We start from the raw sequence: 115,343 nt of genomic DNA on the forward strand, positions 1-115,343 counted from the left end.
CCTAAAATGCAGGTAGACCGCTATAAAATTCACGATATTGAGATCGTCGTGGATCGTTTGAAAGTAGAGCGTGAAGATAAAAAGCGCCTACAGACTTCGGTTATGCAGGCGATGAAAACTGCCAAAGGTATTATCAAGGTCTCCACCAAGGATAATCAGGAGCAATTCTACAGCCGTTATCTCATGGATGCTGAATCGGGTATCTCTTATGATGAACCGCAGCCCAACACTTTCTCATTCAACTCGCCTTATGGTGCCTGTCCAACATGTGATGGATTAGGCTATATTTTTGAAATTGATAAAAATGCGGTTATTCCAGACAAAAAACTCAGTATTCAAAAAGGGGGTTTAGCCCCTTTGGGACCTACCCGGGAGAACTGGACTTCAGAAGTCTTGAAGGCTGTCGCAAAAAAATTAGATTTTACCATTTCAACGCCGCTTGAAAAGTTCAATGAAGAACAGATTGACCAGCTTTTATTTGGCAATAAGGAAGAGCCTATCGTTGTAACAGTATCTTATGGCAGTTATGGCACACGAGAATATCGTGTTGAATTTGAAGGAATCTTTAAGATGCTGGAAGAGTTTTCCGGAAAATCTTCGGATGAAGCCCCTTCTTTAGATGATTTCAGGACGAAAGTCACCTGCCCAACCTGTGCGGGAGCGCGTTTGAAAAAAGAGTCTTTACATTTTAAAATAGCGGATAAAAACATCCATGAGCTCTCCACGATGGATATTACATCGATCAAGGAGTGGTTTGATCAGGTAGAAAGCAAACTTGATGAACGCCAGCTTATTATTGCAACAGAGATTTTAAAGGAAATCCGCGCACGCTTAGGCTTCTTGCTGGACGTAGGCTTAAATTACCTCACCTTGGATCGTACTGCTAAAACACTTTCCGGAGGGGAGGCACAACGGATCCGTCTGGCAACACAGATTGGTTCCCAACTGGTGAATGTACTTTATATTCTGGATGAGCCGAGTATCGGACTTCATCAGCGAGACAATGAACGGTTGATCAATGCCCTCAAAAACCTACGCGATATTGGCAATTCGGTCCTTGTTGTCGAACATGATAAAGACATGATCCTACATGCGGACCATGTTATTGACATGGGTCCTGCAGCAGGGGTTCACGGCGGTACAGTAGTTGCCGAAGGTACCCCAGCAGAAATCCTAAAATCAGACTCTCTGACAGCGGCATACCTCAACGGGACAAAAGAGGTTAAGATTCCGGAGAAACGTCGTGAGGGCAATGGAAAAACATTGTCATTACATGGCGCAACAGGACATAACTTAAAAAATCTGTCTGTCTCTTTTCCATTAGGTAAACTCATTGTTGTTTCGGGGGTTTCGGGTTCGGGCAAATCCAGCTTAATCACGGGAACATTATATCCGATTCTGAATAAACATTTTTTCAGAGCCAAAGCCACTCCGCTTCCTTTCAAAAAAATTGAAGGATTAGAACATATTGATAAAGTCATCGAGATCGACCAAAGTCCTATCGGCCGTACACCACGATCCAATCCGTCCACCTATACAGGCGTATTTTCGGATATCAGAACCTTGTTTGTTCAATTGCCAGAAGCTAAGATCAGGGGCTATAAACCAGGACGCTTTTCCTTCAATGTCAAAGGCGGCCGTTGTGAAACCTGTCAAGGGGCCGGATTGAAAGTCATTGAGATGAATTTCCTTCCCGATGTACAGGTTCCTTGTGAAACATGCCACGGAAAACGCTATAACCGAGAAACTTTAGAAGTACGGTATAAAGGAAAATCCATCTCCGATGTACTTGATATGAGTATCAACGATGCTGTGGATTTCTTTGAGAACGTCCCGAGTATCTATCGAAAGATCAAAACACTGCAGGATGTAGGTTTGGGATACATCACCTTAGGTCAATCCTCCACAACCTTATCGGGAGGTGAGGCTCAACGGGTAAAATTAGCTACGGAACTTTCTAAAAAAGATACTGGAAATACATTTTATATCCTTGACGAACCGACTACAGGACTACACTTTGAAGATGTCAATGTCCTTATGGGCGTTATCAATCGCTTGGTCGGACGCGGGAATACCGTTTTGATCATCGAGCACAATCTTGATGTTGTTAAATCGGCGGATTGGGTCATTGATATCGGTCCCGAAGGTGGAAAAGAGGGCGGTCAGGTTCTATTTGAAGGAACGCCTGAAAACTTAATTAAAAATAACAAAAGCGAAACGGCACGTTTCTTAAAACTGGAAATGTAATATCAACAAAACAGCAGCTGCGAATTATGCGGTTTCTGTTCGTAGGGTGGCTCGGTTATTGCGAAGGGAATATTTTTCCAGCTCGATATCAGCTGTGTTTTACACAGGTGTTAGACAACGCACACTGACTTTGACGTCAACTGGGAAGCGTCATATTTAATGACTAAATACGTTTACAGGTTCTTTGCGGCTGTAAACAGTTGGTCGTTGCTATTCCATTTTCATTTGTATAAATGAACGCATTACACGCTTTTGTTTTTAAAGAACATGTGGAATGTCCGATTGATTTTCGTCAGTGTTTATACGCTGCAAACATGGATATTTCTTAACTTTGTATTATATGTCGGATATTATTCAATTACTTCCAGATAATGTTGCTAATCAGATTGCGGCGGGAGAAGTGGTGCAGCGACCAGCGTCTGCAATTAAAGAATTGATTGAGAATGCTATTGATGCTGGAGCTGACAAAATAAAACTTATTGTTAAAGATGCAGGCAAGTCGTTGATTCAAGTCATTGACAATGGTTGTGGTATGAGCGTAACTGATGCTCGCCTTTGTTTTGAGCGCCACGCAACATCAAAAATCCGTAAGGCTGAAGACTTATTTGCTATTCGTACGATGGGTTTCCGTGGTGAGGCGATGGCATCCATTGCCGCAATTGCACAGGTCGAACTCAAAACACGCCGTATTGAAGATGAGCTAGGTACAGTCGTTGAAATAGAGGGATCAAAAGTTGTCAACCAATACCCCGAAGCTGTTGCTGCCGGGACAAATATTTTAGTTAAAAATCTTTTTTACAATATTCCTGCACGGAGAAACTTTCTAAAGAGCAACTCGGTAGAAATGCGTCATATCATTGATGAATTTCAACGTATTGCTTTATCGAACCCACAGATTTTCCTAACCTTACATAGCGACGGAAATGAAATCTACCATTTGCCGGCAGAGACACTAAAACAACGTATTGTCCATATTTTCGGAAACAATTACAATCAGCGTCTTGTCCCTGTGGAAGAAGATACATCCATCATCAAGGTAGAGGGCTTTGTGGGGAAACCTGAGTTTGCGAAAAAAACTCGTGGTGAACAGTTTTTCTTTGTCAACAAACGCTTTGTGCGTGATCCATACCTGCACCACGCTGTCATGAACGCCTATGAAGATATTCTGCAGGCAGAAACATTTCCTTTCTATGTCTTATTTATCGACATAGATCCTGCACGCATTGATATCAACGTGCATCCGACCAAGACTGAAATTAAGTATGAGGACGATAAAGCCATTTATGCAATTATCCGTTCAGCCGTAAAAAGATCATTGGGACGGTACAACATCATGCCATCCTTGGATTTTGAACAGGAGACTAGCTTCACCAATCTCATTACAAAAAAGGCACTGGATGAAATTATCGTTCCAACAGTTACCTTTAATCCGGACTTCAACCCCTTTGATACAGACAAATCGAAATCCAATTCGAGCTACAGCCGTTCAGAAAGCTACGCTGAAGGACTTAACAAGAAAACAGGTGGCATACCCAGCAATTGGGATTCTTTGTATCAAATCGTCGAAAAGGAGGAATCTGTTCAGTTACCATTGCATGGCGAGCCGGAATTACGTACCGATGACCCGCAGATCATCCAGGTTGAAGATAAATCATCCTCGAAGCTCTTTTTCCAGTTACATAATAAATATATTGTTTCGCAGATTCACTCCGGATTTATCCTGATCGATCAGCAAGCGGCACATGAACGCATTCTCTTTGAGCAATTTCTCTCACAGCTGGACCAACATAAAGGTCTAAGTCAGCAAAGTTTGTTTCCCCAGACTTTGTATCTGAATGCTGCGGATAATGAGTTAATGAAGGACCTCCTGGAGGACATCAACGGCTTAGGCTTTCAAATTCGTGAATTTGGAAAAAATTCCTATATTATTGACGGAATTCCTGCAGATTTAGGGACGGGATTCGACGAAATAAAGATGATTGAGAAAATATTGGAGGATTACAAAAACAATCAATCTGAGTATAAGCTCGCTAAGCGCGAAAACCTCGCAAAAAGCCTGGCCCGTAATGCGGCCATTAAACCTGGTACCGCATTGGACAATACAGCAATGGCAGAGCTTGTGGACAGACTTTTTGCTTGTCACTCACCCAATATCTCCATCTATGGAAATCCTGTAATTGTAACATTTACATTGCAAGAATTGACGGAAAAATTTGGCAAAAATTAGAAGATAAAAATATATGTTTCCACAACTGACACCTGTTATCAAGAATTTATTGATCATCAATATCATATTTTATATTGGATCTCAACTTGTACCTGTAGCATATGATTATCTTGCAGTCTATTACCCGGACTCGCCATATTTTAAAATCTGGCAAGTGATCACGCATATGTTTATGCATGACAAAAACAATATTACCCATATCTTCTTCAATATGTTTTCCCTGGTCATGTTCGGTCCTATGATTGAGCAGGTGCTTGGGTCAAAACGTTTTTTAAATTTCTACCTGGTTTCAGGAATTGGCGCTTGGTTCCTTTATACGGCTGTGAATGGCATACAACTTTATAATGCGACGGGTTCTTTCGCTCCGCTACATGGCATGAGCGGGAACGAACTTATTTCCATGGCCAATACCGGGAACAACGAAGCATTAACCTACCTCATTCCAATGTTGGGTGCTTCGGGAGCTATTTATGGCGTACTATTGGCATTTGCCTACCTTTTTCCAAACATACCGCTTCAATTTTTGTTTATTCCTGTACCAGTCAAAGCGAAGTATATGATCGGTGGATTTATCCTCATCGAAATATACATGAGCTTATCTAGACCAGGAGATTCTGTGGCTCACCTGGCTCACGTCGGTGGTGCACTATTTGGCTATCTACTGCTTAAACTGTGGAAGATTAGAAAAGGAATTTATTAATATCGTGCGCAATGAATAACATCGGTTTAAAAGATTTTTGGAGACAAACCTATAAAACTGGCTCGCCCGTACCTTTGGTGATCAGTATCCAGGTTTGTTTATTTGTCCTCATTTATTTTTTAGACCTACTCTTCGAATTAAAAATTGTACCACAAAGCTTTTTGGAACCTACGGTGCGTCTATTAAGTTTACCGAGTAATTTCTCAAGTTTCATTGCACAACCCTGGTCATTGGTTACATCGAATTTCGTTTACGTCAAACTTTGGACCATACTTTTTGATAGTCTCTGGCTTTATTGGGTCGGTCAGATCTTTTTTACCTTCTTAAACACGCGGCAATTTCTGTTTGTCTATATTGCCTCATGGCTGCTCGGCAGCGTGCTCTATATGGGCTTTGGGTCACTTATTCCCATGCCAAGTAACTTACAGCTTATGGGAGGCTCTCTCCCCTTGGCAGCGGTATTAGCCGCGATTGTGACTTTGGTCCCCAAGTATGAGCTACGGCTTCTGCTTCTGGGTAACATCAAGCTAAAATTAGTGGCCATTGTCTATTTTGGATTAGAATTTCTTGCCCTTACGATGACGAATCGACCTGCTGCCATTTCGTATTTTGCTGTTGTCCTTTTTGGAATGGGCTTCACTTATGCGCTAAAATCGGGGATGGACTGGTCTACAATTTTTCAGAAAAAACAACAGAAGCCTGCAAAAATGAAAGTCGTTGTGGGTAACAATATACCGACAAATCGGAAACATCGTTATGACTTACCCAATCAGGATGAAATCGATGCTATCTTAGATAAAATTTCTATTTCTGGCTACGACAGTCTAACGAACCATGAAAAAGAAACGCTCTTTAGGGCAAGCAATAGTGGTGACAAGGTTGATGGATAGAAGGACATTTTTAAGGAGAAAACTGGGCTTTATCAGTAAAACAATGTTCCTGGCAAATATGCTTGCGATCGTTGCTTTACTTATGAGTTATTCGGCGACCTTCATTAATCCCAAATCCTTTTGGCCGATTGCATTTATGGGCTTAGGCTACCTTCCGATCCTCCTTATTAATATTGGATTTATCTTTTATTGGCTACTCCGCAAACGGAAAATTGCGCTTTATTCGCTCATAACGATCCTCATTGGGTGGCCTTTTTTAACTAAGCATTGGAATATTCGCAAAGAGAATGCCCCTGTATCATCGGAGGTACGTACGCTTCGCATCATGACTTTCAATGCTCATCTGTTCAAGAAGGTAAACGATGAGAAAAAGAACTTTAAAGCCGACGTTGTCCGCATTATTGACAGCATCTCTCCTGATGTGATCTGCTTTCAGGAATATATTAGCAAGATTAAGGGAAAACATGTTTTCTCTGAGGAATTCAAAGATAAATTGGGATATGACTATTTTTTCTTTGAACCGAGCTCTAAAAACGATTATGAGGCGTATGGAATGGCTGTTCTTTCGCGTTTCCCGATCTATGATTCAGGAACCATCAGAGACAACGATTACGGAATCAACCGGATTAGTTATGTTGATATCAAAAAACAGGACACCCTGATCCGCATCTACAATATACATCTACGTTCTTTTGCGCTGCAAAATGAAGACAAGGAATTTATCCAAAACCTGTCCAATAATAATGAATCGGATAATTCGAGGACCCGTAAATTGAGCCGCAAACTTAAGAATGCCTTCGAGCTACGCAGCGAACAGGCGCATTCGTTAAAGAAGCACATGAATGAATGTCAATATCCTTATATTGCCGTAGGTGATTTCAACGATACGCCAATGAGCTACTCGGTCAATTTAATTGGAGATGGTTTGTACAATGCGTTTAAGGAGAAAGGTAACGGCTGGGGAGTGACCCATCATGCCCTCCTACCGATCTTTCAGATCGACTATATTTTTGCTAGCCAGAAATTTCAGGTAATGAATTATCAGATTGTCAAACAGAAATTATCGGATCATTACCCCGTGTGGTCTGATCTTAGGCTTAAACCTTAGGCATCTGATAACCCAATGTTTTAAGTCCTATTTCAATAAATTTATCCCTTCGATTTTTGATTTTATAATAGGCCTCACGACCAAAATAATAGCGACCGACCAAGGCTTCGATATCGGATTGAATCAAATCATGTAAGTTTTTTGCTTCTTTGGCGGTGACCGAAATCCGCTTCTGACTGTTGAGATATGAAATAAATAGATCAAATTCTGTTGTCGGTAAGTGGTAACCGCTAATAAAATTCTCTATAGAATATGCGGGCAAATGTTTCGTGAAGCGATCATAAACAAATTCTTCGATCGCATTGGAATGAAATATCTCGCGGTATTTGGCACTGGTTTCGTTGGTGTCAATCGGAATAGTAACATCCGGAAGAATACCACCACCACCAAAAACAAGTTTCCCTTTGCTGGTGGTAAACATTTCTTTTTGGCTGAATTCAGTGTCCATCGTCCATAGATCGAAGCCTGTCATGTATTTCGCAGCATCAAAATTGGCGCGTGTGTATTTTCGCTGAATGCATCTTCCAAGAGGGGTATAGTAGCGAGCTACAGTCAGATTGATTGCAGAGCCATCCGAAAAGTCAAATTGTTCTTGTACTAAGCCTTTACCATAGGACCTGCGGCCGACAATCGTTGCCCGATCCAGATCCTGAAGAGCACCGCTCAGGATTTCGCTTGCTGATGCCGTACTTTCATTGATTAGCACAATGACCCTGCCGTCACCAAAATCACCAGCTTTCTCCGAATAGAAATCCTGGCGCAGTTCATTGGCACCCTCGGTATACATCAACAATCTTTTTTCTTTAAAAAATTGCCCCGCCAGATCAATCGCCGTATGGACAAATCCACCACCATTGTTACGCAGATCCAAAATAAGATCCTGCGCCCCACTTTTCCGTAAATCTATGAGCGACTGTCTGAATTCGTCTGCTGTCTTATGCCCAAATCTCCGAATTTTCACATAAGCTGTTTTCGGAGCGATCATATAGGATGCATCTAAGCTGGAAACATTTACCTGATCGCGAATGACTTTTATTGGATTGGCCATTACCACTCCATTACGTTGAATAGCAATCAATACAGCTGTTCCTTTCTTTCCACGGATTAACCTTTCAATTTCGGACTCGGTTACCTTTCTTCCGACAAGATCCTTATTCCCGATCTTTAAAATGCGGTCGCCGATACGCATACCTGCTTTTTCAGCGGGACCAGCAGCAACCATTCCAACAACAAGTAGCGTATCTTTCAGGCGGAAATACTCCACACCGATACCATCAAATGTTCCTTCAAGCGTTTCCTGCTTTGCAAGCACTTGATTCGGCCTTAAAAAGGTGGAGAAAGGATCTAAACGGGATACGACATGTTCAATGGCTTCGTCTTGAACGGTATCTATACTGACATTATCAACGTAATTCTCAGCAATTAATTGAATGAGATATTGTAATTTGTCCGAGTTGCCATTCGAGCGTAGACTCGAAAAGGTTGTTTTTTGGTTGCTTCCCTGCTCCTCGGCATAATTTTGCCCCAACAGCAAGCCAAGAAGCAATACTGCAGCATATGTAGCGGCTACAAAAATATTTCGTTTAATACTTTTCTGCATGGGAAATCTTCATGAATTATCGAAGATGAGACAAACTATTCAACAATTAATTACTTCATCAAAAATAGCAAGTTTATTCGGTTAAACGAGCACCTGAACCCATATTTTTACATTAAAAATAAAAAGTTCCCTTCCTTGTTTTCAGGCGGAAACAGCGTCTTCCATGGCTAGAAGTCTTTGTAAAAAATTAAAAAATAACAACAGAACAGCCGATAAGGGCACCGAACATTTAATTTCAACAGATGAAGATGATGTCTTTAATTTAACTTGCAAATGCGCGTAAATTTATCTTAGTTTGAATTGAAAAAGATTCCACTTTATGCACGAAATCGAACCTTATTACAACTGGCGGGACTATTACATTGCCGCTGAAGATGAACAATCCCCATTTTATGGTACAATCTATAGCGAATTCGATTTTGACAAGCAGATCTATAATTTTCTTTTGCACCCACAATGGGACGAATTCGGTTCGCTTACCTTATATCTAAAAATACTATTTGTGGACTATGAAAAACAATACTGTATTATCGAGCTGATTGGTGAATGGAATGATGCGATCTACAATGATATTATGTTGCTCAAGCGAGAAATTATCGATGTATTGATCAGTCAAGGCATCAAGTATTTTATTCTAATCGGGGAGAATGTACTGAATTTTCATGCTTCAGACGACTCTTACTATGAGGAATGGTTTCAGGATATCGATGATGGCTGGATTGCTGGCGTCGGTTTCCGTGAACATGTGATCGAAGAGTTCCAGCAACAGAATATAGATTATTACATTAATTTCGGTGGCGCATTGAATGAGCTACCTTGGCGGGCATTAAAACCGAAACAAGTTTTCCACCATGTGAATGATTCCTTAACAAAACGTCTTGGTTTTTAGATCTGCTTATTGGGTTTTATTCTCAATCCTTATTCTTTAATCCTTGCTCTTTACTGTATTATCCTGTAACTTTGTAATTGATGTATTAGGTGCTTCGCACATATACTTATAATTTTTACGTTTTACTTATACTTACATACTATGTCATTCAGAATTGAAAAAGACACGATGGGTGAAGTTCAAGTCCCTGCAGACAAATACTGGGGTGCACAGACAGAGCGTTCACGCAACAACTTTAAAATCGGACCGGCAGCTTCGATGCCACACGAAATCGTCGCAGGCTTTGCTTATTTGAAAAAAGCAGCTGCTTATGCTAACCACGAGTTGGGGGTATTACCTGTAGAGAAACGTGATGCAATCGCTACCGTATGTGATGAGATCTTAGCGGGCAAATTGGATGACCAATTCCCATTGGTTATCTGGCAAACGGGTTCAGGTACACAATCCAATATGAATGTAAATGAGGTTGTCGCAAACCGTGCACAAGTATTGGCTGGACATAAGATCGGTGAAGGCGAACCTGTGTTAAAAGCAAATGATGATGTAAATAAATCGCAATCATCTAACGATACTTTCCCTACAGGAATGCATATCGCGGCGTATAAAGCTGTTGCAGAAGTTACAATTCCAGGTGTAGAAAAATTGCGTGACACATTAGCTAAAAAAGCTGAAGAGTTTAAAAATGTCGTAAAAATTGGCCGTACACACTTAATGGATGCTACTCCGTTGACTTTAGGTCAAGAGATTTCAGGTTATGTCGCACAATTGAACCATGGTCTGAAAGCTTTAAGAAATACACTTTCGCATTTATCAGAACTTGCATTGGGAGGTACTGCAGTAGGGACAGGATTAAATACTCCAAAGGGGTATGACGTTGTCGTTGCTAAATATATCGCCGAATTTACAGGCCTACCTTTCGTAACCGCTGAAAACAAATTTGAGGCATTGGCAGCTCATGACGCAATCGTTGAAACACACGGTGCATTAAAGCAATTGGCTGTAGCATTAAATAAAATTGCAAACGATATCCGTATGTTGGCTTCTGGCCCACGCTCAGGTATCGGTGAAATCCTGATCCCGGAGAACGAACCAGGATCATCGATTATGCCAGGTAAAGTTAATCCAACGCAATGTGAAGCATTGACAATGGTCGCGGCACAAGTGATGGGTAATGATGTGGCTATTACGATTGGTGGAACGCAAGGTCACTATGAACTAAACGTGTTCAAACCATTGATGGCGGCAAACTTCTTGCAATCTGCTCGCCTATTAGGGGATGCTTGTGTTTCATTTGAAGAGCACTGTGCAGCTGGTATTGAGCCGAACTACAAACGCATCAAAGAATTGGTTGACAACTCATTGATGCTGGTAACCGCTCTAAACACAAAAATTGGTTATTATAAATCGGCAGAAATCGCGCAGACAGCGCATAAAAATGGCACTACGCTTAAAGAAGAAGCAGTGCGTTTAGGTTATGTGACTCCTGAAGATTTCGATGCTTGGGTAAAACCAGAAGATATGGTTGGAAGTTTAAAATAAGCTGTGACTTTTATTTCAATAAAAAATATACGAACAAAAACATACCTATTGGCGCTTGCCATAGGTATGTTTTTCTTTTTTACAGCCTGCAAATTCAATTCGGATATGCAGAGCGAAGGTGCCCCCTTTTTACAGGGAGAATGGGTCCAAGACAGCATTCCTGGACAGCAGCAGATGATGCAATACACCTTGACCGACTTCAAGTTTACCTGTGACTCTGTTTACGCGACCATGCACGTCAACAATAAAGTACAAATCATACCAGATAGCTGTTACAAAAATGGCTCCTGGACAGAACATGCAAAAGGTATTTATGTTTTGCGCGGAGACTCCATCATTGTCGATGGTATCTATACCAAGGAGAATGGCAAACAGAAGATTTCAGGTTGCTATCTTTCCGGTCAGTATATCCCCCGCTTTAAAGTCGTTTATCATGCTGCAGATTCGGTGGTACTGGAAAGCAGGTTAGATCAACGTCAGATCATCTTAAGAAAGACTAAAAATATTACTTGTGTCCCTCAAAAAAGGTATCAATAATTTTTAGTACAATCTATTTACTATCTTCGTACCATTATCGTACAACCTCAACCTTAAAATACAATGAACAAAGGAATTATCGCTTTGGCATTTGGCGGACTTGCCATCGGAATGACCGAATTCACGATGATGGGCATCCTGCCTGACATTGCCAAAGATCTTCATATCGAAATCCCTACCGCTGCTCACCTGATTGCACTCTACGCACTGGGAGTCGTTGTAGGTGCCCCAACATTAGTGCTATTTACAGGAAAATATCCTCCGAAGAAGGTATTACTCTTTTTAATGCTGCTCTTTTTTATCTTCAATGGCCTTTTCAGTATTGCACCGGGACAGTTTTTGATTAGTCTCTCCCGTTTTATGGCCGGACTTCCCCATGGAGCATTTTTTGGTGTTGGGTCTGTCGTGGCAGCAAGACTGGCTCCGAAAGGAAAAGAAGCACAGGCTATATCCATTATGTTTACCGGAATGACTATTGCCAATTTGGCTGGAGTACCACTCGGCACCTATTTAGGCCATCATTATTCATGGCGTTTAACGTATGGTATTATCAGTATATTGGGATTAATCACTTTTGCAGCAATTTATGCATGGATGCCAAAAATTGAGGCCGCCAAAGGAAATAATATCTTTAGTCAGTTAAACTTCTTCAACAAAAAAATTGCCTGGTTATTAATGGCTATTATTGCCATAGGTACCGGTGGACTTTTCGCCTGGATCAGCTACATCGCGCCTTTGGTGACCAATGTGTCGGGCATCGCTGCTGATCGTGTCCCCTTGATTATGATCCTGATCGGTGTTGGTATGTTTTTCGGAAATCTTATCGGCGGAAAACTGGCTGATACAATCTCCCCAACCAAAGCGGCAATCGCGAGTTTCTCCGCTATGGCGATATGCCTTGTGATGGTTTACTTTATATCACCACTGGGCTGGACAGCCTATCCTTTAGCCTTTATTACAGGACTGGTGTCCTTCACTATTGGTTCGCCGACACAACTGATGTTGATCCGCGCCTCAAAAGAAGCAGCAACATTGGCCGCAGCAGGTGGTCAGGCAGCCTTTAACCTCGGGAATACCTTAGGTGCATTTTTAGGTGGAATCCCAATAACCTGGGGTTTAGCTTATAATACACCTTCCCTCGTTGGTGTGGGCATGGCGAGCATTGGAGCACTCCTGACTTTGCTATATTTGAAAGTCTACGACAATAAAACTCAATAAAAACAGCATAATCAAATGGCGCGAACAAGTTATATCAGTATACTACGTATTGTTGCGATATTCCTCGTTATCTTGATTCATTCCTCTTCGGGCTACTTAAACAGCAATGAATTTGAATCATTCGACTGGAGTTATGCCAATTGGCTCAATAGCTTCTCGCGCTTTGCGGTACCCCTGTTTGTCGTTATTTCAGGTGCCCTCCTGTTACAGAAAGACGAAAGTACGGGACAATTTTATCGGAAACGTTTATTGAAAATTGTCCCGCCTTTTCTTTTTTGGAGCATCGTCTATCTTTTCTATTATTTTGTCCGTTATATCGATTTTGACTATATCGGTTTTCCACAAGTTATCAACATTGTGTTAATTCGCTTAAAGTCAGGAACGAATGCGCACCTTTGGTACCTATATATGATACTTGGGCTCTACCTTGCAGTTCCTTTCATACGCAAAATTGTGGGCAACTGCAGTAAGAGAGAGCTTGAGATCTTTTTGGGATTGTGGTTTGCAGCGTTATTTTTTACGAATAAATGGTTCAATAGTTACCTACCTAATTTTGACCTGACCTTTTTCTCGGGTTATGCAGGCTATTTGGTCTTGGGCCATTACTTACGTAATTACCCTATCCCAATGGTAAAATTGTCAAGTTTTACATTTTTTCTGATCTGCTGTTTAATTACAGCATCGGGGACATATTATCTAAGTAGCTCCCGAGGTGAATTTGATCCGACACTTTACAACTATCTTTCCCCCAACATCGCATTGAGTGCAGGCTTTTTATTCGTCTTCGTGCAAGGCCTTAAACTCCCAGAACAACTCAACGCCTTCTGGGGATTTATCGACATCCACAGCTTTGGCATTTACCTTTGCCATATTTTGCTGCTCAATTATATTCATCCTTTGCTTCCTTTATCCACTTTGTGGAAAATCCCGGCAGCAACGGTGCTCACGTTGTTGGCTAGCGCCCTACTGACCTATTTATTACGAAAAGTTCCATACGGTAAATACATCAGTGGCTAATTCCGTTATCGGAGCTTCGTTTTACAATTTCTCGCCTTCGACCTTATTGTATACATAAAGATGCGCATTGGGGCCTTCAATCGCATGGCCTTCCTGATCTAGCCCAATCAGCTTGTTTTCACCCACCTTCAGTTTCATATTTGTTTCCTTCCCTGTGAGATGAACAACGGATCCGTTGTCGTGCCACATGACTTTACCACTATCTTCGACCTTGGTATTTTTATTAATATATTCACTGACGATGGCAAAGGTATTATCATTTTTTAAGGTGATATTTGTTTTGATACCTTCACAATCAGCACAGGGAATAGTAGCTTCATAGGTACCGGCCCAATCCAACGAATTCTGCGATGTATGGGCAGTATCCACCGCCACAGTCTCATGTGCAGTGGAATCTGCGGTTGTATGCTGACTATCTTTTGAGGTTTGATTACATGCACTTAGCGAAATCATTGCTAAGCAAGAGAACAATACGGTTAATTTCATATCTGTTGTTTTTGATGTACGATACCATATAGCAAGCAATTTCAGCGCCAAGAAAAATCAGGCACGCCTACTGGATTCCAAAGAAAAAAGGCTTCTTGAGGAAGCCTTTCTATCGTAAATAACTGTATTGCGAACAGTTTAAATAATCTATTTGCTACCGCGTGGCGATAGGCTATACAATCCTATTCAGATTAAAATGGTAGATCGTCATCATCTGATGAACCCGCCAAATCTACAGGGGCAGGCATATCTGCGTAACCTGGAGAAGATGGAGCTGGAGCAGCATTACCTAATTTTGTAACACGCCATGCTACTAATGAATTGAAATAAGTTGTTACGCCATCTTTATTAGTCCAAGGACGACCACGAAGATTAAAAGATACTTCTACCTCTTCACCAATTGCAAGGTTATCAAAAATTGACGTTCTGTCTTGTGTTGCTTCAAAACGGATATACTCAACAAATTGTGGGTTTTCGGCATAAGCTACAATCATATCGCGTTTTTTGAATGATTCTGTCACTTGTTGTGTCGCTCCTATCTCGTGTACTTTTCCTCTAATTTCCATAATCAAAAAAATAAATATTAAAGCGTAAAATTAAGCAATTTTTGAGGAAGAGTTTAATTAACTTTGTACAAAATATGATGGAAGTTTTCAACACCCCCAATAAAGTTATTATAACGTGCAATAAGCGCTTATCACCTTATTTGCAACAGGAAGTTAAAGAGTTAGGTTTTGACATTGTCAGGGCATTCCCTACAGGAGTAGAATTAAAGGTCAGTATAAACGATACGATCAAGCTTAATCTGAACCTACGCACAGCCTCTCAGATTTTGTATTCGTTAAAGGAGTTTACAGCCAATAATCCGACGGAGCTCTATGAAGAATTGAGTAAAATTGCCTGGGAAGAACTTATTCAATTTGACGGATATTTCTCTGTCAGCTCTAATGTTGATAATGAGACAATCAGCACGCCTTTATTTGCAAACGTAAAGGTTAAGGATGCAATTGTGGACCGTATAAAGGAAAAAAAAGGTCTGCGCCCTAATTCAGGTCCGGACAATAATAAAGCGGTTGTCCACTTGTACTGGAAAGATGACCGTGCTGAAATTTTTCTCGATACCTCAGGCGAGACACTGGCAAAACATGGTTACCGTAAGATCCCTGGAAAAGCGCCAATGCTGGAAGCTCTTGCAGCCTCAACAATTATTGCTTCCAAATGGGATGGTAATTCACCTTTTGTAAATCCGATGTGTGGATCCGGAACTTTAGCCATTGAGGCGGCACTGATAGCAACAAACAGAAAACCAGGGTTGCTGCGCATGAACTATTCATTTATGCATTTCATCGGTTATGATGAAACAGTTTTCTTCCAGGAGCGCCGACTACTCAAAGATCAGATCAATAAAAAAGCGGCTCCACAAATTATTGCAAGCGATATTTCGGAGGAGGCAATCAACGTCTCAAAGATGAATGCAAGAACTGCTGGTGTGGAGCAATTAATTTCGTTTGAAGTATGCGATTTTGCCGAAACACACGTTCCTAAAGAAGGTGGTGTCATTTTATTCAATCCTGAATACGGTGAACGTCTGGGCACGCACAGCAAGTTAGAGATTACCTATAAGCGTATGGGGGATTTCATGAAACAGGAGTGCAAAGGTTATAGAGGCTATATATTTACCGGAAATCCAGATCTGGCAAAGAAAATCGGGCTACGTGCGTCCCGACGCATAGAATTTTATAATGGTAAATTAGATTGTAGATTATTAGAATACGAATTATACGAGGGTACTCGCGAAAAAACAAAAGTATTGTATGAATAACATTATTGAGCGCACAGTAGCATTTGTGCAAGATCGATTGAAATTTGCAGAAGCAGGCCACGATTGGTCGCATATTCAACGCGTATGGAACAATACGAAGTTAATTTTAGAAGATGAAGAAGCGGATGTTATGGTCTGCGAATTGGCGGCACTGTTACATGACATCGCTGACAGTAAATTCCATGATGGTGATGAAACAATAGGCCCTCGTGTTGCCGGAGAGTTTTTGGCAAGTCTAGAAATTTCACCTGAAATCATTGACCATGTGAAGAAAATCATCTTCAATATGTCTTTCAAAGCAAGTTTGGGGGAAGTGTCATTCCATTCAAAAGAGATGGAAATCGTGCAAGATGCAGATCGTTTGGATGCTATCGGTGCAATAGGCATTGCCCGTGCGTTTAGCTTTGGTGGTAATAAAGGCCGTGAGATGTATAATCCGAACATTCCTGTTCAAGAATATAAGGATAAGGAAGCGTACAAACATTCGGAAGCTCCTACAATCAATCACTTCTACGAAAAGCTATTATTGTTAAAGAATAAGATGAATACAGAGGCTGCAAAAAAAATAGCAGCACATCGTCATGACTATATGCTCAACTTTCTGGATGAGTTTATGGCTGAATGGAATGGTAAAAAATAAATTACACTTAACAATTCCTAAATATAAAAGTGGTACTTTAGATCTTGTACATCGAGATAAAAAGTACCACTTTTTTTGTTCCATGTAAAATCAGCTTTTAAACAAATTTGTAAGAAACGATCCTGTCACCAAGGTCGATTTTTACTGCTAGTATCGTAATCGGTATTATAAATACATAGAATAGGAATAAATCACCGAGTGAAACGTGCACATTATGCCGTTGAAAACAAACACTCATACATAATTATAGCATGAAAAAACATATTTTTAGCTGTCTGACACTGGCTATGGTAATCTCATCCTCCGCATTATTCGCACAAACGAAAGCCATTGCACATCGTGGCGTATGGAAAAACAGCCATCTTCCGCAAAATTCCATTGCTTCCTTAACAGCGGCCCACGAACTCAAGCTCTTCGGATCCGAGTTTGATGTACATTTGACCAAAGACAATATTCTTGTGGTCAACCATGACAATGATTTCTACGGCATTGATATCGCAACGGCAACCTACAAAGAGCTCTTAGAAAAGAAACATCCTAACGGTGAATCCATTCCCACGTTGGAAGAATATATTAATGCTGGAAAAAAATTAAAGGGTTTACGCCTTATCCTTGAGTTGAAAATCAATAAACTTGGGGTCGAGCGTACGCTTGAAGCGACCACAAAAACGGTTGAAATGGTCAAAAGCTTAAAAGCTGAGAAAATTACGGATTACATTTCCTTCAGCTTTGAAGCTTGTCAAAAGATCCACGAATTGGCTCCTAAGGCTAATATCCAATATCTTACAGGAGATAAATCTCCTTCAGATGTAAAAGCTGCTGGGATTAATGGGGTGGATTATCACTTTTCCGTCTTTAAAAAGAATGCGACATGGCTGAAAGATGCGCATCAACTTGGTATGAAAGTGAATGCATGGACCGTAAACACAGAAGAAGAAATGACAAATCTAATCGATCAGAAAATTGATTTTATTACCACTGATGAACCTGAGTTGTTGCTCCGCATATTAAAGAAATAAGGACAAACCGAGTGAACAAAGGACATTTATAGCGATGAAACTAAACACTCGTGTCGCCCGAGGCAGCATGATTGCCTTTATATAAAGAATAAATGATGAACAAATAACCGAGTGAAACAAGTTCATTTAAACACATGAAGATCACTCATAAATAGCATAAATAATTCAAATAAATGAAAAAAAGTCTTTTTCTCGTTATAGCACTGTGTTTATCTTTCCTATCGTATGGGCAGGAATTTATTGCAGGCAGTTATAATATACGCCAAAGAAATACCGTCGATGTCGATAACATGTGGAACGACCGGAAAGTCCCGCTTACCAATCTGATCAAATACCATGGTTTTGATATCTTTGGTATCCAAGAAGGTTTTTTTGATCAGGTTCAAGATCTCAAAAAGCTCCTTCCTGGATTTGATTACGTGGGTGTAGGTCGCGACGATGGTGCACAAGAGGGCGAGCACTCGGCGATTTATTACAATACAAATCGCTTTAAAGCGATAAAGAGTGGAACTTTCTGGCTTTCAGCCACAGATACCGAACACCCGAATAAAGGCTGGGATGCAGCACTACCGCGAATCTGTACCTGGGGTATCTTTGAAGACAAGGCCAACAAAAAACGCTTTATCTTTATGAATACACATTTTGACCATATCGGTCGTACTGCACGTACCGAAAGTGCAAAATTGATTCTGACAAAAGCAAAAGAGTTTGCCAAAGACCTACCATTAATTTTAACAGGCGACTTCAACGTCGATGAAAAAGATGATGCTTACTTCACCTTGGCCAATAGCAAAGTGGTCACTGATGTACATGAATTGGCAACATTTAAATATGAGCCCAATTCTTCTTTCAATGGTTGGGGCAAAAGCATTAGACCAACAGGCCGCATAGACCATATTTTTATCACCAAACCTTTCCAAGTAAAAAAATATGGTATCCTCACCGATACATACATGAATAAATTTCCATCGGATCACTTTCCAGTAGCAACGACACTCTCCTGGAAATAATATTTTGTTAATAACAACAACCCTATAACACAAACAGCAGGTCCGCTTAGGATCTGCTGTTTTATTTTGTGGGACAGCTTTTATTTACACCGCATCGGGAATAGCGACTCAGCACGCTGTAGCGTATCTGCTACGATTCCCGACAATAGCTATGGTTCGTTTGCAATTGGTTTAAACTTTCACATAAATTAACAGTCGATATGTTTAATTTTGACAGCAAAACAAAAACATAATGAAATTTCCACTATTATATTGTACACTATTTGTCTCCGGATTACTTTATTCCAATGCAAGCGAAGCACAGATTTTTAAGAAAATCAATGAGACATTGGCAAAAGCAAATCAGGGCCAGACCGACAGTACTAAAACGACGTCGACATCAAAGACGACAACATCAAATACGACTGCAATAGCATCAAAATCCAACACTTTGGCATCTTTGTCCAATAAGGATGCATCGTTGGGGATCAAACAGGCTTTAAGCAACGGCTTAAATCTGAGTATCGAATCTCTAGCCAAGAAGGATGGTTTTCTGGGAGATGCAGCAGTAAAGATTTTGATGCCTGCCGAAGCACAGAAAGTAGAAAAAACGCTTCGTGCTGTTGGGATGGGGAAATTGTGCGATCAGTTTATACAGAGCATGAACAGAGCTGCGGAGGGAGCCGTTAAAGAGGCTGCCCCAGTATTTGTCAATGCACTTTCGAAGATGACGATTACAGATGCAACCAACATTCTTTTAGGTAGCAAAGAAGACGCCGCGACAACGTTTTTTAAAACAAATACATCGACCGAATTAACAAACAAGTTTAGTCCTGTTATCAAATCTGCCATGGGTACAAACAATGTGGACCAGTACTGGACCCAATTGACAACAGCTTACAACAACCTTCCTTTAGGCAATAAAGTGGAGACAAATCTTACGGCATATGTTACGCAGAAAGCAATAGATGGTCTATTTATCAAAGTTGCCGACCAGGAGTCAAAAATTAGACACAACATAGGTGGCAGTAGAAATACCAATATCCTGCAGAAGGTATTTGGTTACGCTGATCAAAAGAAATAGAACACGATTTACATGTAAAAAAAGGACCTGTCAACAATTTGATAGGTCCTTTTTTTATCTGAAATTGTCTGGTCTTATTGGCCAGGAAGAACCTTCAGTTTGCTTTCATTGCTGTTGGTGTCTGCGAAGTCATGAAGGTTTTAATTGATGCAGGACCATCATGATTTCTTTTTTCCTATCCATGGATAAACCAAACAGCTCAAAAGATCTCCAGCACAATGCTATCTAGCGATACATTTTCTTTAGCGGTACATTCTCTTTGGGAAAATTAGGATTCTATCCGCTCCGATCCCTTTCTGTTATTGCCCATTTGTTACAATAGCGTCAAACGCATGTATGAAGGGTAAATTGTTTGTAAATGCAACCAAATTAAATTGCAAATAAAAAGCAATTTATCTAAGTTTGACCACCCTTATCACATTAGGGCTATTAAAAAATGAGCACATTTGAGATCAACAACATAAGTGATTTTTCGGTATCCGAAAGATTTCAACGCTATGTACAGATTGACACACAATCTGATGCAAATTCACCAACATGTCCTTCTACAGAAAAGCAAAAGAACCTAGGAAAGTTACTTGTAACGGAGTTACTGGCATTGGGTATTTCAGACGCGGCAATGGATGAAAATGGATATATTTACGCAACTATTCCATCCAATACCACAAAGCAAGTTCCCGTTATCTGTTTCTGTTCTCATATGGATACATCTCCGGACTCTTCTGGAAAAGATGTAAAACCACTGGTTCATGCTAACTATCAGGGCCAAGATCTTGTGCTTCCTGACGACAATAGTATTATCATCAAATATGCCGAACATCCCGATCTAGCCAATCAAATTGGCCATGATATCATTACAGCGAGTGGCACTACTTTACTCGGTGCAGATGACAAAGCAGGTGTGGCCGAAATCATGGATGCTGCACGTTTATTAATGAAACACCCTGAAATCAAACATGGTGACATCAAAATTCTTTTTACGCCAGATGAGGAGATTGGCAGAGGGGTTGATAAAGCAGATTTAAAACGTTTAGCAGCAGATTTCGCTTATACCATGGATGGTGAAAGAGCCGGAACCATCGAAGATGAAACATTTTCCGCAGATGGAGCTACATTAATTATTCATGGCGTATCGGTGCATCCAGGTTTTGCTAAAGGGAAGATGCAAAGCGCCATCAAAATCGCCAGTGCAATAATTGAGGCGCTACCGAAAGATAGGCTTTCACCTGAAAGCACCAACAAAAAAGACGGTTTCGTACATCCTGTTCATATCAGTGGATCTGTGGAAAAAGCAGAAATTCAATTTATCGTACGTGATCACGTTACGGCCAATCTCAAGAAACATGAAGATGAACTGGAAGATATAGCAAAATCAATCGTGGAGCAATATCCAAACTGTACTTATACTTTTGTTGTAAAAGAACAATACCGTAATATGAAAGAAGTGCTGGATCAGCATCCTGAAATTATGGAAATCGGGATGGAAGCCATCAACCGAGCAGGAATGGTAGCCGAAAGAAGAAGTATCCGTGGTGGAACAGATGGCTCCCGTCTTTCGTTTATGGGGCTGCCTTGTCCAAATATTTTTGCCGGAGGGCATGCTTTCCATGGAAAACAAGAGTGGGTAGCTGTACAAGATATGGAAAAAGCCGTCAAAACAATTTTGCATGTTGTATCTTTATGGGAAGAAAAAGCATAAAGGAAAAATAAATTATAATGAAAAACGACGTATTAAAGGCAATACACTACAGAAGATCAGTATTTCAAGCTTCCTTCACTGAAGAAGAAGTCAGTAAAGAAGATATCTTGAGTATCTTGGAAGCGGCCAATGCTGCTCCAACACATAAAAGGACACAACCTTGGCGTTTTGTCATCTTCCGCAAAGAGGGATTGGAACGTTTGGGCACGGAGTTATCACGTATTTACAAATCGGTAACACCAGCAGAGAAGTACACTGAAGCAACAGAAATAACAATGGGCAAAAAAGCAACACAGTCAAACGTTGCGATCGCTATTGTTGTCAATTATACAGGTGAAGTTCCCGAATGGGAAGAATTGGCCTGTACAGCTGCAGCAGTTGAAAACATGTGGTTAGCTGCACACTCGCTAAACATTGGTGGATACTGGGCGACTCCCGGTTTAATCAATCACTTGGGTGGTTTCTTAAATCTCGAAGAAAATCAAAAATGTATTGGTCTATTCTACTTAGGACACCATCAATCTGAGGCACGCGAACCTATCCGCACACCAATTGCAGATAAAATTCGTTGGGAAGAATAAATCTTCTCAACTTTATAATAAACAGCGAGCGGCTTAGAGGTATCTGAGCCGCTCGCTGTTTATAGGTTAATTAATTATGCATGACGGACCATCAAAACCCATTTTTATTAAATATTTCATAATGAGATCTTAACCATTTAACAATCTTGCAGAGATAATTTCGCAACATACTTGTGACAGACGCTAATCAACTAAAAAGTGAAATTATTATGCAAAGAAACATCGTTTGGTTAATGGTATTAACCATTATTACATTTTTCCAAATTCCAACCAACAGTTGGGCTCAGGGTACCGAAGCGACGATTACAGGTCGGATCATAGACAACAATGGGCCTGTAAAAGGAACATCTGTATCGGTAAGGAATGAATCAACAGGATTTAAACAAACGACACTGACCAACCAAAATGGTGTCTATACCTTTCAGCAATTACCTTTGGGTTCGCCATACAGCATCACAATCAACCACGTTGGCTATGCAGAACAAAAAAAGACTGACTATAAATTGAGCTATGGTGACGAACTCAATGTGGATTTCACCTTATCATCAGCTGAAAATAAATTGGATGAAGTTATCGTTCAAGGCACTGCGGCTGACCTAAAAAACAAGATCAAGACATTGGGTGCATCTACTGCCATTACGGCCAATGACCTCAAAAAAATGCCTGTAAATGGACGTAATTTTTCCTCTCTGATTGATTTATCGCCTGTCAGCAGTGGTACAAATCTAGCTGGACAGCGCGCTTCATCGACCAATTTTACGGTAGACGGAATGAATTCGCGCAGCACAGTGGCAGGTGGAAATAGCGGCGGAGCTTATTCAATCTCCATGGAAGCCATTCGAGAGTTCAAAGTAGTGACCAATGACTACGATGTCACATTCGGTCGCAGCGGTGGGGGCAGCATTACCACCGTAACCAAATCCGGTACAAATACGTTAACTGGAAGTGCATTTACTTTTGCCCGGGCAGGTTGGCTTTCGAGTAAGTACAACCTCAATGGAACAGCCCGAAAACAAAAATTCTCCACCTATCAATATGGATTCTCACTTGGAGGTCCAATCATAAAAGACAAAGCTCACTTCTTTGTAACTTGGGACCGTCAGATGGACACCCGTCCTCTTCAGATCGCAGACATTCAAACAACGGAGGACATTGCACGTTACAAAGTAACCCAGGCTACATTAGATGAGTTTACCCGCATTGCTGTAGGTAAATATGGTGCAAGTGCCGATCGCCTGTTTGGTTCCTTTGACAAGAAGAAAAAGACCGACGCGGCCTTCGCCCGCATTGATTGGCAATTGAACGATAAAAACTTATTGACTATTCGGAACAACTTTGTCTACGACATGGACAATCAACAAGAGGGAGACAATACAGGCATCAATGCTTTTGAATCCTACACCAACAGAAGGTATATTAACAACAGCCTCATGGCCTCCTTGCGCACGTCGATCAGTTCCAAATTGACCAACGATTTGAAGGTGCAACATTTTTATGAGCGTTCTGAAGCACAGCACAATGTAGCTGGATTTGATCAGTCACACAGTATTCCACGTGCGATCGTTGAATCTGTTCAATCGGTGGACGGCACAAATAAATATACCAATTCAATACAGCTTGGTGGTCAGCGTTATGCACCAGAATGGTTCAACGGAAATATGTTACAACTGGTCAACAACCTCTATTATAACACAGATAAAATCAAATATACCTTCGGTGCAGATGTCATGTATACGAACATGGATTTCCGCTACGGCAGCGAAATGAATGGTCGTTTCTATTTTACTGGTCTACAAAATTTCGATAACCTGACTCCTTATCGCTATGCCCGTGATGTATATATGACTGACAAAGAAAACACCTTGGTCAACAATCTAGCTGTAGGTCTCTATGGACAGATGGAAGCTAAAATCGCTAGGGGTCTTGATGTTGTCGGCGGCCTACGTCTGGACAATACGAAATACCTAAAGAAGGCTACATTCAACCAAACAGTCTATGACGAACTGGGCCTTTCAACCGATAATGGTATCAACACTTTTCAGATACAACCCCGCGTGCAGTTCAACTGGGATATCAATGAAGAAAAGAAAAATATAATCCGTTTTGGCGCTGGTATATTCGGTTCGGCCCTCAACCCCTATTCTATGTTAAACAATATGTTGTTTGATGGCTCACGCATTGCCGGTGTAGATATTACTGACCCTACTTTAATTCCCAAACCAAATTTTGCAGGATATCGCCAAGACCCCGATACAGCTCCAGGGCGCGAACTGCTGGACAACCCGAAGATCGAAAAACTTGTCACCATCAATACCAATAGCAAGGATGTAAAAGTGCCAACTGTATATAAAGCGAATATTTCCATCAATCACTTTTTCACACCTTCGCTACGCATCGGTTTAAGCGCTTACGGAACCTGGGGGCGCAACAATTATATGTATGTAGATCGCAATATGGTGGAGGATCCTTACTTTAGGCTGACTGCCGAAGGTAACCGTGGGGTGTATGTTCCAGCATCAAGCATCAATACGACAAACGGTGCCGCCAACTGGACCAATAGCCGTAAAACAAAACAAATAGGCCGCGTACTGGAAATGAACAGTGAAGGAAAAAACAATTCTTATACGGTTGTGCTGGACGGAACTTATCGTTATTATAAAGACGGGCAGATAACCGTATCTTACACCTGGAACGACACAAAAGACAATACCTCTTACAACGGCAACGTCGCAAACTCCGCTACCCTTTCGCTGATGGTGAAAGATGATCCACGCGACTTGAGTACGATGACGTATTCGGACAATCAATTCCGCCATAAAGTTGTTTTTTATGGTACTATGCCCATCGCTATGGGGTGTATCTATGGGTTTACGTTTTAGCGGAATTGCAGGAACACGCTATTCCCTAGCGGTTAATGGGAATGTTAATGGTGATTTTGTCAATTCCAACGATCTTGCCTTCGTTTACAACCCCAGCAATAAAAACACACCCGATTACATCAAATCGGGCATTCAAGCTATTTTGGATGATCCAAAGGCAGAACAGAGCATTAAAAAATACATCAATGGTAACCTCGACCGCATCGCCGAAAGAAACGGCGGCATCAATGGTTTTTACGGTGTATTTGACTTACATTTGGCTAAAAATCTAAAAGTTTACAAGAAACATGGCATTGAAGCTTCGATAGACATTTTCAATGTAGCCAACCTATTGAAAAAAACTTGGGGCGTAGGACACAATCTGGGTAAGCAAAATCTATATGCCATCAAAAGCTTTGATGCAACCAGTCAACAATATATTTATAATATGAGTTCTGGTGTGGGAGTATCCAATTTAAATGGTAATCCTTATCAAGTACAATTAGGCCTGAGATATGCATTTTAAGTAATTCAGACTATATAAAAAAGCAGCGAGCCATTTCCTATGAAAGAAATAGCTCGCTGCTTTTTATCAGATCACTATTATTTTTTTTCGATTCCAAAACAATGCGGCGGTTTAATTACAGTTACTTGTGCCGAGTTCCGTTCCTCTTTGACGGGGAACATAATTTTCAGACGCCCTTTTGTTCCCTGCCATTTTGGTCCAAACTGCAGAAGTCGAACCGCTTCATCAACGAGAGCCTGATCTGGTTGTCCTTCAGCACTGATATGAGTAGGCACTCCATTTTTGTCGATCGTAAAATTGACAATAATTTCGCCACCTCTTACAGATGTAACGGACTTCTGATTGAGGTACTGTTCAAAAATTTTCCATCCTTCACGCGGCGTTGCATCACCTCCATCCAACAATGGTTCAACAGACACCTTATTTTCAGGCTCGCTCAACTCTACATCCGTTGTACGCTCCGCTTTACCGCTAAAATGTCTAAAATAGAGCAAGGCCAATAAAGTCACAAAAAGTACCCCTGCGGTAGCGCCTATCGCCAAACGCTGCCAAGTGAAATATTGGGCATGTCTTGTCGCCACGGTATCTTCTACACGACGATTGAGGCGTTGCTGCAATAGACTCAATTGTCGGGCATCCACACCATTCTGTAATCGATAACCATCGATAGCATCTTGTAAAAAGGGATCTTCCAATGCTTCTCGTTCCAGTTGAAACATGTCCTCCTTAGTCATTAAACCATGGATGTAATTATGAATCCGTGATAATTGATAATTATTTTCCATTTTCTTTCCTTTCCATACAGATTTTTAGATTGCGCTTTCCGTTTTGAATAGCACTCTTGACCTTATTCAAGTCATATCCGGTCAAATCTGCAATATCTTTATAACATTTTTGCTCGAGATAGAACAAACGTACACATTTTTGTTGTTCATGGTTTAAAGTCTGCATACATCCCTCCAGTTTCTCAAAGTCTTTTTCTTCCCATTTGACTTCACTGGTATCATTTAACTTTTGTTCACTTTCGAACAAATTGTCTTCAATATCAACCTGTGTTGTCCGCTTATCTTTACGTAACTGCATCAGGCAATAATTTTTGCTGTAAACGTGTAACCAGCTCTTAAAATTATCGACTTCATATTGCCGAAGCTTCGTGATAAGTTCTTCAAATATCTGCATCACAGCATCCTGACTACGGTCGGGGTCTTGTAAGTATTTAAAGCACACACCATAAAGCAAAGACATATAGGGCGAATATAGTTTCCCTAGCGTAGACAAGTCACCGCTTGTTTTATAGTGTTGTAAAAGCTCTTTTTCGTTCATGCGCAAATCATTCACCTTAATGATGATTTAAGATACAAATTTCCATATATAAAAAAAGGAGCTATTGAAAATTAGCGCAAAACAAAAACCGTCCCCATAACGAAATGGAGACGGTCGATAAAAATATAATATGAATTACGGATTTAATTTCCTTGTTTCCAATTGTATCGCAGTGTAACACCGTAGGTCCGCGGATCGGCAACTACCCCTGCATACTGTCCATAGCTTCCAGGTGCTGCCAGCAATTGTTCGTAGTAATCTTTATTGGTTAGATTTCTACTCCACACAAACACCGAAATACCATTCGATCCCCTGAATCCTAGCCGAGCGTTCAATACCGAATAGGCATCAATGTTTAGGTACTGTGATGGTGAGGAACTGGATGAGAATTTAGAACGGTGAAATAGGTCTGCGCCCAAAAAGTAAGATCCATTAATTCCGATCAGCTTCCCACTTTTATTCGCTTCGCCGCCCAAGGACCAAGACCATTTGGAAACACCAGGAAGGACGCCACCAGAGATATCTTTAAAAGCTTGCGCTCCGCCAACCTCTTCTAAGGGAACAGGTGCATTGGTAAATTTAACATATTTGGCATCAGTATAGGCCAATGCTCCATTCAATCGGAGAAAGTGTCCGATGTTGATATTTCCATCCAATTCAACACCCTTTACACGTACCTTTTCGGCATTGGCCAGATAACCACGGTTTACCCCAGGCTCTGGTGTCTGCACTTGCGTCTGATAGTCTTTGATATCCGTTTGGTAGACGGTCAGATTGAGGAGTGTATTGCGTGTCGGATTCGTCTTCACACCAATTTCCTTATGACGGACAGCCTCCGGTTTTACTTCGGCGAGATCCAGCAGCACTGCTCCATTTGCTGTCGGCAATCCACCGACATTGATACCGACTGGCTTATAGCTAATAGAATAAGTTGCATAAGCATTTATCTTCGGATTGAAGCGATATCTTGCCGAGAGCTGGCCTGAAAAATTATCGGCATCAGCATTGACATCAAAAGTCTGGTTTGTATACACACCATTCTTTAAAGCAAGCAAGGCGGGGTCTGATGTCTGCAAGCCGCCATAGGTCTGTCTATCGTAGTTTGCAACCTTTTTATCATAGTTGTAACGCAAACCAGGTAAGATGTGTAATTTTGGCGTAACAGCCCAATCGATCTGCGTATAAGCAGCTAAACTCGTACTCTTGATGCCATAAACGGTTTTGATTCCAAAATTATCGAATAAGCCCGGAGTTTGCCACAAAGCACTGGTAGAGCTTTTTTGAAAACGCCAAAAGGCAGATCCTGTTTCTTCGGTATGTACGGGGTCTGTGCCCAGATCCTGCCAAAGGCCAAATAACCCAACAACCCCGCTGACCTTTTCACTGATTTTTCCAGAGTATCTGAACTCCTGTGACCACTGGTTATGGACGGAATTACCTGCTGAAACGGTGTATACCGGAAGTCCTAAGTAATCACGGTCATTGAGCGGAACCCACGTCCATGTTCGCCAAGCAGAAGTAGAGGTCAGTGTCCCTTCTCCAATCTTGATATCGGCATTCAATGCGACCCCACCCAATTTATTATCGGCTTTGGATTGCGTATCCAGATCTATCTTACGTTCGAAAGCACTTTTATAGGGCAACTCGTAGCCAAGATCTTTAATAATTGCATCAAACTGTCTATAGTCTGCACGCTGTGTTTTTACAACTCCGGCAACCGCCCAGCCATAACCGTCCGGTTTTTGTGATGACAGGTCCCCAGAAAGTACGAGTTTGATATTTTCGGTTGGGGTAAACAGCAATTGCCCTCTAAAGCCCAGGTTGTTGATATCATTGATCTTCCTATTGGTATGTACATTAAACAAGTTTCCATCCCGCTGTGTACCAGAGAAAGAAGCTCTCGCTGCCAAGTTTTTGGCCAATGGTCCTGAGATTGAAGTCTTCGCCTGAATAAACCCCTGGTTTCCATAGCTGACTTCCACATTGGCCTCGGGCGTAAATTGAGGCAGACGTGAGGTGATATTGAAAGCTCCCGCGGTTGTATTTTTCCCAAAGAGGGTACCCTGTGGTCCCCGCAGTACTTCAATCTGATCAATATCAATGAAGTCTAGCCAAGTTGCGGCAGGACGAGCAATATATACGCCATCAAGATAAAACCCAACACCAGGATCAATCCCATCATTGGTGAGGCCATAGGTGGAACCAAGTCCGCGTATGTTAAGTGTTGTATTACGTGCGTTCGATGCATACAACTGAACAGTTGGCACCAGTTCTTTCAACCGGTTAACATTAAATGCGCCGGCATCTTCCAATGCTGCTCCACGAATAATTGATACGGGAATAGGCACGTCCTGCAATTGCTCTTTCCGACGACGTGCGGTGACGACCACTTGATCCAATGCTTCCAATCGTGGTGTAAGCTCAATCACGGCCGGAGAATGATCTACCACGATGTGACGAGTTTGATAACCGACGATGGATACGATCAATGAAAATGGTAATTTTTGTCCAGTTACAAACTGAAAAACTCCTTTACTGTCTGTTTTTACTTGGTGCGTAACAGCTTCCAGCTGAACCGTTACCCCCTGTAATGGTTCTTTTGTTACGGCGTCAATTACGGTACCTGTTAATGAGGCATTTATAATAGGTTTAGGATTTTCTACTTGCGCATAGCTGTGGTAAGAACCCGTTAAAAGCAAGCTAAAAACGACGCTAATTCGAAAAATAGCATTTTTTTTCATAAATTTATTCAGTTTAATGGTGAATCTAAACAAGTGCCAACGCCAATCGATACTTGCTTCATTGTTAAAACTTTGTGAAAGGGAAGCCTCGGCTTCCCTTTTCTAATATAAGAGAGTGTAAGAGAGAAATTTTAACAACACATTCGTTTTTGGCAACTTTCTAGGCCAACAACAGCTCCTTCTACCGAAGCAACCAATAAACTTGTTTTTGAAGAGTAATTTTGTTTCATTCTTTTTATCTTGTTATTTTCTTTTATTTCATACTGCATAAAGCAAATCCATATATGCACTTATAGCGTGGCAATTTCAAACAACTTTAAATACATACCTTTCTACAAAATCAATTTCATGGTTAGTTGGATTCATAGTCAAGTCAGTCTTTTTTGCCCACCTTTCTATTTACCTGAAAATCAGATAACGATACAAATATATAAATATTTTTTAAAAGACTACTAATTTGATAGATTTAATAATATTTTTTTTAAAATACCATTAACCATTAATTTTAAGGCACTTAAAGAGAATAAAAAGGCTAATCGCATTTCATCCGGTGTGAAAAATCATGAAAGCTACAGTCGTCTTCAAGATGATCTACTGCATGCGGCTGGCTTTGGACTTATGAAGTGAGCTGTAAAAAGCGGTGAATCCGAGAGTGTATGAGGAGCACGGAACAAAAAAGGCCGTCCTTGTTGGACAGCCATTTTTACAATCATATTTAACGATCCGCCTCAGATCATAACACTTACCTTCTTAGCGGAATAACACCAGCGCAATCAATAAAGTAATAATAACATTAAAAGTCTGGGCAATCAGAAAGGCATATAGCGGTTTCTTGTTGTCTTGGACAAAAAGATCCTTAAAGTTCGTTTCCAAACCTATTGATGTAAATGCTAAGGTAAACCAGAGACCCTGCAGGTTTTTCAAACTTCCTTTGACGGCGTCGATCTTCTCAGGGGAGATAACGAATGAAAATAGCAACGATGCAAACACAAATCCCAGCACAAACTTCGGGAAACGCTCCCATATAATTTTCAATGTCGGTTTATCGCGCTTGGTTTCATCATCAACAGATTTAGCGTAGGTCCAATAAATACTAATGGCAAAAGCAGCCAGCCCCAACAATACATTTTGGGAAAATTTCACAATGGTACTGATCTTCAACGCTTCTTCACCGACCAAGGAGCCAGAAGCTACTACAGCTCCGGTTGTATCAATACTTCCTCCAAGCCAAGCTCCGGTAACTTCTTGCGACAAGCCCATCCACTCCGCCATATAGGGCATGAAAATCATCATTGGAATTGCTGTAATCAGGACCAACGAAATCACATAGGAAAGTTTTTTGCTATCGCCTTTGATGGCTCCAGATGTTGCTATTGCGGCGGAGACACCACAAATAGAAACCGCACTCGACAGCATCAGGGACATTTCCTTGTCAATCTTTAGCTTTTTACAGATCCAAAACGCGAAGTACCAAACAGACAGCACAACGGCCAGTGCTTGAATAAGCCCCAAAGATCCCGCTTTGAGAATATCTCCGAAAATCACTGTCGTTCCGAGCAAAATTAAGCCTATCTTGACATACAGTTCCGTACTGAGTGCCTCTTTAAACCAATTGGGCAGTTTAAAGCAATTGCTGATAATTAAACCGATAATCAAACTAAAAATCACAGCTTCGAGATTATATTCTTTCACCGTTGCGTTGCCTGCCAAAATCAGGGCAAATACCGTAAGGATAAATACAGTCGGAAATACAACTAATAAATATTTTACAGATTTTCCCAAAAGAAACGCGCCTAATATCGCCGTAACGAATACAAAAATAAACTGCTCAAAAAGCTTCAGTAAATTGGTCGGTTCGAATATCGTTGAGACGAGTTCGGCAGAATTACTCCACGAAAAACTAGGTACCGGCGCAACAATTCCTGAGAGAGCAAGAAATATGGTAGCAATCCCCAAAATGACGACTACCCAGTCTTCTGTAAATGCAAATGATTTTGAAGATGTCATAGAATGGTTAGGGTTTAAAGGTTAAATTTAACATAATTACCGTTACTTTCTAGTATTGTAACACAAAAATGGCCGAAGATTTCTCTCCGGCCATCAACCAAAACCAATAATCTATTATCAATCAAAAACAATATTTATTCTCATCGATCAATTTTTTTGCGATTCGCTGACGTGCATCTTTCACATTAAATGGCTGTGCTTTTGTGAATCTGCGCAAACCAACTAACATCATATTCAGTTCGTCGCCTTCGCCAAAAGAATATAATGCTTCTTTGCCAGCAGCGCTAACTTTATCAATAGCACCATACAGGTAAATTTTAGCCATATCTTTCGCATAGTCTGCTTTAGCTGATCCTGTATGCAGCAATTTTTCCGCACGCAACAAGACTGACTCAGTGATATAAACATATCCGATAATATCTGCAATGTTCATGAGGATTTCCTCCTCTTTGGAAAGAGACATCATCAATTTTTGCACAGCTGCTCCGGCAATCAATAGGCCTGCTTTTTTAAGGTTTGCCACAATTTTCTTTTCTGCAGCAAAAGGTGCGTCGTCCTCTTCACCAAAATCTGGAATAGCTAGAAGCTCTCCGGCTACAGCTTGCGCTGGTCCCATCAGATCCAATTCACCTTTCATGGCCCGTTTTAACAACATGTCAACCACAAGTAATCGATTCACTTCATTGGTACCTTCAAAAATCCTGTTGATCCGTGAGTCCCGATAAGCGCGTTCCATCGGCGCATCTGCAGAATAGCCCATTCCACCATAGATTTGCACGCCCTCATCAACCACATAATCCAACATCTCCGAACACCATACCTTGATGATAGCACACTCAATTGCGAACTGCTCCACAGACTTCAATTTTGCTTTCGCTTCATCCATACCACCAGCGATCAATGCATCATAGGCATCATCGATATTTTGACCCGCGCGATATGACGCAGATTCCACAGCAAACAAACGTGTTGCCATTTCAGCGAGCTTATAACGAATGGCACCAAATTTAGAAATCGGCAGATTAAACTGCACACGTTCATTAGCATACTGCACCGCATGATTAATCACCATACGTGCCGAACCAATTGTGGCAGCGCCCAGTTTTATACGTCCAATATTCAGGATATTTACAGCAATCTTAAATCCGTTTTCACGATCAGAAAGCATATTTTCTACGGGCACAGCACAGTCATTAAAAAAGATTTGACGTGTTGACGACCCTTTGATGCCTAATTTATGTTCTTCTGGATTCATCGTGATACCACCAAAATCCTTTTCGACAATAAATGCCGTCAGATTTTTATCATCATCGATTTTTGCAAATACGATAAAGATATCTGCAAAACCACCATTTGTAATCCACATTTTTTGACCATTGATCAAATAATGTGTTCCTTCAGCGTTTAATTTTGCGGAGGTACGTCCAGAATTTGCATCCGATCCGGCATTGGGCTCTGTCAAACAATATGAAGCTTTCCATTCACCGGTAGCAAGCTTTGGAATATATTTCGCCTTTTGGGCATCATTACCATAATACAAAATAGGCAGTGTTCCGATTCCCGTATGAGCAGACAATGCGACAGCAAAAGAAAACCCACCCCCTACCGCATCTGCAACAAGCATAGACGTGTTAAAATTTTTGCCGAAACCACCATATTCTTCGGGAATAGAAACTCCCAGCATCCCGAGTTCACCGGCCTTATCCATCAAACTAGGCATAAGCCCCTCCTCTTGTGCATCTATACGATCAAGTTTGTTCAATACCTCCGTATCCAAGAAATCCAAGCAAGTTTGACGAATCATTTTGGCTTCTTCATCAAATTCTTCCGGAATAAAAACTGCTGTATAGGGCGTCTCCCTAATCACGAACTCTCCGCCTTTAATTGCTTTATTTTCGCTCATTGTCTTTTTAGATTTGTATGGGCAGCAAAATCTTGCTATGCGACGAATGCTGTCCACAATGTTGTTAAATACTTCTATTCGCTATGAGATCAGAGATCCATATTTTAATTATATCGCTGTTTTTAAAGACCTATTTAGTCCAATAACTCAAAAATACCAGCTGCTCCTTGGCCAGTTCCAACACACATCGTCACCATGCCGTATTTTTTGCCTCTACGCTTTAACTCATTTAGGACCTGGACTGTCAATTTCGCGCCTGTACAACCAAGTGGATGCCCTAATGCTATAGCACCACCATTGACATTCACTTTCTCTTCGTCTAATCCGAGTTCGCGAATAACGGCTAACGATTGAGACGCAAAAGCTTCATTCAGTTCAAATAGATCAATATCTTCTTTTTTAAGCCCAGCTTTCGCCAAGGCCTTTGGTATAGCGTAGATAGGTCCTATGCCCATAATGCGCGGTGGAACACCTGCCACAGCAAAACTAACAAGCTTTGCAATTGGTTTAACACCAAGTTCTTTCACTTTTGCTTCAGACATCACCAAGACAAATGCTGCTCCATCAGAAGTTTGTGAGGAATTCCCCGCCGTTACTGAACCATTCGCTGCAAAGACTGGTTTTAGTTTCCCTAAAGCCTCCAGGGAAGTATCAGCCCGAGGACCTTCATCTGTATCAACAACATATTCGCGCGTTGCAATCTTACCGTCTTTCAGATAATTTTCTTTTACAGTAATAGGCACAATCCCATCTTTCAAATGACCGTTTTGAATGGCTGCAACTGCCTTTTGATTTGATTTAAGTGCAAAAGCATCCTGATCTTCGCGTGAAACATTGTAATCTTTGGCTACGGCTTCGGCAGTCAATCCCATTCCCCAATACCAGTCAGGATGCTCTTTTGCCACAACAGGATTAGGCACAATCTTCCAACCTCCAAAAGGCATTCCGGACATCACCTCTACACCACCGGCAATGATAACATCTGCCATCCCAGTCTTAATCTTTGCTACCGCGGTCGCAATGGTTTCTAGGCCTGATGCGCAGTATCGGTTAACGGTTACTCCCGGGACCTTATCCGTGTCCAATCCCATCAGTGAAATGAAACGGGCCATATTGAGTCCCTGCTCCGCTTCCGGCATGGCATTCCCAACAATGACATCATCTATATCTTCTTTATTTAAATTCGGCACAGTGGATACAAGATGTTTAATAACATCCGTGGCTAAATCATCGGCCCGCATAAAGCGAAATACTCCCCGGGGCGCTTTGCCTACTGCAGTACGAAATCCTGCTACTATATATGCTTCCATTATTTTTAATTTTTTCGTGAGTAGTGAGTTCTAGTTCCGTAAAGGCTTACCCTTGGTCAACATAAATTGAATTCTTTCAAGCGTTTTGCGTTCAGCACAAAGCTCAAGGAATGTTTTACGTTCAAGATCCAGTAAATACTGTTCAGACACTTCCGTCGGTGACGATAAATTTCCACCACACATTACCCAGCCTAGTTTCTCTGAGATCTTACGATCATAATCAGAGATGTAATTGCCTTCACGCATTGATGAAGCGCCCACATAAACGATTCCTAATCCTTGATTTCCCAAAACTTTGATATCATTGCGAGGAGCAGGCTGAACATAACCCTCATCTGCCAATTCTAATGCCTTTGCCTTAGCATCCGCCAGAAGACGGGCACGATTCATGGTGATTGCAAATTTATCTTTCTGCAAATAGCCGAGCTCATAGGCTTCATAGGCAGAAGTCGAAACTTTTGCCTGACCAATAGTCAGGAATTTATCTTTTAACGTATTTTGGACAATTTGATCATCTTTAAATTCCTCCGAGGCACGTAGCGTAAATTCTTTGGTTCCGCCACCACCAGGAATAACACCAACCCCCAGTTCAACCAAGCCCATATAGGTTTCGGCATGAGCCTGAACAAAATCGGCATGCATGGAGAATTCACAGCCCCCACCAAGCGTCATTTGAAATGGCGCAACGACTACAGGTATTGACGAATAGCGTAAGCGCATGGATGTATTTTGAAATGCACGAACGGCCATATTCAATTCATCAAAATCCTGTTCTACGGCCATCATGAAAATCATTCCGATATTGGCTCCAGCAGAAAAGTTTTTTCCATCATTGGACACCACTAAACCGCGATACTCTTTTTCAGCGAGGTCAATGGCTTTATTCAATCCCTGGATAACATCCCCACCAATGGTATTCATCTTGGTATGAAATTCACAATTAATGATACCATCGCCCAGATCAATAATAGAAACACCCGTATTTTTCCAGATTGTCTTACTTTCCCGGATGTGATCCAATACGATCAGATCTTCGGTACCGGGAATAGCTTTATACGATTTGGTCGCAATATCATAATAGTGACGTACACCATTTTCTATTTTATAGAATGATTCATATCCGGCTTCCAACATCTCGTGTACCCAGGAAGCAACCTCCCCGTCCTGACCCGGAAGTCGTTTTTCTTCGGCCTTAATTTTAGCTAAGGTCTCGCGAACACCTAGCGCATCCCATACTTCAAATGGTCCTAACTCCCAACCAAATCCAGCACGCATGGCATCATCGATCCGGAAGAAGTCATCTGTAATTTCGGGAACACGGCGGGATACATATTCAAACAATGGATAATGCATGGCACGGAAGAGTTCCGCCGCTTTATCGGTTCCTTGTTCATATACTTTCATCCGCTTGCGGATATCCTCCACAGGCTTGGTAGCTTCCAAAGTAGTGGATTTCACTTTTTGCTGTGAACCAAATTCCAGTGTTTTTAGATTTAAAGATAAAATCTCCGAATTACCATCGGCAGCTTTTACTTTTTCATAAAACCCTTTCTTGGTTTTCTCACCCAACCATTTATTCTCGACCATCTTGCTGATGAATGCAGGAAGCTGGAAAACGCCTTTGGCTTCATCTTCTGGGGCATTCTGCGCCAGTCCATTGGCAACATTCACCAAAGTATCAAGTCCTACCACATCGGCTGTACGAAAAGTCGCCGATTTGGGATGCCCCATTGCAGGACCAGTATATTTGTCGACCTCCTCAACGGTCAATCCAAGAGGTTCCACTAAATGAGTAACCGCCAACATCGAATAAACACCGATACGATTACCAATAAACGCCGGAGTGTCTTTACATAACACAACCGATTTACCCAGCATTTTGTCACCAAAGTGAAGTATAAAGTCAACAACCTCTGGCTTGGTATGCGGTGTTGGAATGACTTCCAATAAAGGGAGATAGCGCGGCGGATTGAAGAAGTGTGTGCCGCAGAAATGATCTTTAAAATCTTCACTTCGCCCTTCTGTCATTAAATGAATAGGGATACCAGAAGTATTGGAAGTAATCAATGTCCCAGGTTTTCGAAATTGCTCAACACGCTCAAAAACAGATTTTTTAACATCGAGCCGCTCAACAACAACCTCGATAATCCAATCCACAGAAGCAATGTCTTTTAGATTATCGTCAAAATTCCCTGTTTTGATACGTCTTACAAATGACTTGCTATAAATTGGCGAAGGGTTTGTTTTTAAAGCCGTTTCTAAGGAGCTGTTGACAATTCGGTCCCGAACGATCTTACTCTCCAAAGTTAAGCCTTTGGCTTGTTCTGCCGGAAGCAGTTCGCGCGGAACAATATCCAACAGCAAAACTTCAACACCAATGTTAGCAAAATGACAAGCAATTCGCGAGCCCATAACACCCGATCCGAGAACTGCCACTTTTCTAATATTTCTGTTCATCATAACATATTTATCATGCACTTCTGTACATTTGGTTTAATTCCTAGATGATTACTTCTTCTTTGTAACTTGTTGCGAGCTCATTGAGTTTCGCTAAAGAAGCAATCAATTGATCCCGTTCATTTTCTGAAAAATTGTCCGCTAAATATTGATTGAAATTACGAACAACATCTTTAGCAATCCGTCTTTTCTCTCGCCCCAATTCGGTTAAATACACTTTTACGGACCTCTTGTCGGTCTCACTCGTTTCGCGGTATATAAATCCCAATGACTCCAAATTATTCAACACCCGAGACAAACTAGTTGTTTTAACTCCTGTCAAATTTGCAATCTGAGAAACAGGTGTACCCTCTTTATGGATGTTAATCAAAATATATCCCGCAGCCTGGGTAAAACCGTACTGCGAAGCAATTTGATTATATTTATTGGCTATTGTCTGCCAGCCTGTTTTTAAAAAATAATCGATTGTCTGATTTTGGTTCATAAGCGTACTCACAAGCTATTTATTATGCTTGCATAACAAATATACCAGTTAGCAATTAGAATAACAAGTTCGAAATTATAAATTTTGTCATATGTTCGTCAGCATAATTCGGCATACTTACCTAACGATACTTGTCGTCAATTGTGAAATGTGGAAAACTTTTAAACACTGACATACAGCAAAATAAACAGAAACACAAAACTTTTATTAACAGCCCCTGTTTAATAATCAAAATTAATTCCGTTAACTTTGTCCTGAACAAACATCAACACTGTATGGCTTTAGTAAACATACCTCGCTTGGACTTGCTACATTATACACAAGGAACCCAAGAACAACGAAATCAATTTATCCAAGATATTGGCAAAGCTTTCAATGAAACAGGCTTTGTAACGATTGCAAATCATGGCTTATCAAAAGAGCTGATTGAGGAATTATATCAGGTGGTTCCTGAATTTTTTGCTTTGCCTACTGAGATCAAGGAAAAATATGAATTTCCAGAACTTGCAGGTCAACGTGGCTATACCGCAAAAGGAAGAGAAAAAGCCAAAGACGCGAAAACACCTGACTTAAAAGAATTCTGGCAACGCGGTCAAACGATTGTTGGTGAAGAATATTCCAAAGCTGATTTTCCGGACAATCCTGAAGTAGCTGAAATTCCTCGCTTTAATGGCGTAACCGCTGAGGTTTATAAAAAACTAGAAGATACAGGCCGCGACTTATTGAAAGCGATCGCGACCTACCTCGATCTGGAAGAAAATTACTTTGAACAATATGTCATCAACGGTAATTCTATTCTACGTGCTATCCATTACTTCCCAATAAACGATCCTGACGCCTTAGCCCCTGACGCAGTACGCGCAGGCGCCCACGAAGATATTAACCTCATCACCTTATTGATTGGAGCTAGTGCGGATGGTCTTGAAGTGATGACAAAAGACGGGGAATGGTTTCCTATCAAAGCCAAAGGTGAAGATATCGTCATCAATGTAGGTGATATGTTGCAACGGTTAACAAACAATAAGTTGAAATCTACTACGCATCGCGTAGTAAACCCACCACGTGAGAAGATGGGTACTTCCCGTTTTTCTATTCCTTTCTTTTTACATCCAAAATCCGCCATGAGTTTGGCTTCATTGGATTCCTGCATCGATGCGGAACACCCGAAGGCCTACGAAGATTATACCGCCGGTCAGTACCTGGATGAACGCTTAAGAGAAATCGGATTAAAAATGTAAAACTCCGCATCATTTAAATGAGCATAACAGTATAAAAAAAGAAATGGCCGATCCTAGGATCGGCCATTTCTTTTTTATGGATATTAAAGCTATTTCAATTTATAACCTATACCAACATTCATAAAGATATTATGTAACCCGAAGCTAATACTTTCAAATCCGGTTTTCATAATATTATTGAAGCCATAATCCAACTGTGCCAACGCAAAGAATCTTTTGTCGATAGCATAATGTGCGCCCAAACTCATACCAACATCAATACTTCTAACACTCTCCGAGAAATCATAATCAGCATTATCTACAACAATCTTATTTCCGGTAGGCTCCTCATGCCTAAGATAGCCGTTGTAGGCCTCGCCATAGAATTCCTTTTTTACCGCAAAAGAAATGTAAGGACCTGCCTGTACATTCCAACGATTTGAAAGCTGATAGGTAGCTTGGATCGGAACAGTCAGATACAGGTTATGTACTTTTGTTGTGATATCACCCGTATAATAACCTCTCAGCTCCTCTTTTGCATCATTCACCGCATTGAATGTCGTCTTGTATCCTTTAACACTCGCCTCTGTATCCATTCCCTTTCCTTCGAAGACGATTCCCAAAGATACTCCCCATTGGGAATCAATATGATAGTTTGCCCTTGCTCCGACAAAAAAGGGAACATTAGGATTATAGCTTTTAATCTTTCGAATTTCACGTGGCAATGATAGGGGGGCTGCGCCGCCGATCTTACCGCCTACTATCACATCAAAACCCAATTTACCCTCATCCGCTGTGTTTTCCTGCGCATTGACAATAGATCCTATCAAAACCATCGCAGCCAGTGCGATTGTATATTTTATCATTTTCATTACTTCTTCGTTACAATTTTGAGATCATCCACCGTCAACTTACTACCGACAGCACCTATAAAATTATCACCATATTTACTCGAAGACATTACAATCGCAATGCTATAATCCAAATTGGCAACATCAGCTTCGTTTACTTTCGCCGTGTACTTAAATGGCAATGTAAACTTGACAAAATCATCAGCCTTGGTTGCGCCCCCATTTTCCAACCTGGCAATAGCCACAATACTTGGATCTTTTAAAATATTATGTCCCGTCAAATAGGAAACTTTCTTGTTGGGATCAGATTGCGAGTCCATAAGCTGCTTGCGATTATAGAAAACCGCATAGATATCACAGGAATCCTTGGTATTAACAGGTTTCATGTTTTCATCCGTCACCGTTGCGCCAGGACTATACTTATAGTAACCTTCCAAGGCCAGCGGTATCTGATTGAAAGGAAGGCCAAACTGCGTTGCCGATAGCGGGTCTGTCAATACAGGTCCTGTATCAAACGCTCCTATAAAAAGATTTCCGGCAGCAATAGGTTTCTTGAACATCGCCCCAAAAGCACCGGTCAACTTCGTTTCCAATAAAGCCGCTTTCGATCCTGAATGTGCATCCGAACTCGCTTTAGTGGGATATGATTCGGGGTCCTTGGTACCTCCTCCTAAGCTCAATGTCAAGGAGAAACTTGGATTTCCGGAAGCCCAATTATAGAAATCCTGGCCATCAATTTTATTATAAAATATGGTGTATTTATCATCCTTATCAATCGCCGTATCTTCAAAACCATATGCTGTTGGAACAAATCCACCATCTGTTTTCACAATTTTAATCAGGTAGTTTTTTGTAAACTGATGATCTTCGGACGTAACTTTATAATATACGCCGTTTTTTAGCAATTCATCAATAATTACTTTATTCATATCCTGAGTTCCGGCAGGCATTTTCAAAGAATCCTTCAAAAGCTCAATGGATGCACCAGGAGTCAGGTCAAAAGTCATATTCAATTTGGTAAGATCATGAATATTGGGCTGAAGGTAAAGTGTAACTTGCGTATTTGAGATGACCGGGTTCAGCAAAAAGATATCTTCATCGGCATGAACAGCGATAATATCCGCTTCCATATTGAGCGCTTCTTCCTTTATACAACTTCCCAAACTGAAAAGAAGCATAAAACAGATTATCCACGAGTAACTTCGTGTTCGTTTCATAAAAATAATATTTAGTGTAAATTTATCGACCAATGCTTTGAGCAATGCACTGATTTTAGCAAAGCTACCAATCCTAGCCTCAAAAAAAGTCATTTAAACGACTTTTTCTGAATAGACAACTAATTCTTTACACGCAAAGTCCGGTTATAGCCCTTTGACTTCCGATCTTATTTTACTGGGCAGACTTTCAACAATAAGCTGATAGCTGTGTAAAATCAATTCCTCTAGCTTTCTATCATCAATCTCTTGGTTGGCAACCACGGTATTCCAGTGCTTTTTATTCATGTGATAGCCCGGCAGTACGGTATGCTCATAACGTTCCCGCAATTCAATGGCCCTTTCGGGGTTACACTTAACATTAAATCGTAACCCATCAACCTGATCCAGGCCTACCAACAAAAAAATCTTACCACCTACCTTAAATACCAATGTATCTGGCCCAAAGGGAGTCTCCTCCATCACCGGCCCAATCGATAAACAATAATCTCTTAGATCCTCAATATTCATATTTTTTTAGTTTTAGTTGTCGCTCAAGCAAACTGAAAAAGCCACCATAAAAATGGTCCATAATTCATATAAAGCTAACAAAAACACTGGATCGTTTTACTTAAAATCTTTTGATCTTTCGCAAAGGCGACATTAGGTCTATTTGCCCTAAAGAAATTACGTTACGCCGAAAATAGGTCCAAAATAAGCTGGAACTAGACAATAGCAAGAGTCAGATAACTTCAGCCTTTACAGGGATTAGCGACGGACATGAAACGTAGCTTCAGCGGTACTTCTTCGCTTGCAACCGAGGAAGTACCGAACAAGCTCCGACTAATCTCCGAATATCGTATACTTATCTTACCTGGAAATAGGTTTAAATAGCTCCGGGTTTAACAGCAGTTTTTCAAACCATGCTCAGGAAAGACCAGGTCTATTCCTGAGATGATGATCCGGTTAAACTTAAAAATTGCCAGTCTATTATAAGGATGTAATTTTCTTATTTTTCGAGCAGTGCCTGGATTTCCTTTTGGATTTCGGTTCCTTTATCGGCATTGTACCACTTTTGAATCTCCTCTTTGATTTCGGAGAAATCTGCCCCTTGCGCTTTCATATGCAAAAACAGCTCCTGGCAGGCTTGAGGTCTTGGGCCCCAGACAGCCAAATCCTGCCCCTGTTCGTTACGTATCACCAGAATTGGAATAGATTTGCCTCCGTTTGTTAGATAAGAATCGATCAGAAACGGAGCACTATCACGCAGTTGGATATCCACCGTGATATTGGGATTTTTTGAGGCCATCTTCGCCAACATAGGTACCGAATGCGCCGCATCCCCGCACCAAGGTTCAGTAATAATGATCCATTGTTGCTTTTCAGTAATTGACTCAACAAATTGTTCAAAAGTCGACGTTGGTTCGAAGCGTTTTAACCAACGGCCCATTCTTGTCCAGTTCATTTTTGTGTACTGATAATATTCATCATCTTGATAGGTAGGGTGATTCTCAGGATGATTTAAGATATCTTCGAATTGTTGTAAGTAATTTTCAAACGTCATAATACCAATTTTGTGCAAAGGTAAATTTTACTTCCAACTTTCTCAAACAACCTTCCGCCAACAATCTGTATTGAATGCAATAAAAAATAGGATGCTCAAAAAGTACATGTACAGCAAGAAAAAATGTGATTTCCTCTACCTTATATACCAAAGATTTTACATTCAGAAGAGATGTTTTACATTTATTAACGATTAAGTAAATTATATTTGAAAGATACAACCCGTACATGAAAAGATTAGTTCAATTAATACTTTTACTATTTGTCATCTTCAATAGTGCCTACGCCCAAATAAACATCAAGGGGAGGATTCTGGACAAGGCGGATGACAAACCTCTGACCAATGCTTCAATTATTTTATTGAACCGCGACTCAGTCCTTCGCTATTTTAACAGAGCCAATGAAGAGGGAAAGTTTCAGGTAAAAAATATCAAGCCCGGAAGCTACATTATTTTAGCCACATACCCCAAGTTTGAACTCTACAGTGATACGATCCAAATTGCAGATAAAGATCTCGACTTGCATGATATCAAAATAAATTCCCAAAGAAATGTCTTACAGGAGGTGATTGTTACGCGTCGTCTTCCAATTACACTGAAAGGCGACACCATCGAATATGATGCGGCGAGTTTTGCCACGGAAAAGAATGCGAAGTTGGAGGATTTACTACGTCGTCTCCCCGGTTTTACGGTTACGGGAGACGGAAGTATCACTGCCCAAGGAAAATCTGTACAGAAGGTGTTTATCGATGGGGAGGAGTTTTTTGGTTATGACCCCAAAATAGCCATTCGAAATGTACGTGCAGATGCTGTCGATAAGGTCCAGCTCTATGAAAAGAAATCCGAGGAAGCCGAGTTATCAGGTATCGATGATGGCGTAAGGATCCAAACCGTTAACGTAGTACTTAAGGAGAAAGCACGAAAGGGTATCTTTGGAAATATGGAGGCATTGGCGGGATCCAAAGGATTGTATGCTGGAAATCTGTTCGCTGCCAAATTCAATAAGACCGAGCGAATTGGGATTACGGGCAGTCACAATAACATGGGGAGTTCAAGTGGCCGTGAAGGTTCTTTACGGATGAACAACCAGATTACGGGCGAACCACTGAATACAAATCTTGGAGCAAACTATGAAAATCAGTTCTTCAAAAAGGCCTTAAAAGTAAACGCCAACTATGGTTACGACAACAACAGCAACAAGAACCACTCGGAGACTTACAATAAAAATGTGCTGCCTGATCAATCCATTCAGGAAAAAAACAGTAAAAACGATAGCGAGAGACATAGCCGAAGTAATGGTTTCAGATCAAACCTTAACATGCGACTGGATTCCACGCAAAATATGGAACTCCAATCCAATGCCAATTGGGCTACCAACGCTAATCTAACTTATACAGACAGCAAAACGGGCGATGGATCGGGCAACCCAATCAGTGACTTTAGGGAGAACAATCAATCGAACTCCTCAAGTTCCAACAATAATTTTCGCCTAAATTATAGAAAACGATTAAAAGCGGGGCGTTCTTTAAATGTGATGGTCGGCAATAATCACAAAGAGTCAGATTCAGAGAGTAAAGTCAATTCACGGACTTATTTTTACAAAACCGGGGATAGTACAATTATCAACCAAACGCGACATGGCCGGAATAAAGGCAATGACTTCAACTCTTCGATCAATTTCAACAACCGTATCAGTGACTATATCAATCTGGCTTTAGGCTACAGCTTCAATCATTCGAAGAGTACAAATACCCAAAATTCAATAAACAATATTACACAAAAGTTTGATTCACTATATTCTCAAAACCAGATCGACAATAATACCAATCAAGGTGTGAATGTGCACTTTTCCTATCGCAAAGAAAAGTTGGAGATCAATTTTTCCAACCGTACGTTCTACAAGAATCAACAGTTAAATGATAGTTATAGATCAATTGATCTTGCCCGGAATTTCTGGGATAACAATTTAAATGTTGATGCCAATTATCGCCTTTCAAATAGCAAAAATATACGTTTAGCTTATCAAAGTTCGAATATCATTCCATCGTTTGATCAGTTACAACCACTGCAACCTCAGACCAATCCGTTGTTTCAACAAGTCGGTAATCCCGATCTAAAACGCGCGGTGAACAATAACATTTCGGCCAATTATAACGCGTTCAGTTTATTGAAAGGAACGAATATCAATATCAACGGGAACTTGTCATTTGTTAATAATCCTATTGTCAACAAAACAACCATACTAGACAACTCGGCTCAAATCAGTTCTTATGAAAACCTATCGGGTAAATCCAACTGGAATGGCGGCTTGAATATCAATCATATGCAGCCATTGGCCAATCGTCGCATCAATTTTAACAAGAGTGCAAACGTCAGGTTTAACAACAGCTACAGCTATACCAAATTTGAAGGCGGACAGTCCGGCGGCGAGTTTCTACTGAATAATGCAAAGAATACCAACTTTAGTTTAGGTTCTAGCTTAAATGAGCAGGACTCAGAAGGATTCGACTTTGATCTTTCGGCGAATGCTGGTTTTAATGTACAGCAAAACTCGATCAACACCCAATACAACGCAACAAGTTTTCAAGGTGGGACTTCGGCGTACATCAAATACTTTCTACCGAAGAAGTGTAATGTCATGGCAAACATTTACTATAGCTATACAGGACCTACGAAACTTTATAAAAAATCAATCAATCAATTTTATACCAATATTGAATTAGAGAAAAAAGTACTGAAAGATGAAAGTATGACACTCAGCTTAAAGGCCTTTGACCTGTTCAATACATTTAACAACACACGTCGTAACGCGAGTGAAACCAACTATTCAGAGTCCGTTCAACAGGTATTGACACAATATTTTTTGGTCGGTGTAAAATGGGATTTCAACAAATATCTAGGGAAAGGAAATGATTAAAAAAATATATTTGACCGTTATCATCTGCTGCCTGTGTGGTTTATCGCTTCAGGCACAATATGCCTATTTTGGAAGTAGGGGTACGATCAGTTTTGACAAAGTCACGTACACAAAAGCACGCATGCGGCAGCTATCCAACGACATGAGCTCGAAAGGAATGGACAGAGGGATGGGCATGATGGAATATCTCGACAAGATGCCGGATTCACATACGGAAAAATTAAACTTCTACTTTGATGAGAATTCTACCGTGTTGATGCCTGAGGAAAGCGTAGTTAACGAAAAACAACGTGGTGAAGTCAAAATGGCCGCACCTACGATAACTTCGGGCACAGGCAGAGGGGGCAGATCTCAGGGTGCGGTCCGAATCGGAGGAAACCAAAGAGGGCAATTTAGGGGTGGCGCCAACAAGAACGGCAAAGTCCTCTACCAGGATCTGAAAACCGGCACAGCAGACATTCAGCTTGACATCGACGAAAAATACATTCTTTCGGAAACTTTGGACAGCATTACTTGGCGTTTCACGGAGGAATTCCGAAATATCGCCGGAGTAAACTGCCGCAGAGTCAATGGTGCTACCAAAGACTCACTCTATCTGATCGCTTACTATTCGGAAGAGATTCCAGTATCGGCAGGACCAGCATTAAGCCATGGTCTCCCGGGCATGATATTGGGTCTTGTCATCCCTGAAATGCATATTCAATATTGGGCTACAAATATCGCCTATACCAATAAACTTGTTCCTTCTGATTGGCGGGATAAAAAATCAAAAAAAATGAAACTTGCTGAATTTTCGGAAATCTTTGGCAGATATATGCCACGCAATCGCCAAAACGAGTCAGCTAAAAAAAGGATATTAGAGCAACTGGTGTATTGAAAATGTCAGTTTGGCAGTACCTAAGGACAAATTGATGACAAATAGTGTTTTTTTTACAAAACTTTTGGATTGGCATAAGGGTTGATAATAGACTGATAGAATTTATTTAAGTAAAAAATTAAAACACAAGATATGTCTAAAATTATAGGAATTGACTTAGGTACTACAAACTCATGTGTTGCCGTAATGGAAGGTAACGAGCCTGTAGTAATTACGAACAACGAAGGTAAACGTACAACTCCTTCGATCGTAGCTTTCGTAGAAGGTGGCGAGCGCAAAGTTGGGGACCCAGCAAAGCGTCAAGCAATTACTAACCCACATAAAACTATTTATTCCATCAAACGTTTTATGGGACTTTCATACGATGAAGCTGTAAAAGAAGCTGAACACGTACCTTATAAAATCGTTAAAGGTGACAACAATACACCGCGTGTAGAAATTGACGACCGCAAATATACACCACAAGAGATCTCTGCTATGATTCTTCAAAAAATGAAGAAAACCGCTGAGGATTTCTTAGGTCAAGAAGTAACTGAAGCTGTTATTACAGTTCCTGCATATTTCAACGACGCACAACGTCAAGCAACAAAAGAAGCTGGTGAAATCGCTGGTTTATCTGTAAAACGTATCATTAACGAACCTACAGCAGCAGCTTTAGCTTACGGTTTGGACAAAGCACACAAAGACATGAAAATTGTTGTGTTTGACTGTGGTGGTGGTACACATGACGTTTCGGTATTGGAATTAGGTGACGGTGTATTTGAAGTTAAATCTACTGACGGTGACACACACTTAGGTGGTGATGACTTTGATAACGTAATCATCAACTGGTTGAATGAAGAATTCAAAAGTGAAAACAATGGCTTTGACTTGAAAAAAGATCCAATGGCATTGCAACGTCTGAAAGAAGCTGCTGAGAAAGCGAAAATCGAATTATCAAGCGCAACTTCTACAGAAATCAACTTGCCGTATATCACTGCAGATGCAACTGGTCCAAAACACTTAGTTCGTTCATTATCACGTGCTAAATTTGAGGCTTTGGCAGCTGACTTGATCAAGAGAACAATTGCTCCTTGTGAGTCTGCATTGAAAAATGCTGGTTTTAGCAAATCTGATATTGACGAAATTATCTTAGTAGGTGGTTCTACGCGTATCCCTGCAATCGTTGATGCTGTAAAAGCATTCTTCGGAAAAGAGCCTTCTAAAGGTGTAAACCCGGATGAAGTTGTCGCTTTAGGTGCTGCTATCCAAGGTGGTGTATTGACAGGTGAAGTAAAAGACGTTTTATTATTGGATGTTACTCCACTTTCATTGGGTATTGAAACAATGGGTGGTGTGATGACTAAATTGATCGAAGCAAATACAACAATTCCAACTAAAAAATCGGAAACGTTCTCTACAGCTTCAGACAATCAGCCATCTGTAGAAATTCACATCTTACAAGGTGAACGTCCTATGGCAAACCAAAACCGTACAATCGGCCGTTTCCATTTGAACGATATTCCACCAGCACCTCGTGGCGTTCCTCAAATCGAAGTTACTTTTGATATTGATGCCAATGGTATCATCAAAGTATCTGCGAAAGATAAAGCGACTGGAAAAGAACAAAACATCCGTATCGAAGCATCTTCAGGTTTGTCTGACGACGAAATCAAACGCATGAAAGAAGAAGCTGAAGCAAATGCTGATGCTGACAAAAAAATAAAAGAAGAAGCTGACAAAGTAAATGCAGCTGACGCTTTAATCTTCTCAACTGAAAAACAATTGAAAGAATATGGCGATAAAATTTCAGCAGATAAAAAAGCGCCAATTGAAGCTGGCTTAACAAAATTAAAAGCTGCTTACGAAGCGAAAAACTTTGCTGATATCGATGCTGCTTCTGAAGAATTGCAAAATGCTTGGAATGCTGCTTCTGAAGAAATGTACGCTGCTTCTCAAGGTGGTGCACAACAACCTCAAGGTGATACAGGTCAAGCTCAAGGTGGAAACCAAGGTGGTGATGATGTAACTGACGTAGATTACGAAGAAGTGAAATAATCACTCCTCCTCATAAAAAAAGCTCCAGGATTATTCCCGGAGCTTTTTTATGTCTATTACTTTCACTATCTCGTTTAACCTTCACCGCAATACACTTATGCATTTCCAGCTACTTCTTATCCTTATAGTGACTTAAGATTCCTTTGTCCAAAGTAGCCCAAATACCTGCTGGCATCGCCGCTCTCTTTAAGGCATTATTGGTCCAGGTATTGCACGAATAAAACATGCTATAGGCTCCTTTTGCTTCGTAAAAGGCGTCTGAGTCGCCATACTGCGCATCTGTTTTCACCAAAATAGCTTCCGCTTGATTTCGATCCAACGAATCTTCTATATATTTTATCAGATCACGGTATTGGGATTTACTGATCTGATAAGCAAAACATAATTCATCTTGCTGAACCGAATTGTAGTAGGTCACATGAATGGCAGACTCCCCTAATCCAAAGGCAGCCACAAAGGCCGTCGATGCTTTAAGATCCTTCCATTCTGGTGTATCCAAATAGAATCCTTTATCCCCCCAACCGATACCGACATACCGATATCCGCTATGTTTCCCCACCGTATTCCCATAAGGAAATAGTTGCGACCAATCCATCTCTTCGTTAACGACAGGCAATACGATATCGGTATGAACACCATTGGACTGAACAAAAACCTGAATCGTCTTCTCTTCGTCTATATTTTTCCTTGGAGCCGAAATTCTTGACAAACTATATTCAGCAACAATATAGAGCACACAAAAAGACAACAATCCTAAAATAAGATAACCAAACACTTTAAGAATTTTTTTCATCAAAGATTTATTTCCGCTCAATTAATCTAGCGCACAGGTCAAAAAAAAACCTGTATTGCTTGACAATACAGGTGAAAGATAAGCTATTTCTTTTAGCTCTTAAAATAACTTTTCTGGATATACTCCATCAGCCACCAATTTTGAAATTGATTCTTGTACGATAGGTTTATCTTCTTTATAAGTTACGCCAAACCATTTCGAAGAAGTTGGGATTACCTTAAAATCAGCCAACTTATGCTTCACCATATAATCTGGTACAGAAGGAATGAAAAATTCTGCTTTTAAATTTTCCTTATTTTCCTCAACAAATGCAGGAAACATCGCCTGAGCTACTTCGAAAATCTTTGGTGTAAAACCCCAGAAATTCATCGAAACACGGGTTTTAGGATCTAGATCTGTCTCCACCCCATTTTCCTCATAAACGATTTTGCGATCGTCGCCTTCGCCTTTGTAGTATATATTTGTACGTTCAGTTACACTTTCCATATGTCCAGAAGGGGTAACCTCACATACTCCGCGTGAAACGTAGCCATAATCGGACATGGTATTTCCAACCTGGAAGCCCATCAACGACATTTGTTGATCAGAAACCTCGGTTGTTAAGAACTCGGCCATTTTCTGAAAAGAATCCGATCCGTAGAAATCGTCTGCATTGATTACACAAAATGGTTCATGCACTTTATCTTTAGCACTCATCACCGCATGGGCAGTACCCCAAGGTTTTGTTCTTTCGATAACGTGATTAACACCGAATTTTGTTAGGTCAAAATCTTGAAAAGCGTAATCTACTTCTATTTTACCTTTCAATTTTTCATCAAATACTGTTTTCATCTTTTCCAGAAATTCTTCCCGGATAATGAATACAACTTTTCCAAATCCTGCGCGAATAGCATCGTAAATTGAATAGTCAATAATTGTCTCGCCGTGTGGGCCAAAACCATCTACTTGTTTTAAAGAACCATACCGGCTAGCCATTCCTGCTGCCAAAATCAAAAGGGTTGGTTTACTCATATTTAATTGCGTTAATAGAATTTTCTTTTCGTCCGCAAACTTAGCTAAAATTGCCCTCAAAAGCAAATTTAGCTAAGTTCGGCTCCGCCTTCAAAGGTATAGTATTGAAACGAAAAGAATCCAAAAATTAGTATTATTTCTTTTTTAAGAATGCGTTTAATAAACCCGTCGCTAGTTTGCCCAAAAACTTAACTCCCTCTCTTGCTAAGGTCGTTGTTGCCGTTCGTTGGGCAGCTTCTAGAGGTGTCTGTCTTCTGGAGCTTGGCCGACTTGCTTTTTCCGCTTCTTTTTCCTGGGCCGCGCGTTGTTCTTCCTGTGCTGCAGCCTGCATTCTTTCGTCTATGATTTCAGCCGCAGAGCGATTTTCTTGTCGCTCCTGATATTTTGCCCGCAAATCAGACTGATTGATAATTTGGCTAACCGTTGCATCATCTGCAGGTCCCATAACTGCACGCGCCGGCACCAAATGTGTAGCGACAACCTCTGTAGGAATACCTTTATCATTCAATACTGTGATTAATGCCTGTCCAGTACCCAAAGAAGTCAGGACCTGATCAATTTCATAAAAATCGGATTTTGGATAGGTTTTTACAGTCTTCTTTAAATTTTCAGCATCGTTGGGCGTAAAGGCACGCAATGCATGTTGCACACGGTTACCCAGCTGGGCCAATACAGATTCAGGTACATCGGTTGGAGACTGTGTACAAAAGAAAACGCCGATCCCCTTCGAACGGATAAGGCGAATGATTTGATCCACTTGAGTCAAAAAGGCTTTAGGAGCCCCATTGAACAGCAGGTGGGCTTCATCAAAGAAGAAGACCAACTTGGGTTTGTCCAAGTCACCCACCTCAGGCATATTTTTAAATAGCTGTGCCAATAAGCTCAATAAGAATGTAGAATAAAGCACCGGCTGATCTTGCACGTCAGAAATATTCAATAGGCTAATCACACCCCTACCATCTACCTTCTGAAATAGATCGTTAATATCAAATTCTTTCTCACCAAAGATATGCGCTAGCCCCTGCTGTTCCAATGCGACGATCTTACGCAGGATGGTTCCCGAGCTTGCCGAACTAATCTTACCATAATCACCTTTGATTTCTTCGCTGCCGGGTCCTTCAGAAAGGTAAGTAAGCAGTTTCTTCGTATCTGAGAAATCAATCAACGGCATTTGGTGATCCTGTGCATATTTGAACATCGCAGCCAATACGCCGGTCTGTGTTTCATTAAGTTCGAGTATCCGGCCCAACAAGACGGGCCCAAAATCTTCTACAGTAATCCGCATCGGAATCCCCTTATTGCCGGACAGTGAATACAGTTCTACCGGAAACGACGATGGCTCAAACGGCACCCCCACGGCATTTCCCCGATCAATAAGGGCTTGGTTGGTCACCCCTGGCACTGCTAGGCCCGATAGGTCACCTTTAACATCCAGCATAAATACTGGTACAGAGGCATCCGACAATTGTTCAGCGATCAATTGTAGCGTACGTGTTTTACCGGTTCCGGTAGCCCCTGCAATAAGTCCGTGACGGTTCATCATTTTCAAGGCTAAATTCACTTTTGCCTCTGCCAGAATTTCGCCATTAAGCATTCCCGCTCCCAGATAGATAAACGCTCCTTTGGGATTATAGGAAGCTTGAACCTTCTCTATAAATTGTTCTTTATTTGCCATACAAAAGGCTTAATATTTATAAATCAATAAAAATTGAAAACTTTTCAAAAAATAATCTCTTCGTCACAATTTCGTGCCAAATTTTATTTTTAGTGCACTATTAATTTGAATTTAACATAGAATTACTATTTTTACGATGTAAACAGTAAGATTAAAGGTAATAAAAAATGTTAAATAAGCAGTTTAGATTTGTGGCAGCATTCCTTTGTGCTATCATCTTTTTCACAAAGATGGCCATCTCTATTTCGCCTATTTTTTCAAACAGCTTAGATCAAAGTACCATCTTACAGGTCGTTTTACAACTGGAAATCGAAAACAATAACGGCGCAAGTAATGATACACTTGAAACTGCCTCAAAATTTTTCAATACAAAAACAGAAGAACCTATTGTATTTGAAACCATTCTCGTTGAGAACCAAGGAAAACAGAAGAATTATCTTAAAAATGAGAAAAGCATTTTAGCTTTCCATCCTACGGTTCCAACACCGCCTCCTAACTATTCATAAAGGCATCCCTAGGGATGTATCCCGTCAACCCGCATGCTAAAGGTAAAGTATGTGCGGTAATCTTTGATTTTTCTGAAGTAATCGGCTTTGGCTCTGTTGATGTTATCGTTGATTTGGCTCGGCACTAACGCTTTGTTATGCTGTTGAACGCCAAACGGTATACATGATACAACGCCAGTTAAAGGTCGCCTGATGAAAATTTTTTACAGATAAACACAAATTTTATGTTTGGAACTCGTACGTCGGCTTTTCTGAAACTATCGAAAAGAGACTTAAAATATGACTTCCCTGCTAGTGTTGTGGTGTTTTTGGTGGCACTTCCATTATGTTTGGGAATTGCAATGGCCTCTGGTGCGCCATTGTTTGCAGGATTATTGACTGGTGTAATTGGTGGAATCGTTGTCGCTTCAATCAGTAAATCACCACTCAGTGTAAGTGGGCCAGCTGCTGGTCTTACAGTTATTGTCTTAGGTGCTATTCAGAGCCTAGGGGCATATGAAACCTTTCTACTTGCCGTCGTGATTGCCGGTGTAGTACAAGTTATTCTCGGTATATTAAAAGCAGGGATGATCGGAAACTATTTCCCTTCAGCAGTCATTGTCGGTATGCTTGCTGCGATCGGTATCACAATTATCATGAAGCAGATTCCTTTGGCATTGGGCTTAGTGGAAACACATGCCTTCGAAATGGACAATGGTCATGGTATCGGTGCCTATTTTGACACGATAGCCTCTGCGATCAACTTTGGTGCATTGATCATTTGCGCCTTGTCATTGGCGATCCTAATCTTTTGGCCATCTATTCCAAAGCTCAACAAGGTGCCAGCCCCATTGGTTGTCGTGATGCTAGGCGTAAGTTTAGCTTATCTTTTCAACGGCTCAGCATTCCAGTTGCATGACAAGCAATTTGTACTAGTCCCTATTGTCGGTTCTTTTGCTGAATTCACAGGATTATTTACCCTCCCGGACTTTACACAGATTGTCAACAAAGATGTGTGGATAGCTGCATTTACGATTGCAATTATTGCAAGTTTAGAGACTTTATTGAGCATCGAGGCCGTTGATAAAATAGATCCCTACAAAAGAAATACGCCAACCAACCGCGAACTTGTTGCACAAGGCATCGGAAATATGACCAGTGGACTTCTGGGAGGTCTGCCGTTGACCTCCGTAATTGTACGCTCATCAGCAAACGTCAATGCAGGCGGAAAAACAAGGCAATCTGCCATCATGCATGGTATATGGCTATTGGTCGCTATGCTCGCTATCCCAACAATGCTGAACATGATTCCTTTGGCCTGTCTGGCGGCCATCCTTCTCCATACAGGATATAAATTGGCTAAACCAAGTCTATTCACCTCAATGTACAAAAAAGGCTTAGATCAATTTATCCCATTTTTTGTCACCATTGTAGCGATTGTGTTTACCGATCTCCTTATGGGGGTAGGGATAGGTATTGTCGTGGCGACATTCTATATCTTAAGAGCCAATATGAAAAATGCTTTTAAATATAATATTGAAAAAGACAATGAAGAAGATAAGGCTGTCATTACATTAGCGGAGGAAGTATCATTTTTGAACAAGGTTCCTATCCAACAAAAATTGTACAGCTTACCAAAATCGATCAGTAAGATCCGAATCGATGGGACATTCAGTAAATTTATAGACAAGGATGTCATCGAAGTCATCAAAGATTTTGAACAGAATGCCAGAAGTAAAGGCAAAGACATCGAACTTTTGCAGGTGGTGTATAAGAAACCTTCATAGGATAAGGACCTTTGACGTATCTCGTAAGCCACTCCCTTCCATTGGTCGGCTAGCAAGCTGGATTGAAATGGGGGAGAGACGGTTATTGAATAGCAAGAACAGCTATTCAATAAAAATAAGTTGTTTGAAGTAAACAATGAATTTAGACATTTGTATTATCATAATAAAATTGAAACGATGCCTTCGGGCAAGAGTGAAATAAGAAGAATATGGAAAATAAAGATTTAAAAATAGGATTTGACAATATCATTAAGGGAAATAAAGAGTGGATGGAGTTTGTAAAGAATGATGCTACAGGGCGGTTCCAACAGCTTTCTAAAGGTCAAAATCCAGAAATTCTTTGGATCGGTTGTGCCGATAGCCGAGTACCTGCAAATGAATTGACAGGTACAAAGCCTGGAGAGGTATTCGTTCATCGTAATATTGCCAACATGGTCATTCACTCCGATATGAGTATGCTTTCCGTCTTAGACTATGCGGTCAATGTTTTGAAAGTAAAACATGTCATTATCGCAGGTCACTATGGCTGTGGTGGTGTAGCAGCCTCTTTAAGCCGCAAGCAGTACGGTATTATTGACAACTGGTTGGGTCATATCAAAGATGTATATCGCTTACACAGTGCAGAGATTGATGCGATCCAAGAGCATGATAAAAAAGTAGATCGTTTAATCGAGCTCAATGTACAAGAGCAAGTTTTCAATCTGTGCGCGACGTCAATCATTCAAAATGCATGGAAAGAGCGTGATGATCTTGCCGTGCATGGCATGATTATCAATATCGGCACTGGAGAATTGATCGATCAACACTGTACGTTTACCAATAATGACGAGCTAGGTGAAGTCTTCGCTTATAAATAGCGTAGTAATAAAAATCGGTAAAAAGGGACGAAATTTCGTCCCTTTTTTATTGTGGGTCCAAACCTTATTACGTCTTCCCATTCTTACCGATACAGCCAGCACATTCAATCACTCATACTAAGGCGAATATCTACGATCTCCTAGCTAATATCTCGCTACGAATAATTAACTTTGTATTATGAGTGAAGAAAAATCATTAAATTTTATCGAGGAAATTGTCGAAGAGGATCTTCGAACAGGAAAGCATGGCGGACGTGTATTGACACGTTTTCCTCCTGAGCCAAATGGTTACCTCCACATTGGTCACGCCAAATCCATCTGCTTGAATTTTGGATTAGCACAGCAGTATAATGGCAAGACTAATCTACGTTTTGATGACACTAACCCTGTCACTGAGGATACCGAGTATGTTGAAAGCATCAAGAAAGATATTCAATGGCTTGGATTCCAGTGGGCAGAGGAATTATATACTTCAGATTATTTTGAGACACTATATCGTTATGCCGTTGAGCTAATAAAAAAAGGTCTAGCTTATGTGGACGACAGCACTGCTGAAGAAATTGCAGCAGCAAAAGGTACCCCAACAGAACCCGGTGTTCCGACACCATATCGCGACAGGTCTATTGATGAAAATTTGACCTTATTCGCAGATATGCGCGCCGGTAAATACCAAGATGGCGAAAAAGTACTTCGGGCAAAGATTGATTTGGCTAGCCCAAATATGCACTTGCGCGACCCTTTATTATACCGCATCAAGCACGCTCATCACCACAGAACGGGGAATCAATGGTGTATCTATCCGATGTATGATTTTGCACATGGCCAATCAGACTCCATTGAGAAAATTACACACTCCATCTGTACATTGGAATTTATTCCACATCGCCCACTTTATGATTGGTGTATAGATAAATTGGAAATTTTCCCTTCCAAGCAATACGAATTTGCACGCTTGAATATGACCTATACTGTCATGAGTAAACGTAAATTACTGCAACTGGTCAATGATAAGTTTGTTGAAAGCTGGGACGACCCGCGCATGCCTACGATCTCAGGATTGCGCAGAAGGGGGTATACACCGGCGAGTATCCGCAACTTCTGTGAAAAAATCGGTGTTCAAAAACGTGAAAACATGATCGATGTCAGTCTTTTGGAATTCTGTATCCGTGAGGATCTCAACAAAACGGCATGGCGCAGAATGGCTGTCCTTGATCCAATCAAATTGGTGATCACAAACTATCCTGATGGTCAGGTAGAGGATCTTATTGGTGAGAATAACCCTGAAGTCGAAGGCGGTGAAGGTTCACGCTCCATTCCATTTTCAAAAGAGCTCTGGATAGAGCGCGATGATTTTATGGAAGATGCACCAAAAAAATTCTTCCGTTTGGGCCCTGGACTTTCTGTACGTTTGAAACATGCTTACATCGTTACCTGTCATGATTTTGTGAAAGATGAAAACGGAAACGTGACGGAAGTTCATTGTACCTATGTTCCAAACTCAAAATCAGGAGAAGATACTTCAGGATTAAAAGTTAAAGGAACAATCCATTGGATCTCGGTTCCACATGCGAAAGAAGCCGAAGTAAGGTTGTACGACAGATTGTTCAATGATGAAAATCCTGCCGCTGCAGAAGATTTTAAAGCATCGATCAACCCTGAAAGTTTACATATTATCCAACGTGCTTACATTGAACCGGATCTGGCTAACGCTACGCCTGGAAAGGGATATCAATTTATACGATTGGGTTATTTTACATTAGACACACAGTCAACGCCAGACCATCTAGTCTTTAACCGTACGGTTACATTAAAAGACTCTTGGGGTAAGGAAGTGAAGAAAAACGCGTAAAACCGTAACTCCTAAAATAGAACAGGTCGNNCGACCTGTTCTATTTTAGGAGCGTTCCTATTCCATTCAATATGCATTGACATACCGGATTTGTATCCCCATTAGCCCCGCTAAACGAAACTCCAGTCCTCCCTCTTGCCCTCAACGCTCATAGGAGGTATTTCGTACACAATCCGCAGTTGCGCGAATGACATACTTTCATAACGTTTGCTCGTGCTCAGGCGAGACAAATGCGTGTAATAGGCCTATTATCCCAATGTGGCTTGAAAAACTATTACAGCGGATTTACACCTACCCATACTTTCCCATTTTTTACAACAGTAATTTATAAAGGTACATCATCTGCAATAGGAAAAACATCGTATCATTCATTTTTCAACCTGATTATCGTCACTCTTTTGCCCTGATTTTAGCAATAGTTTTACAGCAAACAAAATACCCTTAATGATATGAAAAAGCTACTTTTAATTGCACTAACACTTACCCTAGGCGCACTAAGTTTACAGGCACAAACAATCCCTAATCAACGCTGGCAAATGAGACTCAGAGGTGTGACAGTCATGCCAAACGAATCGGCCAAGATTAATACCATAGGCGGAGACGTCGACATCAATACGAAATTTATCCCTGAACTTGACTTCACCTATTTCTTCACAAAAAACATTGCGGCGGAATTGATCCTTGGGACTACAAAACATAAAGTTAATACAACAGGTTCAAATTTAACTGCCATTGGTGGCAGTCCATCCAGCAATGTGGATCTGGGGAGTGTATGGCTCCTCCCTCCCACACTGACAGCGCAATATCACTTCCTCCCCGACGGTGCCATTAAACCCTATGTAGGAGCGGGAATAAATTACACCATATTCTATAGCGTCAATGCGGGGCAAACGGTTAAAAATGTAAAATATGATAATGCTTTCGGCTTTGCAACTCAACTGGGAATTGATTTTAAGCTATCTGAAAAATATTTCGTGAATTTAGATGCTAAGTATATTCTTTTAAAGACCGATGTCAATGTGGATGCGTCAAACCTCGCCCCCAACCTATCCATACCGGCAAAAGTTGACATCAACCCATTCCTGCTCGGCTTTGGAGTCGGCATGAAATTTTAATAACTCGGCTCATTCCCTATCCTATATGTATCGAGGCCTCTTCCAATATTTTAGAAGAGGCCTCATCTGGTTTCTTATCTCAAATACGTTAATCCAATGCCCCATTAGGCGTGCCTGGTAATTTGGTTCAGTTCATCATCAAAATTATTCTACGCCGTACCAATTTTGATATTGCTGTCTCAACTGCTCAACACGTGCCAATCGTTTGGTATCCTTTGCTTCCAATAAAATAGCCTTATACCGGTCTACAGAGTCCAAGCCGGTCTGAATATCATTCCACTCAAAGCTCAGGTTTTTCTTATCCATTACCAATTGATGTAGGTATTCCATATTTTCAGCGACATAATCAAGGTTCCGGTCCATCATCCTGTTGGCCAGCTGAGGTTGCCCCGAGCGATACAGACTATCGATAATATCGGCATAATTGATGGCGTCCGACATCGCATATACGCGATCGGGCAATTGATCGTATGCTTTTTTTGCCACCTCCCCAGCTTGTTTGACCTGGCCATTGGCTAAAAGCATTCGGGCAGCTTTTCCAAATATATCACGGGCGTACATGCTTGCAAAGCGGAACGAATCTGTATCCAAGTATTGTGCATTTTTAACATTACCCCAATGATACGTATGCATAATATTGCTATATAACGCCTCCATATTAACTAGCCCACCCTGCTCACTTCGTTTTCCTGTCGACTGATCTGTAGCAGTGACAGGCATCAATCGAGAAGTAAAGCCCTCATTGACCAGGTATTTATCCAGTCCCAACTTAATATCACTTGGCAGCATATTCGAAAAATATATCGGTCTGTCCCAATGATTATTTTCAAGCACGGATAACAGGGTTAAATCCGACCTGGTCAGATGATCATTCGGAATTTCCCATTCCATTGCAGAAACTATAGCTCCCTGAAAATACGCCGGAACCGCATTTTTCTTAACCACCTCGTCTTTATCAATGCGCAATTGGACTTTCTTGGAAGGGAAATAGTTTTCCATATCACCGGAATTCAGCTGAACTTTATACTCCGGATCATCCGATGTGACAAACTGCAATAACTGCTGTATATCTACCGCATTGTCAAGTTGTCTATCTACGAAAGGGATATAATCACGAACGCCTTTTTTCGTCTTTTCAGCGGGAATCGTCACGGGGAGCCCTGCCGCTTGATACGTGGGTTGTTTGGCCTGTTGCATATACCAATCGCCTGTGAGATAGCTTAACACGACAACCCGAACATCCGGACGTACGCCCTCTACTTCTTGCAAATACCATACAGGAAATGTATCATGATCGCCATAGGTAAATAGAATAGCATTTGGAGCACAGGATTCCAAATAATTGCGTGCCATATCCCTTGCCAACGATTTCTCGGACCGATTATGATCATCCCAGTTTTGATGAGCCAAAATAATAGGGCCTCCCAACAGCGCAAAAGAAATACCTGTCGCTAAAGCGTAACGTGTTTGTACAAAACGGTTGAAAAACCGAACAAATGCTATTACTCCCAGCCCAATCCAGATCGCAAAAGCATAGAAAGACCCCACGTAAGCATAATCTCGTTCCCGGGGTTGCATAGGAGTTTGGTTGAGATAAACTACGATCGCTACCCCCGTAAACACAAACAGCAAGGTCAGTACCAAGGTATAAGGTTTATTGTTTCGGTACAACCAGATCGCACCAGCTATTCCGAGTAGCAATGGAAGAAAAAAATAAGTGTTCCGGCTCGGGTCATGCTCCTGCGATCGAGATATTTTATCTTGCCCCCCTAAACGCCAATTATCCAATGGTCTGATCCCCGACAACCAGTTGCCGTCACTATAGGTCCCATACCCTTGCCTGTCATTCTGTCTACCCACAAAATTCCATAAGAAATATCGGGTATACATATCTCCCAGTTGAAAATTAAAAAAGAACTTAAAATTATCGGAAAACGTTGGCTGTTGCCCTTCTTTCAAATTGAGGTAACTTCTGTAATAAGCTTGATGGCTTCCATCTTGGCTATAGATACGCGGGAAAAAGGTTTCCTTATCAAATTGATATTTGTCTACCTGTGTGAAGGGAACATACTCCGACTTATCTTTCCGATAGCTCGTCTTACTATCGACGCCAACCACTTGCGAGTCATAATAAGGTCCTTTGAGTAACGGTTCCCGTATATATTGTTCACGGCTCAAATATCCTAAAAAAGAAAATACATTATCCGGCGCATTATTGTTCAAGGATGGATTTGCTTTCCCACGGATCATGACCATGGTGTAGGAACTGTATCCAAATAAAACAAAACAAAGAACCAGCAAGGCTGTATTGAGTGTATATTTCTGCTTTTTATAGGAATAATATAGACCGTAAATTATCAATCCCCCCAATAATAGGCACGAGAAAAAAATTCCGGTACCAAATCCCATTCCCAATGAGTTCACAAATACGAGATCCACTTTAGCCGCTAGACCGACTAACCATTGAATAATTCCCCACAAAACGGCCCCCAAGATCAGCACTCCGACGAGGAAAGCTTTTATTGTCCCTTTCGCATTAACCTGTCGCGCTCTTCGGAAATAAACAACCATCGCGATAGCCGGGATTGCTAAAAGATTTAATAGATGCACTCCGATCGAAAGCCCCATAACAAAAGCAATAAAAACCAGCCAACGATCGCTACCGTCTTCATCTGCACGGACTTCCCACTTTAAAATTGCCCAAAATACAACTGCTGTACATAAGGAAGACATTGCATAAACTTCAGATTCTACTGCCGAATACCAAAATGAATCGCTGAAACTAAATGCCATTGCACCGACAACTCCTGCGCCGAAGATCTGCAGGTAGGTTGACAAAGAAGCTTGTTTGTCTTTGTTGAGTAGCTTTTTAGCAATGGCGGTTATTGTCCAAAATAAAAAGGTAACAGTAATTCCACTGCAAACTGCAGAACCTATATTCATCCAATAGGCGATCTGCCCCTTATTCCCTAAAGCGAGATTAGAAAATATATTCTGAATAAGAAGAAACAATGGTGCTCCCGGTTGATGTGCCACCTCCAATTTATAGGCACAGGCTATAAATTCACCGCAATCCCACCAGCTTACCGTCTTTTCAACTGTAGCGATATATACACAGGTGGCAATTAGTCCGCAAGCAAAACCGAGTAGAGAATTTAATCTATTGTACGTCATAAGGTCAATTGGTCTATTGTTAAAATCCTTTTTAGCACTTTAAGTTAAAAAGTTATCCTGACTCCGACACACGAATTAACACTATTTAACACCAGTACCTGACTGTAAACAGGCTATTCAACACTGAATATAGAGATCGACCTAAACCACGCTGCCGAGACTTTCAACCTATTTCAGGCTTTCACAATGAATATTATCATAAAAAAGGGAGCTTATCTGCTCCCTTTTTTATCATTTTATGAGTTAGGCTAGTTTTTCAACAATCTTCTTTGTTGGACCAGGATTACTCATCGTATAAAAATGTAATACCGGAGCGCCAAATTTAATCAGCTCCTGACACTGTTGTACCAACCACTCTTCACCTACCTGTCTGACGTCGGCATTCGTTTTACATGCCGCGACAGCGTCACTCAGTTCCTCTGGAATATCTAAATGAAAAATTCTTGGCAAGGTCACCAATTGCTTTTTTGTTGTCAGTGGTTTTAATCCCGGAATAATGGGCACATGGATTCCATTGTCCCTACATTTTGTTACAAATTCCTTGTATTTTTCAACATTAAAGAACATCTGAGTCACAATAAACTCTGCTCCCATATCGACTTTTTGTTTCAGATATTTAAAGTCAGTATTGAAATTTGGAGATTCAAAATGCTTTTCGGGATACCCGGCTACTCCGATGCAAAAATCAGTCTTTTCCGACGTGATAATGTCTTCATGCAGATACTTTCCTTTATTCATATCGGTTACCTGTTCCAATAGGTCTGTTGCAAAAGCATGTCCACCATCGGTTGGTATAAAATCGGCATCGCCCTTACGTGCATCACCCCGCAACACCAAAACGTTATCTATCCCCAGGAAGTTCAAATCGATCAATGCATTTTCAGTTTCCTCTTTTGTAAACCCCCCACATATCAAATGTGGCACCGCATCCACTTTATATTTATTCATGATGGCCGCACATATCGCCACTGTCCCAGGACGTTTACGATAGGAAACACGTTCCAGTAATCCACTCGCATGCTCTTTATAGATATAATCTTCCCGATGGTAGGTGACGTCGATAAAAGGAGGTTTAAACTCCATCAGTTCATCCATGGTTTTAAAAATACTTTGGATGCCCTGCCCTTTCGCCGGTGGCAATAGCTCAAAAGAAAACAATGTTTTTCCTTTGGCATTCTGGATATGATCGATAATCTTCATTAAAAAACTGTTTTTAGTTTGGTTGGCTTACATCGAAACGCACACGTCGAGGAATCGTTTATCTACATGTAACTTATCTTTCCCACATGGAGTAGGGTAGAATTTAGCACCTTGAACAATACAGGTTGCTAAGGCTTCAACGGGTCTATTCCCTCGGCCTTTCTCTATAAGCGTTGCTAATATCGTTTTAAAAAATCAAAAGACAAAAATATTTTTTCGAAAAGGCAAAAATAGCAGCAAAAAGACTTCAATAAACGATGTTTCAACGTCACTTTAGCTTTGTGTCCATGCAACGACAGGATTCTTCACCCTACCAATAGTTAAAGACCTAGAAAAACCAGTAGAATTAACGATCGAGGATCATAGACAGCGAAGAGATTGACTATGCCACAAGAACATTGGCTAAAGATTAGCTGCCAAAGAATTTCGTAAATTTTTGAGATAAAATGTGACCAATAAGAGTCCTGTAACATGGTACTCCTCTTTCGATCCATATTTAAATCCGTCAAATAAATAGTGATAGGCGACTAATGCCTCTTTTTCGTTGTAAAATAATTCCTTCCAAGAATCAGGAACATCTGCCCATGCCTTGAGCACAATGCCATTCTCGGCATAAATAATTGGTGATTCGACACCATCCATTCGATAATCGTGATGGGTGCCAGAGCTTGATATGTGTTGGAAATAAGCGATAGAATAATCTACAAAATTCAAGGCCCTCGCTTTTATCTCCTTTTCACTTTCCGATTTTACCGGAGCATTTCGCCATAAATTCACTTGGCTATCAAATTTACTGGGCGTTTCCCGGATAAGGGTTTTATCTAACGCAAAGTTGATATAAAGTCTTTCACTAGTGGGTATACGTGCTGAGCTAAACTGTGAAAAATCACCTCTCAGCTGAACAAAATCTTTTTTTATTTTAACAATATCCAAAGCGACACTACCTTTTTTCTCATCCGTCAATTCTAATCTATCACCGTCAAATTTGTACTTACCAAAGAGTAAGATATCATCAATCGCCATGACAAACTGGTCCTTATCATGAAGCGAAAGAAAGGATCGGTATAGAATAGGATCATTACCATAGGTATCTGCCTCCACATTTTGGGGAGATTCTCTTTTTAATTTATGATACTCATCATTTGAATAGCCCAATATCATTTGGTAGTTGCCTTCAGGAAACTCCTTTTTCTTCCCAAAGAAAGTACACGAAGACAATGAGAGTGTGAATAACAGCAGTAATAACGGTTTCAAAATCAATTAATAATTATGGCCAATAGTAATATTAATATATAAGGACCAAGATAAGAAATTACTGCAATAGTAAGTATAGGATATTCAATTGAATAAGCTTGGGGATATGCCTATTCCTTATACAGATCGACCAATCCCTCAGGCAATTCAACTTCAATGATCTCCTCTTCGCCATCAATTCCTAAGATCAAATCGTCGGACAGCGGAAACATCAGTTCTTTGCCATCCATATCTACTGTGGCGACAAATTGTTGTGGGAATTCCTGAACATCTGTTATTTGCCCCAGTTCGCCATGGTTTTCATCGATCACTAAAAATCCGATTAAATCAGTATATCTAAAATCATCCGGGTCGCGCTCGGGCATTTTATCATTGGAAAGATATAGCTTTTTACGAACGAGTACCTGAGCCTTATCGATATGATCCACATCCTCAAATGTTACATAAGCAGTGCTATTTTTTTGAAATTTAATGGCATCAACAAAATAAGGAACAAGCTTTTTGTTCACTTCCACAAAGACAACATCGATATCCAAACTCTCGTATTCTTCGAATTCAAAAAACAGTTGTACTTCTCCTTTAAGACCTCTTGTTTTACTGATGTAACCGATGTAAAAGCATTGATCAATAGTCATATTTTTCTTATTTGGCGATTAGCTGTGAGACATGATTTGGCAAACGATTAGCCTATTGGCTGTTTCAAAAAAAGCCGGCTCAAGATTGAGTCGGCTTTCTCGAATACTTTATGAAAGAGTTAACCTTCAGTTTCTTCTGATGCAGGAGCTTCAGTCTCTTCAGCAGCAGTTTCTTCTGCTACAGGAGCATTTTTAGCAGCTACAGCAGCAGCTTTTTCTTCTTTTTTCTTAGCTTCAGCCACTAAAGCAGCTTTTTTAGCTTCAGCTTTAGTTTGTGCTAAACCATCTTTTTTACCAGAGATTCTAGCTTCTTGAGCGTCAGTCCAAGCTGTAAATTTAGCTTCAGCAGCAGCTTCATCAAAAGCACCTTTTTTCACACCACCTTGCAAGTGTTTTTTGTAAAGAACACCTTTGTAAGAAAGGATAGCGCGAGCAGTGTCAGTTGGTTGAGCACCTTTATTCATCCAATCCAAAGCTTTTTCAAAATCCAAAACGATAGTTGCTGGATTTGTGTTTGGGTTGTAAGAACCAATACGTTCGATGAATTTACCGTCACGTGGAGCGCGAGAATCCGCTACGACTACGTGGTAAAAAGGACGTCCTTTTTTACCGTGTCTTTGCAATCTGATTTTAGTTGCCATTTTTTAATTTTATTTTATGTATTCAACATATCCCCCGAGCTTCATACTAGAGGGGATGCAAAGATAGTTATTTTTTTTTAATCAGCGTTATAATTTAATAAAACTTCACTGAAAACGACAGGGTTAGCTTCTTTCAGTAACCACTTTCAGGTTAAACACGTCCTACGCACGTTAAGATTTTGCTCTTACCATACTGTAGGTGAAACAAGTCTTTCAAAAAATCAGTGTACAAAATAGCCCTTTTCTTCAAAACTTTCATGACTTCGCAGATACCAACAGCAATGATAGCAAACTGAAGGTTCTTTCTGGCTAATAAAATAAGACACTTTCAAAAAAAAGCTATTTTACCAAATGTAAACAGGATGAACCGCTTGTGTACTTTCCCTTCGAAATAGTCACTGACATTTTTGCCAATTCACTTTTTACTTTCTACCTTCATTCTATGAAATCTGTTGCGCCATTAAAAATACTCAAAGCTTCGGCCGGTTCAGGAAAAACCTTTAGCTTAACTTTACACTATCTCACACTCCTACTATCCAACGAGAATAGCTATAAGGAGATTTTGGCGGTCACATTTACCAATAAGGCAACCGCTGAGATGAAGGAACGTATCCTTTCGGTACTCCATGGCTTGGCAACAGGCGATCGTAGCCCTAAAATTGAAGATTTCAGAAAGCTTCTTCTCGAGCAACAGCCAGATTGGAACCCGCATCTAATACAAGAGAAAGCTTACCGTGTCTACCGTCGTATCCTACATGACTATAGTCATTTTACCATAAGTACAATTGATGGTTTTTCCCAAAAAGTCATTCGTGCATTTACTTATGAACTCAATCTTGATGCAGCTTATAAGATTGAAATGAATGTCAATAAAGTGAAAAATGACTTAACAGTCATGCTTAATCAATTGCTGGATGAACGCCCCGACTTACTTGACTGGATTATAGCGTATGCGGAAAAGAAAATAGCAAAAAATGAAAATTGGAACTACCGCCAACAATTAATGAGTTTGGCAAGCCTTATTTTCTCTGAAAACTTCCAGGAATTTGACGGCTATATCAACTCTGCTAATCCCAAGGAGGTTTTTAATCTCCTGAATCAGGAGGTTGAACAGAAGATAAACTCCTTTACCGAAGCGCTCTCCATGACGATTGAAGCGTTTAGTGAAACGTTCAAAAATTTTAACATCTCCGAAAATGACCTGAAAGGCAAATCGCGCAACAAAATAATCTCCGCAAGCAAAACCAACAAAAAAACGGAAAAACTGAGCGCTTCTGAAATCGCCAAAGTATTGGAAAAATACCTCCAATTGATCGATAATGAGGATGCTTTTACAGATAGTGACAAAAATATACGTTATGATCTTATCGCCGCACTCAGCCCCATCCTGGCATCTTTCCAGAAGCTACATGATAATCTATCCGCTTACATTGCGTATCAAGCGGTACAAAATAATCTCTATTATCTACGCCTGCTCAAGGAAATGAGCGACTTACTGACGCAATGGCGACGGGACAATGGCGCTCAATTAATCTCTGACTCACAAATTCTATTAAACAAACTCGGATTGGATGAAAATAGCGATCCAACATTTATCTGGGAGAAGATTGGCAATCGTTTTAACTACTTTTTGTTTGACGAATTTCAGGACACTTCGCGTATTCAGTGGAAAAACTATAGTCCGCTTTTGATTAATGCATTGGCCGATGCCAAGGGCACAGTGAGCGAACACCTGATCGTTGGTGATGTCAAACAAAGTATCTATCGCTGGCGAAATGGTGATTGGCGAATTTTACTCCAACAGGTAGAACAACAGATTGGTCATACCTTTCACCTGGACGAGGATAGCAAAACAACCTTTATCGAAAACGGGAGCCTCGAAACCAACTTTAGAAGTCTTCCAAATATCATTCATTTAAACAACTACCTCTTTAGTAGTATTCCCCAACATCTACAGCAGGTACTGAATGAAAAAGTATCCGAAAACCTCGATGAAGAAGGTAAACAGTGGTGGATTTCTGCCGGCAATGACAACATGTTGGTCAAAGCTTATGAAAACAGTCAACAAGAGGTCCCTGAGCATAAAAAAGGAAAACTTGACCAGTTAGGATCTATTGAAATCTCCTACATTCCTGTCACTGATGGACGCTATCGAAGAAATCAGGTTGTTGAAGAATCGCTCCTGCAGCTATGTCAAAAAATAGGCGACTGGATCGGCAGCGGTCGTTATCAGGCTCAACAGATCGGTATCCTGGTACGGAGTAATGCGCAGGCTAAATTGGTGATCCAAAAGCTCATGGATTTCAAAAAAGAGCAACAGCTTACATTTGAAGTGATATCAGGCGATGCATTATCCCTAGCGAGCAATGATGCTGTAGGATTATTGATCGAAACGTTGAAGGCTTTAGTCTATAATTCGGACAAACATACCATCCATAAAGCAAAGATGGTCTATCTCTACCAGCATATTCAAAATAAGACAATCGATCAGAATGCATGGTTAAAATTTGCTAGCAATGACATCCGTACCCTGAAAGATTATCTCCCTGAGGCGCTGATTGACTCCTGGGAAATGGCACAGAAGCAGCCTTTAGTCCATTTAATTGAGAAACTTATTGAAATCTACGGTTTTACAACCAAAGACAATATCCACCTCCCCTACCTCCTAGCTTTCAAGGATATGATCTCAGCTTTCTCCACCAATGGCGAACGTGGCATTATACAGTTCCTGGAATTTTGGGAAGAGGATGGCAATCGGGCTGTGCTCCCTTCCAACGGAGAAATTGATGCGATCGAGGTAACGACAATCCACAAATCAAAGGGCCTGGCTTATGATGTTGTGATGATTCCATTCTGTTCGTGGGATCTTGACGGCATGATTAATGGCGATTTTTGGATCGAGACATCAGATACCCCTTTTGCCCAATTGGGAAAAATTCCAATAAAATATACTTCCACGGTCGGCAAATCAGTATTTTTCAAGCAATATTTTGAAGAGATGCTGTTCAACTACATGGATGCCCTCAATACATTGTATGTAGCAACAACACGTGCTGTTGAACACCTCTATATTACGGCACCTTCCTTCAAAGAATCTGTTGACAAGAAGACGGGCGAAATTACTGGTTATGATATCAAAGATGAATATATCAGCGATGTACTCTATCAGGTCTTAGAGACTTCAACATCCCCGTTTACACTGGAAGAAAGAGGCATATATATCGATCAGATAATCGAACGAAAAAAAAGTCAGGCTCAAAAAAACAATATTATTTCCCTTCGCCATTATCCCATTTCCAAAGAATTGGAAATGGCCTTAGAAAAATCCAGTACGCGCAACATCAACGATATTATGATGCTGGAGAAAGCCGCGCAGTACGGCATATTGGCCCACGATATTATGGCCCAAATTTCAAAGGAAGAAGATATCCACAAACTGGTACGCCAGCTGATTCAGGAAGGCATCCTCCCCAAGGAAGAAGAGCCTTTTCTCATGCAGGAAATCAATCAGATCTGGCAGCACCCCATGATCAATAAATGGCTCACAGGAAACTATAAAATCTGGAACGAAGCGAGCATCATTACCGCCAAAGGAGAGACCATTCGTCCTGATAAAGTCTTCACTTCCAAAGAGGAAACAATTGTACTGGATTTTAAATTCACACAGACAGATTATATCGGACACAAATATCAAGTCGACAATTATAAAAAGAATTTGGAGAACCTGGGCTACAGCAACGTTAAAGCCTATCTCTACTATGCGAAATCAAATCAATTAACTGAAGTAAAATAACAGCACGATGCAAACAGCCTTTCTAAAATTAGTAGCAGCAGACATTCAAAAGCGTTTTGGAAACGACCTGAGTGAAATAGCCATCGTGTTTAATAATAAACGGCCAATTACCTATCTCAAAAAACATCTTTCTGAAGTGTACGGACAGGCCATTTGGTCGCCACAGTTCTTTACGATCCAAGAGTTTCTTAGGCTTTCGACCGATGATACCGAAGCCAGTCCTTTAACCCAATTTTTCCACCTGTTTAATATTCATAATGAGTTATTGGTTGCTGAAGGCAAACTGCCAGAAACGTTGGAAGAATTTTATCCGATTGCCGAAATTATATTGAGCGACTTCGGCCAACTGGATTACGACCTCGTCCCCATCGAGCAGATTTATTTAGAACTTTATGACAATACCAAAATCGACATCGCTTTCCAACATCTCACACAAGAGCAGCAAGGATTTATCCGTCAATTTTGGCAGTCTTTTTCTATTGCGGGGCATAGTGGAGTACAAGAGCGTTTTCTTCAACTTTGGAAAAGACTGCCCGTATTATATGATCGATTCAAAGAAAAGCTTAAAACAGAGGGCCAAACAAACTATCCGACAGTCTACCGTGATCTGGTTGAAGGTAAGGCTACGCATCAGCAGTTTGCATCTTCCTTCCAGCACATCCTTTTTGTCGGTTTCAATGCACTGAACAAGGCCGAAACAAAATTATTTAAACAATGGCAGGATGAAGGCCGTGCATTATTCTACTTTGATGCCGATGCCTATTACCTCGAAGACACGATGCAAGAGGCCGGCCTTTTTATTCGACTTAATATTTTTCAAACAGGTTTGGTCAACGCTTTAGGCGATAGCCCGAATATTATTGGCAATAGAACCTCAACCGTAAATCTATATGCCAGCACCGGAAAGATCAGCCAAACAAAATTGCTGTATGACATTCTCGAACGCAATAATAAAATGGAACAAACATCCGCCATTCTCCTAGCGGATGAAAACCTACTTGTCCCTTTGCTGCAAAGTCTACCCGAGGTCAAACCCAATATCACAACAGGATATCCCTTGACACAGTCTCCTATTTACGGAATACTGGACCTATGGCTGGAAGTCCATTTGGAGATATCCCAGTTCAAGAAACGGAAGGTTCCTTATCAGATAATAGAAACCTTCATCAACCATCCGCTCAGTATGGTTTCTTTAGCCGACAAACTTCAGATTCAGAAGGAGATTGCCGATAAACAGCTCTTTGAGATTGCATTGGAGGAACTTCATATCAAAAGCTCTTTGCCTCAATTTTTTGTACCGATTGACAATTCAGCCTATTTGATACCCTCGCTCATCCTGCTCGTTGATGATCTGTTGCACAGTATTTCTTCTCAGGAGCGTATCCGCCAAATTGACAACAACCTCCTGATTGAAACAAAGAAAACATTGAATCAGCTGCTATTGGGCTTTGAAACTGTTGCTCCATTAAGTATCAGCTTCCAAATCGGCTTGATTAAAAAAGCCATCGCCCCAATAAATTCGGCCATAGAAGGTGATCCCCTAGAAGGTATTCAGATAATGGGGCTCTTGGAAAGTCGTTGTTTAAATTTTGACAACGTCTATATTCTAGGAGCAAATGAAGGCATTCTACCCAAAACGTCAAATTCACCTACTTTTATTCCTAACAGCCTAAGAAGTGCTTATGGGCTTCCCATATTAGAAAATCAGGATGCCTTGTCGGCCTATTTATTTTATCGCCATTTTCAATACAGTGAAGGAATACATATTTTCTACAATGGCTTGGTTGACGAAAGCTCTACTGGCGAAGAAAGTCGCTTTATCAAACAGCTGGAGTTTGAAAGTAAATTTAGATTTGACCGAAAAATTCAGCAACAGACCATTCAATTTGCGGATAAAGCCCAAGAAATTGTTATTGAGAAGCGTGGCGAGGTTTGGGAAAAGATGTACCAGGACTTTATCGTCAACCAGAAACGGATATCTGCAACGGCACTGACGACTTATCTGCAGTCCCCGTTGCAATTTTTTCTAAAACATATTGCCGGCATTAAAGAGCCCCCTTCCATCTCTCAGGAATTTGAGATGAATAAACTGGGAACTGTCATCCACAATGTGATGGAGAAGATATTCCTACCGTTCAAAGGACAACAGGACTTTACGCCCACAAGTGTCTTGCAGAAGCAGTTCGACAAGGTAGAGGCACAGGTGATCCGTGAAATAGGCCTGCAATATCAGATCGAATTAAAGGCAACAAATGATTTAAACAGCTTGCAGCGGATCATGCTGAAAATTGCCTGCGAGTATGTCAAGATGTATCTCGAATATGACATCAACAACTACAAAGCATTTCGGATTATTGAACTCGAGAACGACAACGATTATGTACTGCCCTTTCCTATTCAGATCAATGGAGAAGAACAACAGGTCACACTTTACGGTATTATTGACCGGGTAGACGAGGTCGTAACACACGACGATCGTATTATCAGTAGAATTGTCGATTACAAAACAGGTGGTGATTCGATCATGTTTAAAGGAATTGATCAGGTATTTGCGCCAAACACCGAAAATAAGGCGATGGTCCAAACCCTATTTTATGCCTATGTATTCGAACAGAAGACAGGAAGAAAACAACTTGAACCCCATCTCTATGTTGCGCGTAAAATGCGGGAAGAGGGCACATTATTCAGTGGTAAAGAAGGGGTATTGACCGATGAATTCCTTGCTTTCCAGAAAGAGAATTTTGTCGAATTCTTGCGGGATACTCTTCAGGAAATCTTTAATCCGGCTATTCCATTTCGACATAATCCGGACACGGTAGTTTATCCAAGCGACCCTTATACACTATTCTACCGGGAAGCGAGTAAATGGGCTGATGCAGAAGAATAAAGTACAACAAAGGCTTTAATAGGGAGAGTTCAAACTAAATGCGGTACATCAGTGGTACATAAGTGTATTTAAAAACAAAGGGGGAATGTAAAATTCCCCTTTCTATATTAACGTTTGTTTCTTTTGATTGCATTATTGGCTCGGCGTTTCGCCGTTTTGATTTTGTAGTGGAACCAATGGTCTTTGAAGATCTTTCGCATGGTATTGTCAAAATGTCTCGTGATAAACAGATTACGCGCCCCCTTCAACTTTTCACTGATCGAATTTGCTAATGCCCTAACAGAAATCGAATAGCCCTCTGTCTCATATTGAATGTAATGCCACCAGCCTGCTGGCATATATAAGGTTTCGCCAGGATGAATGACTGCTTCATAACCTTCTAGGTACTTAATTCCGGGATATTCCTCTTCACTACTATATTTTGGGTTGGCAATACTATGAAAATTGTAGGGCAATTTGTACATCAAATCAGATTGATCATTCGGAAAAAGCCAAATACGTTTTAATCCTTGAAATTGAGAGATAAATACGTGTGACATATCGATATCGAAATGATTACGGGTACTTGACCCCTCTCCACCAAAGAACATAAATGGCAACCATTGCAAGACCTTACCTCCCGTGACATCATTATAAATAACATCGTTTTTCAGTTCAGGACGTATTTTGAGCAGATTGAACAAAAACAACCGTAACTCAGTAGGTTCTTTTGTGATCAGATCCAAATACTCTGCAAATGTCATATGGCCAACAGGAGCACTGGCAGCACGGTCCATTGATTCCTCCTCTTTTCCATAGACATCTATTTTTATATCTCCTGCGATTTCCTTAAAGTAATCATAACTCCATTTCTTCCATGCTGGACTTTCTGCACTGATAAAATCTGATATAATTACAGGAAAACCTGGTTTCAGATAATTCTTTAAGAAGTCCTCTGATTGAATGCCCGAAATTTTATCAACTTGCTTTAACTTCACGACTGACTAATTTTGCTTAATTACAAACATAAAAAAAATATTTCTATCAAATTTTAAAAATATTGCCTATGCTTTATTTTTAATTGGAACAAATTACTCCTAGCAATTTAATAGAAATATATTTAAAATCTCCATGACCTTCGTCACTTTTATTACATTTTAACATCATCGATTCGACTCGCAACCATTTCTACCCCCTTAAGATAAACATATTATTCATCTATCTTTTATAAGAGGAACATACCACAGCTATTGATCATCTGCCGATACGTAAAATTGTCGTCGTACCGACATCGATTCGGAATGATAAAACGCCCTTCCCCATAGAAGTCTTTAGCGATTTTGTGGTCCTTAAAATTGCATAAATAACAAAAAAAGGGTCTTAAGAACCCTTTTTTTGTTATTTACCTTATGTTAGGCTACTACTTATTTACCTTTTTGATATATTCTTCGACAGCCATCGTCATACTTGGCGCTTTTGGTGTTGGAGCAGGGATATCTAAAATTAATCCGTGATCTAAAAGAGCCTGTTGCGTAGAAGCGCCAAATGCTGCAATCCTTGTATTATTCTGCTTAAAATCAGGGAAGTTATCATATAAGGACTGTACACTTGAAGGACTAAAGAACACGATAACATCGTAGAAAACATCTTTCAAATCCGTCAAATCGCTTACCACAGTTCTAAAAAGCACAGCTGGTGTAAATTTATAGCCGTTTTGTAGTAACCAATTACTTGTTTCCTCATTAGCAACATCCGAACAAGGGAACAAAAAATTCTCCCCTTTGTGTTTTTTCAATACCTCTTCAAGGTCTTTCGCGGTCTGTTTACCAAAGAAAATCTTCCGTTTTCTATATTGAATATACTTCTGAAGATAAAGGGCAATCGTCTCTGAAATACAGAAATATTTCATTTCTGCAGACACTTCAAACCGCATCTCTTCGCAAATTCTAAAATAATGATCTACAGCATTTCTACTCGTAAATATTACGGCAGAATAATCTGCTAGATTAACCTTATCCCTACGCACATCTTTGGCAGGAACTCCTTCTACGTGTATAAAACCTCGAAAATCTAATTTTAACCCGTATTTCTTTGCTAAATCATAATAAGGGGACTTATCGTTTTCAGGTTTTGGTAAAGTCACCAGTACACTTTTTACCTTCTTTGCTCTTTCTACGTCTGAAGTTTGCATATTAACCAGTTTTAGCTCAATAATCTTAACAGTATTAATATTGGTGCTATTTCTAGGCAACAAAGGTACAAAATTAAATAGGAAATTGAAAATTTATACATGGACATAATATGAGTCGCTGTCTTAAGAAATCGATAGAAAAAGAGTAAGGCCGCTCCAACGATGGCCAAATGCAGCACCACACCCACCGATGTCAAAGGCACAAGACTCAAAATTAATAATACAGGAAGCATTAAAAAAAGTGTATTGAAATAAATCAGATACAGCACGGTCACATATTCTTTTACCAACTTTCTGATTTGAAACACAAAGGATAAGAACCGAATAAACCCGATTTTTAGTGCAAACAAAGCGCCAACCATTCCCACAGTCTTCATATAATTGGGAAAAGTAATAAAATCAAATCTATTTAATTCATACGCATAAAATAGACTTACAAATAAGCCCATTGCCCCAGAGAATAATATAAACAGAAAAATAAATGGCCAAGATGTCAGGATCGTATCCTCCTTACTTACTGATAGTAAGACCCGATCGTCCCAATAGCCCTGAAAAACCAATTTGATATCTGACGGGAAGAATACCCGAATCATCCCAACACCAAAAATTAATGCGAGAACTGTAAATAAAATCCAATTTTCACGATGAGCCTTGAGCGTGCCATATTGCCGATCCAAATTGCTATTTCTTAATTCACCCTGAAAATACTGCTGTACATCAAAATTATAAATGTTATGAACCTTCAGCCCTTCCCCGTTTACGGTTACGATCCGATATTGATTCTGTAACGCAGGGTTCAAAGATGCCAAGACTTTCTGGTTTGGCGATTCAACAGAATCTTTTACTACATTTAGACTATCAGCCTTAACTGTGCTGCTGTTTTGTACAACCGCCCGAAAAGTTCGCCGCTGCGCATTCAATCCCGTAAAGGAAAATAGCAGAAGCACTACAAATAGAAGATGATATTTGAAGATAGTTACGCTCATTAAAATGAATTGTCTCTTAACGGCAATGAAATACTCATGAACCGTCTCTATTCGAAACTCTTTAATTTTGGTCGTAAAGTTAGGATAAAAAGTTATATTGCATTCAAAAAATCTTCAGAGAACATGTACAAAGAAATCATACGTTGTCAATGGTGCGGTTCTGATCCGCAATATGTAGACTATCACGATAAAGAATGGGGGCGACAAGTCCGCGATGACAAAACTTTATTTGAATTTTTGATCCTGGAGTCTGCACAAGCTGGCTTAAGCTGGATCACAATTCTTCGTCGAAGAGCAGCATACCAAGAAGCTTTTGCCAACTTTGATGTTGATCAAGTCGCGGCCTATACCAATGAACATGTTGCGAGGCTTTTGAGCGATTCGGGAATCATCAAACACAGGAATAAAATTGAATCCACCATTACCAATGCGCAACATTTCAAGAAAATCCAAGCAGAATATGGTAGCTTCTATGACTACTTATACAGCTTTTTACCTGAAAAACAACCGATTGTAAACCACTGGAGCAGTTTGCAACAGGTACCTGCAACGACAGTTATTTCTGATAAGATAGCAAAAGATATGAAGAAAAGAGGGTTCAAATTTTTCGGCTCTACCATTTGTTATGCGTATATGCAGGCCGTTGGAATGGTGAACGACCATATCGAAACCTGTTCGTTTAAATAGGCTAGCCAGTAAAATGCGCATCGATTTCTCAAATCAATTTGAAAGAATCAAAACAAGTGCTCTACCCCATAAAAAACGAACCTTTAAGAACAGAAATGCCAGCTATGAATCAAATCGACCTAACACAAAACCAATTGGTATTAAAAGAAAAAAAGGGACCGCTAGTTGCCAGAATATTCATCTATTTACTGACCATAATGACGATAATTCTCCCATTAGGCGGCTTCATTGCCAATGTTCTCAATGACGGGGTAACACTTATGAGTGTTGTCTTCTATGGTATATTCGGATTAATAGCATGGTATATGATCCGGGTTTCACTATGGAATACCTATGGCACTGAAATTATTCATTTTCAAAAAAACAAATTTAATTACGCAGCTAACTACCAATGGTTTAAAGGAAGTCTAAAAGAATTTAATTTTGAAAAGATAGACTTTACAATACAAAAAGCGGGCTATGAAGAAGATCATAAAGGTGTCTTGGTCATTAAATTTGATGAAAAGGAAATGTTTGAAACTGTCTCTAAATTCCCCTTGTCTGATCTGGAAATTTTGCTCATCAATCTGAAAGCATTATACAGCGATCAAACGCTTGAAAAGAGCGAAATTCTACCATTAAAATCTAACGATCACTTGATAGCACATTAGATTGCTACGTTTTTATAAATATCGGGGAGATTCCGACAAAGACCATTAAAGTCCATACCATACCCAACTACAAATTCCTTACTTATTTCAAAGCCAACATAAGTTAATTCCTCAAAATGATACTGCAGTGCCTCAGGTTTAACCAAAAGTGCGCAAGCAATCACACTGGCTGGATTTAATTTTTTTACAGCATCCAAGGTGTATTTGAGTGAATGCCCGGAGTCGACAATATCTTCTACAATAATCACATCCCGGCCTTCAAGGTCGATACCAAGGCCTAAAAGCTCGTTTAATTCAGATTGTCCCGTTCCAATATAAGATGCCAACTTAATAAAGGACATCTCACAAGGAACATCAATTTGCTTAAGCAAATCTGCCATAAACATAAAACATCCATTCAAGACACCTATAAAAACAGGCAGTTTGTGTTCATAACGCCGGCTTATATCAATCCCCATTAGGCGCACTCGCTTCTGAATTTGTTCTTCTTCAAATAAAGGTTCGAAAAGCAATCCGTCAATTTCTATCTTTTTCATGTTAATGTCCTTCTTTCGCCACAAACACTATTTGTGTGCGTCGTTTTGTTTTTCTTCTTTTTTACGTCCCAATATCTTGTCAAATAGCGATCGTTTTGGTTTCTCTGGTTCAGTCGCCTCCTCATCTTTCTTTTCCGTTAGATCCATTTGTTTTAGCTTCTTTGGAACAGATACACTTTCAAGATTATCGGCAGGAGAGCTACTTTCGAGACGATCGAACAACAATGGATCATCTCCCATATCAAATACATCAACCGAATCTACCACAGCTGGTCGAGCTGCCCGCAGATGCGGTTGCAGAACAACTTCATAAAAACCATAATTTGAAGTTGTTGAATCCACACTAATCTGCCCTGTTTTGGTCATAATATGACCATAGGTATTAAAATAGCGCAACATATTCCCTTTCAGGTGCCCTGTCCAATCAAAAAAGTTGAGTCCTTTTTTAGGTCGTGGAACGATACTGGACAAAAATATACTCTCTCCAAGCCCCAACTGTGCCGGTGTTTTTCCAAAATAATAACGCGCAGCTTCGGTGATACCATATACATTATTCCCCCATTCGATGACATTCAGGTAAACCTCGTACATGCGTTGTTTGCTGACTTGCTGTGAACGCTCCATCAGCCATACCAGCAAAATTTCTTCCAGCTTCCGCACAACGGTCTTATTCCGATTTAGAAAAACATTTTTTACCAGTTGCATAGATATCGTACTCGCCCCGCGCTTAAACCCTTTTTCCTTGATATTTGTAGCAATGGAGAGCTTAAAAGCCTTCTCCTCAAAGCCCTTGTGTTTAAAGAAAAAGGGGTCTTCTGTATTGATCAAACTAATCTGCATATAACGGGATATTTGATCTAGCGGTGTAAAATTAGGGTTTTGAGGCCCCACCACAATCTCCCGCATCGGCTTACCATCTTCGTAAGCTGTATACGTGAAAGGCGTATTTAGCATCGCAATATCAGCCTCTCCCCATTTAACGACTTTTAAATCCCTATCATCCATTTTGGAAGAGAAAAGAAGCTTTTCGGGCTTTTTTATTTCGAGCGCAAAGTTTAGATCGTATTGAATATGCCCCTCCACCTGAATACCGTCTAAACCTGGAAATAATCCAACTGGCATGGCATCAAAAAAGTGCTGAGCCTCGATCTTATCTGTGTGAATAGCGAAGAAGAGCTCTTTCTCCGGCTTGTGCACATACTTGACATAAGGGGAAAACACAAAATCTTTGACCTGTACGGTACTTTCTTTACTCACTTCAATCGATGATGCTCCAATATTCAATGCCCCCTGCATGATGGCTTCAGGAAAGATGACATCTTTACTAGAAATACGCCAGTGATTTACTTTCAAATTTTTAAAGCCCCATTGCCCATGCAATTCCAGCAATTCCTTATTCCTCCTGTGCGCCTTGTCCAGTCGGAAGGATATTTCATCAAAACTTACTGCAAGACCAAATTTGCGTTGCAACAAGGGAAGATTGACCTCCTTTTTATCAGAAAAAAGGCGAAGGTCACATTCTTGATTATCCGAATCTATTGTTCCAGTCAGATTCCAGGCCGCTTCATGGTCGTTTAGCAGGAACTTCGTTTCCATATCTCCACCGTCGATCACCGCAGAGGGAATGACAATGCGCTGTGAAGTGCTGTCATCGCGATAGGAAAGCTCAAGATTCTTGAGATCAAGATCATTTGGAACCTTAAAAAACACATTTTTCAACAATCGATCTGCTAAAGCTGCCAGATTCTGTTTTGGATTATCATTTTCTACGGTATCTTTTTTCTGTTTCTTGAATAAGAAATCGTAGTTACTGACCGAGTCTTTTTTAACAAGAGAAACGGTCCCATTATCCAAAATAACCTGCCCCAATTTTACGTCTCCGAATAGCAAAGGCCACAATTTTACAGATACCGTAAGATCATTGATTTGTGCCAATTGATCGCGATGTCTGGGCAACAATTGTATATTCTTAAACTGTACTGCACTAATTCCCTGGAAGGCATAATATTGGATCTTCAATTCCATATCATACTTTTCAAGCAACTTTGCTTTCGCTTTGTTGATTGCTCCCATGAGCATGGCATCTCTTTTCTGATAAGCATAGGTACCAACTGCAATAGCCAAAACCAGCATAGCAGCTAGCGCAATATAAAGCCATCGCCACTTGCGGGACTTAAAAGATGTTATAAATCGATTGGACATAATTATTACTTAATGCAAATTCGTGCATATCAACAGTCAAACTTAGATAAATTAGCTTTTATATGCAATTTAATTGCGTGGCATATATACGTAATTTATCGATCTCTCCTCTGCCTATTGAGGAATTTATTTATTGAGGAAATATACATGAAGTTTTTCTAAGCACACATAGACGGATAAAAATGATAAAAGCCATTCCGACCAATGGCATGACAACTTTCCAATAAGCTTATTTTCTAGCAGGAATTTACAACTTATTTTATAGGGATTTAAAACGGGTTTTATAGGGGTTCATCCGAATGAAGTCCGAATGAGATCCCTATCAGGTCCCTATCAGGTCCCTATTAGGTCCGTTTAAAGAATAGGAATACTCACTTCATGTTTTGAACCTGAACTATGGAAGATTAATGTCCCATCCCTTTTAGTGTAATACAGCTTTCTAAATCCCATTAAAAACAAAGAAATGACATGAAATTGATCTGCAATGAGTAGTTTTGTAATCCGTGATTACAAATGAATAACAGATGGTTACCAAAGAACAAGTATTAAATGCATTATCCTATGTTGAAGAGCCTGATTTGAAAAAGGATCTTGTAACATTGAATATGATTCAAAATATCGAAATCGAAGGCCAAAAAATTTCTTTCGATGTCATTTTAACTACGCCAGCTTGCCCGCTTAAAGACCATATTGAGCATGCTTGTCGAAACGCTATAGCCCATTTCATCGACAAGAATCTCGAAGTTCAGATCAATATGACTTCCAATGTGATTGGGAAGCAAGGCGCACAAGTGTCGGGTATTAAAAATATCATTTTGGTATCTTCAGGCAAAGGTGGAGTTGGTAAATCTACGGTTGCCGCCAATCTAGCTCTTGCTCTCCATGCTAAAGGTGCTAAAACAGGACTTTTAGATGCCGATATCTATGGACCATCGCTTCCGATTATGTTTGGATTGGAAGGCGCTAAGCCAGGTTCGGTAGAAATGCCAGACGGACAGGTTAAAATTGAACCGCTTGAAAAATTTGGGCTGAAATTACTTTCAATAGGATTTTTCACCGATCCAAACCAGCCTATTCCATGGCGTGGTCCAATGACCACTTCAGCAATCAAGCAGCTTTTTAACGATGCGCATTGGGGCGAACTGGATTACTTGGTCGTTGATATGCCTCCAGGCACTGGTGACATCCATATCACCGTATCGCAGACATTCCCTATTGCCGGAGCTGTGATTGTCACTACGCCGCAGCACGTTGCCCTGGCCGACGCCGTCAAAGGAATTGGAATGTTCTTAATGGATAGCATCAATATTCCATTATTGGGCGTCGTAGAAAATATGGCCTATTTTACCCCGGCTGAGCTGCCAGAGAATAAATACTATATTTTTGGTAAAGACGGTGGAAAACGTTTAGCAGAAGAATATAAAGTTCCTTTCCTTGGTGAAATCCCTTTATTAAAAGGCATTTCTGATGCTGGAGATAATGGTTTCCCAGTTGCCATAGATACCGAAGATCCTGTAACGAAATCATTTTTAACGATTGCAGAGAAAGTTGCCCAGCAACTTTCCATTATCCATAGCCAGGGGAAATAATTAGTTAATAATGTCCCTCGTGCTTCACAAAAAAAGGCTTTCATGCATATGAAAGCCTTTTTTTGTGAGATGCCATCTAATTAGACGGCAAGCTCCAACAATACCGGGCAATGATCGGAATGGACAGCATCTGGCATTATGCTGGACGATTTGATTTTCTCTGCCAGAGGTTTTGAAACCATATTATAATCAATACGCCAACCTAGGTTTTTCGCACGTGCTCCAGCACGGTAACTCCACCAACTGTAATGGTGCGGATCCGGATTTAAATGGCGAAAAGAGTCGATATAGCCCGAATTAATAAAATTCTCCATCCATTCGCGCTCCTCTGGAAGAAATCCCGAAGAATTTGCATTTGATTTTGGATTGTGAATATCAATAGCACGGTGACAAATATTATAATCACCACAAACGACCAAATTCGGTTTTTCGACCAAAAGCTTATCGCTATATAACTGAAAATCCGCCAGAAAACGGTATTTAAAATCCTGTCGCACGTCTCCTGTCGTACCTGATGGAAAATAAGTACTCATCACGGAAACCTGATCAAAATCAGCACGGATAATACGTCCTTCAAAATCATAATCTTCATGGCCGCAACCATACTCAATATGCTTAGGTGTGATACGCGTAAACAAGGCGACTCCGCTATAGCCTTTTTTTTGAGCGGGATACCAGTAATGCTCATAGCCCATCTGTTCCAACAAAGCAATTTCAGGAATTTGATCCGGTGTAGCTTTAATCTCCTGAAGACAGATGACATCTGCATTTACAGTTTTCAACCAGCCTAACCAATCTTTCTTCAAGGCTGCACGTAAACCATTCACATTATAGGTTACTATTTTCATTTTTTGAATATTGAGATGCTAAATAATAAAGGAAAAAGCTCTTCAACCCCTGATTTGCGAATCATAACGACATTAATAATCCTTGGAAGAGAACAGATCACCAATTTTAGAAAAGATACCCGTCTGAGGTTTTAGACCTTTTAGTTCTCGCTCCAGGTTTAACGCTTCTCGTCTTGTGAGCACGTGCATGCTCATTTTCTGGTCGACTTCTGGCCTATCGTGCTTATCGGTTTTCACAGCTGCAATCTGATCGATGACATCCACGCCTTTGACCAGCTCACCAAATACGGTATAATTCCAATCCAAATGCGGAGCTCCACCAATAGTCGTATACGCCTGACGTTGCACTTCCGAAAATTTCTTACCATTCATTCGTGTTTGCTCCAAACGATCGAGGTCTTCAGGGGTGAATACCTTTCCCTGAACGAGATAAAATTGAGAACCTGAAGAAGCCTTTGCGGGATTATTATCTCGAGCCGCTCCGATAGTACCTTTTTTATGGAATAAACCATCCTGAATCTCTGCAGGAATTGTATACCCTGGTCCTCCATTACCCAATTGAGCGCCGCCAACGGCATTTCTTGAATCAGGATCACCACCCTGAATCATAAAATTCTGGATGACACGATGGAACAAAGTCCCGTCGTAATATTTACTTTTTGCCAATTTGACAAAGTTATCCCGATGTTTAGGTGTCTCATTATACAACCGCAGCACACAGGTCCCCTTGTCAGTAACGATCTGTACATATTTAAACTCGGGTTTAGCCGCAAATGCCAAAACCTGCAGAAAGCAGAATACTGCTATTAAACTAGCCTTTAAAAATTTCATCTGTTAATAATTATATGCTCCCAATTAGAACTTCCAATTTTTTCAATTGTGCTATCTTCTAGATAACGTTTAATTCCTCAAAATAATTTATGATCAAGGACTTCATAATCAGTTCTTGTTCCAAAAGCGTATAGTTAGGAATAGGTTTTACCAATTCCCAATGTGGCCACCCCTCTTCATCCAGACCTTTCAGATTATAAAATCCCATTGCACTGAAAAGACGACAGGTCGCAATGTGCATCAATTCTTCTTTTTCCCGTTTTGAGAACTTTTGAGCACCTTTACCCAATTCCTGAACACCAATGAGGAATAAACAGACTTTGATGTCCGGCTTTTCCATATCGAATAGTGAAGCAATTTCATCCTGTAGAATACTCCACTTCTTATTTACTTCTGCTGCCTTCATTTTTTTGTTTTAAACAAACTAAGATAAATAAATACACTTATGCCGTTAGATTCCCTCCTTTTGCAATAACCTCTGCACAGCGCTGATCAATCATCTGAAAAACTGGATCGAACAAATTATCGTCAAAATACGGATCGGGAACAACATCATCTCCTAAAAACAATTTCACTTTGTTCAGGTCTTCCTTATCAATCACCTGAGCGCATACATCTTCATAATTTTGTCTATCCATCACAAATATAAGATCATATTCGGCAAAAAAATGCGGCTTGAAATGTCGGGCCCGCTGACCGGAAATATCGACACCATACTTCTTTGCAATGGCTATCGCCCTACGGTCGGGTGCTTCACCAATGTGCCAGTCACCTGTACCCGCCGATTCAACGACCCAATTTAATTGATTATCCGCAACTTTTTGTTTTAATATACCATGTGCAAGGGGCGAACGACAGATATTGCCCAAACAAACCATTAAAATCTTCATCTCTATAATTTTAAAAAACTATCAAGCAATCGCGATACCGTTGACTGATCCAACTAAAGGACGCAAAGAACGCCTTTAGCCCATATAATCAGGCTCTCATTCTTGTCGATAGCAAAATATATAATAAATCATCAGGCCAGAAAGACGCAGCTTAACAAGTACTGGCGCTGTTCGGCACTTCATTCCGCAAAATAGCTAAACTAAAATTATTAAGGAAACAACCAGCTTAAAATTGACCTACATGTTACCAAGTGACATAGCATTTCCACCAAATTTTCCTGATTTCGCATACAAAAACAGCGGAAAAACCCGCCTAAAAATCATTCTGACCAATAACTGAGTTCATTAAAGCCAATGAAATTAAACAATGCTTAGTAAACCAAGCATAGCGAGTTCATTACTCCCTTAATGAAAAAACGTGATCATAATACAAAGGATAAAACCTTCATGACTTCGCAGCCACCAATAGCAATGAAAGCAAACTGAAGGTTTTTTCTGGCCAATAAGATCAGACACTTTCAGAAAAAAAAGGTGGCCTAACCTTACGGCTAGAACCACCTAAACTATATTAATCAACCAATTCTTAATTCAACGCTTAATATTCTACTGGGAAGCTCAATTGAACAGCACCACCTTGAGGAGATACCCCTTTCAATCGCACAATATTACGTTGTGTTGCGCCAAGCGCAGTTTCAACATCGTCTACTGTATTTACAGCTTTTCCATTAACCTCAGTAATGACCAATCCACGCTCTACACCGAAGTAATCAAAGATGCCACCACGATTCACTTGGGTCACAACAACTCCAGAGTTGACACCCAGCTCTTTTTTCTTCTGAGCTGAAGCAGGAATAAAGCTTGCACCCAATTTATTGTAAATCTCCGTTGCACTTTTAGAAGCTTTACCGCCGGTATTTGCGGTCTTCAAGGATTCTTCCCCTTTCAATGTCATGGTTACTTGTTTTTCCTTACCATCACGTTTGTAGGTGACATTGACCTTATCTCCAGGACGCGCACGACCTATAGTTTCACTTAAGACAGGTGAACCTGTGATCACTTTTCCATTAATCTTGGTCAGGATATCTCCTTTTTTAACACCTGCAGCCTCTGCGGCACCACCAGCTACAACGTCTTGAACATACAAGCCATCAACATCTGTGAAACCTTTCTCTTTAGCAAGTTCAGGTGTTATTTCGGTATAGGTAACACCGATATAACCGCGTTTTACATTACCGTATTCGACAAAGTCATCGACAATCTTTTTCACCAAATTGACCGGAATCGCAAAACCATAACCCGCATATGTTCCTGTCGGAGAAGCGATAGCAGAGTTAATACCAATCAATTCTCCCGAAGCATTCGTCAACGCACCACCACTATTTCCTTTATTGATAACAGCATCTGTTTGAATAAAGGATTCTATCGCTGAACTCACCGGGATTTGATCCTGTCCACCACCAAATGGATTACCACGTTGTTGCTGACCTTCACTCAGAATACCGATCTGACGACCCTTTGCACTAATGATACCTGCGGTAACTGTAGATTGAAGCCCTAGCGGGTATCCAAAAGCCAATACCCATTCACCGACATTGACATTATCTGAGTTACCTAACTTGACCACAGGAAGCCCCTTGCCTGACACTTTCAACAAGGCTAAATCTGTATTCGGATCACGTCCGATCAATTTGGCTTCAAACGTACGTTTGTCTGTTAATACGACTTCAATTTTATCTGCATCTTCTACGACGTGGTTATTCGTTACAATATAACCATCATCCGAGATAATTACACCTGATCCGGATGCCTGCACAGGTTGCGCCTGCATTTGACGACGTCCACCACCTTGTGGCATGCCAAAAAACTCTTCAAACATATCGAACGGAGAACCTTGCGATTGCTGTGATCCTTTACGGCTATAGGTTGTCTTAATATGCACTACACCTGGCGACACTATTGCGGCAGCCTGGGTGAAATCAGGATTGCCTGTTGAAGACATAACTCCTGTAGGATTGTTTGCAAAATAAACTTTTTGTTTGTCTTCGAAAGACATACCATCCAACTTCTTATTCTCAATAAGCTTGTAACCACCTAATGCTACCGCTCCACCGAAAACAGCCGTTAATAGCGTTAAACCGACCTTATTCATAAACTTATTTCTATTTTAAAATGTCCTAATATATGCTGATAACTTTTGCTCCTAAAATTACCGATTTTATTCGGATATGTTCAAATGTAATACCATTTCAAGGCCTTCGGAAAATCCGACACGTTAAAAAATGTTAATTGCTAGACAAATGCAATCATTTTAACAAATCTTAACTTTTACCCGGTTTTTTGTAACAAAAAAACGTATTTTTGTTACTACAAATCAACGTAATGGCATCAAAAGTAAGATTTTCAAAATATCAGGGCGCAGGAAATGACTTCATTTTAGTAGACAACCGCGACAGTGCATTTGACCGCGCAGATGAAGCATTGGTGGAAAAACTCTGTAACCGTCGGTTTGGCATTGGTGCCGATGGCTTAATGCTGCTTCAAAACAAGGAAAATTACGATTTTGAGATGATTTATTATAATGCCGACGGCAGAGAAGGCAGCATGTGTGGTAACGGAGGCCGTTGTATCGTCGCTTTTGCACGCGACTTAGGCATCATTACTGACAAAACTGTCTTTTTGGCAGTAGACGGCATACACCATGCCTCGCTAGCAGCAGACCTTGTCAACCTGCAAATGATCGATGTACAAGATTATACACGTGATGGTGAAGCTTATGTATTACAAACGGGGTCTCCACATTATGTTGAGTTTGTAAAAAATCTGCAGGATAAAAATGTCTTCCAAGATGGCTACGCAATTCGCAACAATGCTACTTATGAAAAAGAAGGCATCAATGTAAATTTCATTGAAGCGGAAGGAGATGGTTATTTCCTCCGTACTTTTGAGCGCGGTGTTGAAGATGAAACCTATGCCTGCGGCACTGGAGCAACTGCAGCAGCGATGGCTGTTGCCCTGCAGCAAAATTTAGAAGGTGATATCACTATTCCTATTCGCGTATTAGGAGGGCAGCTTTATATTTCATTCCATAAGAAGGGCTCCCATTTCTCAGAGGTATTCTTAAAAGGTCCAGCACAATTTGTCTTTGAAGGAAACTATTAGATTTTTACTCCTATAGCGAGTCAAGCTAATTACAACTCAAATTTTCAACTCAGGTAAATCAAGCCGTGAAGGACGACCTGTTATCTTTGGCATTTAACGATACCTGTGAACAACTTCATAATGAAGGTTAGTACAGGATCTTAACGAGGCTATCCCTTGGAATCGATTTTTAAAATTTCAACGTGCAAATTGCAATTAATGGTATATTTTATTGTATATTAGAAACCTTTATTTATAAGGTCCGCTATTTTTAATGCAACAGTCAAAGTCATTTCCAGTATATAAAATCGTTTATTCTATATGTGAGCATCCCTATCTTGGCTATCTTATTGAGCCACACATGGTCAAACTCAATCCCAACGGGACTTACTCACTACGTTATCAGCGTATATTTAGCAATACTGTCGATGCTTACGCCGCGGAATTGGATGAAGTAGATTACAAACTGATTCGATTGCTCGATGAAATCGAACAAACGCATCTCATCAAAAAATACTATAAAAAAGCAATTAGACCTGTCGATTTCTTTTCCAAAGTTTTCGATAAAAAGTTGTATGAACTTCTTCGGCCTAAAATAGATGAAAAAATGATCCAATTTTTTGAAGCTATTGGAGACAAACCACTTTTCATGATGAGCAAAGATGGTTATCCAGCAGATCAAGAAATTAAATTGGCAACCTCTGCGGCATCGATTCTATTTCATTTTCGACGAAACGAAGAAGAAACACGTTATTTCCCGACAATCAAATACGAAAATCAGCGTCTGGAGTTTATGTTCAAAAATGCCATTGTCTTGACCAATGTACAAGCATGGTTACTTTTAAACAATACCCTATATTATTTCGATCAGGCCCTTGAGGGCAAGAAGCTCAGCCCTTTCCTGAATAAACGTTACATTTCTGTCGGTAGAAGCACTGAAAAAAAATATTTCGAAACCTTTGTATGTGGACTGATTGAACGTTATCATGTCTATGCCGAAGGATTTGAAATTCAGACCCACCAGCACCAAGCAATTCCACTCCTCCATTTGATTTATGTCGAGGATGGAGCCTCGCAATTACAACTGCAATTCAAGTACGGACCGCATACCTTTACCGCGGGAGCCGAGAATAAGGTTACTGTTCGCATGGAATATAATGCGCAAGATGATCAATATATATTCCACCGTGTCAAACGATCGTTGCAATGGGAAGAACAACAACATGAAAGCTTAAAAAAATTGGGACTACAGGATGTTGATCTCCAACTCGGCTTATTAACGCCAGCAAACCAAACTGGAAAACGGCTTTCAGTATTTGACTGGATGAACAACCATCAAGAACAACTGGAGGCTCTTGGATTCCACATTATACAAAATAGTGAAGAAAAACGCTTCTTCATAGGGCACACCTCCTTAGATATCTCCATTGATGAAGACAATGATTGGTTTGATATAAGTGCTATCGCAAAATTTGGGCCCTATGAGATTCCATTTATTCAGCTGCGCAACCATATCCTTAATAATATTAAGGAATTCACCTTACCAAATGGAGAAATTGCCATGATTCCGGAAGAATGGTTTGCAAAATACAACCATCTCTTCCAATTTTCTGCAGACCGACATGAGCTCAAACTAAATAAGGTACATATTGGTCTACTCTTTGAAATTAGTGAGCATACAAAACTGGTATTTACACGAAAACTACAGAATCTAGCCAACTTTGAAGAGATTGCTGATATTCCCGAACCAAAACATTTCAAGGGAAATCTTCGCCCATACCAAAAAGCAGGATACAATTGGTTTAATTTTTTGAAGCAGTATAAATTTGGCGGCTGTCTTGCAGATGATATGGGTTTAGGTAAAACCATACAGACTTTAGCGTTATTGCAACAGCAAAAAGAACAACTCCAAGACGAACAGGATGTCCGTACCTCACTTTTGGTCTTGCCAACATCATTGGTATACAACTGGCAAAAAGAAGCACAGCAATTTGCGCCACAGCTTAATATTCACCTTCATACCGGAAACAACCGCATTAAAGATGCCTCGCTTTTCGCTAAATATGATTTGGTCATTACTACCTACGGGATTGCCCGCATTGATGAAGAAACCTTGAGTGGCTTTTATTTTAATTACATTATCCTCGATGAGAGCCAGAATATCAAAAACCCAACTTCCAAATCGTTTAAAGCCATCAAAAGCCTAAAAAGCAAAAACAAATTGGCCTTGAGTGGAACTCCTGTAGAAAATTCCGTTTCGGATCTTTGGGCACAGATGCACTTCACCAATCCAGGATTACTAGGAAGCTATACCTATTTTCAGAAGGAATTTGTACAGCCCATAGAAAAGAAAAAAGATGAAGAAAAGGCGCAGCGTCTTCAAGCGATTGTCAAACCTTTTATATTAAGACGTACAAAAGATCAGGTGGCAACAGAATTACCGCCAAAAACTGAACAGGTACTTTATTGTGAAATGACTGAAAAACAATCCGAGTTGTACGAAAAAGTCAAATCTGAATATCGCAATGCCATTCTTGACGGACAATTGGACAGCAAGCCAAAATCTACCCAAATTGCGCTGTTGCAGGGCTTGACAAAGCTCCGACAATTAGCCAATCATCCCCGAATGGTGGATGAGAAGTTCTCGGGTGCTTCCGGCAAGTTCGACGCTGTCATTGAAACGCTTGAGATGGTCATGCAAAGGGGCAACAAAGTACTGATTTTCTCCCAGTTCGTAAAACAGCTCAATATCTTCCGTCAGTATTTCGATAATAAAGGAATAAATTATGCCTACCTAGATGGCGGCACAAAGAACCGGGATGAAGCCGTTAGCCAATTTCGTAAAAACAACGATACTAAGTTATTTCTTATATCGATAAAAGCAGGTGGGGTGGGACTCAATCTGATTGAAGCGGACTATGTTTTTATTCTGGATCCGTGGTGGAATCCAGCTGTGGAACAACAGGCCGTAGACCGTTCACACCGCATCGGTCAAACGCGCAATGTATTTATCTATAAATTTATCAGTAAAGATACCGTCGAAGAAAAGATACTGGCTTTACAGAATAAAAAGAAATCGATTGCACAAAGCCTGATCACGACAGAAGAAAGCTTTATCAAGTCACTATCTCAGGAAGATCTGCAGGAACTTTTAGCCTAAATAAAATATTACTGTTTATATTCATTAATCTTCGCCATATATATCGATGGACGGATACCCGTTACACGCGTAAAAATATTACTAAAAGAAGACAGCTCGTTGTATCCCACGCGCATGGCTATTTCTAGAATGGAATAGCTATTCTCTGACATCAGCTCCAAAGCTTTTGCAATTCGTATGGCTCTTAAAAACCGAATATAACTGATGCCCATATCGTCTTTAAAAAGTCTGGACAACGAGCGGCTACTCATTCCAAAGCGAGCCGCAATCTGTTCTATGGTAAAGGCCTGATCAATGTTGCTGTTCAGATATCTAGCCACACTCCTGAGTTTCTCACTTTTAGGATAGGGATGCTGCATCGGGAAAGCATCTATTGGTGAACTTGTATCCGGAATGATAGCCATCATCGCGCGCAAGAGACAGTATTTTGAATAATCGGTCGTTTTACTGACCCCTCCGCTCCAATCCTGAGCAAATAAAAACATTTCACGCACCAGATCATTGCTAAGAAATATATTCGGTACTGAAAGTACGGACGGCATCTGCTGCCGCTCCTTGAAATAAAAACTATATAGCGGGATACGGGAGCTTGTGCTTTCCAGATGATAGGTTGTATTTGCCGGAATCCACATGTAAAATCTTGCCGGTAAGTACCAGTGCTTTGTTGCTGTAAACACATGAACAATTCCACCTTCGGCATAGAGCAACCGTGCCTTTTTATGTTTATACTCCCGAGAATCGATACGATCGACATACATGTGGTCTACATAAAAATCATATTGATCAGCATCAATAGCTGCCAGTTTTTCCTCTTCCATAACTTAAAATTACACTTTTCCTACAACATGGCGCAAATGAACATATATTCGTCCGACTATACAAAACAAAACGTTTCTATCTCACAGTATCTTTGTACAGCCATATGCTCATGTGCTCAGAGGAAATTTGCTCGTATTCCGAGTACTCCTGTTTAAGTCAAATACAAAACCAGAAAAATTGCTACTTCGAGTACAGCATAGCTGAACTGGATGAATGGCTCCGAGACTTTTTGAGCTGGAAGCTTTGATGATTTTAAGGTAAAGGATACGTCAAGCACATACAAAGGAATAAGCACAGGCAAAGCAAACAATTGAAAAACGCGCAATTAAACAACAATGAATAAAGAAGATAAAAAAGACAAAACAAAGGGATTTAATAAAGTGCTCGTCATATTTGCCAGCCTATTATTATTGACCGGTATTGGCGTCTTAATCAGACACCTCATTTTTACTAATCAGTATGTCACGACAAATGACGCTCAAATTGATCAATATGTTACACCCATTGCCAGTAGAATCGCTGGTTTTATTAAAGAGGTACGATTTGAGGAAAATCAATATGTTCATCGAGGCGACACGCTGCTTATTATAGACGCGAGCGAGTATCAAACCAAGGTGGATATGGCGAATGCCGAACTCCAAAGTAGTGAGAGAAATGCCGAGGTTCTCAGCAAAACAGCCGATGCGGCAGCTAATAGTATTTCGGTTCAAAAGGCAAGATTAGAGGCTGCAAAAGTAAGTGTATGGCAGACCCAACAGGATTACAATCGGTTCAAGAATTTATTTGAAGCTGAGGCTGCCACCAAACAGCAGTACGATAATGCCAAAGCAGCATACGATATCGCATTGGCGCAATTGCACGCCATTACGGAAGAATATAATTCAGCTCAACTGAACAGCAGCAAAGAAAAAGCAAACGAATTGCCGGCAAGAGCTAATATCAATATCAAAAAGGCTGCGAAAACAAATGCACAGCTTTTTCTCTCCTATACCGTAGTAACCGCTCCCTACGATGGCTTTGTTGGCAAACGAACGATCCAACCAGGACAATTTGTAAAGGAAGGCCAGACACTAGCCAACGTCATTAGCGAGGAAAAATGGATCAACGCTAATTTTAGAGAGACTCAACTCGAAAACCTTTCAGAAGGTACTGTAGTCACGATACAGGTTGATGCCTTTCCCAAACTTAGTTTTAAAGGAAAAATTCACTCTTTTTCCCCAGCATCAGGTTCCAAATTTTCCGTGATACCTCAAGACAATGCAACCGGAAATTTCGTAAAGATTGAACAACGGATTCCTATTAAAATTGTATTTGATCCAAAACAGGATCTTAAGAAATTGCGTGCCGGTATGAATGTGGTTATCCATGCTACCCATCAATCCTAATCATCATGCGTATGAATAAATCTTTATACTATAGTTGGGTGCCCGAATGGATAAAACTTCCGTTAATGATATTAGCGATGTTCCCACATCTCATGTTAATGTCTCTCTTCCATTCCAATACGGCATTTACCGCTTCGGTACTGGACATTGAAGCCGAGGATATTCAGTATTTTCTATCCCTGATGTATGGCGCCATTGTCGTTGCTTTACTTCTATTTCAGCGGCTATTTTCCTTCTTCAGAGTAAGAACATATATTCTTTTGACCTGCAGTCTTTCCATTTTGATCCTACTAGGCATTTCGCTGACAAGAGATCCATTTCTTATTGGCATTCTGCGCGTGGTAGAAGGTATTTTCTGTGTATTGGAAGGAGCTTGCTTTCTTCCCTTGCTTATGATGCAAATTAGGCATGCCAAAAGCCGTACGATTGCTTATTTTTTCCTGTACACCTTTATGCTTACGGGATCAACTTTAACGACCTCCTTACTCAAAGAAAGTATTATGGATTACGGATGGCAAGATATGATCCACGTCGTCCTCTATTGGCATTTGATTGTGATTGCAATAGCTTTGCTGTTACTTAACAATAATCGCTTGGGTAAAAAATTTCCCCTCTATCAATTAGATCTGGCAAGTTGCTTGTTTTTATTGATATCATTGAGCTGTGGAGCTTATGTCTTAATTTATGGTCGCAAATACTATTGGTTTGAACACGCCAATATCACCATAAACTTCGCCCTTTCCCTTATTTTCGGCGCACTCTTTATGATTAAACAAAAGACGGTCAAAAGACCCCTTTTTCATTTTGAGATCTTGAGATACAAAAATGTGATCTTTGGTGTTACCCTGTTTTTTCTGTTTTATATTATTCGTAGCTGCCTCAATAATGTTTATACTGTAATGGCTACAGTTTGGAAGTGGCCCTGGCATTATATTATTGATGTACAGTACATCAACGTGTTTGGCACAATACTGGGTGTCGGTAGTTCAGGTTTTTTACTCCTGCGCGATGTATCTCCTAAATATATCTTTGGTTTCGGCTTTTTGATTTTGGCGACCTCATGTTTTATATTTGTACCCACATTTTACCCTGACACCACAATTTGGGCAATCGGTCTTCCTTTGTTTATTCAAGGAATAGGTCAGGGATGGCTCTTTACACCGCTTGTTATCTATATCTTGACTGGTGTCGAATCCCATCACGTTGGCAATGCAGGTCTTATGGGCACAACAGCTCGGTTCTGGAGTACGAATGTCGGATTTGCTCTTATCCAAAACGTCAGTTATGTACTAAATCAAAAACATTATATTCAACTCGAACAAACATTGAATACAAGCAATACCTTAACAATAAACTATTGGGATACATTAATGGAGAAATATGCCGGAATATATGGCGATCAGATAGCAAGCCGTATTGCCAGCAAAAGTATTTCGGGAACCCTAAGTCAGCAAGCAACGTTAATCAGTAACATGGAGATATTTACTTATCTAGGGATACTAGGAATACTAATAACGGGGCTAATATTTTTATTCGGCCCAGCCAAAACACTTTTCATGCGCCTAAGGATACCATACTTGTAAATGAGGCCACTCCCCCCTATAGACAAGCTCCATGATTTCGCGAGCAACAACAGTTAAGAACCCGAACGGAAGATTCTTTTTGGCTAATCAACCGCGTATCGCGCGCGCATTGATGACTTAATCGCGCATTGATGACTTGATAAAAACAACAGCAATCAATAAACAACCTCTTTCAGAAAAAAGGGGCTGTTTGCATAGCAATGCAGACAACCCCTTTTCAGTATCTCGTACTTAAAGCTATTTAAGCATCGAATTCTTTAAGTGCTTTTTTCACACGCGCTATGACCTCTTGTTGACCAAGTAATTCAACAATCTGAAATACATCTGGTCCAAACTTACCCCCTACCAGCATAATCCGGAATGGCATCATAAGCTCACCCATCTTCATCCCTGATGCCTGAATCGCATCTTTGAAGAAGGGTTCCAATTCAGCAGCCTTCCAGGTATTAAATCCTTCGAATGATTGGTTAATATCCTCAAAAAATGCAGTTTTCTCAGCAGACCATTTAGGTTTTACCGCGCTCAAATCATATTCCGCAGGCTGCGAAAAGAAGAAGGACGCCTGAGTCCAAAAGTCTTCAACAAAGGTTAAACGTTCTTTCACGGCATCCAATACCCTACTCACATAAGCGGCATCGGCTTCTACTTGATGATGCTCCAAAACTGTATTGATCTGTGGCAACAGAGATTCTGTCGATGTGCGTTTAATCCATTCATGGTTGAACCATTTTGCTTTTTCAAAATCAAATTTTGCCCCAGCTTTACTGATACGGTCAACACCAAATTTCTGGATCAATTCATCTAAGGAGAAAATCTCCTGTTCAGTTCCATCATTCCAGCCCAACACCCCAAGCATATTGACAAAAGCTTCTGGCAAGAAGCCCATCTCACGGAATCCTTTTGTTGTATCACCAGATTTCGCATCAGTCCAGTTCATTGCATAAACAGGGAAGCCCAAGCGATCGCCATCACGCTTACTTAATTTACCATTTCCATCTGGTTTCAGAATTAATGGAAGGTGTGCCCAACCTGGCATGCTATCACCCCAGCCGAGGTATTCCCACAATAAAATATGGATAGGCGCCGAAGGCAACCACTCTTCACCACGGAAAACATGCGATATTTCCATAGCTTTATCATCGACAACAACTGCCAGATGATAAGTCGGCATGCCATCTGCTTTAAGCAACACCTTGTCATCGACAAGATTTGTATCAAAAGCAACCTTTCCACGGATCATATCCGTGAATGTTACCGTTTCATCGGTAGGAATCTTTATACGAATGGTATGCGGAGTCCCCGCATCCAATAATTGTTGAGTTTCAGTCTCAGACAGACTCAATGAATTACGCAATTGAAGTCTATTTTCGTGGCTATAGCGAAAATTAGGCTGCAACTTACGTTGCTCATCCAATTCCTCTGCAGTATCAAATGCATAATAAGCATAACCATTCTCGATCAACTGCTCAGCATATTTCCGGTAAGATGGTTTTCGCTCACTTTGACGGTAAGGTCCGTACTCGCCCCCTTTTAACGGGCTTTCATCTGGAGACAGACCACACCATGCTAAACATTCGTTGATATACTCCTCAGCACCTGGGACAAAACGAGTTTGGTCCGTATCCTCGACACGTAAAATAAAATCTCCCTGATGCTGACGCGCATAGAGAAAATTAAACAAAGCTGTACGTACCCCACCAAGGTGAAGACCACCTGTCGGGCTCGGTGCAAAACGCACTCTTACTTTTCTTTCTGAACTCATGCCGCAAAATTACCACAAAATTTTTGATTTGGATGGTACGTTAACTTCTTCAATGAAATAAAAGTGCAGAAAACAGACATTTATTCAGTAATTTGCAAATGAAGGACACGAATACGTAATCATGAAACCCTATCAGATTAGCCAGCAACGCTGGAAATTTATCTTGCTTATCTTTGCAGCAGTCATTGCTGTCGCCTCTTTGGTTTATACCAACTACCTCGTTCGAAATCTTGCGCATGCCGAACGTTCAAAGGCTGAGGTATGGGCTATGAGTACCAAAAATATCATGACCATGCCCGACGTTGATGATGAATTCATTACATTTATTTACGCCGTAAGAGACAGCCTAAATTTACCAGCAATTATTACTGACGATAAGGAAGACATTATTTTCTGGCGTAACCTCGATTCCACAAAGACAAATATTAAACCCGGACACAACGACAGTGTTACAAAACATCTCGATTATGATCCGGCATATTTTCAAAAGCAGCTCGCGTTTATGAAGAAGAGCCATCCTCCGATTACATTGGAATTGGAAAATGGTCAAAAATGGCATGTTTATTATAAGGATTCTTGGTTTTTGCAACAGTTAAGGGTGTTTCCTTATGTACAATTATCATTGATTGCCCTCTTTCTCATTATTGCCTATACGGTTTTCAACTCCATCCGAAAATCTGAACAAAATCTTGTTTGGGTCGGACTAACCAAAGAAGCAGCACATCAGTTGGGCACCCCTATTTCGTCACTGATGGGCTGGTTAGAATTGATTCGCATAAAATTTGATGCCGAAGAAGATGACACGCTAAATGAAATGGAAAATGACATTAAACGACTTGAAATCGTCGCTGACCGCTTCTCCAAAATAGGATCTACTCCCGTACTGACCAACCATAACCTCTATGATGTCATCAAAAATTATATGGATTATTTTCGCATACGAACCAGTAATAAAATTGCTTTCGAATTAAAAGGCGACACACATCTTGAAGCACAACTCAATATTCCACTCTTTGATTGGATTATCGAAAATTTATTGAAAAACGGAGTAAATGCCATTGGCACAGAAGGAAAGATAACTGTTAATATTTCAGAAAATATTGCGAAAGAAGAAATTTTTATAGACATTAGTGATACAGGCAAAGGAATTCCGAGATCTAATTTTGAATCTGTTTTCCAGCCGGGTTTCACAACACGGAAAAGAGGTTGGGGGCTTGGCCTTAGTCTGACAAAAAGAATGGTGCGGTACCACCAGGGACAAATTTTTGTAAAAGAATCTGAAGTAGGTAAAGGAACAACATTTCGAATAATCTTAAAAAGCAATTTAAAATATGAAGCCACTCAAATCTGACGAATATCCAGCAGTCTACGCACCTTATATTGAGACTGTCGTCGATAACGTGTTTGATGCACTAGAAGAACAAACGCTCTCCTTTCCAGCATTTCTGGACACGATTCCTGAGGAAAGAGGTAATTTTAAATACGCCGAAGATAAGTGGACCATCAAAGAAGTTGTTGGCCACGTCATCGATAATGAGCGTATCATGGCTTACCGGGCATTGCGTTTTTCACGTAATGACCTTAAAGAGCTTGCCGGGTATGACCAAGACTATCTCATTCAATATTCCCGTTACAACGACCGCACATTAGAAAGTTTAAGCAAAGAATTCACCTTTCTTCGCAAAGCTAACATGATGCTTTTCAATAGTTTTAACGATGTGGAACTAGAACGTAAGGGCATGGCATCTGAACGGCTGACAAGTGTAAAAGCGCTTTTGTATGTCATTGCGGGCCATCTCAATCATCACCGCATTATTATCCAAGAACGTTATTTAAACTCAGACGATGTCAAAAATTTGGTTTCAGCATTACAGCATTGAGGAAATTAACGTATTCTTCAATAAATATCTGTCAGGTCTGCTCGAAATTCAAGCAACAGAAATAGATGACAACTCCATCACGGCGACCATGCCTGTAACAGATAAAGTCAAACAGCCGCACGGCATTTTACATGGCGGTGCTTCTGTCGTTCTGGCGGAATCTTTGGGAAGTATCGCATCCAATCTCGTGGTTGACCCTGACAAATACCGCGGTGTGGGACTTGAAGTAAATGCCAATCACATACGCCCGGTCAGTAGCGGTGTAATCACCGCGAAATGTAGTCCAATACACATTGGTCGGTCCACACATATTTGGGAAATAAAAATGTACGATCGTTTCAACAAATTAAATTGTATCTCAAGACTTACAGTAGCAATCGTTCCAAAATAACGAGGACTGTATGGCTCCTGCTAACTCGATTTATCAACTTGGTCCAATTAAAATTCGACAACGTTCATAAGCAAAGGAGGATAAATTTCACAATTTATCCTCCTTTTTTTTGTCAATTAATTATCAAAATCCCTCAAAAATATGCCTTTATTTATTTCCAATATTCAAGAAATTTAAGTAGTCTTGTAGGATGGATACCTTAAAAATCAGTAATTATGGAGCGCAATCGTTTGCTCATTCCTTATTCCTACTGATTTACCAATCCTCGAACGATAACTTAACTACTCGAACGATAACTTAACTAAATATAATAAAACAAAACATGACCACTAATCCTAACGTTGGTAAAACAGCTTTTCGCCCTATGGCCATCTGCTGTGGTTTATTTTTTATCCTCGGTTTTATTACCTGGGCAAACGGAACTTTAATTCCATTCTTAAAAATTGCTTGTAACCTCGAAACAGATTTGCAAGCTTTCTTCGTAACCTTTGCTTCCTATATTGCTTATTTTTTCCTAGCACTTCCAAGCTCAGTCATCATCAAAAAAATTGGTTTCCAAAATGGTTTAGTTGTCAGTCTCATTATATTAGGTTTAGGGTCTTTGATCTTTATTCCTGCGGCAGATAACAGAAGCTATGGTCTATTTTTAACAGGAATCTTTATTCAAGGTTCAGGAATGGCATTATTACAAACAGCAGTTAACCCTTACTTAAGTATTATTGGTCCTATTGATAGCGCAGCACAACGTATTTCAATAGCTGGTTTTTTCAATAAATCGGCTGGTATCATTGTACCTATCCTTTTCGGAACACTCTTTTTAAAAGATGCGCAAAAAGTAACAGCAAAATTAGAAGCAACAACGGATCTGGTCCAAAAGAATGCGATCTTAGATGATCTTCTTCAACGCGTACACACGCCATACATCTCGCTTGCAATTATATTCGTTGCCTTCGCAATATTCTTAAAGTTCACTCACCTGCCTGAGGTCGATATGGACGCAGAAGAAGAAAGCAGCGCAGAAAGCGGAACTGTTGCGGCAAAGAAAACATCGATATTTCAATATCCACATTTGTTCTTGGGCGCTTTGGCAATTTTCTTCTGTGTAGCGGTCGAAGTTATGGCGGGAGATATCATTGGCGTCTATGCACGCGAACTGAAAGTTGATCCCTTCTTTACGACCTACGCAACAGCATTTACACTATCTTGCATGTTGATCGGTTATATTATCGGTATTATCTCCATTCCAAGATTTGTATCACAACAAATGGCCCTACGCATTTGCACAATCATTGGCATCACATTCACCGTCATTTCTGTTTTCACAACTGGCACAACATCATTTATATTTGTTGCCTTGTTAGGAATCGCAAACTCCCTCATGTGGCCAGCGATCTTCCCATTAGGAATTAAAGGTCTGGGAAAATTCACAAAAACAGGATCAGCAATTATGATTATGGGTATTGCTGGTGGAGCAATATGGCCTTTGATCTATGGACTGTTAAAAGATCATTTGCATATTGATTTTCAACATGCATTCCTATATGCGATGGTACCAGGCTATCTATACATTATGTATTTCTCTATAGCAGGTCATAAAGTGGGAAAAACGAATTAAGGTAAATCCATCTTATATTTTAAGAAAAAAAGGCATCNNGATGCCTTTTTTTCTTAAAATTCTTCCTACTTTTAGGAGATAGATGCTGTAAGAGCCATTAAATATTAAGCATACAACAAAACAAACAATGATACAGATGAAAAAGAATCTTTTTGCAATTGCCATTGCCGCAACAATGATGTTTACGGCCAACGAATCTTTTGCTCAGCTAAAGCTACCTGCAGCAAGTAGCTCACAGACAGTTACACAAGGATTGGGTATTGAAAACGTAACCCTTAATTACAGCAGACCTAGCGTGAACGGCCGTAAGATCTTTGGCGATCTTGTTCCTTATAATGAAGTATGGCGTACAGGAGCAAATACCAATACCACATTAACCTTTGAAGGTGATGTTGAGTTGAATGGCCATAAGCTTTCTGCTGGAACCTACGCTCTTTTCACAATCCCGAACAAATCAGAGTGGACCATCATCATCAGTAAAAACACCAAACAATGGGGTGCCTATACCTATAAACAAACTGAAGATGCCTTACGCTTCAATGTTAAACCACAGAACTTAGCAAATCCAGTGGAGACATTTACCATTTCTTTTGACAATGTTACACCTACAGGTGCTGTATTGAGTCTCGCTTGGGAAAAAACGTCTGTAAAGGTTGATCTCAAAGTCAATCAACAAGCTAAAATATTAGCTTCTATTGACGAGGCTATGAAGGGTGAGAAAAAACCTTATTTTGCTGCAGCCCAATATTACTTCAGTAATAATTTAGATCTAAATAAAGCACTAAGCTGGTTTGACGAAGCTGCTAAAGCTCAACCCAAAGCCGCTCACGTCCTATATTGGAAAGCAAAAGCGCAATTAAAAGCTGGAGATAAAAAAGGTGCGATAGAAACAGCAACCAAAGGTCTTGAAGTTGCCACAGCAGATAAAAATGGTGAATACATCAAATTAAATACACAAGTGATCAACGCTGCAAAGAAATAGGTATCTCTATCTAAAAATGCCCCCAGAAAGTGTCTAACTTTTTGGGGGCATTGGCATTTAAAACCTTTTTTATAGCTCAGCTTTTTATTTTATAACTCGTCTTTTAGCAATTGCTCAAGTTCTTCTGGTGAAACGTTCATATTGACGTTTCCATCCTTCGCAAAAGATATCTCACCAGTCTCTTCAGAGACGATAACGGCAATCGCATCCGAGATTTCCGTCACTCCAATTGCAGCGCGATGCCGTAGTCCGAATTGCAGCGGTAAATCCTCACTATCCGACAATGGTAGCACACAAGATGCTGTCATAATCTTAAAATCAACAATAACCACCGCACCATCATGTAATGGGCTATTTTTATGAAAGATACTTTCAATCAAGCGCTTGGAGATATGGGCATCAATATACTCACCGCTGCTTTGATAATATTCCTCGTCAAAATACTTTGAGAAAACTAATAGAGCTCCCGTCCGTGTACGCGACATGCTTCTACAGGCTTCAATAACGGGTTTTAGATCCTCCGTCAAATCTTTTTGTATTGCCTTTTTATTCCCGATAAACGACCAAAAAACTTTTTTTCGTTTCATGGATATATTCTTTCCCACGTGTAGTAAGAACCGCCTGATTTCCTGCTGGAATACAACAATCAAAGCAATTGATCCTACGGATATAAAACCGCCAAATATCTCAGTCAGCAAGCGCATATGCATCTGTTTGACGACAATATAAACGCCATAAAACAGTGCTACGCCAATCAGGATATTAACGGCAATGGTCCCCCTAATCAAACTATAGATATAGTAGATAATAATCGCTACCAATATGATATCAATAACGTCCAATAGGCGAAAGCCGCTAAACAGGCTATAGTCGATTCCATCCATATATGCAAGTTAAAAAAAAATAGATATTATTTGTATTTTTACATCATAACATACAGGAAAATGACTAGACTTTCAGTAAATATCAATAAAATCGCAACGCTCAGAAATTCTAGAGGTGGCAATAACCCCAATCTAGTATCTGCGGCACTAGCCTGTGAACGTTTTGGCGCTCAAGGTATCACTGTGCATCCACGACCTGATGAAAGACATATTCGATATCAGGATGTTTTTGATCTAAAAGCAGAAATCCAGACCGAACTCAATATTGAAGGGAATTGCCAAGAACAGAAGTTTATTGACCTTGTATTGGCCAATAAACCAGCACAGGTAACCTTAGTGCCCGATACCGAAGGACAATTAACCTCTAACCATGGCTGGGATACCATTAAAAACAAAGCCTATCTACAAGATATGTGTAAATTGTTCAAAGATGCAGGTATACGTGTTTCTATCTTTGTTGATCCCGTCGAAGAAATGGTAGAGGCCGCGGCCGAAACAGGAACAGATCGCATTGAGCTCTATACAGAAGGATTTGCTACAGAGTATGGCTTCGATAAAGAACTTGCGATAAAACCCTATTTCAAAGCTGCATTAAAAGCACGTGAAGTTGGATTAGGTCTAAATGCAGGCCATGACCTGGACCTCAACAACCTGCAATATTTCAACCAGCACATTCCTGAGCTGCTGGAAGTAAGCATAGGCCATGCGCTTATATCCGATGCACTATACTTAGGGTTAGAGGAAACGATCAAACGTTACCTCGCTTGTTTGAAGTAGTGCAACATTCAGGGAATAGCGTTCATCAGGCAGCACCCTTGTGGTTGAGAAACTGCAAAAATATTCATTAAAACCTTCGTAATTTCGCTGTCACCAGCAGCTCCAAACGAGATCACAAAGGTTTTCTCTTGCTGAGAGAAAACACAGATTCATAAAAAAGGGCTTTCACAACGAAAGCCCTTTTTTATTGCACCCCAAATAGCGGTGTTATTGCTCAAATGGCAGTTGCTAATGAATTCCTTTAAAGATACGGTTCCAGCGAATTTTCGAAAGTCCTGTACCAATCTCATCCCAGCTCATCCAAGTAAATAAAGCCTTTCCGACAACATGATCTTCGGGAACAAATCCCCAACCTCTTGAATCCAAGGAATTATGGCGATTATCACCCATCATCCAAAAATAATCCATTTTAAACGTATAATGGTCTACTTTCACATCATTGATATAGATCCCATCCGAACGTTTTTCTAACTTATTGTTTTCGTAAACGCGGATCGCTCTTTCATAAATGGGCAGAGTCTGTGCATTTAATGCCACCGTCCATCCTTTCTTCGGGATTAAAATCGGCCCAAAATTGTCAAAATTCCATTTGTATTGTGGATCGTACGGATAAGCACCTTCACCACCAGGATTTCTTCTGATTTCTTTGACATTCGACCACGATTTTACTATAGCTAATTCATCTTTTGTCATGAACAACTGATAAACACCAGGCTGCTGATCTCCACCAGCCGCTTCTATTCTCAACTCCCGTAATCTATCCATATTTAATGGGGTACCATCCGTTAAGACGAGATAGTCCAATTGGCTTTCTGGAGGATCAAAACCCGGTTGATCGTTCACAAAGAGTTTAGCATCCTTCATGAAAATTTTATCGCCCGGCAATCCGACACAGCGTTTAATATAGTTCTCCCTTTTATCAATAGGTCTTGCCTGGATCGTAAATTGGGAATTGACAGTCTGCCAGCCATAAGCCCGAACAAGATCGTAATAACTTGCATTTTGGTTCTCGAGCGCGACAGTGTCACCTGCAGGAAAATTGAAAACAACAACATCATTACGCTCAATCTTTTGAAATCCTGGCAAACGCTTATAAGGTAGTTCAATCAATTCAGAATATGCTTTCCCACCAGTGATGGGCATCGTATGATGCGCAAAAGGAAAGGCAATCGGTGTGTTAGGAACCCGTGGTCCATAATTTAACTTGCTTACAAATAAGAAATCCCCGATCAACAAGGTACGCTCCATCGATCCTGTAGGAATCATATAAGCCTCGATCAGAAAACCACGAATAAGTGACGCTGCTACAGTTGCAAATACAATGGCATCTGCCCATTCGCGTACCATGGATTTCTTGTACGGATATTTAATTTTATAATCTTTGTAAGATTCAAGTGCAATTTCGGCACGTTTCTCCTCGGTCAGTTCAATACCTTCCTGAGTAGCTGCCTTTAAATTCTTTGCATATAAACCATTCAAAAAACGCACATTGTTGTCCTTTGCCCACATGGGCAGAACGATAAAAGGCACTAAAACAGCAGCAGCATTCTCCCAAAACCGGCGTTTTCCAAAACAATGGATAAAATCAAGGTAAAGATTATAGAAAACAAAGACATTGACAATTGGCACGAGCAATAAAATTACCCACCATGTAGGTCTTCCCGTCAATTTTGCCTGAATATACTGGCTATAAAAAGGCACGATCGCTTCCCAGCCATTTCTGCCAGCTTTAACAAACAATTGCCACAAACCATATCCCGATATTGCTGTTAAAACCGCAAATATAATTAATCCCATAATCTACTAATTAGTACTATTTATTAAAATCAAAAATTTCAGTAACCTGATAGAAACCTTTTTTGCCATTCAACCATTCAGCAGCAACTACAGCTCCTAAAGCAAATCCATCACGGCTATGTGCGGTATGTTTAAATTCTATTTGGTCAACCTCAGAACTATAAAGTACCGTATGTGTTCCCGGAACCTCTTCAATTCGATGACTTTCTATTAAAAGTTCCTGTGGTTTTGGAATAAGCTCATCCTGTTCACCAACAACAGTATTTACCCAATTGGTTTTCACATCGCTATTATCCAATATCCCCTCTGCAATCGTAATTGCTGTACCACTTGGTGCATCCAATTTGTGAATGTGGTGTATTTCCTCTACCTGAACATCATATTGTTTATAAGGCTGCAATGCCTTCGCCAACATTCTATTGATATGGAAGAATACATTCACTCCGATAGAGAAGTTGGATCCATACAAAATAGAACCATCAGCATCCAAACACTTCGCCTTAACATCCTCCAGTTGATCATACCAACCGGTTGTTCCGACGACAATAGGTACACCTGCCTCAAGACAAAGATTCATATTATCCAATGCTGCAGAAGGTACACTAAAGTCTATTGCGACATCAGCACCTTTAATATCATCAGCAGTCAGGTTAGGACGATTATGTTCATCGACAACTAAAAAAATTTGATGGCCTCTTTTCAGCGCGTATCTTTCGATAATCTGCCCCATTTTGCCATATCCCAAGAGAATGATGTTCATATATTTAGAAAAAAGTATAGTTTATTTTTAAAATTAAAAAATTTCAATGAAATACCCATGTTTAAAACCATAAACCCGTATGAAAATAAAACTGTTCAGTCCTTATTGTCTTAAATTTGCTTGGGCTATATGAATCCCTTAATAAAGAAATAAACTCATGAATAAACAAAAGGAATCAAAATATAACCTTTAAAACAGGAGATTTTAATTGAATTTCATGGTCAATTTAAGTCCGACCGTAGGTTTAAACGAATAAGTTCCCGACGCGAGACTAGCATCCATTAAAGTAGGTCCTATTAAGAAAGCCGTTTTTTTGGGTTTATCATCACCGATACTCCAGCGATATTTAAGCATCGAGTCGATATAAGCTTCTGCGACATTCAGGCCATAAACACCTAACGTAAGTAGCACCATGAGATCTCGATTTCGCCGCGCATTATCTTTTGCCCGGATGATAGATTGGTCGGAGATTCCGATGTAATAAGGATCAATCGGCTTACCAAGAGCTTTGTCTTGTAATACCCCCAGTAATTCCTTATAATAACGGTTATTAAAATCGAAAACAAGTACGGTTGTTATTAAGCCACCATAGATTGCAGGTACTTTTATCCACCAAACGCCGCCATTTGTATATTGTCCCCAGCCTGGAAGTACTAAAGAGCGCTTCCAAGCTTGTTTATTTTTTGCTTCGATAGCCAAACGGGTTGAATCTTTAAACACAACCTTCTCTTTCGCCTTCGCCTCCTCCTTCTCCCGTTTTTTACGTTCCTTCCGAGATTCCTTCTTTACGGTATCCTGTACCGATTTTTGCTTTATGCTATCTATTTTGACGGGTGCCAACTGTTTCTTAGGAATTGTATCCACAGTCTGTCCATGTACTACCGACAGTGCAAACACCGCAAATATCAAGCTTATTAACTTGGCCATATTACCAATCTAACAATTCAAGAATGCGACTTAAATCATCTTCCGACTCAAAAGGTATCTCAATAGCACCCTTTCCTTTCGTGCTCTTCAGATTCAATTTGACCCGAGAAGAAAATTTCGACGCCAGATCATCTTCAATTTTCTGCAATTGAAAAGACATCGGAGCTTTATCTTTTCCAGCTTTTTTCTTACCGCCTTTTTGTAACTCACGAACCAACTCCTCCGCCTTACGGACGGATAAACCTTGATCAATAATCAACTTAAAGATATAAAGCTGCTTATCAACCTCTGGAATATTAATCAGGGCACGAGCATGTCCCATAGTCAAGGCTCCATCGCGTATTGCCGCTTGAATGACAGGTGGAAGTTTTAATAAACGGAGATAATTTGTAACAGTAGAACGGTTTTTACTAACACGTTCACCCAATTCTTCCTGTTTTAAATTACACTCCTCAATCATACGCTGAAAGCTTAAGGCTACTTCAATAGCATTTAAGTTCTCCCGTTGAATATTCTCAATCAGGGCCATCTCCAGCATCTGCTGGTCGTTGGCGGTACGGATATACGCTGGAATTTCGGTGATACCGGCCAAGCGCGAAGCGCGGAGACGCCGCTCTCCGGAAATCAACTGATAATTTCCGTCCGAAATTTTACGTACGGTAATCGGCTGAATTAAACCCTGTAAAATAATCGATTCCGATAACTCCTGTAAGGCAACCGGATCAAATTCTGTACGCGGCTGAAAAGGGTTGACAGATATTTCTTCTACACGGACATGGCTGATACTGCCATTCTCTTTTGTTGTTTTTACTGCAGTTGGTGTAACTAGAGGAGCTTCTTCCACTTGCTGATTACCTTTAGCAGGAACTTCTACACTATCGTTTAATAGCGCACCTAAGCCTCTTCCCAGTCCTGTTTTACGCTGATGTGCTGCCATATTATGCGGTTACTGTTTTATTCATTTCATTAAGATGCCCGTTTTTCTGTAAAATCTCGCGTGCCAAATTCAAATAATTTATTGCCCCTTTGCAGGACGCATCATGCATGATAACAGAAATTCCAAAGCTTGGAGCTTCGCTCAAACGGGTATTTCGCTGAATAATCGTATCAAAAACTAAATCTGTGAAATGTGTTTTCACTTCCTCGACCACCTGATTTGACAATCTTAAACGAACATCATACATGGTCAACAAAATTCCTTCGATCTCCAAACTTGTATTTAAACGGTTTTGAACGATTTTAATTGTGTTCAACAACTTACCAAGTCCTTCTAGGGCAAAGTATTCGCACTGTACCGGAATGATAACTGAGTCCGAAGCAGATAGTGCATTGATTGTAATTAAGCCTAAGGAAGGCGAACAATCGATGATAATAAAATCATAATCCTGTTTCACCTGATCCAAGATTTTTTTCATCTTGTACTCCCTTTCGTGCATATTGATCATCTCAATTTCTGCCCCAACCAAATCAATATGAGCCGGTAAAAGATCCAAATTTGGCGTTTCTGTTGATTGAATAGCCTCACGAGGATCCAAATCATTCACTAAACATTCGTATACACTTGCGCTGATTGTACGAGGGTCAAAGCCAATCCCAGAAGTAGAGTTTGCTTGGGGATCTGCATCGACCAACAATGTTTTATATTCTAAAACCGCCAAACTAGCCGCCAAATTAATTGACGTTGTGGTTTTTCCGACCCCACCCTTTTGATTTGCGATTGCAATTACTTTTCCCATCTTGAATGAAAACCTTTCTTAATTAAAATGTCATTTTATACTACATTTCACGTTTCTGAAGATCAATTTGCCCAAATTTTTATCTGCGATTCAAATTAACAAAACTAATTCAGCATATTTCGTACTTTTGATTGATCGAAAGCACATATCCTCAGGATGCTAAGATACAAAAAATCAAGATATGTATCCACTTTGAAAATGCGCTTTTTATAAGTATCAACAACACAATGATTTTAATAATATCCGGAACAAACCGTCCCAATAGTAAGACGTTAAAAATAGCAAAATGCTACCAGCAATTACTTGATCGTAAGTCAATTGAAAGTAACATCTTTTCGTTGGAAGATCTACCAGCAAACATTTTAGAAACAGATCTTTACGGAAAAAGAAGCACCGCATTTGAACCCATCCAAGAAATGGTCAGTAAAGCTGAGCTATTTATTTTCATCGCTCCCGAATACAATGGAAGTATTCCAGGAGCACTGAAACTGTTCATTGACTGCTGTACATTTCCGATTAGTTTTTATCACAAGAAAGTTGCATTGGTTGGGTTATCCTCAGGTCGCTATGGCAACCTCCGCGGCATAGATCACCTGACGGGCATATGCCACTACTTAAGAATGCACGTGCTTCCCCTTAAGATCTTTCTACCCAATGTTCAGAACGAACTGAATGATGAAGGGCAGTTATTCAAAGAAGATACGCTGCAATTTATCAACGAACAGATTGAGGAGATTATCAGGTTTTAATACGCTAGTTTTAGTAGCCATGATAGCGAATTCACCTTAAAACTAATCCTACTCGCGAACAGTGAAACAAGGATTCCGTAGCGTGAAACAAGAATAAAAAACAAAGGGCATCACAAAACCTGATACGAAAGAAGCCTCCGGCAAACACCGGAGGCTTCTTTCGTATCATACGCTAATCTAATTCTTAAGACAAGCAATCCGGGATCTAATAGCCGAAGATCTCTTTAAGATCCAGCTTTTTAACCTCGCCCAGTTTCGCAAGATCCGCTGGCTTAAGACTTTCTTCCTTCGCTACAATACAATAAACGTACGGCTTTTGACTCATCTCTTTCTTATGGAAAGTGCTTAGGTCACCATAAGTTAATTTTGGCGCTTGCTCATAGACAACTTTACGAATATCAGTTGCATTTCCCAAACGTTGTGCAGCTAGATAACTACCTAATATAGACGCATTCAACACACGTTCACTGGCAATTGATTTTTCCAGACTTACTTTCGCAATATCCAACCCTTTAGCGCTTTCAGGCAACACATCCAGCAGCTCATTCATGCCTTTAATCGCATCGTTAAACTTATCAGCCTGCGTCCCAACATAGGCCCCAACGGTGTAATGGTTTTCTTTTTTATAAGGCTGTCCATAATAGGCATAAGTTGAATAAGCCAATGCTTTCGATTCACGGATAGTCTGGAAGACAATACTTCCCATGCCGCCACCAAAGTAATTATTAAACAGAGAAACAGTCGGTGTCAAGGCACTACTGTATACTCCTGAGCTTCTATACCAAAATACTTCAGCCTGCTTCATTTCGAAATTAGCAAAAAGAACCTGGTTCTTGCTTGTTGGCAATTCTGCGAACACGACCGCCTTTTTCGCCGGAACATACTCTCCAGCCCCTTGTTTCAAAGGCTTCGCTTTCGCTACAAATTCCGCGGCAGTTAACGGGCCAAAATAAAGCATCGTATGTTTCATATTAGCCAAATCGTGCAATGCCTTCACCAAATCCTCCGCTTTTAAAGCATCCAATTCCGCGTCTGTAAACACATTATTAAATGGATTTTTAGCGCCGTATTTAGCATAAGATTTTAGGCCTTCCATGATCGCTCCCTTGTTTTCTTTCGCATTTGCTCTCGCTTTTTTAAGACGGGCAATATACATATTGAAAGCCTCCTGATCAGCAACACAATTACGCAATAAATCCTGAATCAAGTTCTGTGTAGCTATAAAGTTTGAATTCAAGCCTGAAATCGACACCATAGTTTCTTCATTTCCTGCAGACACTGAAAAATCAGACGCCAATTGATAAAAATCCTTGCTAAACTGCTCACTGGATTTATCTTTTGTACCTAAAAATTCTAGATAACCCGCAGCCAATGAAAGCAATTTATTGCTCCATTTTCCACCATCAAAACGATAAGACAGCGAAAACAGTTCATTATCTGAGTTCTTTACAGCAAGTACTGGCAAACCGTTTGCAGTAGCCTTCTGAATATCTTTGTTATAATCTACCCATACCGGCTGAATTTTATCCTCTGGCAATGCTTCTACTTTCTTCAAGAAATCAGACTGGTCATCACGATTGACCGTTACAGGAGTAATCTCAGGTTTAACAACTTTAACGACATTATTATCAACTCCCTTACGCTTATAAACAACAACATAATTATTGTCATTCAAATATTTGTTAGCAAAATCAACCACATCTTGCTTGGTGATTTTATTCAACTCATCCGAATAGCCCACGACAGACGCCCAATCCTGACCCGAAGTAAAGGCATCCATCAATGATTCAGCACGATCACCATAACTTTCATTTTGCTTGATTTCGTCTTTCTTAGCGTTGTTCACAATCGCCGTGATCAGCTCATCCGAAAACTCTCCTTTTCTCAATTTTGCCAATTCTTGTAACAGCAGCTGTTGCACCTGTTCCAAGCTCTGTCCCTGACTAGGATTACCCTGCAACAGAAGCAGAGAATAGTCTTTTAACACATACGGAAAAGCACCTGCACCTAATAATTTTTGATTCTTCACCAAATCCAGATCAATCAGACCGGCAGAACCATTTGTCAAGATCTGACTCATCAGATTGAGCATACGGGCATCCTTTGTTGCAGCGCCAGGAAAACGGAATCCCATTAACATAAATTCAGCATCCGGACCTTTAACCTCGCGGACAACAGGAGTTAAAATTGGTTTCTCTGCATCAAACGTGTAGGCCGGAATTTCTTTCGCCTGCATAAAAGCAAAGGCCTTATCCACCTTTTTCACCACCTCTGTAGGATCAAAATCACCCGACATAATAACCCCCATATTGTTAGGGACATAGTAGGTGTGAAAATATTCACGAATCGCTTTCAAAGATGGGTTTTTAAGGTGCTCTACAGTACCAATTGTCGTCTGCTTTCCATAATTATTATTAGGAAAAGCAGCTGAAAACATCGATTCTACAGCCTTACGATTATCTTTATCCAGACTGATATTTTTCTCTTCATACACAGCTTCCAGCTCAGTATGGAACAGACGCAATACCGGATATCTAAACCGTTCTGCCTGTACAGCGAGATACTTATCCATTACATTACTAGGAATTTGCTCCTGATAGACTGTCTGCTCAAATGAGGTGAATGCATTAGTACCTTCCGCCCCCATTGATGCCATCAATTTATCGTATTCATTCGCAATAGCATATTTCGCAGCCTCTCCAGATACTTTATCGATTTCCTTATAGATTGCTTTCCGTTCGGTTTCATCTGTTGTACCATTGTATTTCTCATAGAGCGCATCAATCTGATCTAACAAAGGTTTTTCCTTTGCCCAGTCTTTAGAACCAAATTTATCGGTTCCTTTAAACAGCATATGCTCCAGATAATGGGCCAAACCGGTGTGATCTTTCGGGTCTGTTTTGCTCCCCGCTTTTGTCGCAATGTAAGTTTGGATACGTGGTTCTTTTTTGGTCGGGCTCAAAATCACCGTTAAGCCATTTTTTAACTTGTAAAACCGTGAATGTGTAGGGTCATTCGTGACGTACTTGTAGGTGTACCCCCCCTCAGATGCTTCTTTCCAATCAAATTTGGCGTTTTGAGCAAACAAAGCACACCCTGCTGTTGTTAGTGCAAACGTAACAGCAGTAATTCTAAATAGGTTTTTAATCATATTTCCTTTTTCTTTTCACCTCAAACTTAGATAAATTGCTTTTTATATGCAATATAATTACAGACATAAACAATAATTATTTACCCATTTGACAGCCTGATAGTTAAGCTGCCTAATTTCTCTCACCACTAACCGACATGGTGTGGCTGAAAAATGGCATTTTTTATAACTTGATTTCGCTACTGTTTAAATACTGTTGTTACAATGATATATCATTCTTATTTTTGCAAAAATTTTAAAAAACGCTAACGTTTTATTTCATGAGATCAAGAATACTTGCTTTTGTGGCCCTGACACTGCTCTCCTTTCGTGCCACAGCACAGGTCACACCCCGAATAGAAAATCCGAATGACACTTTACAAAGCCGTACCCCAGCTAAGACGAGACTTATGTTCCAACTTGAACATGAAAGCGGGGGCGAACTCAAATTCAATGAGCGCTCCAAAGAAACCCTTGCTGACTCATACTATAGTGGATTAAATTTTAGAGTCGGTTTTCAGACCCAGTTTCAAGACTCATTGAAGAGTATTTACAATGAAATATACAACTATCCAATATACGGCATAGGCATCTACAGCAGTACTTTTGGTCAGGAGCACCTCGGACGACCTTTCGCCGCCTATGGCTTTGTCGCCATTCCTATTCGGCCAAAAGTAAATTCAAGATGGAATTTCAACTACCGCATTGCGCTCGGTCTTTCCGGGAGATTCAACCCCTATAGTGAGGAGGACAATCCGTTCAACCTACTTATTGGCAGCAAAAACAATGTATTTATTGATCTTGGACTTCAGGTCAACTACCGCCTAAATAAAAACTTTCAGGTAGGGGCTGGTGCAGCCTTCCACCACTTCAGCAATGGCGCCCTGGCATTACCGAACACAGGGATAAACCTCGTCCCGTTGAGCCTATCGGTTTCGTATACACCAACAAACAAGCCTTTTGATTATAGAAAAAGTAGTATTCCACAAATGGAGAAAACAGAGGAACTCCATTTCAACTATGCCTTTGGCTTCAAACAGATTGATCGCGAACACGATGGCCAATATTTTAAATCTATGCTAGGTGCATACTACAGCAAGCATTTCGGCTACAAATGGCGGCTTGGCGCTGGGTTTGATGCATTTTATTCAGCCAGTGGAAACGACGAGAAGGTTGCCGGCGACAAAGCCGGAAAATTCTCCGCTTTATTTTCTTACGGCCCCGCATTCTACATTGATCATGTGTTAAATTCACGCCTTTATATCAACGGAAATGTAGGAGTCTATCTTCATCGCAACGAATTCAATGGCGAGAGCATGCCCGTGTATTTAAGAGCAGGAGTACGTTATAAAGTTTACAAAGATTTCTTTGCCGGTGTTTCCATTAAAGCCCATGGCGGTAAAGCTGATTTTATTGAATGGACAACAGGTTACGGAATTAAACTAGGGAAGAAACGGAAATAGTTAGAAAATAAATGCGAAAGATTCCCGAGATAGATTGAATACCGGATCGGGGACTTTCAAATTTACAGCGAATTCAGCCCATAAAAAAAGCGTTCATGAAGAACGCTTTTTTTATCGTGGGGATTACTGGGTTCGAACCAGTGACCCCTACCTTGTCGAGGTAGTGCTCTAAACCAGCTGAGCTAAACCCCCTAACGAAAAAAAAGCACCAATTGATGATGCTTTTGTGGAGGCTACAGGATTCGAACCTGTGACCCTCTGCTTGTAAGGCAGATGCTCTGAACCAGCTGAGCTAAGCCTCCGTTTTGGATTGGTGGAGAATACTGGATTCGAACCAGTGACCCTCTGCTTGTAAGGCAGATGCTCTGAACCAGCTGAGCTAATTCTCCGACTTTGTATGGTGGAGGCTACAGGATTCGAACCTGTGACCCTCTGCTTGTAAGGCAGATGCTCTGAACCAGCTGAGCTAAGCCTCCATACTTTTTTAAAGAACGCCGTTCCCTAATTGCGTGTGCAAATATAGCTTAAAAATTCTATTCTCAAAATTATTTTATAAGATTTTATGCCTTTAATATCACAACAAGCTAAGAAACACCGAAATAATTTTTAATCATAGAACTTCCAAGAAATACCAAATCTAAAATTAGCACTATTCATCGGATAACGTCTGACCGTATAGTAACCATGCGGATAGAAGTTCTGATTTAAAAAATTATAACTCAAAAACATATTCACCCGTTGTATATTCGCTGTAATCCATAGATCCATGATTGGATATGTCGAAAACTCAATCTGTTTGTAAGCATTGTAAAACTGTCCCGTCCCAATTGAATAATTCGGATTGGCATAAGGTGTATTGAACTTTGCGTCCAGACCGATACTATAATCAATAACTTTGTAAAACAGGTTACTGTAATACAAACTATGCCAGGTATACAACTCGGGAACTGCCAATGCATCCTGTTGATCTGTCTTTTGATAGACCACGAGATTATCGAAGGTAAAATGGTTTAGTTTAAACTTTTGGCCAACGGTTACCTTCAGCAAATTAGCTTTATCCAATTGTGTCGGAACAATCCATTTATCCTTCTTAGGATCGTTCTGTGGATTGGACAACTCTTCGAAATAGGTATAATTGTTCATCAAAAAATACTCCACCTTACCATGGAAACCAAGCATCGGATTGGCATATTGAAAACCCAGATTCTGAATTTTCGTCTTTTTAAGATCTAAATCATTCCATTTTCCGTAGGTATAATTTAAATTCTCGAAAACCATCTCCGGAGATTTGTTCTGTGAATAAGCTGACAACGTCACCTTTCCGATTTTATCCCCCATCGAGATATCCGCTTTAGCTTCATACAAGAAATCTCCAAAGTTGTGGCCAAATACGATTTGATTCGCTTTTAAACTAAAATCAAGACGATCTGAAAACTTATATCCTAATTCACCTTTCACAATTCCGTTCTGATAAAAACGATCAAATGTTGTGCTATCCGGCAGTTTCTTCAGCGGCTGTGGATAGGCTGATGTATTATTGTAATACCGCATGGAGTCCAACTGATTCTGCTCCACCCAGTTCATGTCGTGCTGAAAAGCCAAATTCAACTTTGCCTCGTTCTTAAAGACCGACTTCCCTCTGAGAAAAAAGTTATATTCAAATTCATTGGAAACATTCGTGATCAACGTCTTATCATTGTTTAGCGCCAATGCTCTATTATTGTATGGTAATGCTGCATTTTGGTCATCCATGTTCTTGAAGAAGCTGTATGTCTGCCTTCGGATACGCGTATTATGCGCCATACTATTGGTCGGATGGATCTGCATGGTCGGCTTGCCTTTATCGATCGTATCCAATCGTCCCAAATAAAGTGACTGTCTCAGGAAGAATGAATTATCCCACCACTTAGATCGAGGTACCCTTGTGTTACCGGCATCATAGAATTTCGGTATAAATCGATCAGGAGACTGTCTATTTCCAGGCGCAAATGGAAGATCTTCTGTAATAGAGCCATTCTCCATGGCATCCAAACGATTAAATACGCCATTGATCAACAAATTATACCGGTTATTTTTCGATTCATACCAAGAAGCAACTGAAGCCTTTAAATCCGAATAATTCTGTCCAAGGTAAAATCCATCCGTTTTAGTAGAATGGAAATCGACATTCATATTCCATTGGGAATTGATATTCTGCGCCACCCGAGCCCTAAAAACCTGGTCATTAAAAAAGAATCCTACCGCGGACAATTCGGAGTACCTCGCCCGGGCCCTAAAATATTGGACCGAATCGGGGTTCAATAAATAACGTTCCAACGCTGTAAAACCAGACTGAAAGCCAATGGTCTTTTTAGGCTGGAACAATAGATCCCGTGTGGCAAGGCCATAAGCCCCAAGGTTCACACTGGGATTCCAAGGTAAATTCTGCGGATTATAATATTGATAATTATGATGTGATGTATCGATCTGCCGTGTATAAGTTCCTTTTTTTAACATATCCAGTGTGGCATATCGGATATACTTCGCAGAAAGGATGACAGAATCTTTCTTCCCGTCCTCTTTGGCTCTGGCCGAATCCAATGCGCTACTCCAATCCTCTTTGCTCTGCGCAATGACATCCACGGAATAAATAAATAAAACACACCATGCGGCAAGTATGCGTACGATCAACTTCATCTAAAATTATATAAAAACCAAAAAAGCTAAATTCACCTCAATGAACCAATTACCCTTCACCGCACACAAATCCAACAACCTTCTCCTTCAACAGAGATACATGAAGAGGTAATTTATTGCAAAGCTATTAATTCTTTCAAAATTAATGTCATTTTAGGTTCCGCTTTCTCCGCAACATTAACAATTTCCTGTAATGATACGGGTTTAAGCTCCTCGTGAAAGCCTTCATCCGTAACAACAGAAATCGCAAATACCGGCAGTGCCATATGATTAGCAACAATCACTTCTGGAACGGTACTCATACCGACCACATCCCCACCGATCAGGCGCATATAACGATATTCCGCTTTTGTTTCCAAATTTGGACCTGCGGAAGAAACATAAACAACTTTTCGCGCAGCAATAGCATGTTTGGCTGCAATTTCAAGAGCCTGTCCAATCATCTTTCGGTTATAAGGCTCGCTCATATCCGGAAATCGTGGACCAAACTCGGCCAAATTCTGTCCGCGTAGCGGATTATCCGGCAACAAATTGATATGATCTTCAATAATTCCAAGGTCACCTTTTTTCACATCAGGATTCAGGGAGCCCGCAGCGTTGGAAACAAACAATTTTTGTACCCCCAAAAC

89 protein-coding genes, 4 tRNA genes and 1 riboswitch (2 of these 94 cut by a window edge) are annotated in these 115,343 nt (G+C 40.4%); of the genes, 45 read left to right on the plus strand and 48 right to left on the minus strand.

What is annotated here, in order from left to right; all coding sequences use genetic code 11:
• From uvrA to B3P16_RS13160, 5 genes are all read left to right on the plus strand, one after another.
• On the plus strand, positions 1–2,247 hold the 3' portion of the coding sequence (gene uvrA / locus B3P16_RS13140; protein ID WP_286843237.1) for an excinuclease ABC subunit UvrA. 594 nt of this gene lie to the left of the window's left edge; 2,247 of the gene's 2,841 nt are visible here — the last part of the coding sequence; its start codon lies off the left edge, out of view; its stop codon occupies positions 2,245–2,247.
• Between the two features lie 340 nt (positions 2,248–2,587).
• Positions 2,588–4,474, plus strand: coding sequence for a DNA mismatch repair endonuclease MutL (gene mutL / locus B3P16_RS13145; protein ID WP_286843238.1), 1,887 nt, complete (start codon positions 2,588–2,590; stop codon positions 4,472–4,474).
• A gap of 13 nt (positions 4,475–4,487) precedes the next feature.
• Positions 4,488–5,174: a rhomboid family intramembrane serine protease gene (locus tag B3P16_RS13150; RefSeq protein ID WP_112375007.1), complete on the plus strand. Its 687-nt coding sequence runs from the start codon at positions 4,488–4,490 to the stop codon at positions 5,172–5,174.
• Between the two features lie 11 nt (positions 5,175–5,185).
• Positions 5,186–6,064 carry a rhomboid family intramembrane serine protease gene (locus B3P16_RS13155; RefSeq protein ID WP_286769124.1) on the plus strand — a complete coding sequence of 293 codons (879 nt, stop codon included), beginning with the start codon at positions 5,186–5,188 and terminating at the stop codon, positions 6,062–6,064.
• Complete coding sequence (locus B3P16_RS13160; protein ID WP_231585253.1) at positions 6,009–7,172, plus strand: endonuclease/exonuclease/phosphatase family protein; 1,164 nt, start codon at positions 6,009–6,011, stop codon at positions 7,170–7,172. The genes B3P16_RS13155 and B3P16_RS13160 overlap by 56 nt, the downstream gene beginning before the upstream one ends.
• On the opposite strand, the gene B3P16_RS13165 is transcribed toward B3P16_RS13160, so the two are convergent.
• The gene (locus B3P16_RS13165; RefSeq protein ID WP_112375010.1) at positions 7,162–8,772 is read right to left on the minus strand and encodes a S41 family peptidase; all 1,611 of its coding nucleotides are present in this window, start codon (positions 8,770–8,772) and stop codon (positions 7,162–7,164) included. The genes B3P16_RS13160 and B3P16_RS13165 overlap by 11 nt on opposite strands.
• A gap of 319 nt (positions 8,773–9,091) precedes the next feature.
• Here B3P16_RS13165 and B3P16_RS13170 point away from each other — a divergent pair, with 319 nt between their 5' ends.
• The 5 genes from B3P16_RS13170 (at position 9,092) to B3P16_RS13190 (ending at position 13,972) form a co-directional block, all read left to right on the plus strand.
• Positions 9,092–9,661 (plus strand): hypothetical protein, encoded by a 570-nt coding sequence (locus B3P16_RS13170; RefSeq protein ID WP_046673680.1) that lies wholly within the window; start codon positions 9,092–9,094, stop codon positions 9,659–9,661.
• Between the two features lie 141 nt (positions 9,662–9,802).
• Positions 9,803–11,200 carry a class II fumarate hydratase gene (gene fumC, locus B3P16_RS13175; protein ID WP_070570264.1) on the plus strand — a complete coding sequence of 466 codons (1,398 nt, stop codon included), beginning with the start codon at positions 9,803–9,805 and terminating at the stop codon, positions 11,198–11,200.
• A gap of 48 nt (positions 11,201–11,248) precedes the next feature.
• A complete protein-coding gene (locus tag B3P16_RS13180) occupies positions 11,249–11,737 on the plus strand; it encodes a fumarate hydratase (protein WP_286843240.1) in 489 nt (162 codons plus the stop codon).
• A gap of 63 nt (positions 11,738–11,800) precedes the next feature.
• Positions 11,801–12,955, plus strand: a complete 1,155-nt coding sequence (locus B3P16_RS13185; RefSeq protein WP_070570268.1) for an MFS transporter — start codon at positions 11,801–11,803, stop codon at positions 12,953–12,955.
• Between the two features lie 15 nt (positions 12,956–12,970).
• A complete protein-coding gene (locus tag B3P16_RS13190; RefSeq protein WP_286843242.1) occupies positions 12,971–13,972 on the plus strand; it encodes an acyltransferase in 1,002 nt (333 codons plus the stop codon).
• Between the two features lie 21 nt (positions 13,973–13,993).
• Here B3P16_RS13190 and B3P16_RS13195 read toward each other — a convergent pair whose 3' ends face one another.
• Positions 13,994–14,458, minus strand: coding sequence for a copper resistance protein NlpE (locus tag B3P16_RS13195; protein ID WP_115049384.1), 465 nt, complete (start codon positions 14,456–14,458; stop codon positions 13,994–13,996).
• A gap of 191 nt (positions 14,459–14,649) precedes the next feature.
• Positions 14,650–15,024 carry a DUF3127 domain-containing protein gene (locus B3P16_RS13200; RefSeq protein ID WP_070570272.1) on the minus strand — a complete coding sequence of 125 codons (375 nt, stop codon included), beginning with the start codon at positions 15,022–15,024 and terminating at the stop codon, positions 14,650–14,652.
• Positions 15,025–15,101: 77 nt separating this feature from the next.
• Here B3P16_RS13200 and B3P16_RS13205 point away from each other — a divergent pair, with 77 nt between their 5' ends.
• The 9 genes from B3P16_RS13205 to B3P16_RS13245 all read left to right on the plus strand — a co-directional run bounded on the left by B3P16_RS13205 (position 15,102) and on the right by B3P16_RS13245 (position 25,676).
• Positions 15,102–16,280 carry a THUMP domain-containing class I SAM-dependent RNA methyltransferase gene (locus B3P16_RS13205; protein ID WP_046673747.1) on the plus strand — a complete coding sequence of 393 codons (1,179 nt, stop codon included), beginning with the start codon at positions 15,102–15,104 and terminating at the stop codon, positions 16,278–16,280.
• The gene (locus B3P16_RS13210; protein ID WP_046673674.1) at positions 16,273–16,920 is read left to right on the plus strand and encodes an HD domain-containing protein; all 648 of its coding nucleotides are present in this window, start codon (positions 16,273–16,275) and stop codon (positions 16,918–16,920) included. Before B3P16_RS13205 ends, B3P16_RS13210 begins: the two co-directional genes overlap by 8 nt.
• A gap of 251 nt (positions 16,921–17,171) precedes the next feature.
• Positions 17,172–17,939 carry a glycerophosphodiester phosphodiesterase gene (locus B3P16_RS13215; RefSeq protein ID WP_046673673.1) on the plus strand — a complete coding sequence of 256 codons (768 nt, stop codon included), beginning with the start codon at positions 17,172–17,174 and terminating at the stop codon, positions 17,937–17,939.
• Between the two features lie 173 nt (positions 17,940–18,112).
• Entirely contained in the window at positions 18,113–18,949 is an 837-nt protein-coding gene (locus B3P16_RS13220) for an endonuclease/exonuclease/phosphatase family protein (protein WP_286843244.1), read from the plus strand.
• 232 nt (positions 18,950–19,181) lie between these two features.
• Positions 19,182–20,012 carry a DUF4197 domain-containing protein gene (locus tag B3P16_RS13225; protein WP_286843245.1) on the plus strand — a complete coding sequence of 277 codons (831 nt, stop codon included), beginning with the start codon at positions 19,182–19,184 and terminating at the stop codon, positions 20,010–20,012.
• A 436-nt stretch (positions 20,013–20,448) separates the two neighbouring features.
• Positions 20,449–21,711, plus strand: coding sequence for a peptidase T (pepT, locus tag B3P16_RS13230; protein WP_286843246.1), 1,263 nt, complete (start codon positions 20,449–20,451; stop codon positions 21,709–21,711).
• A 17-nt stretch (positions 21,712–21,728) separates the two neighbouring features.
• Positions 21,729–22,292: a nitroreductase family protein gene (locus B3P16_RS13235; RefSeq protein WP_236560304.1), complete on the plus strand. Its 564-nt coding sequence runs from the start codon at positions 21,729–21,731 to the stop codon at positions 22,290–22,292.
• Positions 22,293–22,501: 209 nt separating this feature from the next.
• Entirely contained in the window at positions 22,502–25,171 is a 2,670-nt protein-coding gene (locus B3P16_RS13240) for a TonB-dependent receptor (protein WP_286843247.1), read from the plus strand.
• A complete protein-coding gene (locus B3P16_RS13245; protein WP_286843250.1) occupies positions 25,122–25,676 on the plus strand; it encodes a hypothetical protein in 555 nt (184 codons plus the stop codon). Before B3P16_RS13240 ends, B3P16_RS13245 begins: the two co-directional genes overlap by 50 nt.
• Before the next feature lie 77 nt (positions 25,677–25,753).
• Here B3P16_RS13245 and B3P16_RS13250 read toward each other — a convergent pair whose 3' ends face one another.
• From B3P16_RS13250 to B3P16_RS13285, 8 genes are all read right to left on the minus strand, one after another.
• A complete protein-coding gene (locus B3P16_RS13250) occupies positions 25,754–26,461 on the minus strand; it encodes a hypothetical protein (protein WP_286843251.1) in 708 nt (235 codons plus the stop codon).
• Positions 26,451–26,999, minus strand: coding sequence for an RNA polymerase sigma factor (locus tag B3P16_RS13255; protein ID WP_046673667.1), 549 nt, complete (start codon positions 26,997–26,999; stop codon positions 26,451–26,453). The genes B3P16_RS13250 and B3P16_RS13255 overlap by 11 nt, the downstream gene beginning before the upstream one ends.
• 143 nt (positions 27,000–27,142) lie before the next feature.
• A complete protein-coding gene (locus B3P16_RS13260) occupies positions 27,143–29,740 on the minus strand; it encodes a TonB-dependent receptor (protein ID WP_046673666.1) in 2,598 nt (865 codons plus the stop codon).
• A 750-nt stretch (positions 29,741–30,490) separates the two neighbouring features.
• Positions 30,491–31,747 carry a YeiH family protein gene (locus tag B3P16_RS13265; RefSeq protein WP_286752718.1) on the minus strand — a complete coding sequence of 419 codons (1,257 nt, stop codon included), beginning with the start codon at positions 31,745–31,747 and terminating at the stop codon, positions 30,491–30,493.
• Between the two features lie 121 nt (positions 31,748–31,868).
• Positions 31,869–33,650, minus strand: coding sequence for an acyl-CoA dehydrogenase family protein (locus B3P16_RS13270; protein ID WP_286843252.1), 1,782 nt, complete (start codon positions 33,648–33,650; stop codon positions 31,869–31,871).
• Between the two features lie 134 nt (positions 33,651–33,784).
• Positions 33,785–34,960, minus strand: a complete 1,176-nt coding sequence (locus B3P16_RS13275) for an acetyl-CoA C-acyltransferase (RefSeq protein WP_070570298.1) — start codon at positions 34,958–34,960, stop codon at positions 33,785–33,787.
• 30 nt (positions 34,961–34,990) lie between these two features.
• Positions 34,991–37,420, minus strand: coding sequence for a 3-hydroxyacyl-CoA dehydrogenase/enoyl-CoA hydratase family protein (locus tag B3P16_RS13280; RefSeq protein WP_286843253.1), 2,430 nt, complete (start codon positions 37,418–37,420; stop codon positions 34,991–34,993).
• A 40-nt stretch (positions 37,421–37,460) separates the two neighbouring features.
• On the minus strand, positions 37,461–37,901 hold the full coding sequence (locus tag B3P16_RS13285; RefSeq protein ID WP_046673745.1) for a MarR family winged helix-turn-helix transcriptional regulator: 441 nt from the start codon (positions 37,899–37,901) through the stop codon (positions 37,461–37,463).
• A gap of 275 nt (positions 37,902–38,176) precedes the next feature.
• Between B3P16_RS13285 and B3P16_RS13290 the strand changes: the two genes are divergently transcribed.
• The gene (locus tag B3P16_RS13290) at positions 38,177–39,139 is read left to right on the plus strand and encodes an isopenicillin N synthase family dioxygenase (protein WP_070570303.1); all 963 of its coding nucleotides are present in this window, start codon (positions 38,177–38,179) and stop codon (positions 39,137–39,139) included.
• 89 nt (positions 39,140–39,228) lie between these two features.
• On the opposite strand, the gene B3P16_RS13295 is transcribed toward B3P16_RS13290, so the two are convergent.
• From B3P16_RS13295 to B3P16_RS13310, 4 genes are all read right to left on the minus strand, one after another.
• Positions 39,229–39,984 (minus strand): porin family protein, encoded by a 756-nt coding sequence (locus B3P16_RS13295; protein ID WP_286843255.1) that lies wholly within the window; start codon positions 39,982–39,984, stop codon positions 39,229–39,231.
• 5 nt (positions 39,985–39,989) lie between these two features.
• The gene (locus tag B3P16_RS13300; RefSeq protein ID WP_286843256.1) at positions 39,990–41,186 is read right to left on the minus strand and encodes a PCMD domain-containing protein; all 1,197 of its coding nucleotides are present in this window, start codon (positions 41,184–41,186) and stop codon (positions 39,990–39,992) included.
• Between the two features lie 144 nt (positions 41,187–41,330).
• Positions 41,331–41,693 carry an MmcQ/YjbR family DNA-binding protein gene (locus B3P16_RS13305; protein WP_046673659.1) on the minus strand — a complete coding sequence of 121 codons (363 nt, stop codon included), beginning with the start codon at positions 41,691–41,693 and terminating at the stop codon, positions 41,331–41,333.
• Positions 41,694–42,171: 478 nt separating this feature from the next.
• On the minus strand, positions 42,172–42,726 hold the full coding sequence (locus B3P16_RS13310) for a thioredoxin family protein (protein WP_046673658.1): 555 nt from the start codon (positions 42,724–42,726) through the stop codon (positions 42,172–42,174).
• A gap of 227 nt (positions 42,727–42,953) precedes the next feature.
• Here B3P16_RS13310 and B3P16_RS13315 point away from each other — a divergent pair, with 227 nt between their 5' ends.
• The 3 genes from B3P16_RS13315 to dnaK all read left to right on the plus strand — a co-directional run bounded on the left by B3P16_RS13315 (position 42,954) and on the right by dnaK (position 48,555).
• Positions 42,954–45,641, plus strand: coding sequence for a TonB-dependent receptor (locus B3P16_RS13315; protein WP_286843257.1), 2,688 nt, complete (start codon positions 42,954–42,956; stop codon positions 45,639–45,641).
• Positions 45,634–46,518: a GLPGLI family protein gene (locus B3P16_RS13320; RefSeq protein WP_286769136.1), complete on the plus strand. Its 885-nt coding sequence runs from the start codon at positions 45,634–45,636 to the stop codon at positions 46,516–46,518. The genes B3P16_RS13315 and B3P16_RS13320 overlap by 8 nt, the downstream gene beginning before the upstream one ends.
• Before the next feature lie 132 nt (positions 46,519–46,650).
• Positions 46,651–48,555 carry a molecular chaperone DnaK gene (gene dnaK, locus B3P16_RS13325; RefSeq protein ID WP_286843259.1) on the plus strand — a complete coding sequence of 635 codons (1,905 nt, stop codon included), beginning with the start codon at positions 46,651–46,653 and terminating at the stop codon, positions 48,553–48,555.
• 109 nt (positions 48,556–48,664) lie between these two features.
• Here dnaK and B3P16_RS13330 read toward each other — a convergent pair whose 3' ends face one another.
• From B3P16_RS13330 to B3P16_RS13340, 3 genes are all read right to left on the minus strand, one after another.
• Entirely contained in the window at positions 48,665–49,348 is a 684-nt protein-coding gene (locus B3P16_RS13330) for a TIGR02117 family protein (RefSeq protein ID WP_070570357.1), read from the minus strand.
• 99 nt (positions 49,349–49,447) lie between these two features.
• On the minus strand, positions 49,448–50,359 hold the full coding sequence (locus B3P16_RS13335) for a sugar phosphate nucleotidyltransferase (RefSeq protein ID WP_046673742.1): 912 nt from the start codon (positions 50,357–50,359) through the stop codon (positions 49,448–49,450).
• A gap of 133 nt (positions 50,360–50,492) precedes the next feature.
• On the minus strand, positions 50,493–52,034 hold the full coding sequence (locus B3P16_RS13340) for a helicase HerA-like domain-containing protein (RefSeq protein WP_046673654.1): 1,542 nt from the start codon (positions 52,032–52,034) through the stop codon (positions 50,493–50,495).
• 167 nt (positions 52,035–52,201) lie between these two features.
• Here B3P16_RS13340 and B3P16_RS13345 point away from each other — a divergent pair, with 167 nt between their 5' ends.
• The 5 genes from B3P16_RS13345 (at position 52,202) to B3P16_RS13365 (ending at position 58,127) form a co-directional block, all read left to right on the plus strand.
• Complete coding sequence (locus tag B3P16_RS13345; protein WP_053003623.1) at positions 52,202–52,540, plus strand: hypothetical protein; 339 nt, start codon at positions 52,202–52,204, stop codon at positions 52,538–52,540.
• Between the two features lie 224 nt (positions 52,541–52,764).
• The gene (locus tag B3P16_RS13350; protein WP_046673653.1) at positions 52,765–54,306 is read left to right on the plus strand and encodes a SulP family inorganic anion transporter; all 1,542 of its coding nucleotides are present in this window, start codon (positions 52,765–52,767) and stop codon (positions 54,304–54,306) included.
• A gap of 209 nt (positions 54,307–54,515) precedes the next feature.
• A complete protein-coding gene (locus B3P16_RS13355; RefSeq protein ID WP_046673652.1) occupies positions 54,516–55,163 on the plus strand; it encodes a carbonic anhydrase in 648 nt (215 codons plus the stop codon).
• A 178-nt stretch (positions 55,164–55,341) separates the two neighbouring features.
• Complete coding sequence (locus B3P16_RS13360; RefSeq protein WP_286752727.1) at positions 55,342–57,012, plus strand: glutamine--tRNA ligase/YqeY domain fusion protein; 1,671 nt, start codon at positions 55,342–55,344, stop codon at positions 57,010–57,012.
• A gap of 449 nt (positions 57,013–57,461) precedes the next feature.
• The gene (locus tag B3P16_RS13365) at positions 57,462–58,127 is read left to right on the plus strand and encodes an OmpW/AlkL family protein (protein WP_070570317.1); all 666 of its coding nucleotides are present in this window, start codon (positions 57,462–57,464) and stop codon (positions 58,125–58,127) included.
• A gap of 144 nt (positions 58,128–58,271) precedes the next feature.
• Here the strand turns inward: B3P16_RS13365 and B3P16_RS13370 are convergent, their stop codons facing one another.
• The 5 genes from B3P16_RS13370 to B3P16_RS13390 all read right to left on the minus strand — a co-directional run bounded on the left by B3P16_RS13370 (position 58,272) and on the right by B3P16_RS13390 (position 65,031).
• The gene (locus B3P16_RS13370) at positions 58,272–61,301 is read right to left on the minus strand and encodes a DUF2723 domain-containing protein (RefSeq protein WP_070570319.1); all 3,030 of its coding nucleotides are present in this window, start codon (positions 61,299–61,301) and stop codon (positions 58,272–58,274) included.
• Between the two features lie 243 nt (positions 61,302–61,544).
• Entirely contained in the window at positions 61,545–62,501 is a 957-nt protein-coding gene (locus tag B3P16_RS13375) for a methylenetetrahydrofolate reductase (protein ID WP_046673648.1), read from the minus strand.
• A 70-nt stretch (positions 62,502–62,571) separates the two neighbouring features.
• Positions 62,572–62,674, minus strand: a riboswitch (SAM riboswitch).
• A 229-nt stretch (positions 62,675–62,903) separates the two neighbouring features.
• Positions 62,904–63,755 carry a hypothetical protein gene (locus B3P16_RS13380; protein WP_286843261.1) on the minus strand — a complete coding sequence of 284 codons (852 nt, stop codon included), beginning with the start codon at positions 63,753–63,755 and terminating at the stop codon, positions 62,904–62,906.
• A 110-nt stretch (positions 63,756–63,865) separates the two neighbouring features.
• Positions 63,866–64,390: a ribosome maturation factor RimM gene (rimM, locus tag B3P16_RS13385; protein ID WP_046673647.1), complete on the minus strand. Its 525-nt coding sequence runs from the start codon at positions 64,388–64,390 to the stop codon at positions 63,866–63,868.
• 119 nt (positions 64,391–64,509) lie between these two features.
• The gene (locus tag B3P16_RS13390) at positions 64,510–65,031 is read right to left on the minus strand and encodes a 30S ribosomal protein S16 (protein ID WP_070570321.1); all 522 of its coding nucleotides are present in this window, start codon (positions 65,029–65,031) and stop codon (positions 64,510–64,512) included.
• A gap of 442 nt (positions 65,032–65,473) precedes the next feature.
• Between B3P16_RS13390 and B3P16_RS13395 the strand changes: the two genes are divergently transcribed.
• Positions 65,474–68,824 carry a UvrD-helicase domain-containing protein gene (locus B3P16_RS13395; protein WP_286843262.1) on the plus strand — a complete coding sequence of 1,117 codons (3,351 nt, stop codon included), beginning with the start codon at positions 65,474–65,476 and terminating at the stop codon, positions 68,822–68,824.
• A gap of 7 nt (positions 68,825–68,831) precedes the next feature.
• Complete coding sequence (locus tag B3P16_RS13400; protein ID WP_286843263.1) at positions 68,832–71,711, plus strand: PD-(D/E)XK nuclease family protein; 2,880 nt, start codon at positions 68,832–68,834, stop codon at positions 71,709–71,711.
• 107 nt (positions 71,712–71,818) lie between these two features.
• On the opposite strand, the gene B3P16_RS13405 is transcribed toward B3P16_RS13400, so the two are convergent.
• From B3P16_RS13405 to B3P16_RS13415, 3 genes are all read right to left on the minus strand, one after another.
• Positions 71,819–72,688, minus strand: a complete 870-nt coding sequence (locus B3P16_RS13405) for a cupin-like domain-containing protein (protein WP_046673643.1) — start codon at positions 72,686–72,688, stop codon at positions 71,819–71,821.
• Positions 72,689–73,110: 422 nt separating this feature from the next.
• On the minus strand, positions 73,111–73,881 hold the full coding sequence (locus B3P16_RS13410) for a uroporphyrinogen-III synthase (RefSeq protein WP_046673642.1): 771 nt from the start codon (positions 73,879–73,881) through the stop codon (positions 73,111–73,113).
• 11 nt (positions 73,882–73,892) lie between these two features.
• A complete protein-coding gene (locus tag B3P16_RS13415; RefSeq protein WP_286802859.1) occupies positions 73,893–74,867 on the minus strand; it encodes a DUF4271 domain-containing protein in 975 nt (324 codons plus the stop codon).
• A 123-nt stretch (positions 74,868–74,990) separates the two neighbouring features.
• Here B3P16_RS13415 and B3P16_RS13420 point away from each other — a divergent pair, with 123 nt between their 5' ends.
• Together B3P16_RS13420 and B3P16_RS13425 are read left to right on the plus strand one after the other, a co-directional pair.
• Positions 74,991–75,554, plus strand: a complete 564-nt coding sequence (locus B3P16_RS13420) for a DNA-3-methyladenine glycosylase I (RefSeq protein ID WP_046673739.1) — start codon at positions 74,991–74,993, stop codon at positions 75,552–75,554.
• A 104-nt stretch (positions 75,555–75,658) separates the two neighbouring features.
• Complete coding sequence (locus B3P16_RS13425; RefSeq protein ID WP_286843265.1) at positions 75,659–76,204, plus strand: hypothetical protein; 546 nt, start codon at positions 75,659–75,661, stop codon at positions 76,202–76,204.
• Here B3P16_RS13425 and hpt read toward each other — a convergent pair.
• Both hpt and B3P16_RS13435 read right to left on the minus strand, forming a co-directional pair.
• Positions 76,201–76,740, minus strand: a complete 540-nt coding sequence (hpt, locus tag B3P16_RS13430) for a hypoxanthine phosphoribosyltransferase (protein ID WP_046673639.1) — start codon at positions 76,738–76,740, stop codon at positions 76,201–76,203. The two genes, B3P16_RS13425 and hpt, sit on opposite strands and share 4 nt — an antisense overlap.
• A 27-nt stretch (positions 76,741–76,767) precedes the next feature.
• Positions 76,768–78,942 carry a transglycosylase domain-containing protein gene (locus B3P16_RS13435; protein ID WP_046673638.1) on the minus strand — a complete coding sequence of 725 codons (2,175 nt, stop codon included), beginning with the start codon at positions 78,940–78,942 and terminating at the stop codon, positions 76,768–76,770.
• Positions 78,943–79,466: 524 nt separating this feature from the next.
• Here B3P16_RS13435 and B3P16_RS13440 point away from each other — a divergent pair.
• The gene (locus B3P16_RS13440) at positions 79,467–80,531 is read left to right on the plus strand and encodes an Mrp/NBP35 family ATP-binding protein (RefSeq protein WP_046673637.1); all 1,065 of its coding nucleotides are present in this window, start codon (positions 79,467–79,469) and stop codon (positions 80,529–80,531) included.
• An 80-nt stretch (positions 80,532–80,611) separates the two neighbouring features.
• On the opposite strand, the gene B3P16_RS13445 is transcribed toward B3P16_RS13440, so the two are convergent.
• The 5 genes from B3P16_RS13445 to B3P16_RS13465 all read right to left on the minus strand — a co-directional run bounded on the left by B3P16_RS13445 (position 80,612) and on the right by B3P16_RS13465 (position 85,249).
• The gene (locus tag B3P16_RS13445) at positions 80,612–81,379 is read right to left on the minus strand and encodes an exodeoxyribonuclease III (protein WP_070561278.1); all 768 of its coding nucleotides are present in this window, start codon (positions 81,377–81,379) and stop codon (positions 80,612–80,614) included.
• Positions 81,380–81,451: 72 nt separating this feature from the next.
• Positions 81,452–82,210 carry a peptidylprolyl isomerase gene (locus tag B3P16_RS13450; RefSeq protein ID WP_046673635.1) on the minus strand — a complete coding sequence of 253 codons (759 nt, stop codon included), beginning with the start codon at positions 82,208–82,210 and terminating at the stop codon, positions 81,452–81,454.
• A 58-nt stretch (positions 82,211–82,268) separates the two neighbouring features.
• Positions 82,269–82,616, minus strand: a complete 348-nt coding sequence (locus tag B3P16_RS13455; RefSeq protein WP_046673634.1) for a hypothetical protein — start codon at positions 82,614–82,616, stop codon at positions 82,269–82,271.
• Between the two features lie 37 nt (positions 82,617–82,653).
• A complete protein-coding gene (locus B3P16_RS13460) occupies positions 82,654–83,100 on the minus strand; it encodes a low molecular weight protein-tyrosine-phosphatase (RefSeq protein WP_070561279.1) in 447 nt (148 codons plus the stop codon).
• Between the two features lie 595 nt (positions 83,101–83,695).
• Positions 83,696–85,249 carry a Do family serine endopeptidase gene (locus tag B3P16_RS13465; RefSeq protein WP_046673632.1) on the minus strand — a complete coding sequence of 518 codons (1,554 nt, stop codon included), beginning with the start codon at positions 85,247–85,249 and terminating at the stop codon, positions 83,696–83,698.
• Positions 85,250–85,479: 230 nt separating this feature from the next.
• Here B3P16_RS13465 and dapF point away from each other — a divergent pair, with 230 nt between their 5' ends.
• Both dapF and B3P16_RS13475 read left to right on the plus strand, forming a co-directional pair.
• Complete coding sequence (gene dapF, locus B3P16_RS13470) at positions 85,480–86,259, plus strand: diaminopimelate epimerase (protein ID WP_286752738.1); 780 nt, start codon at positions 85,480–85,482, stop codon at positions 86,257–86,259.
• Positions 86,260–86,512: 253 nt separating this feature from the next.
• Positions 86,513–89,398, plus strand: a complete 2,886-nt coding sequence (locus B3P16_RS13475; RefSeq protein WP_112375035.1) for a DEAD/DEAH box helicase — start codon at positions 86,513–86,515, stop codon at positions 89,396–89,398.
• 8 nt (positions 89,399–89,406) lie between these two features.
• Here B3P16_RS13475 and B3P16_RS13480 read toward each other — a convergent pair whose 3' ends face one another.
• The gene (locus B3P16_RS13480) at positions 89,407–90,216 is read right to left on the minus strand and encodes a helix-turn-helix domain-containing protein (protein WP_070561282.1); all 810 of its coding nucleotides are present in this window, start codon (positions 90,214–90,216) and stop codon (positions 89,407–89,409) included.
• 336 nt (positions 90,217–90,552) lie between these two features.
• Here B3P16_RS13480 and B3P16_RS13485 point away from each other — a divergent pair, with 336 nt between their 5' ends.
• On the plus strand, positions 90,553–91,602 hold the full coding sequence (locus B3P16_RS13485) for an HlyD family secretion protein (RefSeq protein ID WP_286802856.1): 1,050 nt from the start codon (positions 90,553–90,555) through the stop codon (positions 91,600–91,602).
• Between the two features lie 11 nt (positions 91,603–91,613).
• Entirely contained in the window at positions 91,614–93,185 is a 1,572-nt protein-coding gene (locus B3P16_RS13490; protein ID WP_286802855.1) for an MFS transporter, read from the plus strand.
• 241 nt (positions 93,186–93,426) lie between these two features.
• Here the strand turns inward: B3P16_RS13490 and gltX are convergent, their stop codons facing one another.
• Positions 93,427–94,947: a glutamate--tRNA ligase gene (gene gltX / locus B3P16_RS13495; RefSeq protein WP_115046443.1), complete on the minus strand. Its 1,521-nt coding sequence runs from the start codon at positions 94,945–94,947 to the stop codon at positions 93,427–93,429.
• Positions 94,948–95,068: 121 nt separating this feature from the next.
• On the opposite strand from gltX, the gene B3P16_RS13500 reads away from it, so the two are divergent.
• From B3P16_RS13500 to B3P16_RS13520, 5 genes are all read left to right on the plus strand, one after another.
• A complete protein-coding gene (locus tag B3P16_RS13500) occupies positions 95,069–96,298 on the plus strand; it encodes a sensor histidine kinase (protein ID WP_070561286.1) in 1,230 nt (409 codons plus the stop codon).
• A complete protein-coding gene (locus B3P16_RS13505; protein ID WP_046673623.1) occupies positions 96,279–96,827 on the plus strand; it encodes a DinB family protein in 549 nt (182 codons plus the stop codon). Before B3P16_RS13500 ends, B3P16_RS13505 begins: the two co-directional genes overlap by 20 nt.
• Positions 96,793–97,218, plus strand: coding sequence for a hotdog fold thioesterase (locus B3P16_RS13510; protein ID WP_112375037.1), 426 nt, complete (start codon positions 96,793–96,795; stop codon positions 97,216–97,218). Before B3P16_RS13505 ends, B3P16_RS13510 begins: the two co-directional genes overlap by 35 nt.
• 322 nt (positions 97,219–97,540) lie before the next feature.
• Positions 97,541–98,833, plus strand: a complete 1,293-nt coding sequence (locus B3P16_RS13515; protein ID WP_159333446.1) for a sugar MFS transporter — start codon at positions 97,541–97,543, stop codon at positions 98,831–98,833.
• Positions 98,834–98,969: 136 nt separating this feature from the next.
• A complete protein-coding gene (locus B3P16_RS13520; protein WP_286843267.1) occupies positions 98,970–99,815 on the plus strand; it encodes a DUF2911 domain-containing protein in 846 nt (281 codons plus the stop codon).
• Positions 99,816–99,904: 89 nt separating this feature from the next.
• Here the strand turns inward: B3P16_RS13520 and cdaA are convergent, their stop codons facing one another.
• On the minus strand, positions 99,905–100,699 hold the full coding sequence (gene cdaA / locus B3P16_RS13525; RefSeq protein WP_046672648.1) for a diadenylate cyclase CdaA: 795 nt from the start codon (positions 100,697–100,699) through the stop codon (positions 99,905–99,907).
• Between the two features lie 60 nt (positions 100,700–100,759).
• Between cdaA and B3P16_RS13530 the strand changes: the two genes are divergently transcribed.
• A complete protein-coding gene (locus B3P16_RS13530) occupies positions 100,760–101,476 on the plus strand; it encodes a pyridoxine 5'-phosphate synthase (protein WP_046672649.1) in 717 nt (238 codons plus the stop codon).
• A gap of 228 nt (positions 101,477–101,704) precedes the next feature.
• Here B3P16_RS13530 and lepB read toward each other — a convergent pair whose 3' ends face one another.
• The 5 genes from lepB to B3P16_RS13555 form a co-directional block, all read right to left on the minus strand.
• Positions 101,705–103,273 carry a signal peptidase I gene (lepB, locus tag B3P16_RS13535; RefSeq protein ID WP_112375039.1) on the minus strand — a complete coding sequence of 523 codons (1,569 nt, stop codon included), beginning with the start codon at positions 103,271–103,273 and terminating at the stop codon, positions 101,705–101,707.
• Positions 103,274–103,289: 16 nt separating this feature from the next.
• A complete protein-coding gene (dapB, locus tag B3P16_RS13540; protein ID WP_070561291.1) occupies positions 103,290–104,033 on the minus strand; it encodes a 4-hydroxy-tetrahydrodipicolinate reductase in 744 nt (247 codons plus the stop codon).
• Positions 104,034–104,237: 204 nt separating this feature from the next.
• Positions 104,238–104,960 carry a DUF5683 domain-containing protein gene (locus B3P16_RS13545; RefSeq protein WP_201640035.1) on the minus strand — a complete coding sequence of 241 codons (723 nt, stop codon included), beginning with the start codon at positions 104,958–104,960 and terminating at the stop codon, positions 104,238–104,240.
• Position 104,961: 1 nt separating this feature from the next.
• Entirely contained in the window at positions 104,962–105,897 is a 936-nt protein-coding gene (locus B3P16_RS13550) for a ParB/RepB/Spo0J family partition protein (RefSeq protein ID WP_112375041.1), read from the minus strand.
• Between the two features lies 1 nt (position 105,898).
• A complete protein-coding gene (locus tag B3P16_RS13555; RefSeq protein ID WP_070561294.1) occupies positions 105,899–106,696 on the minus strand; it encodes a ParA family protein in 798 nt (265 codons plus the stop codon).
• A gap of 227 nt (positions 106,697–106,923) precedes the next feature.
• On the opposite strand from B3P16_RS13555, the gene B3P16_RS13560 reads away from it, so the two are divergent.
• Entirely contained in the window at positions 106,924–107,445 is a 522-nt protein-coding gene (locus B3P16_RS13560) for an NADPH-dependent FMN reductase (protein ID WP_286710244.1), read from the plus strand.
• 205 nt (positions 107,446–107,650) lie between these two features.
• Here the strand turns inward: B3P16_RS13560 and B3P16_RS13565 are convergent, their stop codons facing one another.
• Positions 107,651–110,596 carry a M16 family metallopeptidase gene (locus B3P16_RS13565; RefSeq protein WP_286843270.1) on the minus strand — a complete coding sequence of 982 codons (2,946 nt, stop codon included), beginning with the start codon at positions 110,594–110,596 and terminating at the stop codon, positions 107,651–107,653.
• Between the two features lie 260 nt (positions 110,597–110,856).
• On the opposite strand from B3P16_RS13565, the gene B3P16_RS13570 reads away from it, so the two are divergent.
• Positions 110,857–112,038: an acyloxyacyl hydrolase gene (locus B3P16_RS13570; protein ID WP_286843271.1), complete on the plus strand. Its 1,182-nt coding sequence runs from the start codon at positions 110,857–110,859 to the stop codon at positions 112,036–112,038.
• 117 nt (positions 112,039–112,155) lie between these two features.
• Here the strand turns inward: B3P16_RS13570 and B3P16_RS13575 are convergent.
• The 6 genes from B3P16_RS13575 to B3P16_RS13600 all read right to left on the minus strand — a co-directional run.
• Positions 112,156–112,230: transfer RNA gene (locus B3P16_RS13575), tRNA-Val, on the minus strand.
• A 35-nt stretch (positions 112,231–112,265) separates the two neighbouring features.
• Positions 112,266–112,340, minus strand: a tRNA-Val gene (locus B3P16_RS13580).
• Positions 112,341–112,349: 9 nt separating this feature from the next.
• A tRNA-Val gene (locus B3P16_RS13585) sits at positions 112,350–112,427 on the minus strand.
• 9 nt (positions 112,428–112,436) lie between these two features.
• A tRNA-Val gene (locus B3P16_RS13590) sits at positions 112,437–112,514 on the minus strand.
• 130 nt (positions 112,515–112,644) lie between these two features.
• Complete coding sequence (locus B3P16_RS13595) at positions 112,645–114,714, minus strand: putative porin (RefSeq protein WP_286843272.1); 2,070 nt, start codon at positions 114,712–114,714, stop codon at positions 112,645–112,647.
• A 113-nt stretch (positions 114,715–114,827) separates the two neighbouring features.
• Positions 114,828–115,343, minus strand: the 3' portion of a protein-coding gene (locus B3P16_RS13600; protein ID WP_286843274.1) for a purine-nucleoside phosphorylase. 300 nt of this gene lie beyond the right edge of the window; 516 of the gene's 816 nt are visible here — the last part of the coding sequence; the start codon falls outside the window, past its right edge; its stop codon occupies positions 114,828–114,830.

This window comes from Sphingobacterium sp. UBA7631 (assembly GCF_002483935.1).
Classification (GTDB): Bacteria; Bacteroidota; Bacteroidia; order Sphingobacteriales; family Sphingobacteriaceae; genus Sphingobacterium; species Sphingobacterium multivorum.

Excerpts from the sequence above, each read along its gene's own strand:
- B3P16_RS13460 (WP_070561279.1), bottom strand. The coding sequence starts at position 83,100 with ATGAAGATTTTAATGGTTTGTTTGGGCAATATCTGTCGTTCGCCCCTT.
- B3P16_RS13550 (WP_112375041.1), bottom strand. The coding sequence starts at position 105,897 with ATGGCAGCACATCAGCGTAAAACAGGACTGGGAAGAGGCTTAGGTGCG.
- B3P16_RS13165 (WP_112375010.1), bottom strand. The coding sequence starts at position 8,772 with ATGCAGAAAAGTATTAAACGAAATATTTTTGTAGCCGCTACATATGCT.
- B3P16_RS13315 (WP_286843257.1), top strand. The coding sequence starts at position 42,954 with ATGAAAAGATTAGTTCAATTAATACTTTTACTATTTGTCATCTTCAAT.
- B3P16_RS13530 (WP_046672649.1), top strand. The coding sequence starts at position 100,760 with ATGACTAGACTTTCAGTAAATATCAATAAAATCGCAACGCTCAGAAAT.
- B3P16_RS13570 (WP_286843271.1), top strand. The coding sequence starts at position 110,857 with ATGAGATCAAGAATACTTGCTTTTGTGGCCCTGACACTGCTCTCCTTT.
- lepB (WP_112375039.1), bottom strand. The coding sequence starts at position 103,273 with ATGGGATTAATTATATTTGCGGTTTTAACAGCAATATCGGGATATGGT.
- B3P16_RS13500 (WP_070561286.1), top strand. The coding sequence starts at position 95,069 with ATGAAACCCTATCAGATTAGCCAGCAACGCTGGAAATTTATCTTGCTT.
- B3P16_RS13300 (WP_286843256.1), bottom strand. The coding sequence starts at position 41,186 with ATGAAACGAACACGAAGTTACTCGTGGATAATCTGTTTTATGCTTCTT.
- B3P16_RS13560 (WP_286710244.1), top strand. The coding sequence starts at position 106,924 with ATGATTTTAATAATATCCGGAACAAACCGTCCCAATAGTAAGACGTTA.
- B3P16_RS13305 (WP_046673659.1), bottom strand. The coding sequence starts at position 41,693 with ATGAATATTGAGGATCTAAGAGATTATTGTTTATCGATTGGGCCGGTG.
- B3P16_RS13450 (WP_046673635.1), bottom strand. The coding sequence starts at position 82,210 with ATGAAATTTTTAAAGGCTAGTTTAATAGCAGTATTCTGCTTTCTGCAG.
- B3P16_RS13360 (WP_286752727.1), top strand. The coding sequence starts at position 55,342 with ATGAGTGAAGAAAAATCATTAAATTTTATCGAGGAAATTGTCGAAGAG.
- B3P16_RS13440 (WP_046673637.1), top strand. The coding sequence starts at position 79,467 with ATGGTTACCAAAGAACAAGTATTAAATGCATTATCCTATGTTGAAGAG.
- B3P16_RS13515 (WP_159333446.1), top strand. The coding sequence starts at position 97,541 with ATGACCACTAATCCTAACGTTGGTAAAACAGCTTTTCGCCCTATGGCC.
- B3P16_RS13320 (WP_286769136.1), top strand. The coding sequence starts at position 45,634 with ATGATTAAAAAAATATATTTGACCGTTATCATCTGCTGCCTGTGTGGT.
- B3P16_RS13410 (WP_046673642.1), bottom strand. The coding sequence starts at position 73,881 with ATGCAAACTTCAGACGTAGAAAGAGCAAAGAAGGTAAAAAGTGTACTG.
- B3P16_RS13170 (WP_046673680.1), top strand. The coding sequence starts at position 9,092 with ATGCACGAAATCGAACCTTATTACAACTGGCGGGACTATTACATTGCC.
- B3P16_RS13420 (WP_046673739.1), top strand. The coding sequence starts at position 74,991 with ATGTACAAAGAAATCATACGTTGTCAATGGTGCGGTTCTGATCCGCAA.
- B3P16_RS13340 (WP_046673654.1), bottom strand. The coding sequence starts at position 52,034 with ATGGCAAATAAAGAACAATTTATAGAGAAGGTTCAAGCTTCCTATAAT.
- B3P16_RS13475 (WP_112375035.1), top strand. The coding sequence starts at position 86,513 with ATGCAACAGTCAAAGTCATTTCCAGTATATAAAATCGTTTATTCTATA.
- pepT (WP_286843246.1), top strand. The coding sequence starts at position 20,449 with ATGAGCACATTTGAGATCAACAACATAAGTGATTTTTCGGTATCCGAA.
- dapF (WP_286752738.1), top strand. The coding sequence starts at position 85,480 with ATGGCATCAAAAGTAAGATTTTCAAAATATCAGGGCGCAGGAAATGAC.
- B3P16_RS13480 (WP_070561282.1), bottom strand. The coding sequence starts at position 90,216 with ATGGAAGAGGAAAAACTGGCAGCTATTGATGCTGATCAATATGATTTT.
- B3P16_RS13545 (WP_201640035.1), bottom strand. The coding sequence starts at position 104,960 with ATGGCCAAGTTAATAAGCTTGATATTTGCGGTGTTTGCACTGTCGGTA.
- B3P16_RS13265 (WP_286752718.1), bottom strand. The coding sequence starts at position 31,747 with ATGACATCTTCAAAATCATTTGCATTTACAGAAGACTGGGTAGTCGTC.
- rimM (WP_046673647.1), bottom strand. The coding sequence starts at position 64,390 with ATGACTATTGATCAATGCTTTTACATCGGTTACATCAGTAAAACAAGA.
- B3P16_RS13345 (WP_053003623.1), top strand. The coding sequence starts at position 52,202 with ATGTTAAATAAGCAGTTTAGATTTGTGGCAGCATTCCTTTGTGCTATC.
- B3P16_RS13225 (WP_286843245.1), top strand. The coding sequence starts at position 19,182 with ATGAAATTTCCACTATTATATTGTACACTATTTGTCTCCGGATTACTT.
- B3P16_RS13270 (WP_286843252.1), bottom strand. The coding sequence starts at position 33,650 with ATGAGCGAAAATAAAGCAATTAAAGGCGGAGAGTTCGTGATTAGGGAG.
- B3P16_RS13240 (WP_286843247.1), top strand. The coding sequence starts at position 22,502 with ATGCAAAGAAACATCGTTTGGTTAATGGTATTAACCATTATTACATTT.
- B3P16_RS13435 (WP_046673638.1), bottom strand. The coding sequence starts at position 78,942 with ATGTCCAATCGATTTATAACATCTTTTAAGTCCCGCAAGTGGCGATGG.
- B3P16_RS13505 (WP_046673623.1), top strand. The coding sequence starts at position 96,279 with ATGAAGCCACTCAAATCTGACGAATATCCAGCAGTCTACGCACCTTAT.
- B3P16_RS13310 (WP_046673658.1), bottom strand. The coding sequence starts at position 42,726 with ATGACGTTTGAAAATTACTTACAACAATTCGAAGATATCTTAAATCAT.
- B3P16_RS13160 (WP_231585253.1), top strand. The coding sequence starts at position 6,009 with ATGAAAAAGAAACGCTCTTTAGGGCAAGCAATAGTGGTGACAAGGTTG.
- B3P16_RS13190 (WP_286843242.1), top strand. The coding sequence starts at position 12,971 with ATGGCGCGAACAAGTTATATCAGTATACTACGTATTGTTGCGATATTC.
- B3P16_RS13185 (WP_070570268.1), top strand. The coding sequence starts at position 11,801 with ATGAACAAAGGAATTATCGCTTTGGCATTTGGCGGACTTGCCATCGGA.
- B3P16_RS13370 (WP_070570319.1), bottom strand. The coding sequence starts at position 61,301 with ATGACGTACAATAGATTAAATTCTCTACTCGGTTTTGCTTGCGGACTA.
- B3P16_RS13195 (WP_115049384.1), bottom strand. The coding sequence starts at position 14,458 with ATGAAATTAACCGTATTGTTCTCTTGCTTAGCAATGATTTCGCTAAGT.
- B3P16_RS13555 (WP_070561294.1), bottom strand. The coding sequence starts at position 106,696 with ATGGGAAAAGTAATTGCAATCGCAAATCAAAAGGGTGGGGTCGGAAAA.
- gltX (WP_115046443.1), bottom strand. The coding sequence starts at position 94,947 with ATGAGTTCAGAAAGAAAAGTAAGAGTGCGTTTTGCACCGAGCCCGACA.
- B3P16_RS13390 (WP_070570321.1), bottom strand. The coding sequence starts at position 65,031 with ATGGCAACTAAAATCAGATTGCAAAGACACGGTAAAAAAGGACGTCCT.
- B3P16_RS13375 (WP_046673648.1), bottom strand. The coding sequence starts at position 62,501 with ATGAAGATTATCGATCATATCCAGAATGCCAAAGGAAAAACATTGTTT.
- cdaA (WP_046672648.1), bottom strand. The coding sequence starts at position 100,699 with ATGGATGGAATCGACTATAGCCTGTTTAGCGGCTTTCGCCTATTGGAC.
- B3P16_RS13220 (WP_286843244.1), top strand. The coding sequence starts at position 18,113 with ATGAAAAAAAGTCTTTTTCTCGTTATAGCACTGTGTTTATCTTTCCTA.
- B3P16_RS13250 (WP_286843251.1), bottom strand. The coding sequence starts at position 26,461 with ATGGAAAATAATTATCAATTATCACGGATTCATAATTACATCCATGGT.
- B3P16_RS13485 (WP_286802856.1), top strand. The coding sequence starts at position 90,553 with ATGAATAAAGAAGATAAAAAAGACAAAACAAAGGGATTTAATAAAGTG.
- B3P16_RS13395 (WP_286843262.1), top strand. The coding sequence starts at position 65,474 with ATGAAATCTGTTGCGCCATTAAAAATACTCAAAGCTTCGGCCGGTTCA.
- B3P16_RS13425 (WP_286843265.1), top strand. The coding sequence starts at position 75,659 with ATGAATCAAATCGACCTAACACAAAACCAATTGGTATTAAAAGAAAAA.
- B3P16_RS13490 (WP_286802855.1), top strand. The coding sequence starts at position 91,614 with ATGAATAAATCTTTATACTATAGTTGGGTGCCCGAATGGATAAAACTT.
- B3P16_RS13295 (WP_286843255.1), bottom strand. The coding sequence starts at position 39,984 with ATGATAAAATATACAATCGCACTGGCTGCGATGGTTTTGATAGGATCT.
- hpt (WP_046673639.1), bottom strand. The coding sequence starts at position 76,740 with ATGAAAAAGATAGAAATTGACGGATTGCTTTTCGAACCTTTATTTGAA.
- B3P16_RS13365 (WP_070570317.1), top strand. The coding sequence starts at position 57,462 with ATGAAAAAGCTACTTTTAATTGCACTAACACTTACCCTAGGCGCACTA.
- B3P16_RS13445 (WP_070561278.1), bottom strand. The coding sequence starts at position 81,379 with ATGAAAATAGTAACCTATAATGTGAATGGTTTACGTGCAGCCTTGAAG.
- B3P16_RS13205 (WP_046673747.1), top strand. The coding sequence starts at position 15,102 with ATGGAAGTTTTCAACACCCCCAATAAAGTTATTATAACGTGCAATAAG.
- B3P16_RS13280 (WP_286843253.1), bottom strand. The coding sequence starts at position 37,420 with ATGATGAACAGAAATATTAGAAAAGTGGCAGTTCTCGGATCGGGTGTT.
- B3P16_RS13335 (WP_046673742.1), bottom strand. The coding sequence starts at position 50,359 with ATGAGTAAACCAACCCTTTTGATTTTGGCAGCAGGAATGGCTAGCCGG.
- B3P16_RS13355 (WP_046673652.1), top strand. The coding sequence starts at position 54,516 with ATGGAAAATAAAGATTTAAAAATAGGATTTGACAATATCATTAAGGGA.
- B3P16_RS13255 (WP_046673667.1), bottom strand. The coding sequence starts at position 26,999 with ATGAACGAAAAAGAGCTTTTACAACACTATAAAACAAGCGGTGACTTG.
- dnaK (WP_286843259.1), top strand. The coding sequence starts at position 46,651 with ATGTCTAAAATTATAGGAATTGACTTAGGTACTACAAACTCATGTGTT.
- B3P16_RS13595 (WP_286843272.1), bottom strand. The coding sequence starts at position 114,714 with ATGAAGTTGATCGTACGCATACTTGCCGCATGGTGTGTTTTATTTATT.
- B3P16_RS13565 (WP_286843270.1), bottom strand. The coding sequence starts at position 110,596 with ATGATTAAAAACCTATTTAGAATTACTGCTGTTACGTTTGCACTAACA.
- B3P16_RS13210 (WP_046673674.1), top strand. The coding sequence starts at position 16,273 with ATGAATAACATTATTGAGCGCACAGTAGCATTTGTGCAAGATCGATTG.
- dapB (WP_070561291.1), bottom strand. The coding sequence starts at position 104,033 with ATGAACATCATTCTCTTGGGATATGGCAAAATGGGGCAGATTATCGAA.
- B3P16_RS13350 (WP_046673653.1), top strand. The coding sequence starts at position 52,765 with ATGTTTGGAACTCGTACGTCGGCTTTTCTGAAACTATCGAAAAGAGAC.
- fumC (WP_070570264.1), top strand. The coding sequence starts at position 9,803 with ATGTCATTCAGAATTGAAAAAGACACGATGGGTGAAGTTCAAGTCCCT.
- B3P16_RS13275 (WP_070570298.1), bottom strand. The coding sequence starts at position 34,960 with ATGGAAGCATATATAGTAGCAGGATTTCGTACTGCAGTAGGCAAAGCG.
- B3P16_RS13290 (WP_070570303.1), top strand. The coding sequence starts at position 38,177 with ATGGCTTTAGTAAACATACCTCGCTTGGACTTGCTACATTATACACAA.
- B3P16_RS13235 (WP_236560304.1), top strand. The coding sequence starts at position 21,729 with ATGAAAAACGACGTATTAAAGGCAATACACTACAGAAGATCAGTATTT.
- B3P16_RS13150 (WP_112375007.1), top strand. The coding sequence starts at position 4,488 with ATGTTTCCACAACTGACACCTGTTATCAAGAATTTATTGATCATCAAT.
- B3P16_RS13200 (WP_070570272.1), bottom strand. The coding sequence starts at position 15,024 with ATGGAAATTAGAGGAAAAGTACACGAGATAGGAGCGACACAACAAGTG.
- B3P16_RS13260 (WP_046673666.1), bottom strand. The coding sequence starts at position 29,740 with ATGAAAAAAAATGCTATTTTTCGAATTAGCGTCGTTTTTAGCTTGCTT.
- B3P16_RS13465 (WP_046673632.1), bottom strand. The coding sequence starts at position 85,249 with ATGAATAAGGTCGGTTTAACGCTATTAACGGCTGTTTTCGGTGGAGCG.
- B3P16_RS13245 (WP_286843250.1), top strand. The coding sequence starts at position 25,122 with ATGGTACTATGCCCATCGCTATGGGGTGTATCTATGGGTTTACGTTTT.
- mutL (WP_286843238.1), top strand. The coding sequence starts at position 2,588 with ATGTCGGATATTATTCAATTACTTCCAGATAATGTTGCTAATCAGATT.
- B3P16_RS13415 (WP_286802859.1), bottom strand. The coding sequence starts at position 74,867 with ATGAGCGTAACTATCTTCAAATATCATCTTCTATTTGTAGTGCTTCTG.
- B3P16_RS13520 (WP_286843267.1), top strand. The coding sequence starts at position 98,970 with ATGAAAAAGAATCTTTTTGCAATTGCCATTGCCGCAACAATGATGTTT.
- B3P16_RS13155 (WP_286769124.1), top strand. The coding sequence starts at position 5,186 with ATGAATAACATCGGTTTAAAAGATTTTTGGAGACAAACCTATAAAACT.
- B3P16_RS13455 (WP_046673634.1), bottom strand. The coding sequence starts at position 82,616 with ATGAAGGCAGCAGAAGTAAATAAGAAGTGGAGTATTCTACAGGATGAA.
- B3P16_RS13330 (WP_070570357.1), bottom strand. The coding sequence starts at position 49,348 with ATGAAAAAAATTCTTAAAGTGTTTGGTTATCTTATTTTAGGATTGTTG.
- B3P16_RS13400 (WP_286843263.1), top strand. The coding sequence starts at position 68,832 with ATGCAAACAGCCTTTCTAAAATTAGTAGCAGCAGACATTCAAAAGCGT.
- B3P16_RS13285 (WP_046673745.1), bottom strand. The coding sequence starts at position 37,901 with ATGAACCAAAATCAGACAATCGATTATTTTTTAAAAACAGGCTGGCAG.
- B3P16_RS13510 (WP_112375037.1), top strand. The coding sequence starts at position 96,793 with ATGTCAAAAATTTGGTTTCAGCATTACAGCATTGAGGAAATTAACGTA.
- B3P16_RS13215 (WP_046673673.1), top strand. The coding sequence starts at position 17,172 with ATGAAAAAACATATTTTTAGCTGTCTGACACTGGCTATGGTAATCTCA.